The following is a 115,343-nucleotide window of genomic DNA, read 5'->3' as shown; positions in this document are numbered from 1 at the left end:
TTTAATTACACACCAGATAAAGAACCCTCACCAAAGAATTTTTTATCTGCTGTTTTATCCGCAATTAGGCGGTGTGGCAGCATTGACCTGATTGTCCTTCCTGAATGTTCAATCAATAACGAAACGTATGAGAAATTCAAAAAGATACTTTATTTTTGCTTTAAAGAACGAGCTCCCTCATTATTAGCTGGCGTATATGGAAGAGACGGTGAATGTAGTTCTAACGTTGCCAGACTTGCATTCTTAAGCGAGACGGGAAAATATTTTTCTTTCGAACAAAGCAAACACCACCGTTGGTTTTTAGACAAAAACCAATTAAGAAACTACAATTTATCATCATCATTAGACCCTAATAAAAAATGGTGGGAAAACATTAGAATTGGGAGACGACAACTTTCCAGCCTTCATACAAAAAATGGTGTGAAACTATGTCCGTTAATTTGTGAAGATCTGGCAAGACAGGAGCCTGTAGCTCAAGCAGTTAGAGCAATTGGTCCAAATTTAGTAATCAGCTTACTTTTGGATGGACCTCAATTGAGTCAAAGGTGGCCAGGTAAATATTCCGCAGTTCTTTCTGATGATCCGGGAACATCTGTCTTATCAGTCACTGCATTAGGTATGACACTGAGATCTACTGGTTCTGGTGATAAGCCACATCGAGGGGTCGCCTTATGGAGCGAGCCGTCAAATGGATCTAAAACCTTATCTCTTGATGAAGGTGCAATTGGAATGGTTCTTGAGTTAGAACTAAAAAAAGAGCCCATGTGGACTATTGATGGACGAGCCAAAGAAAAAGTGATATTAAGAAGGATGTATGATTCTAGCATTATGCCTTTTCACAATGAGTATACATATCGAAAAATTAGGAAAATACTGAAAAACGAGCTTAAGAAAGGAGCCTGACATGGAACTTACTTTAGATGAAAAACAGCTACTAAGCTCTTTGTCAGATTTGGTTGTATACAAACCTGAAATTGCTGAGTATCTTTTTAGTCAACATGATATAAAAAAATTCCCTTACTATCGGGATTTAAAAGGAATTATTACTCTAATAAACCTTTACAATCATGGCGACTTTCATTCAGACCAATATATTTTTGATTTATCATCAGAAATACAAAAAATACAAAACGCTGAAATCAGGAGTGTTTTTGAATCATCACTAAATTACGCTAATTTCAATTAATGGAGTAATGCTCGTGGGGTGCGTTTAACAACCTGAATGTAATCATTTGCAATTGGTGGTATAAAACGCGTCGCGTATTACTCCTACGACTACGCCCTATTAAGTGATGATGGGCAAGTCTTGGAGCCCCCCCCCTCCAATCCCTCGAGGAGAAACCGCGCTGCGGTCGTATTAGCGAGGGGTGGCCTTTCTTTAGCCACACAAAGAAAAGTTACTCGCCCAAGTTCGAAGGGGGGGCGAAACCCCTTCGAGGCCAGCGGCCTCGCGTCCTGCACGGCGAAGCCATGCTATCGAACTTCCCTAAAGCGGTAAAACGGACGATTACGCCTGACGGCTAATCGACTCTACGATTGTTCGCATAGACATGTTCTGCATAGCGGCAACCGGCACAACTCTTACCCCAAATCGGCCATTGCTAATGGGCGCAATGGCATATTCGATGGGCTGACCAACCGCCACGATTTTTGCACTGGCGAAACGATATCAATAGCCATCGTTACACCAGAGAGACAATTCTGTTGCAGCAGACAACGCAAAGCGGCAAACAGTGGCGGGGATCAGCCCCTCCGATCTGCTTGCCGCTGTCTGTTATCGCAGGTGTAACCGTCGTTAACGGCCCAAAAACGGCTCCCAGTCTTTGAACACCGGCTGCAACCCGGCCTGTCGCACGGCGGCGGCCACTTCCCCCACCGGGCGGTCGTCGTGGATGGCGAACTGCTCCAGCTCCTCCGCCCCCCCCTCGGCATAGCCTCCCGGCTGGGTGCGCGACTCGGCCGACATCTGGGTGATGCCAAGGCGCACCGCGCCGTTGCGAAAGGTGGCGGACTCGCGAGTCGATAGCGACAAGTCCAGCGTGGGCGAGAAGAGGCGCCAGGCGCAGATAAGCTGGGCCAGCTGGCGATCAGACATGACCACGGCAGGCTCCAGAGCGCCGGTGCAGGGGCGCAGGCGCGGGAAGGAGAGCGAGTAGCGGCTCTGCCAGTGGTGGCGCTCAAGCCAGCTCAGGTGCTCGGCGACAAAGTAGCTGTCGGCGCGCCAGTCCGAGGAGAGGCCGATCAGCGCCCCCAGCCCGATTTTGTCGATACCGGCGCGGCCGAGCCGATCCGGGGTGGCGAGGCGCCATGCGATGTCCCGCTTGTTGCCGCGCAGATGGTGGCGGGCGTAGGTGGGGGCGTGGTAGGTCTCCTGATAGACCATGACGGCATCGAGGCCGAGGGTTTTCAGCTCGGCATATTCGGCTTGCGAGAGGGGCTGCACCTCCATCCCAACAGTGCAGAAGTGGCGGCGGATGATGGGCATCACCTCGCGAAAATAGGCGAGCCCCACCTTGTGCTCGTGCTCGCCGGTCACCAGCAGCACGCTGTCGAAACCGAGCGCCTTGATGGCCAGACACTCGCGCTCTATCTCCTCTGCATTCAAGGTCTTGCGCTTGAGGCGGTTGCTCATGGAGAAGCCGCAGTAGGTGCAGTCGTTGGCACAGAGGTTCGACAGATAGAGCGGCACATAGAAGCCGATGGTGTTGCCAAAACGCTGGCGGGTGAGCCGCTCGGCCTCGGCTGCCATCTGTGGCAGATACGCCTCGGCGGCTGGGGAGATCAGCGCCATAAAATCGCTCAGGGTGCGGCGTGGTGCGCTCAGGGCGCGGGCCACATCGGCGGCCGTCTTGGCACGGATCTGCATGCCGATATCGTCCCAATCCAGCTCATGCCAGCGGTCGATAAAGGAAGGCTCCTTAGCCCTCCCCCCCAACTCCTCTCCCTTATTTTGTGAAGAGCCGAGAGGGGGGCTATCACTCGGGCGTACTTGGGGTTGTGCAAAAGGCTCGGAGCGACCCATAGCACCAGCATCATGACTCATAACGCCCCCAGAAAATCGGTGAGCGGGCTGGAGGCTTGGGCCTGCAGGGCGCGGGCGCCAAGGCCAGCTTCATAGGCGCTGCGACCGGCAGTGCAGGCCAGTGCAAAGGCGCGGCCCATGGCGACCGGGTCGCCGCTGACGGCGATGGCGGTGTTGACCAGCACGGCGTCGGCGCCCAGTTCAAAGGCGGCGGCGGCGTGGCTCGGCGCACCTATGCCCGCATCCACCACCACGGGCACATTGGCCTGCTCGACGATGATGGCGAGAAACTCCCGGGTCACCAGCCCCTGATTGGAACCGATGGGGGCGCCGAGCGGCATCACGGCGGCGCAGCCCACCTCTTCGAGCCGTTTGCAGAGCACGGGGTCGGCGCCACAGTAGGGCAGCACCACAAAGCCCTCTTTCACCAATTGCTCGGCGGCTTTCAGCGTCTCGATGGGATCGGGCAAGAGGTAGCGCGGATCGGGGTGGATCTCCAGCTTCAGCCAGTTCGTCCCCAGCGCCTCGCGGGCAAGATGGGCGGCAAATACCGCCTCGGCGGCAGTCTTGGCGCCGGAGGTGTTGGGCAGCAGCTTGACCCCGAGTTGCAGCAAGGGGCTCAGGATATCGTCGTGGGCCTTGCCGGGTTCGAGCCGCTTGATGGCCATGGTGACCAGCTGGGAACCGCTCGCCTCAATGGCGGCGGCCATCAGATCCGGGCGGGCAAACTTGCCGGTGCCGGTAAAGAGGCGCGATGAGAAGGTGTGATCGGCAATTGTCAACATGTCAGCCTCCCGCAATGGCAGTGAAGAGGTGAAGTTCGTCCCCGTCATTGAGACGGGTCTCGGCCCAGCGGCCACGGGGCAGCACGGCGCCGTTGAGGGCCACCGCCACCCCCTGTGGATTAACGTCTTGCGCCGCCAGCAGGTCGGCCACGCTCTGCCCTGCCGCCAGCGGCTGGGCTTTATCGTTGAGTCGAATGGTGAGGGTCATGGGGTGATCTCCTTATCGTGTGTCGGGCATCGGCACTGCCCGCAAACCGGGCAATCGGGATCGGGGGCCAGAGTGAGGGTCTGCCACTGATGGGTCAAAGCATCGAAGCGGCGCAATGTGCCAGCGACCGGGCTCGGCATCCCGAGCAGCAGTTTCAGCGCCTCCAGCGCCTGCAAAGAGCCCATCACCCCGACCAGCGGGCCGGTGACGCCGCTGGTCTCGCAGCTCTGGGCGAGCTTGGTATCCAGCGGATAGAGGCAGGCGTAGCAGGCGTGATCACTGCTGGTTCGCACCATCAACTGCCCCTGCCACCCCACTGCGGCGGCGGAGATCCAAGGCTTGCCCTGAACCACGCAGGCGGCGTTGATGGCCTGGCGGGTGGCGAGGTTGTCGCAGCAGTCGATCACCAGATCTACCTCGGCCACAAACTCCGGCAGGCTGGCGGCATCGAGCCGCTGGTTGATGGCAATCAGCTCCACCAGCGGGTTGTGGGCAGCCAAGCGCTCGCGGGCCAGCTCCGCCTTGGAGTGGTTGACCGCCTCGCTATCGAACAGGATCTGGCGCGGCAAGTTGCTGGAATCGACGGTATCCCCATCGGCCAGCCAAAAGGTGCCCACCCCGGCCCCGGCCAGATAGAGGGCGAGCGGCGAGCCGAGCCCGCCAAGGCCGACGATCAGCACGGATTTATCCTTGAGCCGTGCCTGCCCTTCTTCACCCACTTCCGCCAGCATCAGCTGGCGGCCGTATCGTAAATACTCAGCATCAGAGAGCATGGACAGCCTCCTGCATGTCGGTCATAAGCTGCGCCGAGCGTGGCTCATCCCCTGCCCCCACGGCAGCAAGCAGCCGCTCGGTCGCCCCCTGCCAGTCGTCGCTGGCCGTGATGGCCGAGACCAGCGCGATGCTGCCGACTCCGCTTGCCTTGACCGCCGCCACCCGCTCCTCGCTGATGCCGCCGATGGCCACCGTGGGCCACTCCGCCATCAGGGCGCGGTAGCGATGCAGCCGCACCAGCCCCTGCGGGCGCGAAGGCATCGCCTTGGTATTGGTCGGGAAGATATGACCCAGCGCGATATAGGAGGGGGCCAGCTCGCGGGCCCGCATCAGCTCGAAGTAGCCGTGGGTGGAGATGCCAAGGCGCAGCCCGGCCGCCTGAATGGCGGCGAGATCGGCGGTCTCCATATCCTCCTGCCCCAAATGCACGCCCCAGGCGCCCGCCTCGATGGCCTGCTGCCAGTAGTCGTTGATAAAGAGTCGCGCCCCATGGCGGCGACCGAGCGCTAACGCATCGCGAATGGCCGGTGCTACCTGAGCGGCGGGCAGATTCTTGATCCGCAGCTGGATGGTCTTGACCCCCTGCCCCAGCAGGCGGCGCAGCCACTTGACCGAGTCCACCACCGGATAGAGGCCGAGGTGGTGTTCGGTTGCGGCAAAAGGGCCATCCGGCAGGCGGGCGCTGCTTGTCTCATAAAGTCCGAAGCGGCGATCGAGCTCTGATCCCGCCAATACGGCGCGGGGGAAGTGAGCCAGATCGGCGGGCCAGCCGAGATGGGCGATGGGCCCCGGGCCTGCGCCCACTCCCTGCGCCGCCGCCAGCCCCTGTTGCAGGTAGGCTCGAGCGAGGGTAATGGCATCTTCCACCGGATAATCCTGCGCCACCACGGCGGCGATGGCGCTGGCGTAACAGCAGCCGGTGCCATGGCCGTGGCGGGTATTCAGACGCGGCGCGGCGAGCCAGAATTCGCGGGTCTCATCCTGGTAGTAGTCGAGGCAGAGCTCACCACTCCAACCCAGATGGCCGCCCTTGACCAGCACGGCGCGGGCGCCCAGTTCGCGCAGCCGCTGGGCGGCAAGGCGCACCAGTTCTGGGCTGCTGGCCGGCAAGCCGGTCAGGGCCTCCAGTTCGGGGCCGTTGGGGGTGATCAAGGAGAGGCGCGGCAACAGCTGTTCGCGCACCGCTTCCAGCATATTGGGCTCCGCCATCGGGGTGCCGGTGCTGGCAATGGCCACCGGGTCGTAGACCACGAAGGGAGCCTCGATGGTTGCCAGTCGACGGGCCAGCACCTCGACGTGAAGCCGGGTCGGCAGCAGGCCGATCTTGATGGCGGCGGGCGGCAGATCGACGCCGAGGGCGTCGATCTGGGCGGTGAAGGTCTGCATCAGCACGGGGTCGACCATCTTCACCGCCACCGAGTTCTGGGCTGTGATGGCGGAGATGACCGAGCAGCCGTGCACGCCAAGATCGTGCAATGTGTGCAAGTCGGCCTGAATACCAGCACCGCCGCCGGAGTCGGAACCGGCGATGGTCCAGACAACTGGGCGGGGGTCCGTCACAGGCAGCAGATCGGCGGGGCTGACAGCCCCGCTTGCGCTGCTCACGCCTCCTCCCCTGCGGCCTGTTTCAGCGCCGCCGCCTGATGGTAGATCTCGCCGCCGGTCTCCTTGAAGGTCTCGGCCATGCGGGCCATGCCGCTCTCCACCTGAGCCACTACCTGCTCCTGCTGACCATCCATGCCGACCAGCTTGATTTCTACCGCCTCAAGCTTGGCCGCGTAGTCGCGCACGTCCTGAGTGATCTTCATGGAGCAGAACTTGGGCCCGCACATGGAGCAGAAGTGAGCCACCTTGCCGGACTCCTGCGGCAGGGTCTCGTCGTGGTAGGCACGGGCGGTATCGGGATCCAGCGCCAGATTGAACTGATCCTCCCAGCGAAACTCGAAGCGCGCCTTGGACATGGCGTTGTCGCGGATCTGGGCACCCGGATGCCCCTTGGCCAGATCGGCGGCGTGGGCGGCGATCTTGTAGGTAATCAGCCCCTGCTTCACATCCTCCTTGTTGGGCAGCCCCAGATGCTCCTTGGGAGTCACGTAGCAGAGCATGGCGCAGCCGTACCAGCCGATGAGCGCGGCGCCGATGCCGGAGGTGAAGTGATCGTAACCCGGCGCGATGTCGGTGGTGAGCGGGCCCAGCGTGTAGAAGGGCGCCTCGTGGCAATGCTCCAGCTGTTCGGTCATGTTGCGCTCGATCATGTGCATCGGCACGTGACCCGGCCCCTCGATCATCACCTGTACGTCGTACTCCCACGCAATTTTGGTGAGCTCGCCCAGGGTGCGCAGCTCGGCGAACTGGGCCTCGTCGTTGGCGTCATAGACGGAGCCCGGACGCAGACCATCGCCCAGCGACAGGGCCACGTCATAGGCGGCGCAGATCTCGCAGATTTCGCGGAAGTGCTGATAGAGGAAGTTCTCTTTATGGTGGGAGAGACACCACTTGGCCATGATGCTGCCGCCGCGCGAAACGATGCCGGTGAGGCGCTTGGCGGTCATCGGCACGAAGCGCAGCAGGACGCCAGCGTGGATGGTGAAGTAGTCCACCCCCTGCTCGGCCTGCTCCAGCAGAGTGTCGCGGAACAGCTCCCAGGTGAGCTCTTCGGCGATGCCGTTGGTCTTCTCCAGCGCCTGATAGATGGGCACGGTACCGATGGGCACCGGGCTGTTGCGCAGGATCCACTCGCGGGTCTCGTGGATGTAGCGGCCGGTGGAGAGATCCATGACGGTGTCGGCGCCCCAGCGGGTCGACCAGACCAGCTTTTCGACTTCCTCTTCGATGCTGGAGGTGACCGCCGAGTTGCCGATGTTGGCGTTGATCTTCACCAGAAAATTGCGGCCGATGATCATGGGCTCAGCTTCCGGGTGGTTGATGTTGCTGGGGATGATGGCGCGACCGGCGGCCACCTCATCGCGCACAAACTCGGGGGTGATGTTCTGGGGCAAACGGGCACCAAAATCGCGGCCTGGATGCTGGGTGCGCAGGAGCTCGGAGCGCACCCGCTCGCGGCCCATGTTTTCGCGAATGGCGATAAATTCCATCTCGGGGGTGACGATGCCGGCGCGGGCGTAGTGGAGCTGGGTGACCCGGCGACCCGGCTTGGCGCGGCGCGGCTTTGGCAGATGCTCGAAGCGCAGGTGATCCAGCCCCTCGTCGGCCAGCCGCTCCTGAGTGAAGGTGGAGCTGAGGCCCGGCAGTTCGTCGGTATCATCCCGCTCCAGCACCCAGTTCTCCCGCAGGCGCGGCAGGCCGCGGCGCACGTCGATGGCGACCCCTTCCTCCCCGTAACGGCCCGAGGTGTCATAGACCGGCACCGGCTCGTTGGGCTCGAATTGGGGATTTTCTTTGGTGCCGCCGACGAAGGTGTCGGCCAGCTGGATCTCACGCAGGGGCACCCGGATATCGGCGCGGGAGCCTTCGATAAAGATGCGGCGGGAGTTGGGGTGAGCCATCCCCTTGAGGCTGTCGATAAAGGCCTGAGCGCTGGATCGCTGCTCGCGGCGGCTGGATTTGGTGGTATCAGATACGGAAGTAGACATAGCAAAACTCACATTAACTGGTTGAAGTTATGGGTGTTTGCTTGTCTGGAGTTCGAGGAGAAGATGAACTTGCGGCGGGGAGTTTATCTCGGGAGGGAGTGCGCGCGGGATGGATCTCCGCGCCGCGGTTCTGCCGCTTCCCGCTCTCTGCACGCTGTGGGCAAGGCGCCCCACGTGCTGGACAACCGGACGGGACAGACTCCCTCCTGTGCGCCCTGACCCATCAGGGTTACCCCTTCGATGAGCGGAAGAGGCTTGTTCCTCCTCCGGCGCGGTAACCCGCAAGTTACCCTTGTTCCCTTCGCAGGTTTTAACCTGATCAGGTTCCACGGATCCCGAATTAACGGTCTCAGCTTCGCGTCGTTCGACGGTCAGCACTCCGACAAGATGGCGCCAGTATAAGGGGGAAAATCCAAAGCACAAGCCGTTAACAATGTGGGGCAACGGCTGGCGCAGTGGTCAGACGGGTTACTCCCCGCGCGACCAGGTGCGGATGGCAGCGATCTCCGCGGCGGGGATCTGCAGGGATTCGAGGAATTCCTGATGGGCCTGCGGCTCCATCTTCTCGAACTGGATGTGCCAGTTGCGCATCATCTCTTCGGTCATGCCTGCGGCCTGCATGATGGCAACCCAGCGTGCTTTATCTACCATGGGGATCTCCTCGTGTGTCTGTTGGCGATAGAGGATGATGGCCCGCTGTTGCCGCCTCAGCTCGGCGATCTCCTGCTCCAGTCGCAGCAGGTGACCATCGAGGCAGGAGTGGCTCTCCTGCCTTGCCGCCAGCAGGGTGCCGATCTCTTCGAGCGGCAGCCCCATGGCGCGAAAGCTGGCGATCTGCCGCCCCCGCTCCAGCTCGGCCTCGCCATAGCGGCGATAGCCGTTCTCCCCGCGCAGGGCGGGCAGCAGCAGACCGAGACGTTCGTAATAGAGCAGGGTGGTGCGGCTCAGGCCCAGTTCTCTGGCCAGCCGGGTAATCGTCAACATAGGGGTTCCTTCATCCAGCGGGCAGAGGATAAACCCGCCTATCGTAGACGGGTCAACACCTCCTGCGGATTGACCACCACAATTTCGCTTCACGCCATCATGAGCGAGCAAGCTGCATCGTCGGGTAACAAATCCGGAGAAGGTGCTGAAAGGGAGAACAGGCCTCCATCGGGAGGCCTGCTATTGAGGGTTATTGCACCGGAGTCACGGTGAGGGTCACATTGCCAAACCCTTCGCTGGCGAGCGTCGCCTGATCCAGCTCCAGCGCGGTGAGGGCAACCCCTTCGGCAGAGGCGCTGCGCAACTGGGCAGCCTTCGTGGAACCGCTCTGGGGCTGACCAATCTCGATGTCGCCGGCAAACTGGCTCTCGGCATAGAAGTCACCGGTCACCGCCGAGCGGATCGGGCGCAGCACGCGACCAAGGTTGCTCTGCATGGTCGACAAGCCATACTCGCTGATGGTCCAGTTCCAGTCCCACCACTTCACTTCACCCGGGATATAGCGTTTGTCCCACTGGTAACGGATGCTGCTGGCCTTGTCGCGGAACGGGCCGATGGCAAAGGTGTGTTCCCAGGTGGGGCGATTGGTCGGATGGGTATACCAGGCATTGCCGCCCCAGCGCAGGAACCCCTTCATGGTCAGGTCATAGTTGACCTCGGCCTTGAACTCATAGGGGTATGAGATATTGGACTTGTAGAGGGCAACCCGCACCGGCACGCTGGAGTGCGGCGGCACCGTCGGACGCGCCTCGACCGAGACGGTCTCGGTGGTCGAGCCACCCTTCTGCTCGGCCCAGCTCTGGGTAGAAGAAATCTCGACCGAATATTCAGTGCTGGAAACCTGCGGGATCTGGAACGTCTTTTTGATGCCGACCTTCTCGCTGAGACTGTAGGTGTCGGTTTTCGACCAGTTGGTAGCCTTGTCATACTTCAGGGTCACCACCACCTGCTGGGGCAGATCCGTGTAGTTGGTCGCATTGGCAGTGATCATCTTGACCAGCTGCTTGCCACTCTCGGTGACCTGGCCGTGGGTAAAGGAGTCCGGCTCCAGGGTATATGAGAAGTTGCTTACCTTGATGGAGCTCTTCTCTCCGCAACGATATCCGGAGCAGCCACCGTCATTGTTACCCTTAATCAACCAGCCATCGCTCAGTCTGGTGACATCCATATCTTCGCCTACATAGGGGCTGTGATTGCCGCCTACCCAGGCATATCCCAAATAATGGGCGAGATAACTTACCGGCTTAATAAAGTAATCATTGTCATGCACCATTCGCCATTGCACATCAACTTCATCACCAGCAGGAATATTCCAGGCAGAGAGAGATGGAATTTCGCCAGATATCGGCGATGTGGGATAACACCATGTTTCCCCTGCCGTTCCCTGTTTTATTTCCCCGTTATATCCAGAGCCCATGATGACCCAGCGATTGGCCAGTCCGGTAATCTGCCATTGGCCCATGCGACCAACCAGATTGCCCTTGATACTCATGGCTTCATCGCGGGTAAGAGGCCGATAGCCACTGGCGCAGACCCCTTCTCCCAGACCATACCACTTAACCTGGTCAGGGTAGACGGGTTCAGCCGCCTGAGCCTGAATAAGCATCAATGAAGATGCAAACAGCGCAAGATTGGCTGTTATTAATTTATTCATCATTTATTCCTCTTTCAGACATACGATAATTGTTATTGTTCTGAAATATCCCTTTTCATTTGACAGGCACGAACTCCAATGAACCCTGCCTGAAATAAAATAAACCACCAAAATTCATCGATGACAAACGAAATATATGTGACAAGGAAAAATAATTAGAGCGATGACTTTATTGAGAAATACATCATAAAATTGTGGCAGGCATTATTTAATGCCTGCCACAATATGGTGAAGCCTTATTAAATAAGAAGATGCTGAATTACTCTTCCGGATTGATCACTTCAATTCTCCGCAATATTCCATCGGCAGAACGGACCAATACCAGTGCACTCCCTTCATGGAGAGCGGCAGCCGAGCCGTTGACCCAGCGTATGTTGCGGTCGAGAGGAAACGTGCCGAGGTTTGCCAGCACCAGACGCTGGCCGTCAAAGGATTGCAGGCGATCCTCTGCCCGCTGCCATTGCCCCGATCCCGCCGGCGATCTGGCCGTCAGCAGCTCAATCCGGGTAGCAACGCCATCGGCCACCAGCAGGGAGAGGCGATCACCCGGCCGCAGGGGCTCTGCCCAGGGTTCACCCTGTCGCCAGACCGGGGCACTGCCCCGTTCCACCTCGGCCCCCTGAAATTGCAGATGGATGCCATCATCGTGTTCCAGCTCCACCAGCCATAGTTCGTCGGCAATCGCCTGCGCGGCACAGAGCGGCAAACCATACAGCCACGCACACCACTTTGTTCTCTGTTCCATGTCGTTCGTCCCTGAACAAAAAGCCCATGCCGGATAAGCATGGGCTTCATTCAGGAACATTGCGAATCTGCGGCAGCGATCGGGTCACTTGTCCTCGTGGCAGCGGCTCAGGCGCATGCCGTCAAACTTGCACTCCAGTTCGAGCCAGCGCCCCTCGAAGGGGGCCAGGCTGTTGTCCGAGGTGGTGTAGCCCCAGATCCGCCCCCCTTCGACCGGCCCTTCCAGATCCATCTCGTCCTTGTCATCTTCATCGAGAGCCTCGACCTTGCGCACATAGCGCACGCCGTTCTCCACCACCCCCTTCATCTCGACCCAGGTGCCGCCGAGATCATCCTCGTTGAGCCAATCCTTGAAGCGGGTCTGGTCGTCGATCACGAACGGCAGACCGTTTACCATCAGCTGGCCAAGCTGCCAGGTGGTGCGGCCGGTCAGTTTGAATTCGGCAGCCTGCGCAGATCCGAGCGGCAGCAAGATCAGCAGCAGGAGAGCACAGAGAGACTTCTTCATCGTGGATCCTCGGGGTTACACTGGCGACAGGATGGTGTATCCGGTGTGAAAAGAGCGTGAAGCTGCTCGCCAACCAGGAGTACAAAGCATGAAGATTTTGGTAGTGGAAGACAATCCTCAGGTGGCAGAAACCATCATGGATTATCTGGAGCTGGCCGGCCACCGGCTGGACTGTGCCTATCACGGTCAGGCGGCGCTGCAACTGCTGGCCGAACAGCGCTTCGACGTCATCATCATGGATGTGATGATGCCCCGTCTCGACGGGCTCAGCACGGTCGCCCGCCTGCGTGAAGAGGGGATCTCGACCCCGGTGCTGTTTCTCACCGCCCGCGACAGTCTGGAAGACAAGCTGGCAGGCTTCAAGGCCGGTGGCGACGACTATCTGGTCAAGCCCTTCGCCATGGAGGAGCTGGAGGTGCGGCTGCAAGCCCTTAGCCTGCGCGGCCCGCGCGGTGACATCGGCGCCATCACCTTTGGCGAGCTGACCGTCGATGCTGCCAGCGGGCAGGCGACCCGTGCCGGCGTTCCCCTCAAGCTCGGCAAGATCCCGTTCCAGATCCTCGCGCTGCTGGCCCGCCGCGCACCGGCCATCGTCACTCGACAGGAGGTGCTGGATACCGTCTGGGGAGAGGAGGAGCCCGACTCCGATGCCCTGCGCAGCCACATCTACGCCCTGCGCAACACCCTCGACAAACCCTTCCCCACCCCCATGCTGGAAACCCTGCACGGTCAGGGCTACCGACTGGTGAGCGCATGAGCCTGCCGAGCCTGCGCCACCGGCTCATCATGGCGCTCGGCGGGGCTGGCGTGGTGCTGCTGGTGCTGCTCTCCGGCCTGATGATGGTGGCCGAGGACAAGATGGAGGAGCTGAGCCTGCGCCACTGGCTGGAGGCGGAAGTAACCCGCTACAGCGACGACTGGCTGCGCCTCGGGGCCGCGGCGGCGGCGCCCAGCCCGCGCCAGTTCTCCAGCTACTGGACCGAGTCGGGACGCCTGCCCAAATGGCTGCAACCCTACCAGACCCCCGGCTTTTTCGAGCACCAGCTGGGCAAGGAGGACAAACACTTTCTGGTGGCGCGCCACCCCTCCGGCAAGGGGATGCTCTATCTGGTCTTCAACGACGATGCCGATGACTACCTCGACCCCTACGAGGACAAGCTGCATCTGGCCACCCGGCTGATCGGGCTGGCACTGCTGCTGGGCTGCCTCGGCTTCGGCATCTGGCTGGTACGCCATATCACCGGGCCGCTGCAGCGGCTGCAACACAGGGTCGCCCACCTCACCCCGGATCAGGCGGACTTCATCCCCGATGCCCCCTGGCAGGAGCTCAGGGATATCGAGCTGGCACTGCTGGCCGGCAAGCAGGAGGTGAGCGCCGTCTTTGCCCGCGAGCAGGAGTTCAGCCGCTTTGCCAGCCACGAGCTGCGTACCCCCAACATGGTGATCCAGGGCTCGGCCGCTCTGCTCGGCAAGGTGAACGATCTGCCCGCCCCCGCCGAGCGCGCCGTCACCCGTATCCGGGCCGCCGCCGACGAGATGGCCCTGCTCACCGAGACCTTTTTGCTGCTGGGACGCAAGGAGGAGGTCGAGCGGCCGAAGCAGCAGGTGGCGCCGCTGATCCGCCAGGAGCTGGCTCGGCTCGCCCCGCTGCTGCAGCGAGAAGCGCTCGATATCCGTCTGGTGCTGGATGAGGCGAGCGAGGTCGATTCCCCCCTCTCCCTGCTCGCCATCGCCCTTGGCAATCTGCTGAAAAATGCCCTGAGCTACGCCGAGGGCCATATCGACATCGAACTGTGCGGCCCGGTGCTCACCATCAGCAACCCGACGGCGGCAGCGCCGGATCAGATCCTCGGTTACGGCTGTGGCCTCACCATCATCCAGCGCATCTGCGAAAAGCTGGGCTGGCAGATAGAGACCCGGCTGGAGGATGGCGTATTCAGCGCAAGGCTGGCGATGCTCGCTGCCGAACAGTTCCCTCTCCCTCCGGGAGAGGGTGTGGGCGCTGCGGCACCAACCAGATAGCAACAGGGCGCCCGAAGGCGCCCTGTTTTTTGGCTGATGCAAATCCGGGATCACTCCACCGGCTTGTGCTTGCGCCCGCCCTTGAGCTCAAGGAACTCGATGATCTTGCCCGCCACATCCTTGCCGGAAGCCGCCTCAACCCCTTGCAGGCCGGGAGAGGAGTTGACCTCCAGCACCAGCGGGCCGCGGGCACTGCGCAGAATATCCACGCCCGCCACATCCAGCCCCATGATCTTGGCGGCGCGCACCGCGGTAGCACGCTCTTCCGGAGTGATCCGGATCGCCTCGGCGGTGCCGCCACGATGAAGGTTGGAGCGAAACTCGCCGGGCTGGGCCTGACGGCGCATCGCCGCCACCACCTTGCCGTTGACCACCAGACAGCGGATGTCGGCGCCGTTGGCCTCGCGAATATACTCCTGCACCAGAATGTTGTTGTTGGTCTGGATAAAGGCCTCGATCACGCTCTCGGCAGCCTTCTGGGTTTCGCACAACACCACGCCGATCCCCTGGGTTCCCTCCAGCAGCTTCACCACCAGCGGCGCACCGCCCACCATGGTGATGAGGTCGGGCACGTCGTGGGTGCTGTGGGCATAACCGGTGATGGGCAGACCGATGCCGTGACGGGAGAGCAGCTGCATCGCCCGCAGCTTGTCGCGGGAGCGACTGATGGCCACCGAGCTGTTGAGCGCCATGGTGTTCATCATCTCGAACTGGCGCAACACGGCGGTGCCGTAGGCGGTGATGCTGGCCCCGATGCGGGGGATCACCGCGTCATAGCTCTCCAGCTCCCGTCCTTCGTAGTGAATGGAGGGGTTGTGGGAGGCGATGTTCATATAACAGCGCAGGGTGTCGAGCACCTCGACCTGATGACCGCGCGCCTGCGCCACCTCGACCAGACGGCGGGTGGAGTAGTTTTTCGGCTCACGGGATAAAATGGCGATCTTCATGACAATTCCGCTAGAAGGCTATGCCTGGGCAGGATGGGGCGGGAGAGTATAAGGTGCCACAGCGCCAAGACAACGCCAATTGTTTCTCCTGACAACAAGCCAAATAACGCAGAAGCCTGCCCAATCAGCACGCCGCGGTGAAACAATAAACGGCGGCTCTGCGCGCCCTTCAGAGGCTGCTCGCAAAGTCCGCCGTTTTCGCTCAAAGGCCGAGCAGATTGGCTCTCTCATTACCCCAGATTGGGGGCGAGCCAGCGCTCGGCTTCGGCCAGCGTCATCCCCTTGCGGGCGGCGTAATCCTCAACCTGATCTTGCTGGATCTGCGCCACCGCAAAGTATTTGCTCTCGGGGTGGGAGAAGTACCAGCCCGACACCGCCGCCCCCGGCCACATGGCGTAGGATTCGGTAAGCTGCATGCCGATGGCCTGCTCGACATCCAGCAACTCCCACAGGGTGCCCTTCTCGGTGTGCTCCGGGCAGGCCGGATAACCCGGCGCCGGACGGATGCCCCGATAGTTCTCGCGAATAAGCTCCTCGTTGCTGAGTGCTTCCTCGGGGGCATAGCCCCAGTGCACTTTGCGTACCTGCTCGTGCAGATACTCGGCAAAGGCTTCCGCCAACCGGTCACATACCGCCTGAATGAGGATGGCGTTGTAGTCGTCGTGATCCGCCTTGTAGGCCCTGGCGATAGCCTCCTCACCGATGCCGCCGGTCACCGCAAAGGCGCCGATCCAGTCAGGCTTGCCACTCTCTTTCGGCGCCACATAGTCCGCCAGACAGTAGTTGGGGAAGCCCTGCTTCTCGCTCTGCTGACGCAGGTGGTGCAGCACTTTTTTCACTTCGCTGCGCGACTCGTCGCTGTAGACCTCGATGCTGTCCCCCACCGCATTGGCCGGGAACAGACCGATGATGCCGGCGCAGCGCACGCTCTGATCCTTTTCCAGCTGATCCAGCATGGCGTTGGCATCGGCAAACAGCCTGGTCGCCTCCTCACCGATAATCTCGTCTTCGAGGATGCGCGGGAATTTGCCCGCCAGCTCCCAGCTGAGGAAAAATGGCGTCCAGTCGATGTAGGGGCGCAGCACCGAGATGGGCACGTTCTCGAACTTCTGCACACCCGGCTCGCGGGGCTTGGGTGGCTGATAGCCAACCCAATCCAGCTGATGGCGATTGGCACGCGCCTCCGCCAGCGTGATGGGGCGCGAGCGCGGCTGCTTGCGGGCGTGCTGCTCGCGGGCGATCTCGTACTCCTTGTCGATACGGGCGACGAAGTCGGGTTTGAGATCCGGGCTGAGCAGGCTCTGGGCTACTCCCACCGCGCGGGAGGCGTTGGAGACATAGACTACAGGCTCGGAGTAGTTCTGCTCGATCTTCACCGCGGTGTGCGCCTTGGAGGTGGTGGCGCCGCCGATCAAGAGCGGCAGCTTGAAGCCCTGGCGCTCCATCTCCTTGGCCACGTGCACCATCTCGTCCAGCGACGGGGTGATGAGACCTGAGAGACCGATCATGTCGGCCCCCACTTCCCGCGCAGTCTTGAGAATCGTCTCGCAGGGGACCATAACCCCGAGATCGATGATCTCGAAGTTGTTGCACTGCAGCACTACCCCGACGATGTTCTTGCCGATGTCGTGCACATCCCCTTTCACGGTCGCCAGCACGATTTTGCCGTTGCTGGAGCCACCCGATTTTTCCGCCTCGATATAGGGTTGCAGATAGGCGACCGCCCGCTTCATCACCCGGGCCGATTTCACCACCTGCGGCAGGAACATCTTGCCGGCGCCGAACAGATCGCCGACCACGTTCATGCCATCCATCAGCGGCCCTTCGATGACGTGCAGCGGCCGCTCGGCCTGGGCGCGCGCCTCCTCGGTATCCTCTTCGATGAAGTCGGTGATCCCCTTGATCAGCGCATGTTCCAGCCGCTTGCCCACCGGCCAGCTGCGCCACGCCTGATCCCGCGGATCCTCCGCCTGGGCGCCGGCACCGCGATACTTCTCGGCGATGGCCAGCAGCTCCTCGGTGGCGTTGTCATTGAGGTTGAGCACCACCGCCTCGACCTTCTCTTTGAGCTCGGCCGGAATGTCTTCATAGATGGCGAGCTGACCGGCGTTGACGATCCCCATGTCCATGCCGTTCTTGATGGCGTGGTAGAGGAAAACGGCGTGAATGGCCTCCCGCACCGGCTCGTTGCCACGGAATGAAAACGAGACATTGGAGACACCGCCGGAGATCATGGCGTGGGGCAGGTTCTCCTTGATGTCCTTCACTGCATCGATGAAGTCCACCGCGTAGTTGTTGTGCTCGTCGATACCGGTCGCCACCGCGAAGATGTTGGGGTCGAAGATGATGTCTTCCGGCGGGAAACCGACCTGATCCACCAGAATGCGGTAGGCTCGCTGGCAGATCTCGAACTTGCGGGCGCGGGTGTCGGCCTGACCCGCTTCGTCGAACGCCATCACGATAACGGCGGCACCGTAGCGGCGCAGCAGTCTGGCCTGCTGGATAAACTTCTCCTCCCCCTCCTTCATGGAGATGGAGTTGACCACCGGCTTGCCCTGCACGCACTTGAGGCCCGCCTCCAGTACCTCCCACTTGGAGGAGTCGATCATCACCGGCACCCGGGCGATGTCCGGCTCGCCGGCGATAAGGTTGAGGAAGCGCACCATGGCCGCTTCGGCGTCCAGCATCCCCTCGTCCATGTTGATGTCGATGATCTGGGCGCCGTTATCCACCTGCTGCTTGGCGACGTCGAGCGCCTCGTCGTAGAGCCCCTCCTTGATCAGCCGCTTGAACTTGGCCGAACCGGTGACGTTGGTGCGCTCCCCCACGTTCACGAACATGGATTCGGGGGTGATGATCAGCGGCTCCAAACCCGACAGGCGGCAGGCCACCGGCAGCTCGGGCAAAGCGCGCGGCTTGATGCCGGCAACCGCGCCAGCCATGGCACGAATATGAGCCGGAGTGGTACCGCAGCAACCGCCAACCATATTGAGAAAGCCGCTTTGGGCCCACTCGCGGATATGCTCCGCCATCTCGGCGGCATCGAGATCGTACTCGCCAAAGGCGTTGGGCAGACCGGCATTGGGGTGAGCACTGACATGGGTCTCGCTGATGCGCGACAGCTCCTCCACATACTGCCGCAGTTCATCCGGCCCGAGCGCACAGTTGAGACCAAACGAGACAGGTTTGACGTGGCGCAGCGAGTGGTAGAAAGCTTCGGTGGTCTGGCCGGAGAGGGTACGACCGGAGGCGTCGGTGATGGTGCCGGAGATCATCACCGGCAGGCTGTAGCCCAGCTCCTCGAATACCAGATCCACCGCGAAGGCGGCCGCCTTGGCGTTGAGGGTATCGAAGATGGTTTCGATCAGAATGATGTCGGCGCCACCCTCGATCAGGGCGCGGGTCGATTCGGTATAGGCGGCTACCAGCTGGTCGTAAGTGACGTTGCGCTTGCCGGGATCGTTCACATCTGGCGAGATGGAGGCGGTGCGGTTGGTCGGCCCCAAGACCCCCGCCACGAAGCGCGGCTTGTGGGGCTCTTTCGCCGTCCACTCGTCCGCTACGGCACGGGCAAGACGGGCCGCCTCGCGGTTGATCTCGGCCGAGAGATCTTCCATCTCGTAATCGGCCATGGCGATGCGGGTGGCGTTGAAGGTGTTGGTTTCGAGGATGTCGGCACCGGCGGCGCAGTACTGCTCGTGGATCTCGCGAATGACGGCGGGGCGGGTCAGCACCAGCAGATCGTTGTTGCCCTTGATGTCGGTATGCCAGTCGGCAAACCGTTCACCGCGGTAGTCCGCCTCCCCGAGTTTGTAGCTCTGGATCATGGTGCCCATGGCCCCGTCGATGATCAGGATCCGCTCCTTGAGACAGGCTTCCAGCTTGTTTGTCACATCCGACTTTCTGTTCGACTTTTCATTCGCCACCGCGTGTTCCTCTTACATCCGTGCAACTGCGTAAACAGCATCCTAACAGCAAACCAGCGAATTGGAAATCTAGCCGTCTATCAGTCCAAAATCGCAGCCATATACTCATTTATAGGTAATGAGTAACATAGACCCCGAGAGTACCCTATGCCCGTCCCGCATGGGGATACGTGCTTGCTATCTATCTACGAGTAAAAAATAACTATGAGCGTCTACTACACACTCTGTTTTCTGGCAGCGTTGGCGATCTTTATTGCCTTTGCCAACCAGTATGTTGTGAAGATCCAGACCACCATCGCCATCACCGCCGGTTCCATGCTGATCTCTGCGCTGCTGGTGCTGTTCGGTAAACTGGGATGGTTCAATCTGGAGCCTCTTGCCATCAAAACCATGGAGAGCATCGACTTCCAGAATTTCCTGCTGAAGGGGATCCTGGGCTTCCTGCTGTTTGCCGGTGGTCTTGGCATCAACCTCAAGGCGCTGCGGAGCCAGAAGTGGGAGATCACCATTCTGGCCATTATTGCCACCCTGCTCTCCACCTTCATCATCGGCTACGGCTTCTGGTTCATCGCCAAGCTGCTGGGCTGGGAGCTGCCGCTGGTCTACTGCATGCTGTTCGGGGCGCTCATCTCCCCCACCGACCCCATCGCCGTACTGGCCATCGTCAAGAAGATGAAGGCGCCGCCCCAGATCGCCATCCAGATCGAAGGGGAATCCCTGTTCAACGACGGTGTCGGCCTCGTTATTTTCGCTACCGTGTTTGCCGTTGCCTTCGGCGGCGTCGAGCCCACCTTCGGCAGCGTGGCCGGCCTGTTCCTGCATGAGGCACTCGGCGGCATCCTGTTCGGCGCCGTGCTGGGCGTCATCGCCCACGTGATGATCAGCGCCACCGACGACGGTTCGCTGGAGCTGCTGCTGACCCTCTGCATCCCGACCGCCGGCTTCGCCTTCGCCAACATGATCGGCGTCTCCGGCGCCCTAGCCATGGTGGTGACCGGCATCATGATCGGCAACTGGACCCGTCATTCCGGCTTCTCCGAGCAGAGCAGCCATCACCTGGATCACTTCTGGGAGTTGATGGACCAGTTCCTCAACGCCCTGCTGTTCCTGCTGATCGGTCTGGCGCTGGTGCTGCTGGATCTGGCTTGGCATGACTGGGTACTGCTGGTCATCGCGGTGCCGCTCTGCCTCGCCGCCCGCTTCATCAGCGTCTCGGTGCCCTATATGGCCTTCCGCAAGTTCCGCACCTACAACACCTTCTCGGTGCGGATCCTCACCTGGGGCGGCCTGCGCGGCGGTCTGGCCATGGCAATGGCACTGGCGCTCCCCTCCGGCGTCATGATGATCCCGAGCCACGGTGTTGACCTGCGTCAGGTGATCCTGGTGATGACCTACGCGGTGGTGATGTTCTCCATCGTGGTGCAGGGCATGACCATCACTCCGATGATCGCCGCCGCCAAACGCGCCAACGGCGACTACTGATCATCCGCTGGCTGACAGATGCAAAAGGGCTCCTGCGGGAGCCCTTGTTGTTGCTGGCAAACCTGTGCCGGACAAGGCCCAGCCACACAGCCGAAAATAATTGTTTGCTTTTTATTCATTTCGAGGAGAGAATGCGCGCCGGCTAGTTAATCAGCCCTGTTTATGTTTGCCCTGCAATGCTTCACCTCACGATGAATCCTGTCAGTACCCGCATAACCTTCTTCTGATTTACTCGCCCTGAGAACCGTTCAGGCTGTCCGCCTGCGTTGCCCGGCTCTCACGGTGCAGACCCGCTCTGCCCACTCAATTTGAACTATGCAACCGCATATTCCTTGCACCTTGCAAGAGCAGAGGCCCGCGAACGGGCTGGGTATACCTGCGCGCACGCCAACAACACCGTTGCACGCACTCATTGACCTGACATTTGCCAACACAAGGAGCAATTACTTAATTTATATAGAGAAATACCATGATGAAAACCGTACAAACTCGTAAACCCCTGCGTCGCAGCAAACCCATCAACCTGCCCGTGCAAGAGCACGACTACGATGCGTTTCTGATCCAGTTCAGCACCCGCTTCAGCGGCGGCTTCGCCATCTCCTGTGATGGTATCGCCGGCGAGTTCTCCATCGAAGAGCTCAACTGATCCCCTGCCCGACCGGGCAGCACCGATGCACAAGGGCCGCAACTCACGGCGGCCTCTTTGTTTAGCCTTCCGACATATTCCTAACGATCTGAGAACCAATCCAGCCAATCCACAGAATGTCAGATCCCACCTGTCCGTGATCCTGTGCGCAATTTGTCAATGTGATGAAAACACTCTTCAAAATAACGGAACGGCCACCACAGGCATGCTGATAAATTGGTGATACAAAGTGAGACTCACCCACCTTGATTGATTGCGATGACAACGACGCCCGAGCGACCCTATTTCTCCAGTGTGCATGAGCTCGATGAAGGTCTGAGCAGCCCGCTCTCGCTCTACTCCACCTACGAAGCTGTCGCGGTAGAGCTGCGCCCTCCCCACGAAATGGCCGGTTACCACTGGCACGGGCAGGTGGAGGTCAACATCCCGTTCGACGGCGATGTGGAGTACACCATGAATGGCCAATCCTTCACTCTGGCAGCAGGCCATGCAGGCTTGTTCTGGGCGGCAATCCCCCATCAACTGACCCGCATCGGCAACTGTTCGCAGATGGGGCTAATCAATATTCCCATCCACCTGTTCCTTTCCTGGCCCATCAACCGGGAGCTGCTGACTCAAGTCACCCACGGCGGAGTGCTGCAATCACGATCTCCCATGTTGGTCAGTGAATTCGAGCTGGCTCGCTGGGTCACGGAAAGCCGGATGGATGACCCTGGCCGCCAGCAGCTGGCTGCCGACGAGATTTGCCTGATGCTCAGGCGCATCGGACTGGATGGCTGGAGCCGTCTGCTAGCCAACCACAACAATCAGGGCGCAGCATCTGGCGGATCAAAACACTCCCAGTTCCATGTACAGCAGATGCTCGAATACATTGCCGCCCACCATGATGCCCCGCTGACCACCAGGGAGCTGGCCGACCACGTGGGGTTGCACCCCAACTACGCCATGGGACTGTTTCAGAAGGTGATGCAGATGAGCATCAAGCAGTACGTCACCGCGATGCGGATCAACCATGCCAGAGCCCTGCTCAGCGATACCGATCGCACCATCCTCGATATCGCCATGACTGCAGGTTTCAACTCCAGCAGCCGCTTCTATGAGACCTTCCAGCGTTATCTGGGGCTGACACCGAGTCGCTACCGCCAGCTGAGCCGGGAGCGGGCCAGCTCTTCGCAATAAATTCCCAAATCAAAAAGGGGCTCACGCCCCTTGCTCACTCTCTTCTCTCTCAACTCTCTCAACGGGGTGGCGTCGACACCGTCACCCGACCTCCCGGCGGCACAGTCACTTCGACCGCGCTCACCATGATACCGTTGAGTCGCAGCGAACGCGCCTTGCGCAGCTTGCCATCCACCAGCAGGAATCCGTGATTCCCCGGGAAACGGGCCTCCCAGAACAGGGCGCGCGGCCCCATGTTGCCCAGCTCGCTGGCAGTAACCCCCTCATGGCGCAGTGACAACCGGTGGGCCCCGACAGGCAGTTGCTCGATGGCCACCCAGTCGATGGAGGCAGGCAATCGGGGCAGGGTTGCCACCCGGTGCGCGGCCGCATCCGGCTCAACCCCCATCATCCCTTCTACGGTCTGCGACACCAGAGTAAAGGAGATCTCCGGATAGTCGCCATTGGTGCCCTGACTCGGCCGCTCATGGGGGAGATCTCGCTTGGCCAGGATGTAGCGCATCCAGCGCCACGCCTCCTCGTTACGCAGATAGGGGAAATAGGTATCCGGCAGATAGGTGTAGGCCTCGATGTTGGCGGGTGCCTGCGGTGTCGTACCGATCCCATCGCCCACCATCTCGCTGATAAAGTCGAGATAGCGGTCATTGCGTGCACCGGGATCGGAGAGACGCTTCATCGGAATGAACCAGCTGTTCTCCTTGCCAAAATCATTGCGCTTGCTGAGGTTGCTGTCGAGGATGCGGGCATAGTGGCCCTCCTCATCCCCGGCAACCCGGCTCCACTCCTCGTTAAAGTAGCGTTTCAACTGCGCCGCCTTGCGCTGCCAGACTTGTGCCGCCCGCTTTTCACCGCGAGCCTGCAGCATGGCGGCATAAGCCAGGGTCGCCTGATATTGGGAACCGATGGCATCGGCTGCCTCTATCGGGTGTTCGCCCCGCTCGTTGTAGGTGCAGGAGCCCTGAAAAATGCCTCCCTTACCCTCGGCTATCCCGTTGGGGTGCTGCTCGTCATGCAGAGCAATGAAGTCGGTCATCACCTTGCCGTAAAAGGTCCACAGTTCGGGATCCTCGATGTAGCGGCGATCCCCGCTCCAGAGGTAGGCGTGGTAAGCCTTCTCCACCAGCTCGAACTGGGCTGGCACCTCGCGCACGAACCAGCTGTCGTCCTTGTAATCGATGGTGTGGGGAGAGCCATCAAAGTTGAAAGCCCAGAGGGTGTACCACTTGCGCGCCTCGGTGGCGTTGCGGGCAAACACCTTGAACATCGAAAAGTTCTCGGCGCGCCAGCCAGCGATCTCGGCACCGGCAACCTGATGGGCAAAGTCACGCCCGTAAAACGCCGTCCGGTCGTAGTAACCGGCCCAGTAGGAGGGGAGATAGTCGTGCAGACCCGTGCCATCCCCGTTCGGGTGGTTCTCGTCCTTGTTGGTCACGCCGCGCTGGCCGGTCATGATGAACTGCGCCGTCTTGGCGACCGCCCAGTTGAACCCTTCCGCCAGTTCGGCACTGGAAGAGCTGAGATGCACCGCCGGTTGCGATGCCACCTCTCCTCTGGCGGCCACAGCCTGCTGCGCACAGAGGGTAGCGATGCCTGCCGCCATCATGGCGCATGAGAGACGGGCTCGGCGACTCATTGGATATCCCATGTTCAACTCCGGTGATGATGAACGCCGCCCCTGAGGTCGGCGTTATGGGTGAAGGAGATCAGCTGGCCGCCGCCTGCGCCTGCTTGGCCTCGACGCTTTCGGATTCATATTTGCACAGCAGATGATCCACCACCTTGCTCTGGTACTGGCCGTTGAGCTTGTAGAAGCGGAAGTAAACAAACAGGGTCAGGGCAAAGAAGATGGCCGGCAGCACCACCATGATGGCCTGCATGCCGAAGAGGGTTTCGGCACTCTGCACCGCATTGGGGACATAACCGACCAGCGTCAGCATGACACCGATGAAGAAGCCGGCGAAGGCCGAGCCAGCCTTGACCACCATGGTCTGCACCGAGTAGGCGATGCTCTCGTTGCGGGTGCCAAGCTTGTACTCGCCATAGTCGACCGTGTCAGCGACCATGATCACCTGCAGCACCCAGAACAGGGCGGTACCTATGTGGAGCAGGATGCCGGATAAGATGATCAGCGCGACATTCTGGGGAGCGATGAAACCGATATACATCAGCATCAGGCAGCTCGCTATGGGGCAGAGTGAGGCCAACGCCCAGAGCACCCGCCGCGAGATAAAGCGGGCCAGACGCGGGAAGATCATCAGGGTGATCAGGTTGGCGATGCCACCGTACATCATGAAGCTGGGGAAGAGGGACTCCTGACCAATCACATAGGTGAAGTAGTAGATGGCAAAAGCGGTGATGGTGTTGTTCGCCACGTTGTAGCAAAGGGCCATGAAAAGCACGCTGGTGAGCTGGTCATTGCGGAAAATAAGCTTGACCGAATCCATGATGGAGGTGCGCTGCTGGCTGACAGTGGGGGTCGCTGCAGAGCTGTAGCGCTCCTTCACATTGCGCAGGGTGACCAAGGTCGAGACAAGAAAGAAGGCGACCAGGATAAAGGTGAACATCAGAAAACCGTGGGCCTTGTCCCCCTGGCCAAAATAGTCCACTACCTTGAGGCCGATGGCACCGGTAATAAGCCAGGAGAGACTGGCAAAGAAGCGGGGATAGGGAACCAGTGCCTCGCGCTCGTGCTTGTCGATGGTCAACGTTGGCACCAGCGACCAGAAGGGTATATCCATCAGGGTATAGGTCATGCCCCACAGGATGTAGGTGATAGCCACATAGACGAGCAGGGCCGCCCCTTCGAAATAGTGGGCACTGAACACCATCACCAGGGCGATGGAGTTGACCACTGTACCGATCAGTATCCAGGGTTTGAACTTGCCCCAACGGCTACGGGTATTGTCGACAATCCACCCCATGATGGGGTCATTGACCGCATCCCAAATCCTGGCAATCAGAAAGATGGTGCCGACGAAGGCAGCCGACACCCCCACCACATCCGTGTAGTAGAACATCAGGTACATGTAGACGATGCCGATGGCAAAATCCTTGCCGAAGGCCCCGAAGCCATAGCTCAACTTGGTTTTCAGCGAGACGCTCATGGTTTATCTCCTTGGGGATTAAGCCCCCCGCAGGGGGCTCTTGCTCAGCCGTGAATCCACTCCGGCAACCAGCCGCGATGGGCTTCAATCAGTTCGTCGATCAGGGCGTAGATCTCGTCCATGCCAAGCACTGCTGCGGTGTGGGGGTCGAGCAGGGCTGCATGGTAGATGCTTTCCCGCTTGCGCTCGGTGATCGCCTCGGTGACCAGCGCCTGTACGTTGATGTTGGTGCTCATCAGGGCTGCCAAATGGGTTGGCAAGCGGCCGATGGCGGTGGGCTGGATGCCGTTGGCATCGACCAGACAGGGCACCTCCACGCAGCAACCATCTGGCAGGTTGGTGATGAGACCGTCGTTTCTGACGTTGCCATAGATGACGCTGGGCTCACCGCTCCAGAGCGAGTTGATGATGACGCTCGCATACTCGTTCGATTCGGGCACCTCGACCCGTTCGGCCTGACGATAGGCGGTGAGGTCATCCTGCCAGCGGGCAATCTGCTCGACGCAGCGCTTGGGATACTCGTCTAGCGGCACCTTGTAGCGCTCGATGAGATCAGGGCGCCCCGGCTTGATGAAGTAGGGGGTGTACTCGGCAAAGTGTTCGGAGGATTCGGTAACGAAGTAACCAAACTTCTTGAACAGCTCGTAACGCACCAGATTCTGGCAACGCTGGTTATGGTGCAGGCCGGGCTTGGGCGCACTCCCCGCTTCATAGGCGGCCAGCAGTTCGGGATAGAGATTGACGAATTCGCCGCTCTCCAGCTGACGCTCAAGAGTCAGATAAAATGCCATGTGGTTGATGCCGGCGCAGCGGTAACGCAAGGTCGCCGGATCGATATCGAGATCACGGGCCAGCTCGTGCGCCGTTCCCTGCACCGAGTGACAGAGTCCCACCTGCTTGATATGGGGAAACTGTTGATACATGGCCCAGGTGTTCATTGCCATCGGGTTGACGTAGTTGAGCATGGTTGCGTCGGGGCACACCTCGCTCATCACCTCGCACACCCGCCACAGATGGGGGATGGTACGCAGTGCCCGCATGATGCCTCCTGGCCCCAGCGTATCGGCAATGGTCTGCTCCAGACCGTGGCGTTTGCACACCTCGAAATCGGTCACGGTACAGGGTTCATAACCGCCAATCTGGAAGGCAACGATCACAAAATTGGCGCCAGCTAGCGCAGGTTTCAGCTCGGTATGACAGTTCAGCTGCCCCTTAGCGCCGCTGGAATCCATCAGCTTTCGCACCACAATCTGGGACTCTTCCAGTCGCTGCGGATCTATGTCCATCAGGGATATGTTGGCGTTTTTCAGGGCCGGTTTGTGAAACACATCACCCAGGATGTTCTTCACAAAGATGGTCGACCCTGCACCGATAAAAGTGATATTGGGAGTTCTCATGTCTATTGCTCCGATGACGGTGAAACCTGTGTGCCTACTATGCAGGGCTGGTCACGTCAGGCGCGTCTCGCTTACGGAGCAGAGACTCCCAAAAACTCATATTTGATGGACTGGCTGGCAAGATCTTAGGAAACGGGATATTTATCCCCGAAAATGGGAGTCCCCTCTCTTGGCATCGGCAGGTTCGCAAATAGTCGGAATGTCACTCCGTTAGCTCGGGCTCAAGCAACAGGCACTCATCAGCATCTTCACTCAATTTGACCAGACGGCTGCGAACCAGCCCCAGCTTGGCCAACAGGCCGATGGAACGCTCGTTGCCCGGGGTGACGATGGCGACCACCTGCCCGATCCCCAACCGGCTTTTGCCATCGGCGATGGCTGCCTGTGCGGCCTCAATGGCGTAGCCATGACCGCGATACTGTGGCAGGAAGGCGTAGCCGATATCTTCACGGGGCAAGCTGTCGCGCTTGATAAGACCACAGATACCGAGGCTGGCGCCATCTTCCCTGCGCTCGACCATATAGAGGCCATGACCATGACGGGCATAGCTCACCGCCGGTTCCTGCTGGATATACTCCTGCGCCTGTTCGAGTGTGCGAACTCCCCGATCGCCGATGTAACGATGGAAATCGGCATCATTGAGCAGCTCGAGAATGAAGGGGGCGTCGGTGATGGTCAGTTCACGCAGAACGAGACGGGGGGAGGTAATCATGGCAAGGGCTCTCTCAAAACAGGCGAAGTTAGCAGAGTGCCCCCTCGGCAACCGGCTGACAAGCAATAGCGGGCTCACGGCCATGAAAAGGGGGCCAACCTCGGCCCCTTTTTACGATGTCACACAGCGGTAGCAGAGCAGTCAGTCAGGCAGCCAGCAACCCGGCATAGCCATTACCCTGCTCGCGCAGCGCAGTGAACTGGGCTGCGCAATCGGCCCAGGAGAGCCCCAGCTTCTCCGCTACTTTGGCAGGCCACTCGGGTGGCGCTTCTTCACCCACATCGGATTGCGCTGCCAGCACGATCGCCAGATGGATCAACCCGGCCTCGGCGGAGAACTCTTTGGCCAGCATGGGGTTATAGTGATACTCCACCGCGTTGCTGATGGTCTCGGGGAATTTCCAGTATCGCGCCATGGCAGCACCGACCTGGGCATAGTTGAAGCCGACCACCAGCTCTTCCGCCTTGGCCCGCCCCTTGTGCAATTCCAGATCGTGAATGTGGTGGACGGTGTTTTCCGGCAGCCCCACATGCATCACCAGTCGGCCAAGGTCATAGAGCAGGGCGCAGGTAAAGACCTCATCCCCCTTCATTCCCTTCTTCACCGCCAGACGACGCGCCAGCTCCGCCACGTTGAACACGCAGCCCCAGAAATGTTTGAGGTCAATGCCGGGCACCGCAGTGACCGATTCGGTCAGCCCGCAGGCCAGCACCATGTTGCGCACCATCGCCAGTCCAAGCCGCACCGCAGCTTCATTGACGGTACCGATCTGGCGACTGCTACCGAACTTGGCCGAGTTGGCCAGACGCAGCAGCTTGGCGGAGATGACAGGGTCCTTGTTGATCAGCTTGCTGATCTTCAGCAAATCCGGATCCTTTTCATTGAAGGTCTGGATCAAATCGCGCATCACTTCCGGGATCTGGGGCAGTAGCTTGGGCTCAGCCAGCAGGGAATCTATCGTGGGCATAGGCGTGTCCATCCATGTTATCTGTGTTCCAACCTGTTTGCCGCGGCAAACTCCCGTTAATTATGAGTAACAAATGGCTGCGTGATCGGATTGTTTATGTGGATGGTAAACGGGAGCCGCTCCGCTTCGGGTTATACTGCTCTCCTCACTCACTGATGCGAAAAACCGATGAACGACTCTCAGGAATTTTTTGACGAAGACGCGTTGCTGGAGATGGTGGAGAACCAGCTCAACGACGGTCACCCGCCCCACGTGAAAGCTACCTTGATGAGACTAGTGATGAAGGGCACCCCGCGGGAAGAGGCACTGCAATATATCGCCTGCGCCCTCGGTGCCGAGCTGATGGCGATGGAGGCCGATCAGGGCCCCTTCAATCTGACCCGCTATGGCGAGTTCCTCGACAGCCTGCCCGAGATGCCTTGGGCGGACGACTGACCCGAGCTTGATGACGGATGCAAAAAGGGCGGGTGCCGATGGCCCCGCCCTTTTTACATCTGCTGAACACCAGGCGATCAGAACTGGGAGTTGATGATCACCTCTTCCCCCAGCGCACCTGCCAGCGGCAGTGGCCGATAGGTGGAGTTGGCCGAGCGCAGCAGACGAATGCCGCGAATGCCGATCTCCTGCGCCGCCTTGATGTCGCCATCGGCATCGCCGTAGAAGATCTTCATCTGCTTATCCTTGAGCCACTGCACCTTGGTGTTCTGCCCCGGCTGGTCGCCGGCAAAGATCACCGGGTTGAGCTGGTCGGCCGGAATATTCATGGTCTGCTGCAAGGTCTTGCTCACCGTCTCGGTCTTGGTGGCCGAACGACCGGTGACGAAATAGATGTGATCGCCGCGCTTGAGGTGCATGGCGATGAGCGCCTTGCCCACCTCTTTCGGCACACTGAATTCATCCCAACCGTTGTTCATCTTCTCCCAGAAAGCCGGGTTTTTCAGGTAGCTCTCGTCGTTGGGAGAGAACTCCTGCTTGCCGCGATAGAATCCCGGGCTGGAGAAGAGCAGGGTGTCGTCGATATCAAAGCCGACGGCCATTGGCGGCCATCCATCCAGACTCTTGGCAATCTGCTCCACCGAGACCCAGTGGATGGGGGCCTGCTGGGCCAGAGTCACAGTGGTAACACCGGCAGGAACCAGCTGGAGCGTCGCTGCCTCACGGGCAACAGCTGGCATGGCGAGGGTGGCAGCCAACAGGGTGGCAAGCAGCGCCGGACGGGCGTTCAGTTTCATAAAAAAGCGCCTTTATCTTCAAACAAAAGAGGGGGCCAATAGTGCCCCCTTGCTGTCTGGCAAACTGTGAATCTCCCGGCAAAAGGGAGCATTTGGCGCCCGATAATTAATCTTCGATTGGCAGCAGATCGGTAAAGACAAAGCCATCGCGCACCACTGTCTCACCGACCCGGATCCCGAGTGGGCGCGAAAACATGGGGCCGTCGTAGGCCAGGGTGTGAAACTCGCCGTTCTCGCCACAAGGGTCGACCCCCTCGGGCAGAGCAGCCAGCAGTGCCTCGTCAAACTCATGGCCCCCCAGCGCACCATCCAGCTTTTTCGGATCCAGGGTGCTGATCTTCGCCTTCAACCCCGCCGTCATCATCTGCTGCGCCAGCTCCCTGGTGTTGCTGCCCCAGAGCGGGAAGAGCGGCTCGATGCCGGTACCGGCCAGCTGTTTCTCCCGGTAGGCTCGCACATCCTCAAGGAAGAGATCGCCAAACGCCATGTGACGGATCCCCTGCGCAACCACATCGGCGATAAAGCCGGCCATGATGCGGGCGTAATCCTCGTTGCTGCAGGGCCAGGGCAGATCGATGGTGATGAGGGGCAGACCGACACAGGCAGCCTGCTCGGTCAACAGCTGCTTGCGCACCCCGTGCATCGCCACCCGTTCGAACTCCTGATTGAGGGTGGTGAACAGCCCAACTACCTCGATGGCTGGATCTTGCCGCAGCTGATGCAGTGCCCACGCACAATCCTTGCCGCTGCTCCATGAAAGCAGTACCCGTTTCTTTTCCATCAATCCTCCGTCGCGGGGCGCTCCGGATTTCCCAAAAGGCTGCCCCAAAAAGATGCAAGACAGTGTTGCGAATTGCGCGATTTACATGCAAGCGGCGAGCAGCATACTCTCGATCACCTGTATATGCCCCTTGCCCGGGCTGAACAATAACTAAAAAAGCGATGGGAAACATAAGGATATGACGACAGTGACACAACAGTACGATCACGCCCGCCCCCTCAACCGGCAGGACTACAAAACGCTGGGACTGGCCGCCCTCGGCGGTGCGCTGGAGTTTTACGACTTCATCATCTTCGTCTTCTTCGCCGTGGTCATCGGTGAACTCTTCTTCCCGGCCGACATTCCGGAGTGGCTGCGCCAGTTCCAGACCTTCGGCATCTTCGCCGCTGGCTATCTGGCTCGTCCGCTCGGCGGCATCATCATGGCCCACTTTGGCGACCTCATCGGTCGCAAGCGGATGTTCACCCTCAGCATCATCATGATGGCGCTGCCTACCCTGCTGATCGGTCTGCTGCCAACCTATGCTGTGCTCGGTATCGCCGCACCGCTGCTGTTGCTGCTGTTGCGGATCCTGCAAGGGGCCGCCATCGGTGGCGAAGTGCCGGGAGCCTGGGTCTTCGTGGCGGAGCACGTGCCCGCCCGCCGGGTCGGTGTCGCCTGCGGCACGCTCACTGCCGGGCTGACGGCCGGCATCCTGCTCGGCTCTCTGGTAGCCACCGCCATCAACCGCGGCATGAGCCCGAGCGATGTGACCGACTGGGGCTGGCGACTCGCTTTCGTCCTCGGCGGCGTGTTCGGCATCGTCGCCATGTACCTGCGCCGCTGGCTGCACGAAACCCCGGTCTTTGCCGAGATGCAGGCCAATAAAGCACTGGCCGACGAGCTCCCCCTCAAGACGGTACTGCGCAGCCACAAGAGCAGCGTTGTGGTCTCCATGCTGCTCACCTGGCTGCTCTCCGCCGGGATCGTGGTGGTGATCCTGATGACCCCCACCTACCTGCAGAAGGTCTATGGCATCACCCCGGCCGAGGCGCTGACTGCCAACTCACTGGCCATCGTTGCCCTCACCCTTGGCTGCATTCTCTATGGCCGGGTGATCGACCTGCTGGGCAGCGGCCCCACCTTCATGCTCGGCTCCCTGCTGCTGGCTGGCTCCAGCTACGCCTTCTATCACGGGATCGCCTCCGGCATGAGCCAGCTGGTGCCGCTCTATATGCTGGCAGGCTTCGCAGTCGGGATTGTTGGCGCGGTTCCCTACGTGATGGTCAATGCCTTCCCGCCGGTGGTGCGTTTCTCCGGCCTCTCTTTCTCCTACAACGTGGCCTACGCCATCTTTGGCGGACTGACTCCCATGCTGGTTACCCTCTGGATGGCAAGCGATGTGCTGGCCCCCTCCCACTATGTGGTGAGCCTGTCAGCACTCGGTTTTGTCATCGGCTGCTGGCTCTGGCTACAGCAACGCAACCGGCCACAGCAAGCGCCGCAAGCGGCCTGACCCGAACAACAAAGCCCCGGCATCTGCCGGGGCTTTGTTGTACTGCTTATGTTCAGTTTGACCAACATAAGATAGCCTCCCTCTGGGGCATGCCACCCGCTCGCCCCCATGACTTTCAACTCTTTATCCGAGGCTCAAGATGTTCTTTCAGGTCGTATTACTCACCTTGCTGGCACTGCTGCCCATGGTCAACCCGCCCACCACGGCCACTCTGCTGCTGGGGCTGAGCAAGGGGATGTCGCGCGAGCATGTGCGCCGCCAGGTCAATCTGGCTGCCATCTATCTCTTCTGCACCCTCTGCATCACCTTCTTCATCGGCTCCTCCATCCTGGATCTGTTCGGGATCTCCATCCCGGGGCTGCGCCTGGCGGGCGGCCTCATCATCGGCTTTATCGGTTTTCGCATGCTGTTCCCCGCCCCCAGCCAGTCCAGCGGGGTGGAGATCAACCAGAGCATCGCCTTCGTTCCGCTCACCATGCCCAGCATGTGTGGCCCGGGCACCATGGCACTGGTAATCAGTGGCGCAGCCCAGATTGCCGAGCTGCCGGCCGAGTACGAGCGTCTGTCCATCTATGGTGGCGTGGTAACGGCATTTGCCCTGATGAGCCTGATCAGCTGGGGCGTGCTCAAACTGGCCGACCCGGTCTGCAAGATCCTCGGCGCCACCGGTATCGATGCCATGACCCGCATCATGGGCTTCCTGCTGGTCTGCATGGGTATGCAGTTCTGCATCAACGGCATCAAGGAAGTTGCGCAGGATCCGGTATTCCATGGTGCACCTGCGGTTCAAACAACTCCCCATTTGCCGCAGATGGACGGCCATTTTGATCAGCTGCCGAAGCCGCACCAGCAGTGATTGAAAACGGTATCAAAAAGTCCCTGACGATCTGCACTGATCTTGTTCCTGATCATGTTATTGACACATGAATGAGTTAGTTTGTTTTTCATACAGACTGTATTCAGATGGACGCTGATAGGTTTGTTGATGAATACCCACTCAACTTCAGGAGAGTATGCAGATGGATAAGATGCTGACCGAAATAGGGAGCCATAGCCTGTTTCATGAGTACCTGAACGTGGTTGGGGTCACAAGCCCATCCCTCGCCAAGATCGAGCAACGTTGGGAATACAAGGAGCAGGAGCAACTGGTGGCCAAGATCCAGATCGACAAGCAGGGCAACGCCCGCTACTTCATCGACGCCCGCGCAATATCAGTCAACTGATACTCTGTATCCTTATCAGCCCCGGCCCACTGACCGGGGCTTTTTGTTTTCAATGACTCCGAATAACAAAAACCCCGGCACATGGCCGGGGTCTGCATATAGCTTGGTTACGACTCACTTCACTTACTGGGTGCCACCCACGGTGAGCTGGTCCAGCTTGAGGGTGGGCTGGCCGACACCGACCGGCACGCTCTGCCCCTCTTTTCCGCAGATACCGACGCCGCGATCCAGTGCAAGATCGCTACCCACCATGGAGACCTGGCTCATCGCCTCGGGGCCGTTGCCGATCAGGGTCGCGCCCTTGATGGGGGCGGTGATCTTGCCATCCTCGATGAGGTAGGCCTCGGAGGCGGAGAAGACAAACTTGCCGGAGGTGATGTCCACCTGACCGCCGCCGAAGTTGGGGGCATAGATGCCCTTCTTCACCGAGGCGATGATCTCGGCCGGATCGTACTGACCCGCCAGCATGTAGGTGTTGGTCATGCGGGGCATCGGCATGGCGGCGTAGGATTCGCGGCGCCCGTTGCCGGTGAGCGGCACCCCCATCAGACGGGCATTCTGCTTGTCCTGCAGGTAACCCTTGAGAATGCCGTTCTCGATCAGCACGTTGTAACCGCCCGGCGTCCCCTCGTCATCGATGGAGACGGAGCCGCGCCGACCCGGCAGGGTGCCGTCATCGACGATAGTGCAGTGCTTGGAGGCCACCTGCTCGCCGATGCGGCCGGCAAACGCGGAAGAGCCCTTGCGGTTGAAGTCCCCCTCCAGACCATGACCCACCGCCTCGTGCAGCAGCACGCCGGGCCAGCCGGCGCCGAGCACCACCGGCATGGTACCGGCCGGCGCATCGATGGCGTCGAGGTTGACCAGCGCCTGACGCACCGCTTCGCGCACATAACCAAAGGCGCGGCTCTCCAGCCCGTCCAGTTCGAGGAACCAGTCGTAACCAAAGCGGCCGCCGCCACCGGCACTGCCACGTTCGCGACGATCGCCCTTCTCGGCAATGACGGTCACAGACAGCCGCACCAGCGGGCGAATATCGGCAGCCAGAGTACCGTCGGTCGCAGCCACCAGTACCTCTTCATAGACGCCGCTGATGGAGGCCATCACCTGATTGATGGCGGGATCCAGACTTCTGGCGAACTTGTCCATCTGCTCCAGCAGGGCGATCTTCTGCTGCTTGTCGAGGGTCTGCAGCGGATCCATGGCCGGATAGAGCAGGTTCGCTTCGGTGCGCGCCCATGCCTTCACCTTGCCGTGAGCACCGGCCGCGGCGATGCCGCGAGCAGCAGTCACCGACTGTTGCAGCGCCAGCAGGCTCAGCTCGTCAGAGTAGGCGAAGCCGGTCTTCTCGCCGCTGACGGCGCGCACCCCGACCCCCTGATCGATGTTGTAGCTGCCATCCTTGACGATGCCATCTTCCAGCATCCAGGACTCGTGCCAGCTGCGCTGGAAATAGAGGTCACCGAACTCCACCTGATGGCTCATCAGGCTGCCGAGCAGCTGCTGCAAGCGCCCTTCGTCGAGGTCGTTGGGGGCCAACAGGGAGGCACTAACCTGGCTCAATAGACTCAATCTTCTTCTCCACTCTCGTAACGAGATGTTTTAAATCGTCTTGCCGACGGGTTGGCAACAAGCCACGCCATCACAACAAACGGGCATGGGTCAGCACTGGCATGGTGCGATGCAATTCGTCGATAAATCCGGGCTCCATCTGCGCCAATACGGTGCCACGCCCGGACTCCTTGCTGGCCAGCACCCGGCCCCATGGGTCGATCACCATGCTGTGGCCCCAAGTCTGGCGCCCCGTCTCGTGGGTGCCGCCCTGATTGGCTGCAACAACGTAGCACTGGTTTTCGATGGCACGGGCCCGCAGCAGCGGCTCCCAGTGTGCCTCGCCGGTCACGGCGGTAAAGGCGGCAGGCACCAGCAGCACGCGGGCACCGGCACGAGCCAGCTGGCGGTATAGCTCGGGAAAGCGCAGATCATAACAGATCGAGAGGCCAAGGGGACCAAAGGGGGAGTCCACCACCACAGGCGACTCGCCGGGGCTGAATGTCTCCGACTCCCGATAGCGACCGTGATTGTCCGCCACATCCACGTCGAACAGGTGGATCTTGTGGTAGTGGCCCCTGAGCTCACCGCTTGGATCAAACACCAGCGAGCTGGTGTGGATATGGTCGGAACCGGCGATGATGGTCGGCATGGCACCCGCCACCAGCCAGATGCCATAATCGCGGGCCCATTCAGCCAGTTGTTGCTGGATGGGCGCGGCTCCGCCCAGATCAGGGCTGGGGTCGGGGCCGATTGTCTCGGCGCCATCCAGATAGCCCTGCCGTTCGCCAAAGAGGGCAAAGTTCTCCGGCAGCAGCACCAGCAGCGGCCGCTCTTTGGGCAAGGCGGCCAGCTCGGCGACGATCTGCTCCCGGTTATCCTGCCAGTGACGGCCAGATACCAGCTGTATTGCGGCTAACCACATGACTATCTCCTTGTCCGCGTTAATCGCGATCCACAATATTCGGGTCTTTATCCATCTCGGCCAGCAGCTTGCGAAGATGATGCCTGACCAAGCCACGCTGGCCCCGTTCCGCCCATTTGAGGCAATCGAACAACTCCCACACCAGCCCATCCCCTTCGGCCATATAGGCAGGAAAGTCCCAATGGCTTGGGGCGGGGCCAGCTACCTCAAGCGCACCAAGGGAGGAGGTTTTATCGAACAGTGGCAAGTAAGGTTTGGCAAGAGGGAACTCAGCCCCCCGATCAAGGATATGGATCTCGATGCTGGACATGTCGAGGAAGATGAAGCGCCAGTAAGAGGCCGTATCGTCATGACTACCTTGCCAACAGTGAAAAACGGGCCGCTCCCCCACAATGGTGCACACCAGTTCGTCTCCCTGTTTATGAAAGCCAGGCTCGGCCAGCAACAAGACATCGACATCGGACACCCGGTCTGCTTTGCCCTTTGCAAGCGACCCGACCACAACCCCGGCATCAATCGCAGGATGGGCTTTGCCATGTTCCACGACGGCCTGCAACAACGCGAATTGAAGCGGTGGAATCTTGCCCCGGCGCTCATCCTCCATCATGACAGAACCCCGACAGCAACCGCATCCTCGGGTTGCAGGGTGTAATCCAGCACTATGATGCGCTCCAGTACCGGGCGGAAGATGGCCTTGAGGGCATCATGATCAGGGTGGGGCAGATAGCGCTGGCGGGCAGCCTCGTCGGCGAAGGTCATCAGCACGCTGTGGGTAAAACCTTCGGCCCGCCCCTCCGGGCTGTCATCCCGGCCCCACTCGACGGCGGTCACACCGCTGACCTGATGGGGAATGGCCAGAAAGGCGGCTCGCACAGCCTCAATCTGGTCAGGCAAGGTGCCTTGTTTGAAGGCGATCAGCAGAATATGTCGGATCATGGCTCACTCCTTGTGATGGTGCAGGTCAGGGCTGGTTCGGGCTACCCGGTTGCGGATTCAGCAGAAAGGGAGTGCTCTTGGCCGCTGGCAGCTTGGGCGCCACCGCATCGACCGCCTCTTTCTGCTGCTGGTTGAGCTTGATGCGAGCGCGATCCCGGCCAGCTTCGATCAGCTTGGGATCGTCGAGCGGGCCCGAGATGCGAAAATCGATGCGGGTCACCACATCCACCACCGGCTCCAGCAGCTTGGAGAGGGCCAGCACATAAAGACCGGTCACCGGCGTGATGGAGAAGGCGGCCACGACCGGCAGGGTGCCCCCCAGATTGGGGGAGAAGCTCAGCTCGTAATCGAGCCGCCAGCGCACCAAATCGGCAATCCCCTCGCCGCGCAAATTGCCGGCGGCCCCTTTCATAAAGAAGTCCTGGTTATCCACCACCCCCTGCTTGATCCTGGCAGAGGCAGACATGGATTCGAAATAGAAGCCCTTGTCGAACACATCGCGAAAATCGAGGCGCAACTTGCGCAGCAGGGAGTCGAGGCTAAGCAGGGAGAGCAGCCGTGCCCCCTTGTCGTTCACCTCGCGCAAGGTGCCGCCTTCCAGCTGATAGTTGGCACTGCCCCCCAGGGTTGGCAGGTTCGGGCGGTAGGGCACATCCTGCCAGTTGAGATCAAAAGCGAGGGAGCCGGGCGCATCACCGATGGGCGAGGTGTAGCCGAGCCGCTTGAGCAGCAGCTCGCTGTTCTTGCTGGTCAGCTTGCCACGGGCGCGGGTCTCCATCCGGTTGCCATCGGCCAGCCAGTCGACGCTGCCGGTGAGTTGGCTGCCCGCCAGCCGGATATCCAGATCCTTGAGGGTCACCTTGTTGGCACCCGGCAGCAGCTCGCCTTTCACTTCGCCGAGCGGCAACTCGCCAAAACGGCAATCGACGCAGCTCACCTTCAACCAGGGGATGGAGGCCATGATGGCGTTATCCTGTTTGGCGTCGGGATCCGGGCTCAACTCTTCGCTTTTGCCGGACCAGTAGATACGGGCAAACTTGGCGTCGACCGGGCGGTTGGCCACCACAGGAATACGGATCACCCCCATCACATCGGGACTGTCGAGCATCACCTCGGTCGCCTGATTGACCGGCCCCACGGTGAAGTGAGTCGCCTTGATGGTGGCGCTGCCGATATTCGCCCGCGCCAGCCGGCCATCCACCCACCACTCCTGCGGCAGGAAAGAGGGGCCAACCACGGCAGTACCGGTCGGCGCATTGCCGGAGGGCAGCCACTGCTTGAGTCGAGCCAACCAACCGCCGACATCGGCCTCCTGCTGGTTGATGGCAAGCAGCATGGGGACATCGCGCAGTACCCGCGCACCCGGCTGACCCACATCGACCCGCACCCGGCTCAGATAGGGCACACCTTCGCCATAAACCAATCTGGTCTGCATATCCACATCCGCCCCCAGCACGGCGCGAATATCGGCACTGCCATCCCGGCCACGAGCGATCACGGTGAGCGGCAGGCGGCTGCCACTGCTCTTGGCCAGTGGCGAAGGGAGATCGAGTGCCATCCCCTGCAGGGTGGAGTCGAGGCCCAGCTGGAAGCTGAACGGCTTGTCATCGGGCAAGGTCAGCCCCAGCTTGCCGCCCCAGTTGCTGCGGCCGTTGAGGATGCCGTATGAGGAGATGGCAGCGGGCTGGCGCCGGCTATCCCACTGGCCTTTGAAATCGAGGTCGACCTGATAGCGGTCAGGATGCTGGCGCCCCTGATAGTTGAGGGTGAGCGGCTGATTCCACAGGGTCGCCTTGAGGTTGCTGAAGCGGGTCTGCTCGTTGTCATATTCGAGCCGCCCCTGCACCTTCTCCAGCGGCAGATCCAGACTGGCGACCCGCACCTTGTTGTTGTTGAAGGTGGCATCGCCGCTCGCCTTCACCTCGCTCTCGCCGTCGAGGGGGATATCGAGCTTGAGCGCCCCCTTGAGCGGGCCACGCACCTCGATCTCCTCCAGCGCCTGTCCCACCGAACTGCCCAACGGGGAGTCCTGCAGATAGTCGCTGATGGCCTTGCCCTCCCCCTGTACCTGCGCATCCACGTAAAGATGGCCACCCGGTGCAAGATCGGGGATCCAGGCATGCACCGAATCGGAGCTCGCCTTGCCCAGTTTGGTAGAGCGACTGCGCATATCGAGGCTGGCATTCTGGAACAAGAGATCGATCTGCAGGTCGGTAAGTGGTTGCCAACCGGGGAAGAACTCGTAGGTCGCCTGCTCCAGCGGCACCGCGACCTGGAAGATGCCCTCACCCTTCTCGTAGGGGAAATCCCTGAACTCGCCATACCAGAGCAGGTCGGCCCCTTTGGCCCTGCCCCCCTTGATGGCACCACTCAGGTAATCAACCAGCTCCTTGTCCATCACCTGCAGCGGGAAGTAGCGATAGGCATGACCCGCATTCTTGACATCGATGCGGCCGGTCAGCACGAGGAAAGGGTGCTCGAACAGATCGAGGCGAAAGCGGCTGGCGAGGGTCAGATCCGGGTTATCCAGCGCGATATCCTGCCCGTAAATCACCCAGCCTTGCGTCTCGCGCCACCAGTCGAGACGGGCCGAGAAATTATCAACCGGGATCGGCTCCTTGAAGTGGCGGGCCGGATCCAGCGTGTCCTTGGCGAGCGCCAGCCTGGCACTGCCTCCCGTAGGGGTCAGCCAGAACTCGCCGTTGAGATCCTGCATCCCGGGTACATCCTGCCACGCCTTGAGGCGCACCTTGCTGAAACGACCACTGAGGGAGAGATCCTGCCAATTGGCATTGGCCAGTAGCGTCAGATCCTGCACCGAGCCCTGCGGATTGGTCTGGCGCAGGGTCTCGCAGAGCGTCGGGTAGAGTGCCGAGACCAGCTGACTCATCTGGGTAATCTTGTCGAACTCTATGCTGGGCAGATAGCCCTGCACCCGACCCCCGATCCGCTCCAACTGCAGCCGGCTCTGCAACCAGGGTTTGCCGTCCAGCTTGAAGGTGACGTTGTGGCTCGCCAGTTGCCAGTCGGTGCCGTCCCGGCGTAGCTGGATCTTGCCGCCATCGAGGCCGAAACGGTGCATATCCCCGTTCTTGGGATCCTTCCAGATCAGGTAGTTGGATCCGAATGCCAGCAGGGTGTTGCCCAGCTGACCGTTGGCGAAATCGCTCCAGAGCTGAAAGTCGAGCAGACCGGTGATGGTCGGCTCGCCAGCGTGGATCCGCGCCAGCATGGGGCTGATATCGAGGCGGTTGGCGCCAAGATAGAGCTGCCCCTTGAGGCGATCGAGACGCGCTTCCGGAGCTTCAACATCGAGGATCAGGTCAAGGGTGCTCTCGCCCACCCCGTTAATGAGATAGGCCTTGCCGACCCCCTGATGGCGCTTGCCACGGTTCTGCCAGCGCAGATGGGCGATATCGAGTGCCCGCATGTCGCCGAGCGCAGTAGTGATGCTGAGGCGGGTATCGTGCACATCGAAGGTGGAGAGCTGGGTCAGCAGAAAGCGCAGCAGGGCTCCCTGCTGGGGATCGCCGGAGGGGCTGTCGTCAGCCGGTTGGCTGAAGTCGAGAGTGATATCGCCATCGCTCAGGATCAGCTCGCCAAAGACCGGCTTGAGCTGGTTGAGGGTACGCCAGAAATCGAGATGAACCCAGGCCTTGCCGAGCTTGATGGTATAGCGCCTGGAGTCGGGGGCGACAGCGAGCTGTTGCAGCTCGAGGGCCGGGCCGGACTGTGTCCAGCTCAGCCCAATCTGATCAACACTGACCTTGATTTGCGAATCGCCGAGCAGAGAGTTGATAAGGCTCTCCCGGTACTGATTCAGCAAAGGGCCTCCGACCCGTACCAGCGTGACCAGCATGGCCAGCAGTACGAACAGAACCCCCAGGGCCAACCAGCCCCGACTCAGCCAGCGATAGACCAATTACATCATCACCACGTCGAACTGCTCCTGACCGCAGAGGGGTTCGCTCACCACCCGCACCTGCTTGCCGATAAACACTTCCAGCTCCGCCAGACTGTGGGACTCCTCGCCATGGAGGTAATCGGCCACCGCAGGTGCGGCATAGACGGTGAACTGATCCGCATCGTAGGCTCGATTGACCCGGATGATCTCCCGCAGGATCTCGAAGCAGACCGACTCCACCGTCTTGACCCGGCCACGCCCCTTGCACTCGGGGCACTCGGAGCAGAGCACATGCTCCAGACTTTCGCGGGTGCGCTTGCGGGTCATCTCCACCAGACCGAGCTGGGAGAAGCCGTTGACGTTGGTCTTGGCACGATCCTTTGACAGCGCCTGCTCCAGACTGTGCAGCACCCGGCGGCGGTGATCCTCGGACTGCATGTCGATGAAGTCGATGATGATAATGCCGCCAAGGTTGCGCAGGCGCAGGTGACGGGCGATGGCCGCCGTCGCCTCGACGTTGGTATTGAAGATGGTCTCTTCCAGATTGCGATGGCCGACAAAGGCGCCGGTGTTGATATCCACCGTGGTCATGGCTTCGGTCTGGTCGATGATGAGGTAACCGCCGGATTTGAGCTCTACCTTGCGCTCCAGCGCCCGCTGGATCTCGTTCTCCACATCGTAGAGATCGAAGATGGGCGACTCGCCGGGGTAGTACTCCAGCTTGCTGGCCAGCTCCGGCACGTACTCCTCGGTGAAGCGCTTGAGCTGATCGAAGCTCTGGCGGGAGTCAACGCGGATCTTGTCGAGCTCGGCACCGACAAAGTCGCGCACCACCCGGAATGCCAGACTGGGATCCTCGTAGAGGATCTTGCAGGGGGGATACTTCTGCTTGCGCTCGAGGATCTTGCGCCACAGTCGTTTCAGGAATGCGGCATCCTGCTCCAGCTCCTGCTCCCCCACCCCTTCGGCGGCGGTGCGGATGATGTAACCGCCCAGCTCATCCACATAGCCGGCCACGGTGCGCTTGAGGCGCTCGCGCTCGGCTTCGGACTCGATACGCTGGGAGACGCCGACGTGGGCACTGCCCGGCATAAAGACCAGATAGCGGGATGGCAGGGTAATGTCGGTGGTGAGACGGGCCCCCTTGGTACCCAGCGGATCTTTCACCACCTGCACCATGATGTCCTGCCCCTGACGCACCAGCTCGGCGATGTTGCCGACCTGAAACTGCTCCTTCTCCTTCACCGCCACACACTCGGTGTGGGGGACGATATCGGAGGCGTGCAAAAAGGCCGCCTTGTCCATGCCGATATCGACGAAGGCCGCCTGCATGCCCGGGAGTACCCGGCTGATCTTGCCTTTGTAGATGTTGCCGACAATGCCGCGCTTGGCCTGACGCTCTACGTGCACTTCCTGCAGCAGACCGTTTTCGACCAGGGCGACCCGGGTTTCGGAGGGGGTAACGTTAACCAGCAGTTCTACCGACATAAGTAACCTTGCCTGTTCCAGTTTTGAATTCTTATACAGCCAATCCGGTACAACGCGCGCAAGGACGAACGCAGCAGCACAGCTGACGGGAAATTACCTGAGCTGTTCCAGATGATGCTTGATCAGCAGATCCGTTTCCAGCAGGGGCAGGCCGACCACGGCGCTGTAGCTCCCCTCGATACGGCTGACGAACTTGCCAGCAATACCCTGAATGCCGTAGGCCCCGGCCTTGTCACAGGGCTCGCCGGTCTGCCAGTAGGCCTCGATTTCGGCCTCGTCCAGCTTGCGAAATGCCACGTTGGTGGTGACCAGTCGCACGTCACAACGATCCTTGCTGGCCAGCGCCACCGCCGTCATCACCTGATGTACCTTGCCGGAGAGCGCCTCCAGCATGTCTTTGGCATCGAGCAGATCGGAAGGTTTCTCCAGCACTCTGTCGCCCAGCACCACTATGGTGTCGGCGCCCAGCACCGGCAATGCGTCAGGCGCGATGGCCACACCGGCCATCGCCTTGTCGCGGGCGAGACGGCAGACATAATCCTGCGCCTTTTCGCCCTCTTCCCGTTGCTCGGGCACATCGAGTTTCAGCACCTCGAAACGGTAGCCAAGCTGGGTCAGCAGTTCGCGACGACGGGGAGAACCCGACGCAAGATAGAGTTGCAGTTCGTTGTTTTTGCTCATATTTACCTGATATTGAAGCGGCGCCGCACTTTGCGCAACACCAGAAACACCCAGGGCCATATTAGCATCGTCGTCAACGTCGACCAAAAGTAGGCGAAGTTGAGGCTGGCCCGGCTAAACAGGTGCTCGGCCCAGAAGACCGTCAGTTTGCCCACCAGCGAGAGGCAGCCGATGATCAGCGCCTGCTGCCAGAGGGAGAAGTTGCGGATCTTCTGGAACTGGAAGGCCGCCAGATAGGTGGTGATGGCCATCGCCATGGCGCGCACGCCGAGGGTGCTGCCAAGCAGCACATCCAGCAGCAGACCGGCCACCCAGGCGGTACCGACGTTGGTCCGGTGCGGCAACGCCAGTGCCCAGTAGATGAGCACCATGGCCAGCCAGTCCGGACGGAATGGATCAAATTCAAAGGGAAGCGGCAGGATCGACAGGCTTAAAGCCAGCAGGATCGAGATCCAGATCCAGATCCTGCCACTGGCGGGTTGCAGCATCAGCGAGTGGCTCCTGCGGCGGACGCAGCGGCAGCGGGGGCCGGGCGTTCGCCATCCTTGTCATTTACCTCGGGCTTCTTGTCGGTTCACAGCAGCAGCAGATAGCGCAACCGATCCAGTTCGACCAGCGGTTTGGCCTCGATCTGGGCGAAGGGCTTGCCCTCCACATACTCGGAGCGGGTCACGGTCGCCACCGGATAACCTTCCGGGAAGCGTCCACCAAGACCGGAGGTGACCAGCAGATCACCCACCTGAATATCGGTGTTGCGCGGCAGGTTGCGCAGCTCCAGCTTGTCGAGTTCGCCACTGCCGGAAGCGATGGCGCGCAAATCGTTGCGCAGCACCCGCACCGGAATGCCGTGGCTGGAGTCGGTGATCAGCAGCACGCGACTGGTGGTGGAGCCCACATGGAGCACCTGACCAATCACACCCTGATCGTTGATCACTGCCTGGCCGTTGTAGACGCCATCCAGCGCCCCCTTGTTGATCAGCACCTGATGGCTGAAGGGGTCGGAGTCCACCGACAGCAGCTCGGCCACCATCTTGCGGGACTCTTTGTGTACCGGCGAACCGAGCAGCTCACGCAGCCGCTGGTTCTCGTGCTCCAGCTGATCCATTTTGAGCAGACGGGCGCGCAGGGTGAACAGTTGCTGCTCCTGCTGCTTGGTCTGCTCGATGAGATCGGCGCGGGTCTGCACCTGGGTCGACATGGTGTCGAGCAGGGTGCCGGGCGCATTGGCCATGTACTGCAGCGGACTGACTAACGAACTGAGGTAGACGCGGACGTGGCTGAACACACCGAAGCGGGAATCCGCGACGATGGCAGCAATGGAGATGATGACGGCGAGAAACAACCGTAACTGAAGCGAAGGGCCTCTACCAAAAATGGGTTTCATGGGTCGTCAAAAAAGAGCCGGCACGCTGGCCGGCTTTGGGTCTTATTCGTAGTGGAACAGATCGCCACCGTGCATATCGATCAGCTCCAGCGCCTTGCCGCCGCCACGGGCCACACAGGTGAGGGGATCTTCGGCAACGACGACGGGGATACCGGTCTCTTCCATCAGCAGACGGTCGATATCTTTCAGCAGCGCACCACCGCCGGTCAGCACCATGCCGCGCTCGGAGATGTCGGAGGCCAGTTCCGGCGGAGACTGCTCCAGCGCCACCATCACGGCAGCCACGATACCGGACAGCGGCTCTTGCAGCGCTTCCAGGATCTCGTTGGAGTTGAGGGTAAAGCTGCGCGGCACACCTTCAGCCAGGTTGCGACCACGAACTTCGATCTCGCGCACCTCTTCGCCCGGGTAGGCGGAGCCGATCTCGTGCTTGATGCGCTCGGCAGTAGCTTCACCGATCAGGCTACCGTAGTTGCGACGAACGTAGCTGATGATCGCTTCGTCAAACTTGTCGCCACCAATACGGACAGACTGGGAGTAAACCACACCGTTCAGGGAGATGATGGCCACTTCGGTAGTACCACCACCGATATCAACCACCATGGAACCGGTCGCTTCGGAGACCGGCAGGCCGGCACCGATGGCAGCGGCCATAGGCTCATCGATCAGGTAAACCTCGCGGGCACCGGCACCCAGAGCGGATTCCTTGATGGCGCGACGCTCAACCTGAGTGGAGCCACACGGTACACACACCAGCACACGCGGGCTGGGGCGGAAATAGTTGTTGTCGTGAACCTGCTTGATGAAGTGCTGCAGCATCTTCTCGGTCACGTAAAAATCGGCAATCACGCCGTCTTTCATCGGGCGGATCGCGGAGATGTTGCCCGGGGTACGGCCCAGCATCTGCTTGGCGGCATGACCGACAGCAGCGACCGATTTGGCGTTCCCGCGCTCTTGGCGAATGGCGACAACTGAGGGTTCGTTAAGGACGATCCCTTGATCTTTTACATAGATCAGGGTGTTGGCAGTTCCCAAATCGATCGACAGATCGTTGGAAAAGACGCCTCTGAGCTTTTTGAACATGGCTACGGGAAATCCTAAGAATTTGGAGGTGCAGAAAACCGGCTAACTTTACCAATGCCCACCCCAATGGGCAAGCGCTCAAACTGTCGCCAATCAATCAAGCGCGACAAAAGTGCGAGTCATTACTCACTTGCTCAGGCTTGCCAGCCCTCATAAACAGGGTGTTGGGGGGAGAAGATGCTCCTCACCCCCAGTTGTGGCACTTCAACGCAATATTTCACGGCGATAGATAATTCTGTCATTACCGCGGGTCGAACCGAAGATGGCCTCCCCTTGCAGGGTCAGCGGATCAGAGAGCCAGAGCGGTGATGAGGGTTGCTTCGCCAGGTTCACCTTGTAGGGAATACGTACTGCGATCCCGGGTCTGGCAAACTGGAACAGGATCTCGCCATCTTTTGCCGTACCCGACATAGCACCGGGAAGTGTGCTGCCCAGCCCCAGTTTGATGGTACGCCCGGTTCCCAGATTGAGGCTGCTGGTTGTCGCATCAAACGAGTGACTTGGATTGAGGAACGCAATCCCCTGACCAGCAAGGGATAGCAGAGTGCACTGATCCAGCTTGTTTAACACCCAGTTGCCCGCTTCGTAATATTGCAGCTGCAATGGCACCGGCAGATCCGCCGATGCAAGACCTGCCGCAGTGCCCGCCATCAGCCGGCCGTACAACAGTTTTTGAGTTCCCAGCAGCACCGCATTACACCCTGCGCCGGAACATGCTCCAGCTACAGCAGTATTCATATTTGGATTAGCCAACAGTGTATTGCCGCCATCCTTATCATCAACTTTGATACCAAAGCTTAACGTGGCAAAAGGCGCTTCTGGACTCGTCGCACGATCAAAGCGGGTATTCAGCCCGAAAGGCGACTGCTGATTTATACTGGCGACGCCACTTGCCCAACTGAGCGAGGGCGACAGTGTAATACGCTGGTCACGCGCGACCCCATCCAGAGCATTAGCGGCCACCATCTCGGCAACACCTTTAGCAAATGCCCCCTTATAGTTCTGTGTCGTCCCTTTCTGCAGATTGCGCGCAGTGAGGACAAAACCGCTGGCAAAGGGCTGACTCATGTATGTAAAGGCATTGCAGGCAGGCGTGATAAAACCATTACTCAAACTGTAATCCCAGGGTACGAAGCGTCCCACCGGCAGGCTGCTGGCGGGAGGGATGGTATAGCCGAAATAGCCCGTAGATACAGCGCTCCCCTCTGGCGGCGTTGCCTTCGGTGGCGTTGCCGTCATCCCGAACACCCCCACCTCGCTCACCGTCTGGCCAATGGTATTGACACTGTTGGTCGCTGCAACGTGGTTATAGGTGGTAATACCCAGCGCGGCATTGGAGCCCGGGCTTGGTGCCACCAAGGTGCTACCCAAACCAATGCCACTCAGCACAAAGTTGGGCGTAGTCTGATTCCCTACGCAGATATCCCCATCATTGGCGGATTCCCAGGCCATCGCCTTGATATCTATCTGAAACGTTTCCCCTGCTTTTTTGAATACCGGACAACTGCTATCACCTGCCGCGCAGACCCCTTGCGGGGGCGTAATGCAAAGACCGACCGGGCGCGCCACAAACTGATCCGCACCTAGCATCACCAGACCGGCTTCATTGCCGGTGCCATCATAACGGGCATCCAGTTGCACCTTGCCCGCATCCGGATAATTAACCGTGATGGTCGACTGCCCCTGCGAATCAAATGCGAGGGAGAGCGGCGTTGCAGCCCCCTGACTGGCTCCAATCACACTGTTGTTAACGCTCATCTTGCTGCTGTAAGGGTTACTGGTGGGGCTGATATAGCTGCTCCAGAACTTGACGCTCTTGGTCTGACTGGCAAAGCCCGGCACACACAGCTTGGTCACATCACTCTTTTTGACCGCCTTGATGGTAACCGTCTGCGGCTGATTGGAGTAGGTGTCCGGCACATCGAAGAAGAAGCCGCTGTCGGCAAAATTCAGGGTGCAGGCTGCCGCACTGGGAGCCCCGGCCCCGGCCTTGCACAAGGTGGTGCTGAATGGCTTGGTCGTGGGATTCGAACCAGAAACGCCGATAGTAACTGCTGTCGTCGTGTTATTACGCAACTGCACCGTGGTCGAGCCGCCACTAAAGGTCACAGTATTGCCACCAATCCAGCCATTGCTGGCAGAAGTAGGGGTAAGACTCAGGGTCGCAGTCACCGGGTCTTGGATAAGTGTGCTACAAGCGGCATCGGCGCACGCTTTAACCGTCACGGTTTCGGGATTGCAGGTCAGCGGCTGACCGGAGTGATCAAGCTGGAAATGGTCAATCTGCACCCCGATCGGATTGGAGCGCAGAGCGCAGATCTGGAAATTATCTATCTCGTGATAGTTGGTTACTGAACCGGTTGAGCCAGTCAGAGAGAGAAGGAAGTTGCTGGGCACCGCTGTTTGACCGGTCTGGCTCAGCATATTGATAGGACTGATCAGTGTATTGTACCCCCCACCGGTATCACGCTCGACTTTGACCAGAGACTGCCCACTGGTGCGAGAGTCAACCGTGATGCGATAGCGATGGGAACGATTACTGTTGGTGCCACTATCCACCGAGGGGCTGAGATAGCTACTGGTGCCAGAAAGATAGCGATAGCCAGAATAACCTGAGCCCGACCCTCGTATCGAAACAGCTTGTGGCCGGGAGCCGGGATTATAATCCCCTCCTTCGTTAGCGTAGTTACCATATTCGTCAAGCCCGACCCCGAGCCAACCACCTGCAAAACCGCTAAACCCGGTTTTGTAGCCATAGCCAAGCGGGCCACCAAAAGCGCCCGGCTGCGGCGTCAGCGTTGCGTCGGAGAGCACCACCGCCATACCGTCAGCCCCGCTCGTCCCAGAGGTCTTGTAGGCATATTGATCGAACTCAACTGTGACCAGGTTGCCGGCTCCCGGGAAGAGCCGCTGGAATGTAGCGGAAGTTGCCTGGTTGGTAACATTTTGAGTGAGACGCAAACGGCCATTTTGCACCGATGGCAAGGTACTGCTGTTACGCTGAGCCACGACCCAGTTGTCAGGATTGATCTGAGCACTGTCAAATCCGTCAGCAAAACAGGTCAGCATAGGGGCCAGTACAGCTTGGTTGATACTGGATTGTGCATCCATCTTCAAATAGCCAGCCGTCACCCGACCGTAAATGGTGGCGCTGTTATTCATAGTGAGCAGACCATCAGTGTAGAGGTAACCATAAAACGTGGTGGCATTGTCTATCACCATGTTGTTGTAGTTAACCCAGATGAGGCTGCCCTGATTATTCGCGTTGATACTGACAGTATTCAGTAATGTCACATCCTGATTCACGAAGATCCGGGTAGTGCCACTACCTGACAGGCGGATAGTTCCATTATCTATAGCCAGCTTGTCGATGAAATAATCCCCATCACCCAATACCAGAGTCGCATTGTTGCGCACCGTCAGGTTTCTGATTTGGTAGGTACTGCGGCTAGGGAAAGTCATGATGCAATTTTCGACTGTCATGGAGCCATAAGCTGCACTCGATGCAGTTTGCGAACCAGAGAAACAACTCTGGCTCGTATTGGAAGTGGTGGCAAGAAACGCATTATTGCCATTCAAAGCCAGACCGCGAATATCACTACCGGTGATGCTACAAACTTTGTATCCACCGGCCCCATCATCACAACGAGGCGTATTATTCGGGTCCGGCTGGATAGAACAAAAATTGATCTGCTGACCGCCAGTGCCATTGATCTTGGCGTTGTTGAATTGAGTCAGTTGATAGCCGTTTACCTGATGACAGGCATCACTATTGTTGCCATGGTGTCCTTGCACCACAGCAGGAAAAAGTAAACCGGTATCAATGGGATCAAATGCCCATACCTGGCTAGTGAAAAAAACCAGCGCCCAGAGCCATCGCATCATCAGCCTCCATCAAAAGCTTCCACCATCACGGTTCTGCTCACCATAAAATCAGGGCTGTCCGAGGTGAGGTCACTTGTTCCGCATGTACCAACACTCTCCAGTCGATAGCCGTTGGTCACGGTTCCGTTGTAAGTTACCGGCACACTGCCGCAACGCACCACAGCCTGACACCCCGCAAGCCCGGGGTTGGCGGTAAAGTTGACTGTAGTGGTTGCCGGGCACAATGCGGGAGGAGCCGGCTGGACGAGAGTACGATTGGGAAACAACCGATAGAGCGCCACTTCCAGCCCGCTCTGTGCCGCCAGCAGGGCCCGCACGCTGCGCACCTCCACCGTATTCTTCTCGCCGCTGTCGACCAGAAAACGGCCCATGGCCGCAGCCAGCAGTGCCATGACCACAATGACGAAGAGCGCGATCATCAGGGCGCTCCCCCGCATTCCTCTGGGTGAGTGCGCATCAAGGGACATTGAGCACCTCGATCTTGTGATTGAACGTAACCGACTCCCCCTTGCGCTCGAATACGAAGCGCATGCCAAACTCCCCTTCCGCGTTGAAGGCTGAGGCTTCCCGATAGAAATTGCCGGAAGCAAGAGAATCGGCCATCAACACGCCGGTGGCAGGCAAGGATGCACTGATGGCAGCACTTGCCCGAGTGATCGTGTTGCCCTCTACGCAATAGCGAACCTGTTGATTGGCAAAATAAACCCGGCTCCCCGGCGAAAGGCCAGCCAGACTCTCGGCACTGGTATAGCGGATGGATTGTGCACCGGATACCGGAGTCTGCACTGCTGTGACGTTGGCCACGCAGCGCCCGTAATCACAACCACTGCTCAGGGAACTTGCACTGGAATTGGGTAACGGAAAGACCACCATCAGATCACCGACTTTGACCGCGGTCGCATCAGTGCTCAGGGGAGCCGTCGCGGCGGCAGGCGTTGCCATCACCAGCTCCAGCGTGGAGCTGCTGCCAGATACCGTTTTGTTCAGGGCAAGGTAGCGGCTGGAGGTGCTGATGGGCCAGAAGCGCAGACAGGCACCGGAATCAACCCAGAGGCCGCCCGCAGTCTCGATCCGCTCAGAACCGGGCACCGCATTGCGCAGCTCGCGGTTTAGCCGCTCCATGGCGAAACGGGCATCGCTCATCAGCTGCTCACGACTGCTGGCATCGCCATAGATTTGGGTGCCGATACCGATAAACTGGCTGGTAAAGGTCGCCATGATCCCGAGCAGCAGAATCACCATCACCAGCTCGACCAGAGTAAAACCGCTGGCTGAGCACAAGGCGGTTAGGGCAGCGCGATCGTTCCGTTGAATGACCCTGCCCATCAGTAATTCCCCCGATAGAAGGAGAAATCGAGCACGCTCTGATTGGGCAGGCGAACCTGCAGATCGATGCGCTTGCCTACCGAGCAGGGGGCCGTGCAGCTCTTGAAGGTGCCATCGCTGAAATCAACGGCACTGACAGCGATTTTGACCTGATAGTTGCGATACTCATCGCTGCCGATACCTGACGAAGTCTGGGTAAACCAGCTGGCATCCCGCCAGTTGCCTGCCGTATCGAAGTCATCCACATCGTTGTAGGCATAAGGCGCCGGTTCACCATCAGAACCATAACTGCCTGAACAGGGTGCAATCGTCACACCGGCAACCTGTTCGCCACAGCGATAACGCCCGCCATTATGATCCGACTGCTCATCAAACGACTTTTGCAGGATCTCGCCAGTCAGGCGCTGGGCCAACTGGGCGGCACGCACCTGCTGCACCGGATCAACCGCCTGCGGCGCCTGATTGATGAGTAAACCGAGAATGCCGGTCAGCGCCACCGCCAGCAGCACTATGCCGACGATCAGCTCGATCAGGGTAAAACCGCGTTCAGGGGCTCTCATGGATATAGCCCTCTGACTCGATCCTGATTGTCCCCGTCTCACGACCATCGCTTACCTGCAGGGTACATCCCGCACTGCAAACCCCGATTGGCCGTCCCATCTGATCGAAACGGAGCACAAAGCTACTGCTGTTATTAAGGGAGATAGTCATACCGGCAGAAGGCGTGACCGGACGACCACGGGTGCGTTGATTGCCACTCCAGCTGGCAATAGCGCCGGGGGCAGGACAACCCCCGCCGGCAACAGCCTGGGTAATATGAGCAAAACTGGATGCATCGACCACCAGCTGGGTACAGCGGTTGGCAGGCTCATGCATATTGACGGTTTGCACCAAGCGCAGCCGGGTCAGCAACTCATCACGCAAACTTTGAGTTTCAAAGCCGCCTTTGCCCAGCCATTTGGGCATGGCAAAGGCGGCCAGAATCCCGAGTAACAGGATCACCATTACGAGCTCGATAAGGGTAAAGCCTCGTATTTTGGACACTGATACTCCGACTAAAAATGGGAGGGTTTCCCCTCCCCAAAATGTTTTATTTACCGCAATCAGTGGCTACGGCAATGCTTGGTGCACTTCCAGCAGCACCAGGTTGAGTGTAAGTGACCGAGCACTTGCCATTGGCTTGATCATTAGGCTTGAAAGTACCAGGAGTACCTGACACAACTGCCCAACCGTCCAGAGTAACAGTCTTGTCAACATCAGTAGTGGTTGGATAACCATAAATAGTGTTAACAGTGGTACCTGCAATTGAGACAGCCCCTGAAGTTGACTCAATTCCTTGAATAGCTGCTTTGCTATAAACCATTTGTGAAGCACTCTGCAGTGACGCTTTAACACCATCAGCAGCAGCCTTACGAGCATCATCCTGCAGATTCAGGAACTTGGGTGCGGCAGTCACTGCCAGAATACCCAGAATAATGATCACGATAACCAGTTCGATCAGGGTAAAACCCGCCTGTTTTTTCATTGCACTTTCCTCTGTCAATTAATGTTGGTGGTCACCTGACCGGAGGCCGGACGGTAACTGAAACTCATAAATGCATCAGTACTGCCTTGCGGATCCTGATACTTGCCATCGCTGCCCTTACTTAAACTATTGACCAGATAGTAGCGGCAGACCGAATCCAGTCCATTACTGCTCACGGTGGCATAGTATTTCAGGTCATTACCACTACCGCGCACTTCACTGAAGCTGGCCGTAGCCTTGGGCGGGTTTTGCAGCAACCCCTCCCAAATTTTCAGACACCGCTCCGCAGTCAGATTGGCAGGATCCACATCGGGAGTGCCGCCAGCCGCGGTATCCATCGGATAACCTGGCGATAACTCGCCATTGCTGATCTGGGTATCGGTCGGTGTTGTCAGATAGAAACGGGAACCGTCATAAAGCACTGTGTTGAGGCTATCCTGTTTGGCTCGCCCCTCGGCTTCCCACTGGGCCCGCACCAGAGATACCCCGGTAGCAAAACCGCCGGAGACCCCCTCGACACTGGCCTTCTTCGCCTCGTCAGTCACATCAAGAAAACGGGGCAACGCCGTTACCGCCAGGATCCCCAGGATCACGATGACGATCACCAGCTCAATCAGAGAGAAACCTGCCGTCCGTTTCATCATCCCTCTCATTGGCACTCTCAGTGCCGTTGATTTCATTGTCATGCCCCCTCCCCGATAGAGCCTGCATTATTTCATGCAGACTCAAAAAAATCATGCCGTTAGGCCCTGTCATCGCCCTTGTTCAAGGTGATTTAATCACACGCCCGTCAGAAAATTGATAAAAAAGCCAATAACCATCCCACCCGATGTCGCAACCGCTGCCATCAGCGCGGGCCAAAAACTGCAGAGGAGGCAGCCCCTCCTGCTGCTCTCCCACCAACGCCAGCCACAGCTGCCGACAATCAGCGGAGGGGGATTGCAGTGGCGACAGACCAAGCGGCCAGCCTCGCTCATCGAAATACCAGCCCTGCTCACCCACATAGAGCGTCCGGGGCCGCCGCTCATCGAGCCAGAGGCCGTGCAAACGTTGTGCCCGTTCGGCAAATTGCACACCCAGCAGGGTGAGAGTGAGTTGCTGTGCCTCCTCCCGGTTGTGCTGATAAGTGCGCGCCAGCGTAGCCACAATAATCATCAGCAGGATCACCACTGCAATCCGCCGATAGCCGCCGAGCCAGCGGTCATCCTGCACTGCCTGTCTGCTCATCCAGCCCTCGACTCCCCGCGGCTACGCCAGCAAATTACTTGCCTCTTACGGCTCTCATCATGTCCCACATCGGCGTGAAGATACCCAGCGCCAGAATCAAAACCATGACAGCCACAATCCCGATCAGAATCGGCTCGATCCGCGCTGTGAGGCTCTTGAGGTCATAGTCGACCTCTCGCTCGTAATATTCGGCAGCTTCATGGAGCAGGTCATCGACCTGACCGGTCTCTTCACCCACCGCAATCATCTGCATTACCAACGGGGTAAATAGACCACTGCTGCTGGCGGTGCGTAGCAGGCTCTCGCCCCGCTCGATCCCGGCCCGCATATCACGGATCCGGCCAGCCATCCAAGCGTTATCCACCGCATCGGCAACCAGCATCAGTGCCGTATTGAGCGGCACCCCGGCTTTAAGCATCATGGAAAAACTGCGGGCAAAACGGGCCAGCAGTGAACGCTCTATGATGGTTCCGACGATAGGCAACCTGAGTTGCCAGCGATGCCAGGTCAGCTTGCCCTTGGGGGTCGCTACCCAGCGCCGCCAGCTGACAACAATAGCAATCAGGGTGGCGAGCATCAGCCACCAGTAGTGCACAAAGAAGTGAGAAGTCGCGAGCAGGATCCGGGTCGCCAGCGGCAGCTCCACCCCGAATTTGGCAAACATGCCGGCAAAGACCGGTATCACCATGATATTGAGGATCACCATGGCGATGCCGATGGCGATCAGCACGAAGCTGGGATAACGCATCGCCGTCTTGATCCGCTTGCGGGTCTCCAGCTCCAGCTCGAAATAGGTGGCAAGCTGCAGGAAGGCCTCTTCCAGCTGACCGGTGTTCTCCCCTACGTGGATAATGGCGATGAAGAGACTGCTGAACACTCTGGGGTGAGCCTGCATCGAGCTCGACAAGGGTCGGCCGTTGCCAAGATCCTCTCCCAGCGCATGGAGCGCACGTTTGAGTGGCTTGCTGTGGGTGCTCTCCTCCAGCCCGGCGATGGCGCGCAGGATCGGGATCCCGGCTCGGGTCAGGGCATACATCTGGCGACAGAAGATCACCAGCTCGTCGAGTTTGACGCCACCTTCCAGCAGCAGCGACCAGTTAAGCTCAGCCCCCTTGGCATTGCCCGGTTTGAGCTCGGTAGGCATCACGCCACGGCGCATCAATTGCTCGGCCGCCGCCATTTCGTTGGCCGCCTCAACCACACCACTGGTAGCGTTGCCCTGACTGTCGCGCCCCTTGTAGGCAAAGTTAGCCATCGCTTACCCCAAATCCTCGGCCAGCCGGAGCACCTCATCCACCGAGGTGATCCCCTCGCGGGCATAATCGAGGGCAGTGAGGGCCAGCGGCCGATAGTGCTCATGCTGACGGGCCGCCTTGGCAAAACCCTCAGCGTCATTGCGGCGCAGTGCATCCATCATCGGTTGATCCAGCTCCAGCAACTCGTACACCCCGATCCTGCCCGAATAACCGGTGAAGTTGCAGCTCTGGCAACCCCGCCCCTTGTGATAGGTATGCTGACCGGGGGCCTCTCCCGAGAGCACGGTAAGCCAGGTCGTCTGTCCTTCGTCCGGCACCTTCTCCTCAACGCAGTGTTCGCAGATCCGTCTCACCAGTCGCTGGGCAACAACCGCCCGCAGGGCACTGGCCACCAGATAGCCCGGAGCCCCCATATCGATCAGGCGCAGGGCACTGGTCACCGCATCGTTGGTGTGCAGGGTAGTCAACACCAGATGACCGGTGATGGCGCCGCGCAGGCCGATCTCCACCGTCTCGTTGTCGCGCATCTCGCCCACCAGCAGGATGTCCGGGTCCTGACGCAAGGTAGAACGCAGCACGTGGGAGAAGGTGAGGCCAATCTTGGGGTTGACCTGCACCTGGCTGATGCGAGGCAAACGGTACTCCACCGGGTCTTCAACCGTGATGATCTTCTGGCTCGCCTGATTCAGCTCTGAGAGCGCGCCATAGAGGGTAGTAGTCTTGCCGCTACCGGTCGGGCCCGTTACCAGGATCATGCCGTGTGGCCGTTTGAGCTGACGGCGGAAACGGGTCAGGATATCGGGCGGCATCCCGGTTTCAGTCAGCGAGAGGATGCCGGAGGATTGATCCAGCAGACGCATCACCACCGACTCGCCATACTGTACCGGCATGGTGGACATCCGCACATCCACATCACGGCCGCGCACTTTCATGTTGAAACGGCCATCCTGCGGTAAGCGCTTCTCGGAAATATCGAGCCCCGCCACTAGCTTGAGACGCAGCACCAGCGCCTGGGCGATACGCACCTCGTTGAGGATATTCTCGTGGAGGATGCCGTCGATCCGCTGGCGAATGCGCAGCACCTTCTCGTCCGGCTCGATATGGATATCCGAGGCGCCAACCTGCACCGCGTCTTCAAACAGGGAGCGCAGCAGCTTGGCCACCGTCGCCTCCCCCTCATCATTAGCTCCCAGATTGCTGGAGCCCAGCTCGAAGCCGGAGTCCTGATACTCCTCCTGCAGCTGTTCGGCGAAGCTCTCGATTTCGCGGGTACGGCGGTAGAGCCGGTCGAAATACTCCAGCAGCTGCCCTTCTCGGGCAACCGCCAGCACCATGATGCGCGGGCTGAGCAGAGCGGCAATGGCATCCAGTGCACTCAGATCGGCCGGATCCGACATGGCCACCGTCACCCGATCGTCGGTGAGATTGACCGCCAGCGCCCGGTAACGGCGCGCCTGCACCTCGGGCAACAGCGGCACCGCGGCAGCATCTATGGTGAGGTTGTTGAGATCGAAGAAGGGCACATCCAGCTGACGGGCGAGGAACTGCAGCAACTGCACCTCGCTGATAAAGCCGAGGTCGATGAGGGTAGTGCCCAGCTTGCGGCCGGTCTGACGCTGCTGCTGCAGCGCGAGCTGCAGCTGATCATCGGAGATGATCTGCTCTTGTACCAGCAGGTCGCCGAGGCGCATTTTCAGTCTGGGTTGTGCCATTGCTACTCCGATTCCTGTTGTTCTCTTCCCCCTTGCTCCATCTGATCCGGTAATCGTCAGGGAGCAAGCTGGGCAATCCGTTGTTCCAGCCAGTTGGTGGATGCTTCGCCCAGGTTGCCGTGCAGCTGGGCATTGCGATAGGCATCAAGGGCTCGCTGGCTGTGGCCCTGACCATCCTCGGCCACACCAAGCCCAAGCCACCAGCGCCCCTGATCGGGCTGCTGACGCAGCAGCTTCACATAGAGATTGGCCGCCTCGACATTCTGTCCCAGCTCCTGCGCCAGTCCGGCCCAAGTCGCGTAATAGTCCAGATTGCTGGCGAGATCAGGCTGATAACCAGCCAACCAGCCCAGCGCCTGCTGCTGCAACCCCTCGCTAATGGCAAGACGGGCCAGTAGCAGGCGAAAATCGGCCTGTTGCGGATCGAGTCGGATCCCCTCCTCCAGCAGCTGGCGAGCCTCAGTCAGCCGCCCTTCTCCGTAGAGCAAGCCGGCCAGCTGTTCACGGGCCCCTTGGTTATAGGGATCGTGGGCAAGCACGTCGTAGTAGTTGTCCTGCGTATCGCGCATATTGCCCTTGGCCATGGCGGTAGTCGCCTTGCGCTCCGAGAGCGCCGCCAGCTCTTTGGGTGACAGCTCGACCGTTTCAATCTTGAGCACGCTCGGCTTGCGCGGTGCGGCGGCAGCCTGCTGCTCCGCAGCCAGCTCGGCATACAGCTCGGGCTGCAGCTCCTCATCGGTCGGCGTCCGCTCGTCAATCTCGCTGGAGGCGTCAAAGGGAGCACCTTCCCCCTGAGCCAGCGATGCCTCGTCTTCCGCTTCTTCATCTGCAGGTTCCGCCTGACGGGGCAGTGGCAGGGTAGCGGCCACTTCGGCCGATGCGGCTGAAGCGACCGGCTCGGCAACCCGGGCAACCGCATCGGGAGTGGCCTGCTCACTGACTACATTGGCCTGCGGCGCAACCGCACGGGTTTGCTGCCAGTAGATCCAGGTTCGCCATCCCAGGATCCCGAGTGCCAGCCCGCAGAGCAGAGTGAGCAGCAACATCCACCAACCCTGCTGGCGCGCCGGAGCAACGTAGACAGCCGCGCCTTCGGCGCCTTGCTGGCGCTGCTCCAGATCTTTCAGCATCTGGTTGATCACGCTCATGACCAGACTCCATAAGCCAGGGCACATCCCAGCAATAGCAACAGCGGCCACCAGCGCCGCGGCGCAAAGCGGCTGGCATCGTCGGTGTCGCGAATGGCGAGCCCTACCAGCCGGCCATCAACCTGACGAGCACCCTGACCATAGGCCAGCATCAGGCACTTGTGCGCCAGAATGTTGATAAGCCTTGGCACGCCGCGCGAGGCGCGCCATAGCAGGCGCAAGGCGCGGCCGGCGAACAGCGGCGCGCCGCGATAACCGGAGACCTGCAATCTGTGCTCCAGATAGGCACGAGTCTCGTCAAAACTGAGTGGCCGCAGGCGATAGGAGAAGCCAATGCGCTGGCGCAGCTGACGCAGATTGGTTTTGGCCAGCCGCACATCCAGTTCGGGTTGACCAAACAGCACTATCTGCAACAGCTTGCTCGACTCGGTTTCCAGATTGCCAAACAGCCGAATGGCCTCCAGCGTCTCATCCGGCAGAGCCTGTGCCTCGTCGATCAGGACCACCACCCGACTCCCCTGCTGATGCAGGCTGATCAGATGGCGATGGATGCGATCGGTGAGATCCAGCTCGCTCTGATCCCGCACCGACAACCCCAGCTCCAGTGCCAGCGCGGTGCGCAGCTCGGCTGGACTGAGGTGGGGATTGGGCAGCCAGGCCAGGCGTACCGGGCACTCTTCCGAGCCCAGCTCGCTCAGCAGTTTGCGGCAGAGCAGGGTCTTGCCGGTCCCCACCTCGCCGGTCACCTTGATAAACCCTTCCCCCTGAGCCAGCGCCCAGTTGAGCACCTGCAGCGCCTCTTCATGAGGCGGCAGGCCGTAGTAGAAACTGGTGTTGGGGGTAAGGCTGAACGGCGCCTCCTGCAGGCCGAAATGGTTCAGGTACATCAGTCGTTACCTGCAACCGCGGGCAAGAGGCCTCTGCGAACAAATCGCCGCAGGCCACCCGGAATAAGACTGACCGCTCGCTGAGTCATGAGTTAGCCCTTGGAGGGATACCACTTGTCGAGCAAATCGGAGGAGCGTTGCAACTCGTTTTGCCAGGTATCTTTCTCCACCACGGTCGGTTTGAGCATAATCACCAGCTCTACCTTCTTGGTGCTCTCGCGGCGATTGGTAAATGCTTCGCCCACCCAGGGGATATCGCCCAGCAACGGCACCTTGCTGACGCTTTCCGACTTGTCGGTCTTCATCAGGCCACCTATCACGATGATGTCGCCGTTGTTGGCCTGCACCACGGTATCGGATTCGCGGATCGAGCTCTTGGCGAGCGGCAGCTCCAGCGGTTTGGCGGTGCCTACATTGATGATCTTCTTCTGCTCTTCAGTATCGATAACCGAGGGGTGGATATGCAGCAACACCCGACCCTCTTCATCGATCTGCGGCGTCACATCCAGCGCGATGCCCGAGAAAAAGGGGGTCAGCTCCACATTGGGGGTCACGATAGGTTCAGCCGTGCCAGTCGAAGTCACGGTGGTGGTCGAGGCGTTGGTGACGAAGTACTCGTCCGTACCCACCTTGATCACCGCCTTCTGGTTGTTGGTGGCAGTCACACGCGGGCTGGAGAGGGTATTCACATCGCCCTGTGTTTTCAGCAACTTGACCGCCACATTAAAGTTGCCGTCAGAGACCTTAAACCCGGCCCCTCCACCCAGAGCGGTGAAGATTTCATTACTGGTTGTGGGAAGCTGAGTATTGGCTAGAGACTCTCCCCCTGTTATTCCTTTGTTGCCATCCCAGCTAGCGGAAAGACCGCTCCAGTCGACACCTTGCTCATAACCCTCCCTAAGAGTCACTTCAAGGATACGGGCCTCCAGCACCACCTGACGCTTGAGATGCTCTTCCGACTGGCTGAGGAACTCGCGCACCGCCTTGAGCTCTTTTGGATAGGCACGCACCGTCACCAGCCCCGCCTGCGGGCTGGTAATCACCGCACGTCCGTCACCACTGCCGACCAGGGTCTGCAACGCATCACGCAGATCGGTCCAATAGTCGTTGGTGTTATCTGTCTCGATCCGGGTGCCATTGCCACTGCTGTTCGAGTTGCTCGAGTTATTTGTCGTGCTATTGGTCGTGCTGTTGCTGGATGAGCTGTCGAAATTGCTGTTGCTACCGTTGTTGTTGTCATTGGCGGTCACCCCACCAGTACTGACCGAGGTGCGGGAAAGGCCGCGCCGGGAGAGCATCAGATAGTTGACCGGGATGGTCTCGGTGCGAAGGCCTGCAGGATAGATATGGAAAACACTCCCTTTGCGCTGCACGTCGAAGCCATACATATCGCCAACTACCGCCAGCACTTCGGGCAGGGTGACATCTTTCAGTTCGACCGAGACCAGCCCGGAGACCCCGGGATGCACCGCCACGCTATAGCGGGAGCCCTTGAACAGTGAACCGAAAAACTCCACCGCCTCCACATCATGGGCAGCAATACGCAACCGCTTCTCCGGCATGGCAATCGGCATCTGCGGCCGGTTCAGTTGCAGCAGCTCGCTCTGCACCGACTTGGGCAGCGTGGTCAGGGGGGCATTTTGCTGCTTCTGCTGCTCATTCATCGCCTGCTTGAGCGCGTCCTTGGCCTGAGTTGGCTCTGGGTGCTTGTAGGTAGTGCAGCCTGCGGCCATCATGGCCAAGGTGATCAAACAGAAACGGTGTATTTTCATGTAATTAGTGCACCCTGCAATGAAACTCGATAAACCCGGCTTACCTGCCAATGGCTAGTGCGGCTCAAACCCTGATCTTGCTGGCAAACAGTGCCACCGAATGGCGTTTTCCCGCCTTTTCCAGCACCACCGCATCGGCATTGATGGCCACCAGCTTGTAGCCGTCCACCTGCTGCCCGACCCGATAACTCTTGCCATTGAGCACCGCCAGTGCCGGGCCATTGCCCAGCATGATGCTCTGCAGCTTCGGCAAGCCGGCGCTGTTCTGGCCGGTTGCACTCGCGCCAACCGCCATGTCGGCCAAGGGCGCGGTGGGATCCTGCAACACCTCGACCTGCCCGGCTTGCGCCAGCAACGCAAAGAGGCACGCCCACAATGCAAACCATCTAGCCACGAATAAACTCCTTGCTGGTACTCAGGGTGTAGATCTCCATCTCCACCACAGCCCCCGGATAGGCTTTCACCTGATAGTCGAACTGTTTCCAGTAAAAGTGGCGAGGCAACGCCTCCAGCGCCTTGAGATATTGATACACATCGAAATAACCGCCTTCCAGCTGGAGACGGATACCGTGTTTGTAAAGATTGACCTTCTGCCCCTGCTCCCCGGCCATCAGTGGCGTCGGCTCCAGTGAACTGAGTGCCAGCATATGGAGATTGGCAGAGCGGGAGAGCAGCGCCTCCAGCACCTGCGGCATTTCGTGTGCCGGGATCAGGTCGACAGTCTGGGCCTTGAGCGCCTCATCGACAGCTGTGAGATCGCTTTCTACCCGTGCCAGCTGCTCACGAACCCCCTGATTGGGATCCCGCTGCAGACGAGCCTGCTTGCCCAGATTCTCCAGCCCCAGAATCTCGAGATCGCGTTCGGCTGCGCTCAGGGCCATGCGATCCTGCCGCAGCTGGGTATCAGCGCCATCCAGCCAGCCATAGACGCAGGCAGCCACCAGCAGCACCAGCCCGGTCAGCAGGATCAGCACCCGCTCCCGCTGGCTCAGGGCGTTAATTCGCCGAGACCACTCCTGCCATTGTGCTTTCAGGTTCATCAGGGCTTCTCCCGCGCAATGCCACTCAACTGGAACGCAAGACGCCCCTCCTTGTCACGACTCAGGGTCAACTCGCCAAACTCCTTGCCCATCAGGGTCGGGGCCTGCTTGAAGCGGTTGACCCAGGCCGGCACATCCTGACTGCGACCGGCAAAGCCGGAGAGATTGATCCGCCCTTCGAGGATCTCGATCCGTTGCAGGGAGAGATTACTGTTGCGAATGCGGGAGAGATCGGCCAACACACCGGCATACCCCTGCGATTTTTGCAGGGATAAGGAGCCGAGCTGGCGCAGCAGCTCCTGTCTGGCCCCCAGATCATCCTGCTTGTTGAGCAACTGCTGCTGCAGAGCCGGATCGGCCAGATGGCGCGCCAGATCGGCATCGAGCCGCTGCGCCTCGCTGCGCTTGAGCGCCAGCTCGGCGTTGACCTGTGCCAGCGCTCTGCTGACACTGTGCTGCTGCCAGCTGTAACCGGCACCGACCAGCAAGATGACAAGCAGGGTGATGCCCCATGCCAGCACCATCTGGTTGAGGCTGGCCCACTGCCGCTTGGGGTGAAACTCGGCGCCATAGAGGTTTATCTGACGTTTCATCAGGCATCCTCCCCGATGGCGGCAGCATAGGCCGAGAGGTATTCGACCCCGGCCAGTACCGCCTTGTTGGCCATGGCGGAGACAGCGAGGCCGAAGGTATGCTCCATGTGGCGAACCAGGGTGCCGATAAAGGGCGAGGCGACGGCCAGCTGCATCTGGCCAATCTCCGGCAGTTTGAGCTGGCCGACCAGATAATCGAACGAGCGCTGGATCTCCAGCGCCAGCGAATCGAGCAACATGCTGTCAGGCTCCTGTTCGCCGGTCAGGGAGGCAAAGCCGCGCAACTGGCGGGAGAAGCAGAGCCCCCCCTGATGAAAAACCAGCAGTTGCAGATCCTGTCCCTTCGGCTGCCAGAGCAGCATGCGCACCGTTGCATCCGCCTCATAAAGGGAGGTCAACGCCAGTTCATCACTGATGATGGATTGCAGGGTGGCAATGCCGTTGATCGCCTCTGCCAGTTGCAGCACCCTGCTCTTGGGCAGGCAGATAACATTGATCCGCGGTCGACCGGCAGGCGGAGTGGGCAGATCCACATAATCCATCGCCAGCTGCAGCACCGGCTCGTTGACATAATCCTTGATGGCCCAGGGGAGCGCCCCCGCCATTTCGGCATCGGGGACGGCGGGCTTGTCGATCTGGATCTGCTGATAGAGCGGGGCGGCCAGGGCAACGCGTACCCGGGATTTGGCAAGGCCGTGGCGAGTGAATAGTTCGTTGACGGCGAGCGGCCACTCTTGCGGGCTGTTGATGGCGCGCGTAGCAAACACTGGGGGATTGCCCACAGCTGCCAGCATGATCCTGTCATTGGCCAGCAAGAGCCCCACCTGGCGGCTTGGCGTCGACCGTCTGAACAGTTGTTTCATGTAAGCCCGCCCGTCATTAGTGATTAAATGAGTGAAATATTAACATAAACAGCAAATTAGCCTCCAGACAAAACAGGGACTCACCATTGCAAGCCAACCCTTCGCCGCCGGCGTTTGAAATCAGTGCCATTGGCCCGTCACCACTGCAAGCGATCCACCATCCGTTGCTGACCCGCTATGGCGTCGAGCTCTGGTGCAAACGGGACGATCTGATCCACCTGCTCATCTCCGGCAACAAGTGGCGCAAGCTCAAATACCATCTGCACCATGCCCACGAACACGGCAAACGCCACCTGCTCTCGTTTGGTGGCGCTTACTCCAATCATATCCATGCCCTGGCCGCTGCCGGCCATCAATTTGGCCTTCGCACCACAGGTATCATACGGGGCGAAAGTGACTCAGTCAGCAACTCTACCCTGAGCGATGCCATACGCTGGGGCATGGATCTCGTTTTTGTCGATCGGCAGAGCTACCGGCGGCGGCAGGAGCCGGAATGGCTGGCTCAATTTGAAGCCGCAGATACCCTCATCGTTCCCGAAGGCGGGAGCAGCCCTCTCGCCATCCCCGGAGTGGCCGAACTGGTAACCGAGCTCCCCTTCTCGCCGGATCTCTGGGTGCTCCCCTGCGCCAGCGGCGGCACCCTGGCCGGCCTGATTGCCGGCAAGCAGGAAAGGGAGCAGATCCTCGCCATCGCCGTGCTCAAGGGAGGCAACTTTATCGCCGACGAGGTGCGCCGCCTCTACCCCGCCGCCGCCACAACACCCGGCTGGCAGATCGCACTGGATCATCACGACGGTGGTTACGCCAGATTCAGCCCGGCGCTCTGGCAGTGGGTACAGGCCTTCAGCACCGAAACCGGTCTGCCGCTGGAACCCATCTACAGCGGCAAGGCAATGTACGGGCTGTTTCGCGAGCTGGCTGCGGGTCGCATAGCTCCGGGTAGCAGGATCGTATTTATCCACACCGGTGGCATGCAGGGGCTGGCCGGGCTCAGGGAGCAGGGCCGCCTCTGAGACATCAGGCTTCGGCCGGTTCCATCACCAGTCGCTCGGGCAGCGCAAACCAGGGGCCCTGCCCCGCATGTACCCCGAGGTGGCGCAGCATCTTCCACTCGTCACCACTCTCGACCCCCACGGCCAGAACCCGGGTCGGGGTATTGGCGCAGCCGCCCACCAGACTGCGCACCGCCATCTGGTTCACCTGGCGAGCATGGATCTCCCGCACCAAGCTGGGGTGGAGCTTGAGGAAGTTGATTTCGAACTCCTTGATGTACTGGGTGCTCACCACATCCTGGCCGGCATGGTCGATGGCCAGCATGCATCCGAGCATCCGCAGGGAGCGCAACGGTCGCTTCAGGGCTTCGAAATGGCGGGTAACCTGCGCCTCAGAGAGCTGCAGGATCAGCCGCTCGTTGGTACTGCGCGGCAGCTGGAACAGAGCGAAGAAGAGCCAGCGCTGGAAGTCGCGATGGAGCAGGCTCTGGGCGCTGAGAGCCAGACTGACCGGGCAGCTCTGGTCGGAGCGCTGACGCAGCAACGCCAGGGTCTGCTCCGCCACCAGCCGATCCAGCTGGAGCAACAACCCCACCTTCTCGGCCATCGGCATGAAGATCCCGGCTGGCAGCGGCCGCCCCTGCTCATCGTCAAGATAGGTGAGCAACTCCTGCTGCAGCACCACCTGCCCGCGATCCTGCTGGATCGGCTGGATATAGAACTCGATGGCCTGATCCTCGAGGCGGCGGCTGAGCAGAGTACGCCAGCGCACAGTGCCCTTGCTGCTCTGCTCCTCATCCAGCTGCTTTTCGTAGAGGAACCAGCCGTTGTGCCCTTGCAGACGGGCGCTCTTGAGAGCCAGCTCCGCCTCCTCCTGTACCTTGAGCAGGGAGTCCTGCGACTGATAGCAGACGGCGCCGAGATAAACCGCGGTCTCCGGATTGACCTCTTGCGGCCAGTGGAGGCGCTGCAGGCTCTTGAGCAGCTGGCTGGCACTGTCCACCATCTCGCTCTCGGACATATTGGGCAGCAGCACGGCAAACACTTGCCCGGCATAGCGGGCCTGCAGGGCGCCACTGTGCTTGCGCACGAAGGCCCCGATAGTAGCGCTTGCCTCCAGCATCAGGTCATGACCCAGCAGATCGAACTGCTCGGCCTCCAGATCCTCTAGACAGGCGAGATCGATCAGCAGCACGCCGCCGCTCATCACGCTCGCCTCCATGATGGCGCTCTCGAGCCGGTTGTCGAAAAAGAGACGGTTGCCAATGCCGGTCATCTTGTCGACGAAGGCATTGCTGCGGATGAAGTTGTCGAAGCGGCTGCGCTCCTTGCGGGCATCCGCCAGCTCGGCCAGCAGATGGTCGAGCGCCTGACTGGCGGCAACCGGCCACTCTTCGGCGGGGTCGTGATTCAGTTTGGAGAGTTTGTCATCGAGGATCAGCTGGGCACGCTCGGCCAACAACTCGGCTCCGCGCAGTTGCTGGCGCAGCCAGCGAATGGAGTACCAGAGGCCGAACACCACGATAAAGACGCCGAAGGAGATACCGGACATCGCCTTGATGGAGTACTCAGCCTCCTTGAAGGGGCGCTCCAGCTTCAGATTGGCCTGCATGCCGATCTGGTGGGTCAAGGGCTTGCTGTATGGCAGCAACAACTGATCATCGACCGAACGCTGCACATCGCGAAACCAGTAGACTCGCTGATCGTTCTGGCGCACCTCCAGCTCGACGACGTGGGAAGCACGCAGCAGGGTGGGCAACCAGTGACTCATTTCGTTCATGTCATGGGAGACATCGAGCTGCTTGTCGATCACCTCGACCAGCGCATCAACCTTCTTCTGCTGCAGCTCCATCCCCAGCTCGCGAAAGCTGAACACGCCGCCAATCAGCACGGTCGCCATGGCGGCAATCACGCACAGGGTGATAAACGAGACAAGCTGTGTAGTCAGTTTCATGCGCCTTTCCGTATGCCCAGCATCATCCATGTGACCTCATGGTAGCAGCGGCGATCAGCGCCCTGCTATGGATGGAGATCCCGCTTCTGCAATTTCAAAGGGGCGAGGATACCGAAAGCGAGGGGAGATTACCAAGCGCGGAGCAAACGAAGAGAGCAGAGCGGAAAACGGCAGAAAGAAAAATGGTCCCTGAAAAGGGACCAAAAGGAACACTCATATCAAAACTAACACTCTGTGCTACTGACAAAAAACAGATACAGGAGTATTGAACACACGGTGAGTCAAACCGCGGGGCTACTCTAATGCGTTCGGATAAGTCGGGCAATTGTCATTTATGACAGGTTAACGATTGAATCTCTCCATAACCAAGATACAAAATCATTTAAAATCATTACGTTAATAATTTAATCAAGGCAGCTAATAATCCCGCTTCAAATTGATTGTACTAATGCAATAAACTCAATGTTGCCCATATGGGCCCAACCATACAGCAGGTCGCCCCATGCGCACCCCATCAATACTTATTTATTTGTTATTGTTGGCTTTTCCTGTTCTTGTCGGTCAACCGATTGCGTACTGGCTGGCTAAGCCTCTTGCAGAAAGAATGCAGGAGCAGAAGATGGCTGAGATAAAGCAGGCCAACATCGAACGCTACAAAATTATTAACGAGATTCTCTCTACCCAGTTGAAACAGTTCGAGTTCAACTGCGGCGCCAAGGATATGGCGTTACTGCGTAACCCCCGTTTTTACAACACCCATATTCGCCTGCAAGGGTTGGAGCTTGGCTCGGGGCAGGTTTGCTCCAGCCTGGGGCAAGGAATCTCGATTGCCATCAGCCCACAACCTGATGACATCGCCATAGGCCCGTTCGGCCTGACCGCCACACCACCCAGCTTCAATACGGAACAGGAACTGGTGGTCTATTACAGAGCCACCAACGGCAACATTGCCTATTGGGTGCTGGACAACAGCTGGATCCACGAAATCCTTCAGACCCCCTGTGCCGACTGCTTCTATCTGGAGTTCAATCTGATCAACAAAGATTCGTACGTCCCCATGCTGCCGCGTGGCGACAAACGAATCAAACAGGAGCCAGGTCCGAACAGTATCGACTCTTATGAACCTAACACCTTGACCAAGCAGACGTTGTGGGCAGGCCAGGCACTGACACGTTATGCCAGAGCGCAGGCTGAAACCCTGGCTTTATGGATTGGTGTGGCGCTGGGTATTCTGCTGGCTGGTGCCTACTGGTTGCATCGCCACTATCAGCGCTCGCTGCAAGGACTGTTGCAGATCGGTTTGAAAAATCAGGAATTTGAACCTTTCTACCAACCGGTAGTGGATAGCCGAACCGGAGAAGTCGTTGGCTTCGAGGCGCTGCTACGCTGGCGCCGCAGGGGGGAGCTGGTTCCTCCCGGCGCCTTTATCGACTATATCGAAGAGCAGGGGCTGATCCTGCCGATAACAGCCCAATTGCTGGAGCGGGTACTCACAGACCTCTCCTCTCTTGCTGCAACTCAGTGGGTCAGCGTCAATCTGGTGGCGGCCCATGTCGAGCAGCCTCTGCTGCGCAACCTGCTGCAACAACATCAGTGGCCCTCCCCCGCCCAGCTCACCTTTGAGCTGACCGAGCGCAAACCACTGACCGATATCAAGAGTGCTACCAGCGAGATCAATGCCCTGCAAGAGCGGGGCTATCACATCAAACTGGATGACTTTGGTACCGGCTATGGCGGCTTCGCCTATCTGCAGAGCCTCGGGATCCGCCAGATCAAGATCGACAAGATGTTCGTCGACACCATAGGCACCGACGACCTCAAACGCAGCGTGCTGGATGCCATCATCGCCTTTGGCCGAGAGTCGGGGATGGAGATGATTGCCGAGGGGGTCGAGACCCGGGAGCAGGTCGACTACCTGTATCGGCAGGGAGTCTATCTGATACAGGGCTATGTCTTTGGCAAGCCCATGCCGCTGCAGGAGCTGCTGCTCTGGCAACAGGCCTTCCGCCAACCCATGGCGGAAACGGCCTGACGACAGAGAAGAGAACTCTCTTTCCCGGAGCTTGAGCCGGGGTCACTCACTCTGCGGCAGGATAGCGGTACTCACCACCGCGAAAACGGGCCCAGAGGCAGTCGCCCAGATCAAAATGCCACCACTCGCCAGGATAGTTGCTGAACCCTTCCCGCCGCATCAGCCAGAACAGCAGACGGCGGTTGTCACGGATCTGCAACCGCCGCGCCTCGCTCATTCCCGCACAGGGGCGTTCGAAATAGTCGCTCTCGGCCCGCTCGCTGATATCGTCAAAGCCGGTACCAAAGTCGAGCGGCTCGCCACTCGCCAGATCGTGCAGCAGCAGATCGATGGCTCCGCCCGACAGATGGGGCGGTACCGGATAGTGACCGGGATCAGAGGGATGGGCACAGAAACGGCGAGTCTCCTGCTCAAGCCGAGCGCCATCCCAGTCGGGATTGGCTGCGGCAATTTCGCCCTTGATCCGCTCGAAGATGGCCAGAGACGTGGCGCGACTGCGAAATCCGTCGAGCAAGGTGAGCCCCAATCCCGCAGGCAGCGCTGCGGCTACCCGCACCAGCGCTTTGGCAACCGGCTCCCGCACCCGGATCTGCGGCTCACTGCCCACCAGACCGAGCCGGTAATAGACGGGATCGATGCGGATCCTAGCGCTGGCGGCCACGATCACCAGCGGATCACTGGCCGAGAGCGCCGCCTGTTCGGCAGCGCTGGCCGGTTCATAGTCGTGAGAGATGGGTGGCAACGGCATCACATGGACTCCTGATCAGAGGGGGAGCCATTTCAGCAGAGCCTTGCCAACGGGGCAAGCCTGCCATCGGCGCCGCCACAACCCGAGATCTGTTCCGCTCCAGGCACCCGATTTACATCTGTTAACAAAATGGGCTGCCCCTCGAGGCCAAGAGCTTTTATCATAAGGGGCTGGTCAGGGTGCAACCGCCCGTTGCACATTCCATTCATCTCCCGGCCCACCGGTCGCCCCAGAAGAGAACCATTGCCTATGAAGACAGTTATCCGGCAAGAGATTGCCCTGCCCGTCGGCCTGCTGACCCTGCTCTTTTTCAAGACGCTCGGCAGTGACCTGCTGACAGAGACAACTCCGCTCGGGATCTATCTTCCTGTGTCGGCGGGGCTGCTTGCCATCGTCACCTGGGCCATCTTCTCGGTGGTGCGCCACTCCGATGCCCTCGCCATCAAGCTGGGCGAACCCTTTGGCACCCTGATCCTCACTCTCTCGGTCATTTCGCTGGAGGTAGTGATGATCTCCTCGGTCATGCTGACCGGCGAGCCCAATCCGGTGATGGCCCGCGACACCATGTTCGCCGTAGTGATGCTGGTCACCAACGGTCTGGTCGGCTTCACCCTGCTGTTTGGCGGCTGGCGCTACCACACCCAGAGCTTCAATCTGGACGGGGTCAAATCCTATCTGGTGGCCATCATCCCGCTCGCCCTGCTCTGTCTGGTGCTGCCCAACTTCACCGAAGGGGGCACGGTTGGCAGCATGTCGCGCGCCATGTCATGGATGCTCATCACCATCTCGATCCTGCTCTACGTAGTCTTCCTGCTGATCCAGACCCGCAGCCACAGCCACTTCTTTGTTGACAGCGATCACGAGGATTACGAGGAGCATCACGGCCCGCTGCAGAGCAACGTCTATCACACCCTGCTGCTGCTCGCCTATCTGGTAGTGGTGATCCTGTTGGCCAAGACCCTGGCCATCCCCATCAACTACGGGGTCAAGGTGCTGTCAGCACCGCAGGCCCTCGGCGGCTTTATCGTGGCCTGTATCGTGCTGGCTCCCGAGGCGGTTGGCGCCATCAAGGCGGCCATCAACAATCAGCTGCAGCGGGCCATGAACCTCTACTTCGGCTCGGTGCTGGCCACCATAGCCCTCACCGTCCCGGCCGTGCTCTTTATCGGCTCCATGCTGGGTCAGGAGGTACGCCTCGGCCTCTCCGCTGCCGACATGGTGCTGCTCATCACTACGCTCATGGTGTGCAAGGTGACTTTCAGCAGCGGCCGTACCAATGTGCTGCACGGCGCCACCCATCTGGTGCTGTTCGTGGTCTATCTGTTCCTGATGTTCGAGCACCAGTGACCGACTATCACAGAGACGAAAAGACCGCCCGATTGGGCGGTCTTTTGTTATCAGCTACGGGATCTCACTGACGCCAGTGAAGCGGCGTCCCCCTCATCCCATACCCTTCTCCCGCCAGGGGAGAAGGGAGCTCAAGGCTTACAGGCTGGGCAGCACCCCGGCCGGGATCAGATCGTTGTAGCTGGCACGCCCCAGCAGCGCGGCCGCCGCCTCGATATCGGGGGCAAAGTAGCGATCTTTGTCGTAGAAGGGGACATGAGCGCGCAGCCGCCCCTTGGCCATTTCCACCCCGGCACTGGCCCGCAGCGGAGCACGGAAATCGAGCCCCTGCGCCGCCGCCAGCAGTTCCACCGCCAGAATGCCGCGGGTATTTTCCGCCATATCCGCCAGCCGGCGGCCGGCGAAGGTCGCCATGGAGACATGATCCTCCTGATTGGCGGAGGTGGGCAGGCTGTCTACCGAGGCTGGATGGGCCAGGGTCTTGTTCTCGGAGGCGAGCGCCGCCGAGGTGACCTGAGCGATCATGAAGCCGGAGTTGACCCCGCCATTGTTGACCAGAAACGCCGGCAGGCCGGACATCCGCGAGTCGATCAGCAGCGCCATCCGCCGCTCTGAAAGGGAACCGATCTCGGCGATGGCCAGCGCCAGATTATCGGCCGCAAAGGCCACCGGCTCGGCGTGGAAGTTGCCGCCAGAGATGATCTCCTCGTCATCGGCAAACACCAGCGGGTTGTCGGAGACCGAGTTGGCTTCGCACACCAACACCTCGGCCGCCTGACGGATCTGGGTCAGGCAGGCCCCCATCACCTGCGGCTGGCAGCGCAATGAGTAGGGATCCTGCACCTTCTCGCAATTGTGATGGGACATACCGATCTCGCTGAGATCCCCCAGCAGATGGCGATAGCAGGTAGCCGCATCAATCTGGCCACGCTGACCGCGTACCGCGTGAATGCGGGCATCGAACGGACGGCGGCTGCCAAGGGCCGCCTCCACGCTCATGGCACCGATGGTGATGGCTCCGGCGAACAGATCCTCGGCGTGGAACAGCCCTTCCAGCGCAAAGGCGGTGCTCGCCTGGGTGCCGTTGAGCAGCGCCAGCCCCTCTTTCGGTGCCAGCGCGATGGGCTCAAGCCCGGCGATCCGCAGCGCTTCGCTCGCATCGATCTCGCGCCCGTCGTGACGAGCCTTGCCTTCACCGATCAGCAGGCAGCTCATATGGGCCAGCGGCGCCAGATCGCCGGAGGCGCCGACGGAGCCCTTCTTCGGCACCAGCGGATAGACCTCGGCGTTGACCAGCTTCATCAGCGCCTCCAGCACCGCCAGCCGGATGCCGGAGAAGCCACGCGCCAGCGAGTTGAGCTTGAGCACCATCATCAACCGCACGGTGGCGTCATCCATATAGGTGCCGATGCCCGCAGCGTGGGAAAGCACGATGGATCGCTGCAGCTCGTCGAGCTGATCCACCGGGATCCGGGTGTTGGCCAGCAGGCCAAAGCCGGTGTTGATGCCGTACACCACGCGTCCCTGCTCGATCACTCGGGAGACAGTGGCGGCAGAGGTGTGGATCGCCGGCAACGCCGCCGGATCCAGTGCAATATGTACCGGTTCGCGGCTGACGCGGCGCAGGGTGGCAAGATCCAGCTCGCCCGGAGTAATAGTCAATTCAAACATGGTGTTACACCTTTCCTTTGACACCGTTGGCGCCGTCAATCATCGGCAGATCCAGTTTCGCCTCGCGGGCGCAGTTGATGGCAATCTCGTAGCCCGCATCCGCGTGACGCATCACCCCGGTAGCCGGGTCGTTGCGCAGCACGCGACCGACCCGCTGGGCGGCGTCATCGGTGCCGTCACAGACGATCACCACGCCGGAGTGCTGGGAGAAGCCCATGCCGACCCCGCCGCCGTGGTGCAGGGAGACCCAGGTCGCGCCGCCAGCGGTGTTGAGCAGGGCGTTGAGCAGCGGCCAGTCGGAGACGGCATCGGAGCCATCCATCATCGACTCGGTCTCGCGGTTCGGGCTCGCCACCGAGCCGGAATCCAGGTGATCGCGGCCGATGACGATGGGGGCTTTCAGCTCGCCATTCTTGACCATCTCGTTGAAGGCCAGGCCGAGGCGCACCCGATCCTTGACCCCGACCCAGCAGATCCGCGCCGGCAGGCCCTGGAAGGCGATGCGCTCGCGAGCCATGTCGAGCCAGTTGTGCAGGTGAGGATCATCAGGGATCAGCTCTTTCACCTTCTGGTCGGTCTTGTAGATATCTTCCGGATCGCCGGAGAGGGCCACCCAGCGGAACGGGCCAATCCCCTCGCAGAACAGCGGGCGAATGTAGGCCGGGACGAAGCCGGGGAAGTCGAAGGCGTTTTTCACCCCCTCCTCCAGCGCCATCTGGCGGATGTTGTTGCCGTAATCCAGGGTCGCCGCACCGCGGCTTTGCAGGGTCAGCATGGCCTCCACCTGACGGGCCATGGAGCGACGAGCGGCCAGATTCACCTCCTGCGGGGCACTCTGTTGCAGCTCGCGCCACTTTGCCACGCTCCAACCCTGCGGCAGGTAGCCGTGCACCGGGTCGTGGGCGGAGGTCTGGTCGGTCACCACGTCAGGGGTGATGCCACGGGCCACCAGCTCGGCGAACACATCGGCGGCGTTGCCGAGCAGACCGACGGAGACGGCGCTGCCGCTCTGCTTGGCCTCTTCGACCATGGCCAGCGCCTCATCCAGACTGTGAGCCTTCTTGTCCACATAACGGGTACGCAGACGAAAATCGATGCGGGTCTCGTCGCACTCCACGGCGATCATCGAGAAACCGGCCATGGTGGCGGCCAGCGGCTGGGCGCCGCCCATGCCGCCGAGACCACCGGTCAGGATCCAGCGCCCTTTGGGTTCACCGTTGAAGTGCTGATTGGCCACCGCGAAGAAGGTCTCGTAGGTGCCCTGCACGATCCCCTGGGTGCCGATATAGATCCACGAACCCGCAGTCATCTGGCCGTACATCATCAAGCCCTTCTTATCGAGCTCATTGAAGTGCTCCCAGTTGGCCCAGTGCGGCACCAGATTGGAGTTGGCGATCAGCACCCGCGGCGCATCCTTGTGGGTCTGGAACACCCCGACCGGCTTGCCGGATTGCACCAGCAGGGTCTGATCCTCCTCGAGCCGGGTCAGCACCTCGACGATCTTGTCAAAGCAGGCCCAGTTGCGGGCGGCGCGACCGATGCCGCCATAGACCACCAGCGACTGGGGATGCTCGGCCACCTCGGGATCCAGGTTGTTCATCAGCATCCGCAGCGGCGCCTCGGTGAGCCAGCTCTTGGCGGTCAGTTCGGTGCCGCGCGGGGGACGGATCACGCGGTTCGGATCATGACGGGGATCCTGCTGTTGCACAGACATACACACTCCTTGTTGTATCAATAGGGTGCCTTCGGCGACGGGCGGCCAAAGGGTTAACGGGTCAACAAATGAACCAGTCGCGCGGCCACGCGGGCACTGCGGTTGTCCTGATCCAGCGTCGGGTTGTACTCGGCCAGATCGGCAAGCCTCAGCTTGCCGCTGGCCCGGATATGGGCGATCAGTGGTTCGATCACCGCCAGCTCCACGCCACGGGCGGCGGGGGCACTCACTCCCGGCATCACGGCTCCGGGCAGCACATCAAGATCGATGGTCAGATAGAGGTGATCGCAATCGGCGATGAAGGCGTCCAGCCCGCCTAGCAAGGCTGGCAGCTCGGTCTGAGTCATCGCCTCGTCCAGCACATGCCACACTCCCAGCGCCTTGGCGCGGGCAAACAGGGCTTGGGTATTGGCGGTCTCGGCCACCCCGAGGCAGGCGTAGTGAAACGGTGTGCCCTGAGCGGCACACTGCTCGGCGATCTGGAAGAAGGGGGTGCCGGAGCTTGCCAGCTCCTGCTTCATCCGCAGGTCAAAGTGGGCGTCGAGGTTGATGATGCCTACCTTGCCACTGCCGCCCAGATGACTGTTAAGGCCGCTCCAGCTACCGAAGGCCACTTCGTGACCGCCCCCCAGCACCAGCGGGAAGTGGCCCAGTTCGAGCGCAGCGGCGACCCGCTCGGCCAGACGGCCGTGGGCGGCATCGAGATCCCCATCGGTACAGCTCACATCCCCGCCATCGTAGACGGGTCGATTCAGGTGCCAAGCGGTATTGGCCAGCAGCTTGCGCACCGCCAGCGGCGCACCGGCGGCGCCGACACGCCCCTTGTTGCGGCGCACCCCTTCGTCACAGGCAAACCCGAGCAGCACTACACCAGCTGCCTCTTGTGCCTCGGCAGCCCAGGGCTGCACCTTGTCATGCCAGCGCAGGGCCAGTTCACCATCTTCCGGATCCTGTCGTCCCTGCCAGAGCGACATGTCGACCGGGTTGAATTTATCCATGGAGGGTCTCCTCGCCGTTGAAGATGCGGCCAGCCAGCTGATCGACGCCGACCATGTAGCTCAACTCGGCCGGATGGGCGCAGTGCCAGATCAGGAAATCGGCCGCCATCCCCACCCTGAGCTGGCCAAGGCGCTCCTGCTCGCCAAGCGCTTTGGCGGCGTGGCGGGTCACCCCGACCATCGCCTCCACCGGAGTCAGGCCAAACAGGGTACAGGCCATGTTCATCGCCATCCGCAGCGAGACGATGGGGGCCGTGCCCGGGTTGATGTCGGAGGAGACCGCCATCGCCACCCCCGCCTTGCGCAGCGCGGCGACCGGCGGGAGTTTGGTCTCTTTGAGAAAATAGAAGGCGGTGGGCAGCAGGGTGGCAACTACGCCGCGCTGGGCCAGCGCCAAGATCCCCTGCGGATCCAGATACTCCAGATGATCCACCGAAAGGGCGCCGAAGTTGGCGGCGAGGGTGCTGCCACCAAGGTTGGAGAGCTGATCCATATGCCCTTTCACCGGCAGGCCGTATTGATCCGCCGCCAGATAGACCTGCTCGGTCTGGGCCAGCGAGAAGCCGATATGCTCGCAGAAGACATCCACCGCATCGGCCAGCCCCGCTTTGGCAGCGGCCGGGATAATCTCCTGACAGATGGTCTCGACCCAGCTGTCGGGGTCATCGCGATACTCCGGCGGCACCGCATGGGCCGCCAGCAATGTGGTCTTGACCCGGATCGGCAGCGCCTCTCCCAGCCTGCGGGCCACCCGCAGCATCTTGAGTTCATCATCCAGCGTCAGGCCATAGCCGGACTTAATCTCCACTGTGGTGACCCCTTCGCGGATCAGGGATTTCACCCTCGGCAGCGCCAGCTCAAAGAGCTGATCCTCGCTGGCGGTGCGGGTAGCACGCACCGTGCTGATGATGCCGCCGCCCCGGCGGGCGATCTCGGCATAGGGCACCCCCTGCTGACGAAGCTCGAACTCCTCGGCGCGACTGCCGGCAAAGACCAGATGGGTGTGGCAATCGATAAGGCCGGGAGTAACCAGCTTGCCCTGCATATCCAGCCAATGGGCGGGATACGGCCCCTTCAACTCGGCCATCGGCACCAGCGCGTGGATCTTGCCATCCTTCACGCCGATGGCATGGAGCGGCAGCAGACCGTAATCGGCCAGTCCGGCATTCAGGGTGGCGGGCGTCACGTTGAGCCAGACCCGCTCGCAGTTCAACAGTTCCTTGTTCATAGCGACCTCAAATGTATATACATATCCTTATAATCGATCCATCCGGCGAAAGAAAGAGTAGGATTCACAACCTGATAACAGCATCACGCTTAGAGTTTAAGCACAAAAAAGCCCACCAGAGGTGGGCTTGAGAAGAATCGATTTGTATAGACAATCAAGAAAGCTGCGCCTTGGAGCTCAGCTTGTAGCGAGAACCGGGGGAGAGCAATCTGGCGTAGGAGACCAGATGTCCTTCCGACCAAGTGCGCCTGTGCAACAATAGGCAGGGCGTATCCACGCGAATTTGCAACAATCCCGCCTCACCGGCACTCGGCAACACGGCTTCCACCACGTGCTCCATCTCCGACAGGGGGCAAAGCTCCATCAGATAGCGGTTGGGGGTCTGCTTCGTGAAATCCTGCTCGCCATAACCCGGCAGCCGCTCGGCATCGACGAACCGCTCCTCCAGCTGCAGCGGCTCGCCATCGGCCTGATGAACGATAAGGCTGTGGAAGATGGGGGCACCAACCCGCAGCCCAAGCTGCACCGCCACCTTCTCGTCGGCGGCCAGCCGCTGCAGCCGGATCACCCGGGCGCTGTATTCGCTGCCCCGCTCGGCAATCTCGTCGGCGATGTTGCGAATAGCCAGCAGCGGCGATTCGGTGCGCCGGTCCGCCACGAAGCTGCCGGAACCGGCGGTACGCACCAGCCACCCCTCGGCCACCAGTTCGCGCAGTGCCCGGTTGACCGTCATCCGGCTCACGGTGAACTGCTCGCACAGGGCCGCTTCGGTCGGGATCCTGTCCCCCGCCTGATAGTGGCGTTCGCGGATCCGATCCAGAATATGCTGCTTGATCTGCAGGTAGAGGGCGGGCGCCAACGGGATGCTCCTTAGCGCCGACGGTGGGGCGGACGCATGTCCGGCCAGGCGCGATAGACGTCGGGGATCTGATCCGGCCCGCTGATGCAGAGGTCGAGATCGTGCAGCAAGCCATCCTTGATCCCGTAGATCCAGCCGTGGACGGCCAGCTCCTGCCCCTTGCGCCAGGCGTTCTGGATGATGGTGGTATGACAGACGTTGGCCACCTGCTCGGCCACATTCAGCTCGCACAGATAGTCGAAGCGCTCGTGCTCATCTTCGATGGCCTCCAGCTCTTCACCATACTTGAAGTAGACATCCTTGATGTTGCGCAGCCAGTTGTCGATGAGCCCCAGCTCCTGATTCTGCATCGCCGCCTTGACCCCGCCGCAGCCATAGTGGCCGCAGACAATGATGTGCTTCACCTTGAGCACCTCGACCGCGTATTGCAGCACCGAGAGGCAGTTGAAATCGGTATGCACCACCAGATTGGCGACGTTGCGGTGAACAAAGACATCCCCCGGCAACAATCCCATCAGCTGGTTGGCGGGCACCCGGCTATCGGAGCAGCCGATCCAGAGGTATTCGGGAGCCTGCTGGGCAGAGAGGGTGGCAAAGAAGGCGGGATCTTCCGCTTTGATCCGCTCGGCCCACTCACGGTTATTGGTAAACAGGTCCTTCAACAGTTTCACTTCTGCTCTCCATCATGTGGCTGTGGCGGCAACATAACATACCCAAGGGTTATCTGGGCAAGCCCCGATTACCGGCGGTAGAAACAAAAACAGGGCCATCAGGCCCTGTTTTCAACGCGGAGGCATCAGGCCTCCATGGCATCTTTCAGCTTCTTGAGCGCGTTCTTCTCAAGCTGACGCACTCGCTCGGCAGAGACGCCGTAGGTATCGGCCAGCTCCTGCAGAGTGGTCTTGCTGTCATCGTCGAGCCAGCGGGCGCGGATGATGTGCTGGCTGCGCTCGTCGAGAGAAGAGAGCGCGGAGCTCAGACGACGGGTCGCATGATCGTCCCAGTTGTCGTTCTCGATGGTCGCGGCCAGATCGGAGGATTTGTCCTCCAGATAGTGAACCGGTGCGAAACCGCCCTCATCTTCATCATCGCCAACCAGATCGAACGCCTGATCGTAGTTGCTCATGCGCGCTTCCATCTCGGTCACGTCGCTCTCGGAAACCCCGAGATCGGCAGCCACGGCTTTCACCTCTTCGTGGTTCAGCCAGCCCAGACGCTTCTTGGATTTGCGCAGATTGAAGAAGAGCTTGCGCTGGGCCTTGGTGGTTGCCACCTTGACCATGCGCCAGTTGCGCAGAACATATTCGTGAATTTCGGCCTTGATCCAGTGCACGGCAAAGGAGACCAGACGCACGCCGACGCTCGGGTCGAAGCGCTTGACCGCCTTCATCAGACCGATGTTGCCTTCCTGTACCAGATCGGCCTGCGGCAGACCGTAACCGGCATAACTCTTGGCGACATGAACGACAAAGCGCAGGTGCGACATAACCAGCTGGCGGGCAGCCTCGAGATCGCCATCCTGCTGCAAACGCTCAGCCAGCTCACGCTCTTCCTCTGCGCTCAGCACCGGAATAGAGTTTACTGCCTGGATATAGCCTTCCAGACTACCTTGCGGAATCAAAGCCATAGTGCGCTGCAATGAAGTTCCCATCTGTTACCTCTTACTTTTCAATCAAACCAGTCTAACACCCCAAAAGGGACTGTCTACTGACCGGGTCTCATTCTGCGGCTTACATCATAGATCACAAGCCCAGCTTTAGACTGGCTTATCTTATGCCCGCAGGATGAATCATGAATGAACAGTCAAAAAAAGGGGGTCACAATGAAGGACCCCCGAAAAGTAGCATGCTAAGTCCATTGTTGCGGAGCTCGCAACCTTCACATGCTTGCCAAGTCTGACGAGCAAGGCATAGGGGCCACACTCGTATAAATTCGTTCAGCTATTTGACTGCTTATAAATCAGAAGGTTCACAGGATCCAGCAAAGATCCTGAAGATCGCCGTTATTCAGAATACTCCGAGAAGAGTGGCCAAGCCAGAAACGGCCACTCTTTTACTTGATCCGCTTCGCAAAATCCAGCAATTCACAATGTTGATAAATTAATCAGGAAGGCTCGATGTCGCGAATGTGGCGGTGAACCGAGAACCAGGAGGCAATCAGCCCCAGCAGAGCGCCCAGCAGGATCAGGTTCACCCCGTCCACCAGACCCATGCCAACCAGCTGGAAGTTACTGTTATACAAGCCCGCCAGCTCTTTCACCACCCCCTCGCTCCAGATCACCATCACCTCGGTCAGCCACCAGGCCAGCATGCCACCAATGACTCCGAACCAGATGCCGGTATAGAGGAAAGGACGGTGAATAAAGGCATCGGTCGCCCCCACCAGTTTCAGCACCTCGATCTCGGAGCGCTGGTTGAGGATGTTGAGGCGCAGGGTATTGCCGACTATCAGCAGCACGGCGGAGAGCAGCAGCACAGCGATACCGGTAATGGTGTGGCGCAGCAGGTTCATGATCCCCTGCAACCGGGTCAGCCACTGCAGATCCAGCTTGCCCTGTTCCACGCCATCCTCGTTGTTGAGCTTGCCGAGCAGCTCGGCGGCGCCTTCCGGATTCTGCCAGCGCGGATCCGGAATAACGCTCAGCACCGGTGGTAACGGGTTGCTGTCCAGATAATCGAGCGCATCGCCGAAGCCGGAGATCTCGCGAAACTCCCGCAGCGCATCGTCACGACTCATATAGGTGACCGAATCCACCTCGGGGTAGAGCAGGATCCTGTGCTGCAGGTCGAGAATGCTCTGTTCCGGCAGATCCTTGCGCAGATAGAGGGAGATCTGGGAGCTGGTCTGCCAGCTCCCCTCCACCACCTCGGCATTTTTCAGCAACACGTGGAAGCAGGAGGGCAGCGCCAGACTGACGCCGAGCACCGCCAGCGTCATCAGGGAAGCGAGCGGGTTGCGCCACAGCTCACCCAGACTGGCAAACGCCTGACGCACGTGATCAACCCCGTACATCATGAGGCGGCGCAGCGGCGGCTGCTTGTGACGAACGATAGCCATCAGAGCTCCTCCCCGGCCGAATACATCCGCCCCGCCTTGAGGGTCAGGGTGCGATAGCGCATGCGGGCGATGAGCCCCAGATCGTGAGTGGCGATCAGTACGGAGACGCCGAAGCGGTTGAACTCCTCGAACAACCGCATGATATCCATGGAGAGCTGGGGATCCAGGTTACCGGTCGGTTCGTCAGCGAGCAGCAACGGCGGCTTGTTGACGATGGCACGGGCGATGCCGACCCGCTGCTGTTCACCACCGGAGAGCATGCGCGGCTGGTAGCGCTCCTTGCCGAGCAGCCCCACCTTGTCCAGCGCCGCAGCGACCCGCTTGTTGATGTCCGCATGGCTGTAGCCATCGATCACCAGCGGCAACGCCACGTTGTCGAACACGGTGCGGTCCATCAGCAACCGGTGATCCTGAAAGATCATTCCGATCTGGCGGCGCACATAGGGGATCTGGCTGCGCTGGATATGGCTGACATCGTCGCCATGAAAGAAAACGCGGCCATCGGTCGGTCGCTCCATCACGCTGATCAGTTTGAGGAGGGTACTCTTGCCCGCCCCCGAGTGTCCGGTCAGGAAGGCCATCTCCCCCTTGCGCAGGTGAAAGCTGACCTTCTGCAGCGCCTGATGGCCACCGCTGTATACCTTGCTGACCTTGTCAAAACGAATCATAACGGTTCCCTGACATTGACAAACCCCGACCGAAGTCGGGGCATGGGATGCTTACTCATCGCGACTAAACAGGGCCTCGATAAAGTCGTTGGCGACAAAGGGACGCAGATCGTCGATCCCCTCGCCCACCCCGATATAGCGGATCGGGATCTGGAACTTGTCGGCTACCGCGAAGATGACGCCGCCCTTGGCCGTGCCATCCAGCTTGGTGAGGGTGATACCAGTCAGGCCTACCGCCTCGCTGAACAGCTTGGCCTGGCTCAGGGCGTTCTGGCCGGTGCCGGCATCCAGAGTCAGCATGATCTCGTGGGGCGCCTCTTCGTCCAGCTTCTTCATCACCCGCACCACCTTCTTGAGCTCCTCCATCAGGTTGCTCTTGTTCTGCAGGCGGCCAGCGGTATCGGCGATCAGCACGTCGGCCCCGCGGGAGCGGGCAGCCTCGATGGCGTCATAAATAACGGAAGCGGAGTCGGCGCCGGTGTGCTGGGCAATCACCGGAATATTGTTGCGCTGACCCCACACCTGCAGCTGCTCGACCGCAGCGGCACGGAAGGTGTCGCCCGCGGCCAGCATCACGCTCTTGCCCTCGGCCTGGAACTGCTTGGCCAGCTTGCCGATGGTGGTGGTCTTGCCGACGCCGTTCACACCGACCATCAGGATCACGTAAGGCTTTTTGCTGGTGTCGATCACCAGCGGCTGCTCCACCTTGGCCAGCATCTCGCCCATGTCCTGCTTGAGCAGGCCGTAGAGCGCCTCGGCATCCTTGAGCTGCTTGCGGTCCGCGTGCTGCACCAGCCCCTCGATGATACGGGTGGTGGTGTCGACGCCGAGATCGGCGGTCAGCAGCTGGGTCTCCAGCTCTTCGAACAGCTCATCGTCGATCTTCTTGCCACGGAACAGGCCGAAGAAACCGGAACCGATATTCTCCTTGGTGCGCACCAGACTGCGCTTGAGGCGAGCAAAGAAGCCCTCCCGCTGCGGCTTGTCCTGGGTGTCGTCGTCCACCTTGGCGGCCAGCGGCAGAGCGGCCAGGGCGGCGGCCTCAGCCTCCATCGCAGCGACCAGGCGCATATCTTCCGCTCGCTGGGCCTCTTTGGCGATACGGGCTTCTTCCGCAGCCTGAGCTTCAGCGGCAATACGAGCCTCTTCCGCCGCATGGGCTTCAGCAGCAATACGCGCCTCTTCCGCCGCACGGGCTTCAGCAGCAATACGCGCCTCTTCTGCCGCACGGGCTTCAGCAGCAATACGCGCCTCTTCCGCCGCACGGGCTTCAGCAGCAATGCGAGCCTCTTCTGCAGCACGGGCTTCGGCAGCGATACGAGCCTCTTCCGCAGCGCGGGCTTCAGCAGCAATACGAGCCTCTTCCGCAGCGTGAGCTTCAGCAGCAATGCGAGCCTCTTCCGCAGCACGGGCTTCAGCAGCAATACGCGCCTCTTCCGCAGCGTGAGCTTCAGCAGCAATACGCGCCTCTTCCGCGGCACGGGCTTCAGCGGCAATACGCGCCTCTTCCGCAGCATGAGCTTCAGCAGCAATGCGAGCCTCTTCTGCGGCTTTAACCTCGGCGGCAACACGGGCTGCTTCAGCAGCTTGCGCCTCTGCGGCGGCACGCTCCTCTTCTGCCATCAGGGATTCGTTGACGATCACCGGCTCCAGATCGGAGGCGCACTCCTCCACCACCAGCGAACCATGATCATCCAGCTCGGTTGGCGGGCAGCAATCATCGTGCAAAACGGGATTCTGTGCGCTGGCGGGCACTTCGGGTGCAACGGCCGGCGTACTATCGGAAACAATCACATCGGAAACGGGAGCGGGGGTAGCAGTGACCTCAGGCTCAGCGGTAATCGGGGTGGCTTGGGGTGTCTGTGGTTGGACAGCCTCAGCCTCTTCTTTCTTGCGGCCGAAACCCAGCCAGGAAAACAAACCTTTTGCCATCTAAAAAATACTCACTTCGTTGGCTGACTGCTAAGATAGCCGTCCCTTGGCGGGTCGGCATAAAAATGAACCGCCTTATACTACCACTTTATTTTCTGACGATGAAACGCGATGCCCAGAGTGAAATCCAGCCGTAGCAACCCGAGCAAAAGCCCTGCCCCGCAAGGAAAATCAGGCTTTGTAAGAATCATCAGCGGCCAGTGGCGAGGCCGCAAATTGCCGGTCAAGGATGTGGAAGGGCTCAGACCCACCACGGATCGCGTCAAAGAGACCATCTTCAACTGGCTGGCTCCCCACATCCGCGGCACCCGCTGCCTCGACCTGTTTGCCGGCAGCGGCGGCCTTGGTCTGGAGGCGCTGTCGCGCTACGCAGAGCAGGTCACCCTGATCGAGATGGACAGAGGGGCTGCAGAGCAGATCAAAAAGAATCTGGCCACTCTCGGCAGCACGCAGGGTCAGGTATTCCAGACCGATGCAGTGAGCTGGCTGCAAGGCCCGGCGACACCATTTGATCTGGTGTTCCTCGATCCGCCATTTCGTCGGGATCTGCTGCCGCAAGTTTGCGAACTGCTGGAACAGCGCGGCTGGCTGGCCCCCGATGCCCTCATCTATCTGGAGCGGGAGAAGGAGATGGCCGATCTGGCGCTGCCCGCCAGCTGGCAGTTACTCAAGGACAAACAAGCAGGCCAGGTCTGCTATCAACTCTATGTAAGGGAGGTAAACAATGAAGCGGATATTTAATCTGCTGGCGATGGGGCTGGTGCTGTTCTTCTGGTTTGGCGTGCTGATGAGTCTTATCGCCCCCCTGCCCGGCAAACTGAACGGCTTTTTGCCGGTCTGCGGCGTGATTGTCGCCCTGTTCCACTGGCTACAGGCCAGCATGATCAAGGCTGCCTGCAAACGCTACTTCGAAGTGACCAAGGCCGAGTTTGTCGGCGTGCTGGTCTTCGGCGTATTCGGCATGGTGGATATTCGCCATCGCCTGCAGGAGATTGTCAGTGCTGCCCAGCGACCAAAAAATCAGGATCAGGCATAAAAGAAAAGGGGACGGCTTTCGCCGTCCCCTATAGTCGTGTCGTCCTGTCCGTAGAACTGCAATGCTCCCTGCAATCCCTGACGTTATCCTAATCCCTTGGAATATCCCCTTTCCAATCCGTTGGCGTGTCCTCAGCCTTCCTGGCTTGGCAATTCATCCCGAACTGCTTCACTGTCTCCGTCCTGGAGGTGTCCATTACCACGTCCTGTGGGGTTCCTTGCGTCTTCCTGACCGATAACCATCCGGGTTATCTCGCTTCATCCTGAAGAATCCTGCCCGCATCCAGCGAGTTCCTGCTCATCCTGAAGAACGATGTCCTGTTCGTCCTGCTCTCGTCCTGAGAGTATCCCTGCCGCATCCCACGGTGTTCCCTCGTTCATCCGTGACGACAGTCATCCAGACCATCGAACTCATCCTGAGGTGTCCCTGTTCGCATCCTGCGAACTATTCCATCTTTATGCGCTGCTCTGCGTCCTGCAGAACCAGCTCCGTCCTTGTGAGACCCATAGTAAAGCGTTGCCGGATCAGAACAAGGGGGATTTCTGGAGAAAGATCCTGCCAACCGTTTATCAGACAAAGTGGACTGCAAACATAACGAATTAAAATCAATAACTTATTTAGTTTCAATGGAAAGTGGACTCCACCCTGACTAGCTTCGCGCACGGGTTAAAGCGCCAGCCTCCTACAGCAGCTATGGCAGATCTCTTACACGGCAATCCTGCACCGGAATGGCCAGGGAAAACGGTTCAATTTCGCCGTAAAAGCTTAAAAATAAGTTGAATAAATATGCTCAAAAAAACCGCAAAAAAAAGCCGGCACTGGGGCCGGCTATTTGCGATTTTCACTATGGTGCCAAACGTACCGTTCAGCTCACCCGATTGCCTGGGTTGAGATAGGCTCTGCGCAGCGACTCGGGTGCCAGCACCTCCAGCTCGCCACCGATATTGTTCAACCAGCTGCGAAACTCCGGGGTGTCCTGCACTTCGGTCTCCACCACCACACTGCGCTTGTCGTAGCGGGTCATGCGCGGGTTGTTGCCCGGGATCTGGTTATCCACCAGCGACTGGCTGTTGGCATCGATCCGGCCGACGAAGCGGATCGGGCCGCTCACATCCTGATAGCCCTGATCGCGGATCAGCTTCTGGATATTGAAATCCTTCGGCTGGGTGGCGCTGAAGTTGGTCAGCTCCACGTTCTTGATATGGTCAAACGGGATGCCGTAGACCTTGGGATCCAGCTCGGACAGGGTACAGAGCAGGATCGGACCGTCCGGCTGATTGAGAATGCCGAGCGGATTGATTCGGTCGTAGCAGAGCCACACGGTGCGCTCTTTGATCACCCGCTGGATCTCGGCGCTGAACTTGCGGCCACGCCACAAGGCATCGCGGATCAGAGTGCTGCGGCGGATCTCCGGGTTGCCGGCAAACGGGCGCGGCGACTGGTGGACACTCTCCAGCCAGCGTTCGGCCAATTCACTCTGGCTGTCGCGGATCACCTGACTGGCCTTGTCGACCAGTGGGTTCAATTCGGTCAGCACACTCGCGGGCAACAGCTGGCTAGCCTGGTCGCTCCAGGTTTTCAGCGCAACGGCCAGCGAGAGCGGCATGATATTGGCAAAGTCATTGAGGCCGTGGCGCTCGAAGCACCAGCCATGGGGTTTGCTGCGTTCATCCGAGGTGAGGTCGAACAGTCCCATGCCGGACATCTCTTCCAGGTCCCGTTGCACGGTACGCAGACTGACGTGGATACCTTCCTCTTCCAGTTTTACCTGAAGTTGGCTGGCGGTCAGCTTGTAAGGGCGGTGCGGGATGCAACGCGCCAAGGTCAGTTGTCGTAACAGCTTCTTACTCATGGTGCATGCCTTCACTGGTTTAGCGTTGACTGTATGCTAAGGGCATCTTGCGACAGTCTATGTCGCAAGTTTTGCCGCGACAACTGTCGCCATTTTCATACAAAACGCACTATGTGATTGATTTATAAATAAAAACAATCAGTAAGGAAGGCTAAAAACTGAAAAGATTTGCAGAAAAAACATCAAATTAAAGCTCTGCATCAAATGAATGAGGCAGCATAAAAAACCACTCAATCAATGATTAACAGCCAATCGTATAAAAAGAGGAGGAGAAAGCTCTCCTCCTCACCGGATTTACATCAGCCATGACCAGGGCGACTTGGTGACAGCGGCGCCAACCATATAGCCAAACACTGCCAGTGCAGCCAAGCCGGCCAACAGCTTCTGGCCACGGGCCGGACGCTTGAGCGCCATGACACCCAGACCGATATAGAGCACCAGAGCAATCAGCTTGGCCAGCAGCCAGGGTTGCTGGCCCGGGCTCAGCTGCAGTGCCACCGCCAGCAGAACACCGAGTAGCAGCAGGAAGGTGTCGTTGATATGGGGCAGGATCTTCAGCCACTTCTGCTGCAACCGCGCGCTGCCGGACAGTGCCAGACTCCAGCGGTAGGCAAACAGCAGCAGGCTGACCAGCGCCAGCGTCATGTGCAGGTGTTTGAGCATGGGATAATAGGCAATCATTTTGCTTCCTTGTCGTCGTCGGGTAGCCCGCTATTCCAGTTGTGGGCATGAATACGCTCCTGCCCCTCCTCATCGTCTTGCAGCAGATCGGAGAGGATCTCCCGGTATTGCAGGCTCTTGTTGATATAGGTGTGTTCGTCGTCGAGATAGTTGACCTGCTCGCGCAGCAACCAGTTGTCGTGCTGTTTGAAGGTCTGGCCCGCTCGCCATGCCTGGTTGGCGCGAAAACCGAGTTGAGTCAGGGCTTCCACCCCCAGATCCACGGCCGATCCCAGCGTCTCCCGATACACGCTGTCGACACCGTGGCGCAGGATCTCGTGGGCATGGGGACGATCCTGCGCCCGCGCCAGGATCTTCAGATGGGGAAAGTGCTTCTGCACCATCTCGATCACCGCCAGCGAAGTAGCGCTGTCGTTAATGGAGAGCACCAGCAACTTGGCCTTGTGAGCGCCGGCGGCATGGAGCAGATCAAGGCGACTGGCATCGCCATAGAAGACCTGATAGCCATATTTGCGCAGCGTCTCTATCTGGCTGGCGTCCTGCTCGAGGATGGTGGTGCCGATGCCGTGCCCGTGCAGCAAACGCCCCACGATCTGACCAAAACGACCGAAGCCCGCGATGATCACCGGATGCTCCACCAATTCGGGTTGCTCATGCTGCGGCACCTCGCTCTGATTACGGTAATCGAACCAGGGCTGGATCACCCGATCGTTGAGGATCAGCAGCAGCGGGGTCAGCGCCATGGAAAGCGCAACCACCAGCGTCAGCAGGGAGATGGTCTCGCCGGGCAGCACCCGGTTTTGCGCGGCAAACGAAAAGAGCACGAACGCAAACTCACCGCCCTGGGCGAGCGCCAGCCCGAACTGGTCCAGCGCTGGCTCGGCGAGATACGCAAGACAAAGCCAAGCGCCATCAACACCAGCCATTTGAGCACCATCAGCCCCACCACCAGCGTCGGGATGAGGAAAGGGTGTTCGGCAAACAGGCCAAAGTTGATGCCCGCCCCCACCGACATGAAGAAGAGGCCAAGCAGCAAGCCCTTGAACGGTTCTATGTCCGCCTCCAGTTCATGACGGTATTCGCTGTCGGCCAATACCACGCCAGCGAGGAAAGAGCCGAGAGCGGGCGAGAGGCCGACCGACTCCATCAGCACGGCGATGGCGATCACCAGCAGCAGGGCGGCGGCGACGAAGATCTCCCGCATGTGGGACTGGGCAATGGCCCGGAACACCGGCCGCATCAGGTAGTGGCCACCCAGCACAATGCCGGAGATGGCCGCCACCACCAGCAGACCGTGTTGCCAGCCCGCCAGCTCGGAGCTGCCGCTGTTGCTCACCGGCGCCATGGCCAGTAGCGGCAGGATCGCCAGGATAGGAATAACGGCGATGTCCTGAAACAGCAGCACGGCAAAGGCGGAGCGACCGCTCTCGCTCTGCATCAACTTGCGCTCCTGCAGGCTCTGCAACACGATGGCGGTGGAGGAGAGCGCCAGAATCAGGCCGATGGCCAGCCCCTGTTGCAGCGGCAGACCGATCAGGTGCGCCACGCCGGTCAGCGCTGCCGTGGTAAGCAACACCTGCAGGCCACCGGTGCCGAGGATCGGCCCCTTCAGCTGCCACAAGAGGGCCGGGCGTAATTCAAGACCGACCAGAAACAGCATCAGCACCACGCCAAACTCGGCGAAGTGCATCACATCCTTCTGCTCCCCCACCAGCCCCAGCAGGAAGGGGCCTATGATGATCCCCGCCAGCAGATAGCCAAGCACCGAACCGAGCCCCCAGCGCTTGGCCAGCGGCACCGCGATAACCGCTGCCGAGAGATAGATAAAGGCATCAAACAGGATCCCGTGGCCCATCAGTCAGCCCTCCGTTTCAACGTCTGACTCGGCTCATAAGCTCGGCCAAAATGCAGCCCATGTTTCATCAGAGCACCTCCAGCAGATCGCGCAGATAGGGGCGGCTGGCCAGCAGCTCCGGCGTGAGTTGCTCGTCACGCAACGCCGTCAGCAGCTGGCGATAATCCTGACCGCAGCGGCGCAGGGCGGCGGGATCCTTGATCTTGTGGAACGAGTGGAGCGCAAAAGGCGGCAGCCAGCTCATGCCACACAATCTGGCCGCCTGTTGAAAGGGCAGCAGAAAATCGAGCAGCGGCCGACTGTTGTACCCCTCGCTGCAGTAAGACTCCGGCGCACCACCTGTGGTGATGGCGCTCAGCCACTGCTTGCCCTTGAGGGCATGAGCCTCGGGGCCGTAGGCGTAGCCATACTCCAGCACCAGATCCATCCACTCCTTCATGATGGCCGGGCAGGAGTACCAGTAAAACGGGTGCTGAAAGACGATGATATCGTGCTCCGACAGCAGCGCTTGCTCCCGCTTAACATCGATGAACATGTCGGGATAGTGGTGGTAGAGATCGTGAACCGTGACCCCCTCCAATCCCTCAATCGCCTGCAACAGCTGCTTGTTGGCCCGCGAGCCCTGCAAGGCGGGATGGGAAAAAATAACCAGAATGCGTTTCATGACAACATCACCCGAACAAGCGCCAGAGCTGGCGCGATAAAAGAGAAAAGGGGTGTGACAGACGTATCGTAAAGATGCACAGGAAAGCGACCTTATCAGGAAGCACCGTGGCCTGCCAACTCGGGGATCAGCTCCCGCAGCGCCGGATTGAGGGTCTGATGAGCGGGGTAACAAAGCCCGATCCGGCGAAACATCCGTGGCCCGCTCACCGGCAAGGTACAGAGCCCCGCCTCATCCTCCACCAGCCCGTCCGGCAGAAAGCTGATGCCGACCCCGGCCAGCACCAGCGCCATCACCAACCCCTTGCTCTCGGCCTTGGCCACCAGATTGAGGGTAAGCCGGTCACAGGCCAGCAGGCCTATGGTCTGTTGATGAGCTTCACAGGGTGGGCACTCAATAAAATCATAATGTTGCAGCTCGGCCAGCTCGATTTTCTCGCGGCAGGCCAGGGGATGGTCGACCGGCACGCAGAGCACGTAATCCTCCTCCCAGAGCGGCAGAAAGATCTCGTCCTCCCGGCGCAGAGCGTCCAGCGTCAGCCGACAGTCGGCTGGCGTGCCGTAATCGGAGAGAGTGAGATCCAGCTCGGGCAGTACCGTCTGTACCCGTTGCAGCAACCCCGCCACCCGACGCCGGCTCAGGTCGGGCATGATGGCGATATTGAGCCTCGCACGCGTCGCTTTCTGGCGAAACAACTCCGGCAGACGACGCGCCTCCTCCACCAGCTTGACCGCATGGGGATAGAGATAGTGGGCAGGATCGCGCGCCTCCACCCCCTTCTTGCCGCGGATGAAGAGGCTGTCACCGAGCGCCTCTTCCAACTGGCGCAGCCCAGCCGAGAGAGAAGGCTGGCTGACATGGCAGCGTTCGGCCGCCGCCGTGATGTTCTTCTCTTCATAGATGGCGATGAAGAAACGCAGCAGTCGCAAATCCAGCATAAACCCAACCATAGTTTTTTCAGATGATAACCAGCGGAAAACAATATTTATCACTTATAGATGCAGTGACTATAGTGACCCTGTTCCGCGCTGGCCAGCAGCTTGTTGGCTCAAACCGACTATCGAATCTGAAGGAAAAAATCATGTCCAAAGCTCTCGTCGTTATCACCGGGGCCTCTGCCGGGATCGGTGCCGCCATCGCCCGCGCATTCTCTGCCGCTGGCCATCCCCTGCTGTTGCTGGCCCGCCGGGTCGAGCCGATGCAGGCACTCGGTCTGCCCAATACCCTCTGCATCGGGGTCGATGTGACCGACACCGCCGCCATGAAGGCCGCTGTCCAGCAGGCGGAAGCCAAATTTGGCCCGGTCGGCTGCATGGTCAACAACGCCGGCGTCATGCTGCTGGGTCAGGCTGACGTGCAGGATCCGGCCGAGTGGCAGCAGATGCTCAACATCAACGTGATGGGGGTGCTGAACGGCGTCCATGCGGTACTGGCCGGGATGAAGGAGCGCCGCAGTGGCACCATCATCAACATCAGTTCCATCGCCGGTCGCAAGACCTTCCCGAACCATGCCGCCTACTGCGCCACCAAGTTCGCCGTCCACGCCCTGACCGAGAACATCCGCGAAGAGGTGGCCGATGTCGGCGTGCGGATGGTGACCATAGCTCCGGGCGCAGTCGAGACCGAGCTGCTCAGCCACACCACTGACGAAAGCATCAAGGCCGGTTATCACGACTGGAAAGATCAGATGGGTGGCGTCATTGCGCCGGAAGTGATCGCCGATGCCGTGCTCTACGCCTGGAACCAGCCAGCCAACGTCTGCGTGCGCGAGATCGTGCTGGCGGCCACCCGTCAGCAACCTTAATCTGCGCTGACGGGGACTATGGGGAGGGCTTGACCCTCCCCGGGGGCACAGGGTTACCATGTGCCCCTTGTTATTTTCGAGTCATTCCATGGTTCTCACCCGTCGCCAACTCGCTCACGCCCGTCGCTGGCTCCCCCTGTGGAGTCTGGTGCTGGTGTTGATGTCGTTTGGCAGCCGGGCCGCAACCGATCTCTGTACTCTGACCACCCACTGCAGCCAGAGCGAACGTTCGCTGGAAAAAGCGATGCCCTGCGGCAGTTTCACCACGGCGCTCTCGATGACACTGCTGGCCAGCGACAGCCTGACGGTGGCGGTGTTGGAACCGGATAGTCCCGACTTCTCCTCCCCCTCTCTCTATATGCCGGAAGCGCCGCTGGAGCGGCTCGACCGCCCCCCTCGCACTCAGGCCTGAAAGTCATCCCGTATCGAGCATCTTTTCTTTCATCTGAGGTGAGTTATGTACAAACCCCTGTTACTGGCCATGCTGGCCGGTACCGTCAGCTTTTCAGCCCTCGCGGCCGAGAAGATGACCGTCTACAAATCCAAATATTGTGGCTGCTGCCAAAGCTGGAACGAACACATGGAGCAGAATGGCTTCGAACTGGAAGTCATCGAAACCGAGCAGCTCGGCGCGGTGAAACAGCAATACGGTATTGCGCCGGAACTGGCCTCTTGCCATACCGGCATCGTAAATGGCTATGTGATCGAGGGGCATGTACCGGCCGCCGACGTGAAGAAACTCCTCAAGGAGCGGCCTGCCATCCGCGGTCTGACCATTCCGGGCATGCCCCAGAGTGCGCCGGGCATGGATATTCCCGGCCAGCCCTACGAGGTATTGAGCATCAGCAACGAGGGCACGACCAGCAGCTGGTCGCGCTACCCCGGCTGACGACAACTGGCCATGAACCGGCACTCCACTATCATGTGAGGCACACCTGAGCGGACTCTTGTCGCTCATGGCCAGAGAAGGGGCCGCTATCGCGAGATGGCGGCCTTTTTTGTTTGCTTTTCCTTCAATAACAAGGGATTGCTTGCAACAATCGGCAACAAGGGGCAGATTTAACCCCAATTCATGGAGCCGATGCTCAGGTCTGCCAACCCTTTCCAGCGCCAAGGATGCGACATGTTTACCTTTTCCCGAGGAGTTCTGCTGCTAGCCTTTCTGACAGTTCTCCCCCCTACTTATGCCAATGAAGAGCCTGCCATGACGACACCTGACACCTCAATCCAGCCGCCCGTGGCCGCCAAACATCCCCGCACACTGAAAAAGCACGGGGACACCCGGATCGACAACTACTACTGGCTGCGCGACGATCAGCGTCAGGCGCCGGAAGTGCTGCAATACCTCGAGGCCGAGAACGCCTACACCGAAGCCATGCTCAAGCCCACCAAGCCGCTGCGCGAGCAACTCTACAAGGAGATGGTGGCCCGCATCCCCCAGCAGGATGAGTCGGTTCCCTATGTGAAGAATGGCTACCGCTACCAGACCCGCTATGAACCGGGCAAGGAGTACGCCATCTACTCCCGCACCAGGCTGGGAGAGGAGCAGGCGAGCCTGCTCCTCGACAGCAACCTGCGGGCCGAGGGGCACGAGTTCTATGCCCTCGGCGCCCTTGAGGTGAGTCGCAACAACCGCTGGCTGGCGGTGGCGGAGGATTATCTCTCCCGCCGCCAATACAAGATCCAGTTCCTCGATCTGGAGAGCGGCAAGTGGGCCGCCGACACGCTGGAGAACACCTCCGGCAATCTGGTGTGGGCCAACGACAACAAGACCGTCTTCTATGTGCGCAAGCACCCGCAGACCCTGCTCCCCTATCAGGTCTACCGCCACACGCTCGGTACGGATCCGGCCACGGACAAGCTGGTTTACGAGGAGAAGGATGACTCCTTCTACGTCAGCCTCTACGCCACCACCTCGGAAGATTTCATCGTCATCGCCCTCTCCAGCACTACCACCGGCGAAGCGCGACTGATCGATGCCAACCTGCCGGAGCACTCGCCCCGTCTGTTCCTGCCGCGCAAGGTGGATCACGAATACAGCCTGGATCACTACCGCGGCCGCTTCTATGTGCGCTCCAACAAGGACGGCAAGAACTTCGGCCTCTACGAAACCAAGGAGAGCCCGGTCGATCGCTGGAAGCCGGTGATTGCCCCCAATCCGGACGTGCTGCTGGAGAGCTATGCCCTGTTCAAGGATTGGCTGGTGCTGGAAGAGCGCAGCAAGGGGCTGACCCGCTTGCGTCAGGTCAACTGGCAGAGCGGTGAGCAGAAGGAGATCGCCTTCGACGACCCTGCCTACGTCACCTGGCTCGCCTACAACCCGGAGCCGGATACCAGCGCCCTGCGCTATGGCTACTCCTCCATGACCACCCCCTCCTCCACCTATGAGCTGGACATGGCGACCGGCCAGCGCACCCTGCTCAAGCAACAGCCGGTGGCGGGCTTCAAGGCTGATCAATATGCCAGCGAACGGCTCTGGGTCACCGCCCGCGACGGCGTATCGGTGCCGGTATCGCTGGTCTATCGCAAGGACAAGTTCAAGAAAGGTCTCGCCGATTCGGCCAAGAATCCGCTGCTGGTCTATGGCTACGGCTCCTACGGCGCCAGCATGGATCCCGACTTCAGCAGTTCGCGCCTGAGCCTGCTCGATCGCGGCTTCGTCTACGCCATCGCCCATATCCGCGGTGGTGAGGAGCTGGGTCGCCCCTGGTACGAAGATGGCAAACTGCTGAAAAAACAGAACACCTTCAATGACTTCATCGATGTCACCAAGGCACTGGTCGAGCAAGGCTACGGTGCCAGGGATCAGGTCTACGCCATGGGCGGCAGCGCCGGCGGTCTGCTGATGGGCGCCGTCATCAATCAGGCACCCGAACTCTATCGCGGCGTGGTGGCACAAGTGCCCTTCGTCGATGTGGTCACCACCATGCTGGACGAGTCGATTCCCCTCACCACCGGGGAGTATGACGAGTGGGGCAACCCGAACCAGAAGCGCTACTACGACTACATGAAGAGCTACAGCCCCTACGATCAGGTCAAGGCGCAAGCCTACCCCAACCTGCTGGTTACCACCGGGCTGCACGACTCCCAGGTGCAGTATTGGGAGCCCGCCAAGTGGGTCGCCAAGCTGCGCGAGCTGAAGACGGATGATAACAAGTTGTTACTGAACACCGACATGGACGCCGGCCATGGTGGCAAGTCTGGCCGCTTCAAAGCCTACGAAGATATCGCGCTGGAGTACGCCTTTATCCTGGATCTGGCCACCCCGGCAAACTGATCTCATATGACGCTAGCCCTTGCCACGCAAGGGCTACAAAAGAAACCTTCCGCAACTCCCCACCCGCCTCCCGCACAATTAATCCTCGATCAACAAATTAATGATCGGCATCAAACTTTTCGATATTAAACGCTGCTTTTTTGCCCTTTTGTTTGATTGTTGTTGGCGAGATGTGCTTAATCGAAGCCGTTACAACTTTTTCTTTGGCCCCTCAGGGGCCAAATTATCTTCTGCCGGCAGGACGCCGGTTATCTCACCGCAGGATGATGGTGGCTTTTTTGGGAGGGGGTAACAGCCCGACCTTTTCCTCGTACGAGGCCCTATCGGCCAGCCCGGCTCACGCCGCAGGCTCGCCATAAATTCACTCGTGGAACGGGTGAGATAACTCAATGAAAAGGATGGAAAACATGAAAGGATTATCCCTGGCATGCGCCCTGTCGGCTGCTCTGGTCGGCGTGTCGTTTGGTGGCCCGGTACAGGCGCAGGAGCGCTTCGTGACCATAGGCACCGGCGGCCAGACCGGCGTCTACTACGTGGCGGGCCAGTCGATCTGCCGCTTCCTCAATCGCGGCGCGTCCGATCACCAGATCAAGTGCAATGCCCCGGCCAGCGGCGGCGGTGTAGCCAACGTCAACGGCATCCGCAGCGGCGAGTTCAACTTCGGCATCATGCAATCCGATCACCAGTTCAAGGCAATGAAAGGGCTGCCCCCCTTCCAGGCGGAAGGAGCCATGGATGACATGCGCGCCGTCTTCTCCCTGCAGAGCGAGGTGTTCACCATTCTGGCCCGCAAGGACGCCAAGGTCGCCGGCTTCGATGATCTCAAGGGCAAGCGGGTCAATATCGGCAACCCGGGCTCAGGCCAGCGCGACACCATGGAAGAGATCATGGCGGTCAAGGGCTGGCAGAAGGGCGACTTCAGTCTGGTATCCGAGCTGAAACCGGCCGAACAGGCCTCCGCCCTCGGTGACAACAACATCGACGCCATGAGCTACTTCGTCGGCCACCCCAATGGCGCCATTCAGGAAGCCTCCACCACCACTGACGCCGTACTGGTGCCGGTCACCGGCGCCGAGATCGACAAGCTGCTGGCCGAGAAGAGCTACTACACCAAGGCTGAAATTCCGGGTGGCATCTACAAGGGCAGTGACCAGCCGACCCCCTCCATCGGCGGCAAGGCGGTACTCTCCACCAGCGCCAAGACCGACCCCGAAGTGGTTTATCAGCTGGTGAAGTCGGTGTTCGACAATCTGGATCGCTTCAAGCGCCTGCACCCGGCCTTCGCCGACCTCCAAGAGGCCGACATGATCAAGGTGGGGCTCTCCGCTCCGCTCCATGAAGGGGCCGCCCGCTACTACAAAGAGCGCGGCTGGATCTAAGCGCGGGCCCCCGGGCCGCTGTCACTCTCACCGACACCCGTCTGCCGCGCCCCTGATTGCGGGGGCGGGTGTCGCTCTTGTTGTACTGGTGGGCACAAATTAACCCTATGCAAGACAAACAACTCTCTACCGAGGAGCTGATCGCCCAGGATGTGGGCGCACGGCTCCCTGCTGGTGCCATGGGTGGCATCATCACCCTGCTGGCGCTGGCCTGGTCACTGTTCCAGCTCTGGATCGCCTCGCCGCTCCCCTTCATGCTCGGCTTTGGCGTGCTCAATGACACCGAAACCCGCTCCATTCACCTCACCTTTGCCCTGCTGCTGGCATTTCTGGTGTTTCCGGCGTTTCGCACCTCGCCGCGAGATCGGGTGCCCTTTAGCGATATCGCTCTCGCCCTGATCGCGGCTGGCGCGGCCTCCTACCTCTTCGTGATGTATCAGGCACTGGCCCAGCGACCGGGCAACCTCACCACCGCCGATCTGGTGACGGCCTGTGTCGGCATTCCGCTGCTGCTCGAAGCGGCGCGTCGTGCGTTGGGGCCGGCGCTGGCGGTGATCGCCATCGTCTTTCTCACCTACAGTCTGGCGGGCCCCTGGATGCCGGGGCTGCTGGCCCACCGCGGAGTGAGCTTCACTGCGCTTGCCAACCACCAGTGGATCACCACCGAGGGGGTTTTTGGCATCGCCCTCGGCGTCTCCACCAGCTTCGTCTTCCTGTTCGTGCTGTTCGGCGCCTTGCTGGAGCGGGCCGGTGCCGGCCACTACTTCATCCAGCTCGCCTTCAGCCTGCTGGGTCACCTGCGCGGCGGCCCGGCCAAGGCGGCGGTAGTTGCCTCCGGCCTCACCGGCCTCATCTCCGGCTCCTCCATCGCCAACGTGGTCACCACCGGCACTTTCACCATTCCCATGATGAAGCGGGTGGGGTTCTCGAAAGAGAAGGCTGGCGCGGTTGAAGTGGCCTCATCGGTCAACGGCCAGATCATGCCGCCAGTGATGGGGGCCGCGGCTTTCCTGATGGTGGAATACGTGGGCATCCCCTATGTGGAGATCATCAAGCACGCCTTTCTGCCTGCGGCCATCTCCTACATAGCGCTGCTCTACATCGTCCATCTGGAGGCGCTCAAGCTCGGCATGCAGCCCATCGGCAACCATCAGCCGAAACCCTGGCTGCACCGTCTGACCGGTTTTGCCTTTGGCGCGGCCCTCATCAGCGGACTGTCGATGGCGGTCTACTATGGCTTGGGCTGGCTCAAACCGGCGCTGGGCGACTATGCCCTGCCCGGTATCGGCCTGCTGCTGGCCATCGCCTATCTGGGTCTGCTGAAGATCGCCGCCAGCAATGATCCCCTGCCGGCGGAAGATCCGGACAAGCCCCTTGAAGAGTTGCCCAACACCCGCACCGTGCTGCTCTCCGGCCTTCACTTCCTGCTGCCGGTGGTAGTGCTGGTGTGGTGCCTGATGGTGGAACGCCTCTCGCCCGGCCTCTCCGCCTTCTGGGGCACAGTGATGCTGGTGATTATCCTGCTGACCCAGCGACCGCTGCTCAACTGGCTGCGCCGCGACGGCAAGCACGACTACGGCACCTTCAACGACGGCATGGTCGATCTGCGCGAGGGACTGGTTGCCGGTGCTCGCAACATGATCGGCATCGGTATTGCGACCGCTACGGCGGGGATCATAGTCGGAGCCGTCTCCCAGACCGGCGTTGGGCTGGTACTGGCGGATCTGGTGGAGATGCTCTCCATGGGCAATCTGCTGCTGATGCTGCTGCTGACCGCCCTGCTCAGCCTGATCCTCGGCATGGGGCTGCCGACCACCGCCAACTACATAGTGGTCTCCAGCCTGCTGGCGCCGGTAGTGGTGACGCTCGGGCAGCAGAACGGGCTGATCGTGCCGCTCATCGCGGTGCATCTGTTCGTCTTCTACTTCGGCATCATGGCGGATGTGACGCCACCGGTGGGTCTGGCTTCCTTTGCGGCAGCCGCCGTGTCAAAAGGGGATCCCATCCGTACTGGTCTCACCGCCTTTTACTACAGCCTGCGCACCGCAGCGCTGCCATTCCTCTTCATCTTCAATACCGACCTGCTGCTCATCAACGTGGACTTCGCCCACGGGGTGCTGATCTTCATCGTGGCCACCATTGCCATGCTGATCTTCGCCGCAGCGACTCAGGGCTACTTTCTGGTGAAGAGCCGCTGGTACGAGAGCATCCTGCTGCTGCTGGTCGCCTTTACCCTGTTCCGCCCCGGCTTCTGGATGGATCTGGCCCACGATCCCTATCGCCAGACACCGCCTGCCCAGCTGGCCCGGACCATGGGTGAGGTGGAAGCGGAGAGTCCCCTGCGCGTCCGGGTCATGGGAGAGGATGCGGTCGGCAAGCCGCGCCAGTTCACCCTGCTGGTGCCCGTACCGGAAGGGGCCACGGGTGAAGAGCGGCTGGCCAATCTGGGGCTCACCCTCTATGAGCAGGATGGCAAGACGCTGATCGACAGCGTCGCCTTCGGCAGCCCGGCCGCCGCCATGGGGCTGGAGTTCGATCAGGAGATCCTGGCCGTCAAGGCGCCGACCGACCGCTGGCGCAAAGAGCTGATGTGGATCCCGGGCTTCCTGCTGTTTGGCGCCATCATCTGGCTGCAGCGCCGCCGTGTGGTGGTCAGCGCAAGCTGATGGATTCCCGCATCGGCATGAGAAACGAGAGAGGGCCGCGACAGCGGCCCTCTTTTTTGAAGCGCTGATACCAGGGGATAACCCCCGCCTTCAGCCAGAAAAAAAGTGGGGTGACATATCCATGTCACCCCCTCGCAAATAAGCATGTTCCATATTGGAATCCGGTCGTCGCGGGCGCCTCTCCGAACCTCCCGAAAGTTCGCTACCCATCAGAAGTCAGCGCCAGTTGCAGCAATACAAGTGGCCAGCAACCCGTTACAACCCTCTTCCACACGGCAGCAAGCCACCGTGTTTGTCCTTGCAACTGAAATATTACGCAGAAAAACAAAATAAAAAACGATTTTATGCCCAATCCATTCACATATCGGTACAAAAAACAGCCTTATCACCACCATGAACTGGTTATAAAACAGTTAGATAGACTCGGTTATGGCTATTCGCTCGCGATGTGCATCGGCAAAGGCCTACACGCCTTTGCGAGATCTCGCACAAAAAATGGCCAGCTCACAACCAGCGATGCAGTGGTAACCAGTCGCTGAGCCTGGCAACCAGACGCCGTGACCACCCTTCCGCTTTGCGTGGTTCACCCTGCCCTTGCCACTGCAACAACCACGCCTGCAACTGCTGGCAGATAGGCGCACACTCCAGCTGCAACATCAGCTCGGTATTGAGAAAGAGCGAGCGGGGATCGAGGTTGAGGCTGCCAAACAGAGCGCGCTCCTCTCCCAACAGGATCAGCTTGGCGTGCAGGCTGCTTTGCCCTTCATCAAACTCGCACAACCGGATCCCCTGACGCAGCAACCAGCCCCTGTGACGCTGGTAGGCCCCATGCACCAGCGGCACATCCGTGCTGGCCAGCGAGTTGGTGAGGATCTCGATCACCACTCCCTGCCGACGCAACCGCTGCAAACGGCGCCGAAAACCGCCCGTGAGGATCAGATAGGGAGTCACCATGCGGAGCGTGGAAGGAGCCTCAGCCAACTGTCGCCAGAGCTGGCGAGCAGTCACCGGGCGGGAAACCAGCCCTTTGCCGGGCCGGTCAAACCAGACCTCGGCCCGACCGTTATGCCACGCAAGCGCAGGCTCGTTGCCGTCAAACAGCGAGGCAGGCAGATCATAAACGGCAGCGACCGCGGGATCCGCCATGGTGAGGAGGAAATCGTTGACCACACGAATTTCGGCGGGCTGCAATCTTCGGCGCAACAGATGGCGGATCGGGTGGCTCCAGCGGCTCTGCCAGAACTGGGCAAACCCCGCCGCCATCTGCTCGCAAATGGCCCCCTGACAGGCAAGATCGAGATCCACGAAAGGGGCATCCGGATCCAGCCCGAAATAACGATCACCAATATTGCGGCCACCGATAAGCGCCAGCTTGCCATCCACCAGCAGCAGCTTGTTGTGCATCCGGTGATTGATGCGGCGAAAGGTGAAGAGCCCCTCCAGCAGCAGGGCCAGCGGCCGCCAGCCCCTTAACCAGAAGGGGTTGAACAGCCGCACCTCGATACCGGGATAGTGAGCCACCATCTCCAGAAAGCGGTTGTCCCCGGCATAGAGGTCATCTACCAGCAACTGTACCCTGACCCCGCGCCGGGCGGCATGGAGCAGCTCGCCCAGCAGCAGCTTGCCACTGCTGTCCTCCTCCCAGCTGTAATACTGCGCCTGGATCTGCTCGCGGGCGGAACGGATCCACTGGCTGCGCACCTTGAGCGCCAGGGCCGGGTCGTCGATCAGGGCAAAGGATCCGGGGATCATCTTGTCATCCTGCTGTCATGGCCAGGTGTCATAACGCAGCAAGCCTCTTCGTATATCGACACTTTGCGTATCTCGAAACAGGGAGTTGCTATGGAACTGCACGATACCCCTATGCTGCGCTATCTGGGCCAGCTCCACCAGCCGGATCAAACACCCGGCACCGAGTCGGCCCACTGGTTCTTGCTGCACAGGGATGGTGGCTGGCCGCTACCGACTACGCCGGAGGCTCAACCGGTCAATCGGCTCATGGCTGAGCCGCTTCGATAGCCGCAGCCTTGCCCTCGATCTGGGGCAGGCTGAAGCGATAGCCAACATAGTACTTGTAGATGGTGCCGACATAGTTGATCGGCCCCTGCCCCACCTCGTTGGCCACCAGCTGATCCACGTTGCCGAACCAGACATTGGGATCCAGCCCCAGCTTGCCCGCCTTGTCCCGCAAGGCCTGAACCCGGTTCGGCCCGGCATTGTAGGCCGCGAGCGCAAACAGGTGGCGGTTGAGCAGATCCAGATTGGGATCGTTGAAGTAGGTATCGAGGATCAGGCGCAGATAACGGCAGGCCGCCTCGACGTTGCCATCCAGCGTCGTCAGTCTGGCCCCCGTGATATTGACCTCGCGACCGGTGCTGGGCAGCAGCTGCATGATGCCAACAGCCCCCTTCTCGGAGCGGATAGCGGGGTTGAGGCCGGACTCCTTGTATGCCAGCGCCGCCAGCATCAGCCAGTCCAGCTCATACTGCTTGGCGTACTTCTCCAGCACCTTGCGAATGGTTGCCAGCCGTCCCATGGGGTCAGGTGCCAGTATGTTGCTCATCTGGTCGCTGCGCGCCAGCAGGCGGCGCAGGGTCATGTCGCTATAGAGACTGTTGCGACTGGCCCCCGCCAGATAGCGGTTGACCGCTTTAAGGAGGTCGGGGCTGTTCTTGCGCAGCGCCCAGGCACTGGTGCCCTTGCTGCGCAGGGGAATCAACTTGTGCGCCTTGAGGCCGGAGATCATCCCCCCCAGCCAGATCCGCCCCTTGTAGCTGTCGGTCACCGTCAGCGGAATGATGCCGGCCGCCACCATCTCCAGCAGATCGCCATCCTGCAGATACTCGGGCACCGTCTCGATATAGACAGGAGGCAGCCCAAGCTCGCGAAACAACCAGTTGAGCTGGCGCAGACTCTCGCAATAGCTGGAGCTGGCGCGCACCCAGACCCGCCGGCCGGAGAGCTGGGTAATGCGGTTGAAGGCGGGCAGCGTGTTCTGGCTGACCACCCACTCCTCGATGGAGGAGATCAGCGGCCGGGAGAAGGTCACCTGTTCGCGCCGGGTGGGAGTCACCGTCATGTTGGCCGCTACCAGATCACCGCGACCCTCCGCCAGATAATCGAGCAGCTTGTCCTGCCGAACCGGGATGTAGACCACCTTGAGCGGCACCTTCTCCCTGGCGAGGTAGGTCTTGTTCAGCCAGCGCTCGAACCCTTGCAGCTGATTGACCAGAATGCCGTACTGGGCACCCTTGTCGAGGAAATAGAAACCGCGCTCATAGACTACCAGCGCCCTGAGTTCGCGCTTTTGCAAAATGGTTTCGAGGTCCCCTGGTTGGGGAAGACGCTGAGGCTTGAGATCGGCCGCCAGCAGAGGGAGAGACCAGAGAGCCAGCAGGCCCCAGATCCAGTGCCGCATCATGATGTTGTCGCCTTCTGTTGGCCGACTCGCGCCGGGCAAAACCGTCTGTGGGATAGAGTAACTATAGAACGCAGACCCACAGCAGAAGGGTCAACACGGCAGGACTGGCCTGCCGCGTCATCAGAGTGCTCAGATAGAGCGGGCCCGCATTTCGAAGATCAGTTTTTCGGCGGTGCAGGTAAATTGCAGGCGGGCTTTCAGGATCACGCCGTTGGCGCCCTGGGTCAGTTCGCTACTGCTCTTGGCTTCTGCAGTCACCTGCTTGGCCAGCGCTTCATAGGCAGCCAGCTTGGCACGGGCATCAGCCTCGGCAGCGGCTTCGATAACAAGTTCCATCACATCATCGCCTTCACCGATGATGGTGCCGATCTCGGCAAAACAGCCACAGCTGTCGCAGGTTTCGTTCAGTTCTACTTTCTCGTCAACAGACATACTTTTACTCCTACTGCTTATTTCGGATGATTTTCATCGTCACGCATGGCTTTACGAAAATCCCTGATAGCGGTTCCCAGATCCTCACCCGCACTGGCCAGACGCTTACTGCCAAACACCAGCACAACCACCAGCAAGAGGATCAACATGTGCCAGATATGAATTCCACCGAGTCCCATAGGGATGCTCCTCAAAGAGAGATATCTATCAGTTGTATCAAAACAGAGCGCAAGAATTGTTGGGCAAAATCAAGGCGGGTGCAAGTGAGCAAATAAATCACTACAAAAAATAGGGCGACCCGAAGGTCGCCATATTGATTGTGCTACGTGTCCCCTCAACCGCTACATCCTGTACCAGTGGCTCATCCGAGCCAGAGACAAATTGAGGATAAGATCGCCAAGATATGAAAACAAATGGTATAAATTCATCTTAGAGTTGAAGGGGATTCATATCATGCTGCTGGAACAACTGGGTCGTATCGACCTCAATTTGCTGATTATCCTGCAGGTTCTGCTGGAGGAGCGCAACGGCAGCAAGGCGGCCAGACGACTACATTTGAGTCAATCCGCGGTCAGCAAAGCGCTCGGCCGGCTGCGAGAAACCTTCGACGATCCCCTCTTTATCCGCTCCGCCTACGGGCTGGAACCAACCCCCCGCGCACTGGTGCTGCAACAGCAGCTGCAACCTATCCTGCTGTCGCTGGACAACCTGATCCAGCCGCCGGAGTTCGACCCGGCCAACTCGGATCGGGAGTTCGTCATCGCCAGCATGGACAGCGCCTTCACCCTGTTTGCCCCGCTCTACCTGAGCGAGCTGAAGCGGCAGGCCCCCAGATTGCGGCTGCGCTATGAGGAGTGAACCGAGAACAGCCTGACCGAGATGAGCCAGGGGCAGGTGGATATCGCCTTCACGGTGCGGGAGAACTGTATCGACTCCGACTACCGGCTCGATACCCTGCCCGGCAGCATCTGCCAGCGACTGCTCGCCATCGATGGCCTCACCTGCCTGGTACAACAGCACCACCCCGCCCTGCAGGAGCCACGCTGGGATCTCGACCACTACCTCAGCTATCCCCATGTCCAGACCTACTGCGAAGGGCGGGATCGCTGGATGCTGGATCACAAGCTGGCAGAGCACGATCTCTACCGGCGTATCGAGGCGAGTGTTCCCTCATTCGAAGCAGCGCTGCGGATGGGCATGCACTCCGATATGATCGTCACCCTCTCCAAGCTCTATGCCCGTCACGCGACCCAGGTCTACCCACTGTTGCAACTGCCGCTGCCCATCGAGCTGGACAGCATCTCGCACCTGCTCATCTGGCATCAGCGTCATGAGGAAGATCCCGGCCATCGCTGGCTGCGGGAAACTCTGCTGACCCTGATCCTGAGTCAGCTGGAGTCGCGCGCCGATCAAGGCGCGCCCGTTACCTGCAAGTAGTGGTGAACCCCGTCCAGCAGCATCTGCACCGAGATCATCACCAGCAGCATCCCCATCAGCCGCTCCACCGCAGTGAGTCCACGCTCACCCAGCAGCTTGTTGAATACCTCGTAGAACATCAGGATCACCGCGCTGGCGGCCCATGCCATGAAAAGCGCCAGCGACCAGTCCACCATGCGGGTGGGCTCCTGATTGGCCAGCAGCATCAAAGAGGCGAGGATCGAGGGGCCGGCGATCATCGGGATCGCCATCGGCACCAGGAAAGGCTCCTCGCCCGCCGCCAGTCCGGTCACCCCCCCTTCACTCGGGAAGATCATCTTGATGGCGATCAGGAACAGGATGATACCGCCGGCAATGCTGACTGCTTCCTGTCGCAGGTTGAGGAAGCCGAGGATCTGCTGACCGACAAAGAGGAAGAGCATCATGATGGCCAGCGAGAAGAGCAGCTCGCGGATCATCACCTTGCGCCGCCGCTTGGGATCGATATGGCGCAGGATGGAGAGGAAGACCGGCAGGTTGCCCAGCGGGTCCATGATCAGAAACAGCATGACTGCGGCAGAGAAAGTATCCATACAACGCCCGGGCTACGCCTTGAATTGGGAAATGGGAGGGGGCGAAATATAGCAAAGGGCGAGAAGTTGAGCGAGCGCCATCACACGCTCGCCAAGGGGGTTAGCCGTGATTGCAGATCTTGTCGGCACGGGTCTGGAAACCCTCGCCTGCTTCGATGAACTTGCCGCGAGCGGCCAGGAAGTCGATCAGCGCTTCGGCATCCATCTCGCTGGCGCTGCAGGTATGAAAACGGGCATCGGCACCGAACCGCTGCGCCATCGCCTGCTTGAGGCTGGCACGGGTAAATTGACCATCCTGTTCCAGCATCATCTCCATCACTTCGTGACCATGTACCGATTGCGACATCTTGCACCTCAATAATGAACATATTTAATGTCAATTAAATCCTCTCCCGTCAGGAGGGATCTTGATATAGGCCAATAAATAACGGATTACCCTGCTGCGAGAGTGGCCAGCGACGCCGCTTTGTCGATAATGTGGCAACCCACTGCAGGGATCGCTACACTAGCGCCCCATTTTTGGTCACCGCAGACATTTGATAAGGATATTGGCGCCATGCTGTTCCATGGAGAGGCAAGCAAACCCTGGCAGATCTGGACCCGTCGCCCGCTCTGGCTCAAGACCCTGATCGGCATGCTGACCGGGGTCGCCCTTGGCGTCGGCTTCGAGGAGCAGGCTCAGCTGCTCAAACCCATCGGCGTGCTCTTCGTCAACACCATCCAGATGCTGATGGTGCCCCTGATCTTCTGCTCGGTCATCGCCGGCCTCACCTCACTGCTCAAGGGCAAGGCGCTCGACCGCATCGGGATCAAGGCGAGCTGCCTCTACCTCTGCTCCACCGCCATCGCCATCTGCATCGGCCTGATGATGGGCTGGCTGCTGGAACCCGGCATGGGGGCTGACATGGGCCCTTACCAACGACCCGGCATGACCACGCCACCGACGCTGGCCAGCGTGCTGAGCCATCTGGTACCGAGCAATCCGGTCGAGGCGATGGTGGACAGCAAGATCCTGCAGGTGATCGTCTTTGCCGTGGCGCTGGCGGTGGCACTCAATGCCTGTGGCCGCCGCGGCCGCCCCGCTATCCTCTTCTTCACCTCGCTGGCGGAGGGGATGTTCAAGCTGACCCAGATGGTGATGGCGCTGGCCCCGTACGGCGTCTGTGCCCTGATGGCCTGGATGACCAGCAAATATGGCATCGACCTGCTGCTGCCCCTGCTCAAGGTAATCGGTGCCGTCTATCTCGGCTGTCTGCTCCATGTACTCGGGGTCTACAGCACCCTGCTGCTCCTGTTGGCGCGGCTCAATCCGATCCACTACTTCAAGAGCATCGTCGATGCCCAGGCGGTGGCCTTCACCAGCAGCTCCAGCAGCAGCACCCTGCCCATCAGCCTCGCCTGCGCCGAGAAGCGGCTCGGGGTCTCACCCGCCATCACCGCCAAGGTGCTGCCCATCGGCGCCACCATCAACATGGATGGCACGGCTCTCTATCAGGGGGTCACAGCCCTGTTTGTGGCACAGGCATTCGGCGTGGATCTGCATCTGGTGGACTACCTGACCATCATCAGCATCGCCACCCTGGCCAGTATCGGCACCGCAGGCACTCCGGGCACCGGGTTGATGCTGCTGACGCTTACGCTGACTGCGGTCGGACTGCCGCTGGAAGGGGTTGCACTGATTGCGGGGATTGACCGGGTGCTCGACATGGCGCGCACCGCGGTCAACGTCTCGGGGGATATTCTGGTTTCCGTCCTGATCGCCCGCAGCGAAAACGAGCTGGATCTGGCGACCTATCACGATGAACACGCCGGGGAAGATATCGACGTCCCCCTGCGCTAGGGAGGATCAGTTGTCGTGGGGATCGTGATGGCAGCGCCAGCACACTTCAAAGTTGGCGCCGTTCTCCTCCCCGCACTGACCGCACAGCCAGCCGTTACCCTGGCGCTGCTGATAGCGTTCGATCACCCGCCCTGCCTTGCTGCGATCCTCGGCACGCACCATCAGGGTCACCTGCAGCAGATCCGCCGCCAACTCGCCAAAGGCCCCTGACAGGCCATCGCCATTGAGGCGCACCGGCACCCCTTCCGCCTCCAGCGCCCCTTTGAGAGCATGAGCCTCCAGAGTGTGAGAGGCGCGATAGAGATTGATCCAGTTATCCATAGCTCCCCCTTACAGCAGCTTGTCGATGCCGAACTCGGCTCCGTTCTCCACCATGAAATCGATGAACGCCCGCAATTTGCGCGGCATAAGTTGTCGCTCCGGAAACAGCAGGTAGATCGACACCTTGGGTTGCTGCCACTCTGGCAGCACCGCGACCAGCTCGCCGCTGGCCAGCTCCTCCTGACAGAGCATGGCCGGGATCGAGGCCAGTCCGAGACCCGCCTTGGCCGCCTCGCGGGCACAGGTAATATTATTGACCCGAAAACGGGAGGGAGGGTCAACCAGCACCTCTTTGCCATCCAGCTCGAAGCACCAGTGGGAAGCGAGAAAACCGCTGCTCACCGTCACCCGCTCATGGTTGGCCAGATCCTCCGGCCGCTTGATCGCCGGGCTGCGCGCCAGATAAGCCGGACTGGCACAGAGCAGCCGTCCGGTGCTCCAGAGGCGGCGCGCGGCCAGATTGGAATCGCTCATATCGCCGATCCGCACCACCGCATCCAGCCCTTCGCTGATGGGGTCAACCACCCGGTTGGTCAGCTCCAGCTCCACTTGCAGGCCGGGATAGGCCTGTAAAAACTTGGCGACCAGGCGCCCGACCACCAACTGACCCGTCTCGATGGGCACGGCCATCTTGAGGGTGCCGGTGACCTCCTGCTGGCTGGCGCTCAACATCAGCTCCGCTTCCGTCAATGCCTCCACCGCCTTGCTGCAGTGCCGGTAGTACTTCTCCCCCTCCTCGGTCAGGGTGAGCTGACGGGTGGAGCGATAGAGCAGCCGCACCCCGAGCCGCTGTTCCAGCTCGGCAATCCGCCGGCTGACCATCGCCTTGGTCATGCCCAGCTCCTGGGCCGCGGCAGTAAACGAGCCCTTGTCGACAATTCGTACCAGAATTAACGCAGCATTTAGGTCCATTGTTGCACCTGTGAAACTGTATATCTCGTGAACCAATACTAATCGAAACAGTCGAGCAGTGTTAGCCTGCGCCCCTTACGTTCAGGAATCTCCAAAATGAGTCAACACAAGAAAATCCCTCTCCTGGCCGCCATGATCCTGGCCCTGCTCGCTCTCCTCTTCTCCGCCTACTGGTACCTCCACGGCCGCTATTTCGAGAGCACCGACAACGCCTATCTCCAGAGCGAGGTAACCGGGATCAGCTCCAAGCTGCCCGGCTATATCAGCGAAGTGCTGGTGACCGACAACCAGCCGGTCAAAGCGGGCCAGCTCATCGCCCGTCTCGATGATCGCGAATACAAGACCAAGGTCGCGGAGGCAGAGGCCGATCTGCGCCTCAATCAGGCAACCGCCGAGAATCTGGCCGCGACCCGCATCCAGCAGCTGAGCCTGATCCAGCAGGCCGAAGCCAAGGTTGCCTCCGCCAAGGCCGAGCAGCTGCGCGCCAGCCAGCAGGTAACCCGGATCAGCCAGCTCAACCAGCGCCACTACAGCTCGCAAGACAGTCTGGATGAAGTGCGTGCCGGCTTGCAGGTCAATCAGGCGCAGGCACAAGAGGCCAAGGCCGCCCTGCAGGCCGCCCGCGAACGGCTGCTGGTACTTGATGCCGAAGCCAAGCAGAATCAGGCCAAGTTGGCCCTGAGTGAAGCACAACTGGAGCAGGCCAGGCTGGAGCTCGGCTACACCGAACTACGCGCACCGGCCGATGGCATCATCGGCAAGCGCAGCCTGCGGGAGGGGCTCTACGTCCAGTCCGGCATGCAGGTCGCCAGTCTGGTGCCGCTGCAACAGGTGTGGGTCGAGGCTAACTTCAAGGAGACCCAGCTCGCCCATATGCTGCCCGGCCAGAAGGTCGAAGTGGTGCTTGATGCCTATCCGGATCAGCCGGTCGAGGGGATCATCGACAGTCTGGCGCCAGCCACAGGAGCCAAGTTCGCCCTGCTGCCACCGGAGAACGCCACCGGTAACTTCACCAAGATTGTGCAGCGGGTACCGGTCAAAATCCGTATCCCCGAGCCGGGTCAGCTCGCCGGCAAGCTGCTGCCGGGCCTCTCCAGCGAAGTAACGGTAGATACCCGTACCCCTGATGCCATGACGGCCGCCAACTGATGGAACCCATCCCACGTCGCCACTGGATCGCGGTCATCGGCGGCCTGATCGGCGCCTTCATGGCCATCCTCGACATCCAGATCACCAACGCCTCCCTGAAGGACATTCAGGGGGCGCTCTCTGCCACCCTGAGCGAAAGCTCCTGGATCTCCACCTCCTATCTGGTGGCGGAGATGATTGCCATCCCCTTGAGTGGCTGGCTGAGCCGGGGACTGAGCGTACGCCGTTACCTGCTATGGACCACGGGCGCCTTTATCGTCTCCTCCGTGCTCTGCTCCTTCAGCTGGAACCTCACCAGCATGATCATCTTCCGGGCAATGCAGGGCTTCACCGGCGGGGCGCTCATCCCGATGGCCTTCTCCCTCATCGTCACCCTGCTGCCGTTGCAGAAACGGGCAACCGGCATGGCGCTGTTCGGTCTCTGTGCTACCTTCGCCCCGGCCATCGGCCCAACCCTCGGCGGCTGGCTCACCGAGCAGATGTCGTGGCACTACATCTTCTATCTCAACGTCCCGCCGGGACTGCTGGTGATGGCCATGCTAGCGCACGGGCTGGACAAGAAGGCAGTGGACTGGGAGGTGATCAAGCGGGTCGACCTTATCGGCATCGTCACCATGGCCCTTGGTCTGGGCGTGCTGGAGGTGGTACTGGAGGAGGGTAACCGGGAGGACTGGTTCGGCTCGACCTTCATCGTACGCCTGACCATCATCTCGGTCGTCTCGCTGGTCTTCTTCGTCATCAGCCAGCTGCTGCGTCGCCACCCGCTGGTCAACCTGCGATTGCTGCACAACCCGCGCTTTGCCCTCGCCTGTTTTGCCTACCTGATCCTCGGGATGGCCTTGATGGGCTCTATCTATGTGCTGCCGCTCTACATGACCCAGATCCACAACTACAACGCGCTGGAGATTGGCGAAGTGCTGATGTGGATGGGGCTGCCCCAGCTGCTGGTGCTGCCGCTGGTGCCCAAACTGACCCACAAGGTCGATCCGCGCTATCTGGTGAGCTTCGGCTTTCTCATCTTCGCCGTCAGCTGCTTCATGAACGTCAACATGAGTGCCGACTATGCCGGGCCGCAGCTCATTCAGGCGCTCATCGTGCGGGCGCTGGGGCAGCCCTTCATCATGGTGCCGCTCTCTTTAGTCGCCACCGCCAGCCTGAGCCACGACGAGATCCCCTCCTCCTCGACCCTGCTCAACGTGTTGCGCAACCTGGGTGGTGCCTTTGGCATCGCCATCATCGCCACCATGCTCGACAACGACACCCGCACCCATATGCTCCAGATCGGCACTACCCTGCCCGCCAGCAGTATCGAGGGACAAACCTATCTGCTGCAGCTGGCCCAGAGCATGATGGCACAGGGTTCCGGCCCCGAGCTGGCCGAGCAGCAGGCGCACGCCATACTCGCCAACACCATCAACCGGGAAGCGGCCATCATGGCCTACAACCAGGTGTTCTACATCATGGGGATCTTCCTGCTGGTCGCCAGCGGCCTGATGCTGCTGCTCAAATCCCCCGCCCCGCGGGCAGCGGATGCCGAGCCGATAGAGGCGTGAAAAGCAGCCGGGAAATAAAACGAAAAACGGGCCAACGCCCGTTTCTCTTTATCTGTTAGCTGCATTCAACTGCATGGCGTCATCCCGCCAGCGACCCCGCAATCAGGAACTGGGCGGCAAAGTAGCTGCTCATCACCCAGGCTCTGGCGTGGGGGAAGGGGCGGCGGAAGCGATCGAGTGCCAGCATGCTGTCGGAGAAGAGGAACATCAGGGCACCAGCCAGCGCAGCCGCACTGCCTGCGGTGAGCGATGCGTGCCAGGCACCCGCAGCCACCCAGGCCATGCCGATGATCACCAGCATGTAGCAGAAGACCGGGATCCGCATCTCTCCCAGCTTGCCCCACAGCAGGCCAAACACCAGCGCGGCAATGAGCAGGAGCAGCAAACCATCCACCAGATTGAGCACCAGCGGCCCCTGGGCAAAGCCGACGATGTAGCAGAGGTGCGCGACAAGAAATGCCGCCAGGCCCTGAATAAAGCGGTCGCTTGGCAACATCAACAGCACATCGCCCGCCAGCGAGAGGCAGAGACCGAGCAGGATCCAGGCGTGGGAACCATCGTGGTCATAGCCCTGATAGCCAAACGCCAGCGCGATGATGAGCAGCATGGTCAGCGGCTTGCTGATATAGAACTGGCGGCTGTCTGAACCATAGGCGGCGCGGATGTGCCACCAACCGGAAGCGATGATCAAGAAACTCAATAACATGCCCTGCTCCTCACCCGTTGCTCGCTGTCATACGGCAACCGTTTTTATATCAGGGTGCAGGGTAACAAATTCCCCCACCGAGTGGCAGGGGGCGGATCAAAGGGTGAGACTAAGCCTAAAGTCTAATTGCCGCGCCATACCATTCAGGGCATAAGAGACGGGTCTGGAGGATCACCATGGAAGAAGCTATGAAAAACTATCTGCCCGCCATCGATATCATGATGTGCCATCTGGGGATCAGCTTTGAGCAGGCATGCGAGCAACTGGGGCTCAGCCAGCAGGAGCAGCAGGCTCTGGATCAGTTGCAGCAACAGCAGAGCCAAGCCAACTAGCCCTCCCGTTATTGGATATCACGATGTGCCATCCGGGGATCAGCTTTGAGCAGGCGTGTGAGCAACTGGGGCTCAGCCAGCAGGAGCAGCAGGCTCTGGATCAGTTGCAGCAACAGCAGAGCCAAGCCAACTAGCCCTCCCGTTATTGGATATCATGATGTGCCATCCGGGGATCAGCTTTGAGCAGGCGTGCGAGCAACTGGGGCTCAGCCCGCTGGAACAACAGACCCTGAGCCAGCTGCAAGAGCAGGATCACCCCGAATAAGCCGAGATGCTGGCGCCGAACCGGCGCTCAGGATCCACCAAAGAGAAGACCGCCGATTGGCGGTCTTCTCTTTTCTGCTTGATCAGACAGGGGCTCTGGCAATACCCGCCAGCAAGCGACTCCAGTTGCGTTTGCTGGCGATGAAGCCATCCTTCAAGGCGCGATATTCCAGCTGCACCTTGAGTCGGTCATAGCGCGCCAGCGCCTTGCGTTTGCGCAGCTCAAGCAGCCGCTTGCGACTGGCATAGTAGTGCTGCAACTGCTGACTCAGCTTGGCGTACTCCTCTTGCAGCAGCGCTTGCCACAGCTCGCGATCATCCTGTTTGACGAGCCTTGCCTGCGCCCGTTTGAGCTGCATCTCCAGCCTGGCCTGCTCGATACGCTCCTCCGGCGATGAGCGCAGATCTCTCGCCAACCCGCACCATGAGGCAAACCGGATCAGCCACTTGGTCGGATCGAACTGCCACCACTGGATACCGTTGCGGTAATCGTTCTCGAACAGATGGTGGAAGTTGTGATACCCCTCGCCAAAGGTGAAAAAGGCCAGGATGCCGTTGTCACGGGCGGTATTGCGATCCGTGTAGGGCTGGCTGCCCCAGATATGGGCCAGCGAGTTGATAAAGAAAGTGGTGTGGTGCGTCATCACCATCCGCAAGACGCCCGCCAGCAGCAACATGCCGAGCAGGTCTCCGTGGATCAGGCCAAACAGCAGCGGCAGGCCCAAATTGGTCGCCAGCACCAGCGCCAGATAGTTGCGATGCTGAAACATGACCACAGGGTTGTTCTGCAAATCCCGCACATTGCTGTAATCACCATATTGTTCCCCCTGATACTCCCGCAGCATCCAGCCGATATGGGAGTACCAGAAGCCACGCCCCGCGCTGTAGGGATCCTTGTCGTTGTCATCCACATGACGATGATGGCGGCGATGATCCGCCGACCAGTGCAGCGCCGAGTTCTGCAACGCCAGCGCACCGCCGATGGCAAACAGCCACTGCAACGCCGGATGAGCCTTGTAAGCCTTGTGCGACCAGAGGCGGTGATAGCCCGCCGTGATCGAGAGCCCGCTCAAACAGAACAGCAGCAGGAACGTAGCCCACTGCCAGAGATCGTAACCGTGACTCACCCCATACCAGGGGACGGCAACCAGCGCCACCAGTCCGGAGAGAGAGAACAACAGGGTATTGGTGAGAATAATCGGGGGTCTAGCCATCTTCTTGCATCCTTTCAGCGAACAGCTGTTAGCCATTTTCCATGGCGACTTCACCAGGGTCAATGGTAAAAAAGTAGGATACAAACCTGATCCTGAGGCGCCTTCGGGTTATCATTTGTCCTCGTTAAGCTGAAGGTGACTGATTTCGTGGGTATTCGCGCTCAACAAAAAGAAAAAACCCGGCGTACATTGATCGATGCTGCATTCAGCCAACTGTGCGCCAACCGGAGTTTCTCCAATCTCAGCCTGCGGGAAGTGGCTCGTGAAGCGGGCATCGCCCCCACCTCCTTCTATCGCCATTTTCGCGATATGGAAGAGTTGGGCCTGACCCTGGTCGATGAGGGCGGTCTGACTCTGCGTCAGCTGATGCGCCAGGCACGCCAGCGCATTGCCGGTGGCGGCAGCGTCATCAGCACCTCGGTGCAGACCTTCATGGAGTTCGTCGAGAACAACCCCAACGTCTTCCGGCTATTGCTGCGAGAACGCTCCGGCACCTCGGCCGCATTTCGTCAGGCTGTCGCTCGCGAGATCCAGCACTTTATTGCCGAACTGACCGATTATCTGGAGGCCACCACCCAGGCACCGCGGGAAGATGCCTATATCCAGGCCGAGGCCATGGTTACCATCGTATTCAGCGCCGGAGCCGATGCGCTCGACATGACCAGTGAAGAGTGCCGGGCACTCTCCGATCGCACTATTCGCCAGCTGCGGATGATTGCCATGGGCGCCGAGGTACAGAACCAGAAGCGCCGTGAACCTCACCCATGACCACAGGATGGAGAACGATATGACTGAACAGCTTGTGATCCCCAAAAAACCGCTCGCCATGGCGATGCTGATCGGCATCTGTGGCGATGCGTCTCTGGCGGTGCTGACCAACGCGGTCGTACCCTTCTCCTTCTTTCCGCTGATCGCTCTCTGGCTGGCTGCCTATCAGCTGTTTCAGCACTATCGCCACGAACCCATGGTGGGCAATACCCCCATCTGTACCCTGCTCTGTTTCTTTATCGGCGCCTTCGGTCACTCGGCCCTGCTCAAGGTGCAATACCCGGAGCTTGGCAGCAACTTCTTCTCCCTGATCATGATGTTGCTGCTGCTGGCGGTACTCTCTATCAAGCTGGGTCTAAGCATCGGCAAGAAAGAGAAACCCTGATTAGTCGACAAAGTGGTTGCAATCACTTGATTAAAGAAAAGAGGCCTTCCCAACGGGAAGGCCTCTTTGTTTGCGCTACGCAGATTTATCCGGCATGACCATGCCGAGCAATCGCGGTATGGTAACCCTCGCCAAACGACTCGGCTTTACCATTGATGTCCAGATGGAGGAGGGGGTGGTCAATATGGCCCTTCTCTGTAGGGCAAAATCTGAGTGAAGGCGGCGGGTGGTAGAATCAATCCCAAATGACCGTGATTACACACCAAAAGGAGGGAATAGCGGGCCTGCCAGCGCCCACCCTCAGGCAAGGGCCACGGTTCAGTTGCTTCTGGATGCTGAAAATACCAAAGCCCGGTCATCAGACCGGGCTTTTCTATTGATTCTGGCGTGCACCGCTGTGGCCAATCGGCAAATCGCCCATAGCAAAAGGCCTTCCCAATCGGGAAGGCCTTCTATTTAGTGGCGGAGCGGACGGGACTCGAACCCGCGACCCCCGGCGTGACAGGCCGGTATTCTAACCGACTGAACTACCGCTCCGCATTCGGCTAGCTTATTGCTAATTAGGTGCCTGGCAGTGTCCTACTCTCGCATGGCGAATGCCACACTACCATCGGCGCTACCGCGTTTCACTTCTGAGTTCGGCATGGGATCAGGTGGTTCCACGGCGCTATTGCCGCCAGGCAAATTCTTCAATCTGAGAAAGCTGACGTAAGTAATTCGTTCGTATTTGCTACAAGCCTTAGAACACTTCTTGGGTGTTGTATGGTTAAGCCTCACGGGTAATTAGTACGGGTTAGCTCAATGCATCGCTGCACTTACACACCCCGCCTATCAACGTTGTGGTCTCCAACGGCCCTTTAGGACCCTCAAGGGGTCAGGGATGACTCATCTCAGGGCTCGCTTCCCGCTTAGATGCTTTCAGCGGTTATCGATTCCGAACTTAGCTACCGGGCAGTGCCACTGGCGTGACAACCCGAACACCAGAGGTTCGTTCACTCCGGTCCTCTCGTACTAGGAGCAACTCCCTTCAATCATCCAACGCCCACGGCAGATAGGGACCGAACTGTCTCACGACGTTCTGAACCCAGCTCGCGTACCACTTTAAATGGCGAACAGCCATACCCTTGGGACCGACTTCAGCCCCAGGATGTGATGAGCCGACATCGAGGTGCCAAACACCGCCGTCGATATGAACTCTTGGGCGGTATCAGCCTGTTATCCCCGGAGTACCTTTTATCCGTTGAGCGATGGCCCTTCCATTCAGAACCACCGGATCACTATGACCTACTTTCGTACCTGCTCGACCTGTCCGTCTCGCAGTTAAGCTGGCTTATGCCATTGCACTAACCTCCTGATGTCCGACCAGGATTAGCCAACCTTCGTGCTCCTCCGTTACTCTTTGGGAGGAGACCGCCCCAGTCAAACTACCCACCAGGCACTGTCCGCGAGCCCGATTCAGGGCCCTGCGTTAGAACATCAAACATACAAGGGTGGTATTTCAAGGACGGCTCCAGCGCAACTGGCGTCACGCCTTCAAAGCCTCCCACCTATCCTACACATGTAGGTTCAATGTTCAGTGCCAAGCTGTAGTAAAGGTTCACGGGGTCTTTCCGTCTAGCCGCGGGTACACCGCATCTTCACGGCGAATTCGATTTCACTGAGTCTCGGGTGGAGACAGCATGGCCATGGTTACACCATTCGTGCAGGTCGGAACTTACCCGACAAGGAATTTCGCTACCTTAGGACCGTTATAGTTACGGCCGCCGTTTACCGGGGCTTCGATCAAGAGCTTCGCTTGCGCTAACCCCATCAATTAACCTTCCGGCACCGGGCAGGTGTCACACCCTATACGTCCACTTTCGTGTTTGCAGAGTGCTGTGTTTTTGATAAACAGTCCCAGCCATCTGGTCACTGCGACTCCCGTCAGCTCCATCCGCAAGGGACTTCACCAACAAGAGCGTACCTTCTCCCGAAGTTACGGTACTATTTTGCCTAGTTCCTTCACCCGAGTTCTCTCAAGCGCCTTGGTATTCTCTACCCGACCACCTGTGTCGGTTTGGGGTACGATGACTTGTAATCTGAAGCTTAGAGGCTTTTCCTGGAAGCAGGGCATCAATGGCTTCCACACCGTAGTGTGTTCGTCTCGTGTCTCAGCGTTGCACCTCCGGATTTACCTAAAGGTACCGCCTACGCACTTTCACCAGGACAACCGTCGCCTGGCCCACCTAGCCTTCTCCGTCCCCCCATCGCAATTACAAGTCGTGCAGGAATATTAACCTGCTTCCCATCGATTACGCCTTTCGGCCTCACCTTAGGGGTCGACTCACCCTGCCCCGATTAACGTTGGACAGGAACCCTTGGTCTTCCGGCGAGGAGGCTTTTCACCCCCTTTATCGTTACTTACGTCAGCATTCGCACTTCTGATATCTCCAGCATACCTCTCGATACACCTTCGCAGACTTACAGAACGCTCCCCTACCACTTGCACTAAGTGCAAATCCGCGGCTTCGGTGCCTGGTTTGAGCCCCGTTACATCTTCCGCGCAGGCCGACTCGACTAGTGAGCTATTACGCTTTCTTTAAATGATGGCTGCTTCTAAGCCAACATCCTAGCTGTCTGAGCCTTCCCACATCGTTTCCCACTTAACCAGAACTTTGGGACCTTAGCCGGCGGTCTGGGTTGTTTCCCTCTTCACGACGGACGTTAGCACCCGCCGTGTGTCTCCCGGATAGTACTTACTGGTATTCGGAGTTTGCATGGGGTTGGTAAGTCGGGATGACCCCCTAGCCCAAACAGTGCTCTACCCCCAGTAGTATTCGTCCGAGGCGCTACCTAAATAGCTTTCGGGGAGAACCAGCTATCTCCGAGTTTGATTGGCCTTTCACCCCCAGCCACAGGTCATCCCCTAACTTTGCAACGTTAGTGGGTTCGGCCCTCCAGTTGATGTTACTCAACCTTCAACCTGCCCATGGCTAGATCACCCGGTTTCGGGTCTACACCTTGCAACTAGACGCCCAGTTAAGACTCGGTTTCCCTACGGCTCCCCTATACG

General features: G+C 59.8%; 100 protein-coding genes, 1 tRNA gene, 2 rRNA genes, 3 pseudogenes and 1 riboswitch (2 of these 107 only partly in view). Of the genes and pseudogenes, 30 read left to right on the top strand and 76 right to left on the bottom strand.

Going from position 1 to position 115,343, the window contains the following annotated elements; genetic code table 11:
- Both WE862_RS06325 and WE862_RS06320 read left to right on the top strand, forming a co-directional pair.
- On the top strand, positions 1 to 903 hold the 3' portion of the coding sequence (locus WE862_RS06325; RefSeq protein WP_156128769.1) for a hypothetical protein. It extends 849 nt beyond the left edge of the window; the window shows 903 of its 1,752 coding nt (coding positions 850–1,752); the start codon falls outside the window, past its left edge; the stop codon is at positions 901 to 903.
- 1 nt (position 904) lies between these two features.
- Complete coding sequence (locus WE862_RS06320; RefSeq protein WP_042032218.1) at positions 905 to 1,186, top strand: hypothetical protein; 282 nt, start codon at positions 905 to 907, stop codon at positions 1,184 to 1,186.
- 609 nt (positions 1,187 to 1,795) lie between these two features.
- Here WE862_RS06320 and thiH read toward each other — a convergent pair.
- The 10 genes from thiH to WE862_RS06270 all read right to left on the bottom strand — a co-directional run bounded on the left by thiH (position 1,796) and on the right by WE862_RS06270 (position 12,272).
- Positions 1,796 to 2,935, bottom strand: coding sequence for a 2-iminoacetate synthase ThiH (thiH, locus tag WE862_RS06315; RefSeq protein WP_042032219.1), 1,140 nt, complete (start codon positions 2,933 to 2,935; stop codon positions 1,796 to 1,798).
- Positions 2,936 to 3,039: 104 nt separating this feature from the next.
- Entirely contained in the window at positions 3,040 to 3,807 is a 768-nt protein-coding gene (locus WE862_RS06310) for a thiazole synthase (RefSeq protein WP_042032220.1), read from the bottom strand.
- A 1-nt stretch (position 3,808) separates the two neighbouring features.
- Positions 3,809 to 4,015: a sulfur carrier protein ThiS gene (gene thiS, locus WE862_RS06305; protein ID WP_005357774.1), complete on the bottom strand. Its 207-nt coding sequence runs from the start codon at positions 4,013 to 4,015 to the stop codon at positions 3,809 to 3,811.
- Positions 4,012 to 4,788 carry a HesA/MoeB/ThiF family protein gene (locus WE862_RS06300; protein WP_042032221.1) on the bottom strand — a complete coding sequence of 259 codons (777 nt, stop codon included), beginning with the start codon at positions 4,786 to 4,788 and terminating at the stop codon, positions 4,012 to 4,014. Before WE862_RS06300 ends, thiS begins: the two co-directional genes overlap by 4 nt.
- Positions 4,778 to 6,394 carry a thiamine phosphate synthase gene (thiE, locus tag WE862_RS06295; protein WP_042032222.1) on the bottom strand — a complete coding sequence of 539 codons (1,617 nt, stop codon included), beginning with the start codon at positions 6,392 to 6,394 and terminating at the stop codon, positions 4,778 to 4,780. Before thiE ends, WE862_RS06300 begins: the two co-directional genes overlap by 11 nt.
- The gene (gene thiC, locus WE862_RS06290) at positions 6,391 to 8,382 is read right to left on the bottom strand and encodes a phosphomethylpyrimidine synthase ThiC (RefSeq protein ID WP_042032223.1); all 1,992 of its coding nucleotides are present in this window, start codon (positions 8,380 to 8,382) and stop codon (positions 6,391 to 6,393) included. The genes thiE and thiC overlap by 4 nt, the downstream gene beginning before the upstream one ends.
- Before the next feature lie 279 nt (positions 8,383 to 8,661).
- A riboswitch (TPP riboswitch) is annotated at positions 8,662 to 8,774 on the bottom strand.
- A 76-nt stretch (positions 8,775 to 8,850) separates the two neighbouring features.
- Positions 8,851 to 9,366 (bottom strand): MerR family transcriptional regulator, encoded by a 516-nt coding sequence (locus WE862_RS06285; RefSeq protein WP_005342946.1) that lies wholly within the window; start codon positions 9,364 to 9,366, stop codon positions 8,851 to 8,853.
- Positions 9,367 to 9,556: 190 nt separating this feature from the next.
- A complete protein-coding gene (locus WE862_RS06280; RefSeq protein WP_167335509.1) occupies positions 9,557 to 11,020 on the bottom strand; it encodes an aerolysin family beta-barrel pore-forming toxin in 1,464 nt (487 codons plus the stop codon).
- Positions 11,021 to 11,279: 259 nt separating this feature from the next.
- Positions 11,280 to 11,765: a hypothetical protein gene (locus WE862_RS06275; protein ID WP_042032225.1), complete on the bottom strand. Its 486-nt coding sequence runs from the start codon at positions 11,763 to 11,765 to the stop codon at positions 11,280 to 11,282.
- A gap of 84 nt (positions 11,766 to 11,849) precedes the next feature.
- Complete coding sequence (locus tag WE862_RS06270; RefSeq protein ID WP_033112529.1) at positions 11,850 to 12,272, bottom strand: hypothetical protein; 423 nt, start codon at positions 12,270 to 12,272, stop codon at positions 11,850 to 11,852.
- An 88-nt stretch (positions 12,273 to 12,360) separates the two neighbouring features.
- Here WE862_RS06270 and WE862_RS06265 point away from each other — a divergent pair, with 88 nt between their 5' ends.
- Entirely contained in the window at positions 12,361 to 13,029 is a 669-nt protein-coding gene (locus WE862_RS06265) for a response regulator transcription factor (RefSeq protein ID WP_042032226.1), read from the top strand.
- A complete protein-coding gene (locus tag WE862_RS06260) occupies positions 13,026 to 14,294 on the top strand; it encodes a sensor histidine kinase (RefSeq protein ID WP_042032227.1) in 1,269 nt (422 codons plus the stop codon). Before WE862_RS06265 ends, WE862_RS06260 begins: the two co-directional genes overlap by 4 nt.
- Positions 14,295 to 14,344: 50 nt before the next feature.
- On the opposite strand, the gene rimK is transcribed toward WE862_RS06260, so the two are convergent.
- Both rimK and metH read right to left on the bottom strand, forming a co-directional pair.
- Positions 14,345 to 15,241 (bottom strand): 30S ribosomal protein S6--L-glutamate ligase, encoded by an 897-nt coding sequence (gene rimK, locus WE862_RS06255; RefSeq protein WP_033112532.1) that lies wholly within the window; start codon positions 15,239 to 15,241, stop codon positions 14,345 to 14,347.
- 230 nt (positions 15,242 to 15,471) lie between these two features.
- On the bottom strand, positions 15,472 to 19,167 hold the full coding sequence (gene metH / locus WE862_RS06250; RefSeq protein ID WP_042032228.1) for a methionine synthase: 3,696 nt from the start codon (positions 19,165 to 19,167) through the stop codon (positions 15,472 to 15,474).
- 204 nt (positions 19,168 to 19,371) lie between these two features.
- Between metH and WE862_RS06245 the strand changes: the two genes are divergently transcribed.
- The 3 genes from WE862_RS06245 to melR all read left to right on the top strand — a co-directional run bounded on the left by WE862_RS06245 (position 19,372) and on the right by melR (position 22,474).
- The gene (locus tag WE862_RS06245) at positions 19,372 to 20,649 is read left to right on the top strand and encodes a cation:proton antiporter (protein WP_042032229.1); all 1,278 of its coding nucleotides are present in this window, start codon (positions 19,372 to 19,374) and stop codon (positions 20,647 to 20,649) included.
- Positions 20,650 to 21,118: 469 nt separating this feature from the next.
- On the top strand, positions 21,119 to 21,295 hold the full coding sequence (locus WE862_RS06240; protein WP_104016499.1) for a hypothetical protein: 177 nt from the start codon (positions 21,119 to 21,121) through the stop codon (positions 21,293 to 21,295).
- A gap of 258 nt (positions 21,296 to 21,553) precedes the next feature.
- On the top strand, positions 21,554 to 22,474 hold the full coding sequence (gene melR / locus WE862_RS06235) for a transcriptional regulator MelR (protein WP_082035491.1): 921 nt from the start codon (positions 21,554 to 21,556) through the stop codon (positions 22,472 to 22,474).
- 58 nt (positions 22,475 to 22,532) lie between these two features.
- Here the strand turns inward: melR and WE862_RS06230 are convergent, their stop codons facing one another.
- The 5 genes from WE862_RS06230 to WE862_RS06210 form a co-directional block, all read right to left on the bottom strand.
- On the bottom strand, positions 22,533 to 24,119 hold the full coding sequence (locus tag WE862_RS06230; protein WP_156128770.1) for a hypothetical protein: 1,587 nt from the start codon (positions 24,117 to 24,119) through the stop codon (positions 22,533 to 22,535).
- Between the two features lie 58 nt (positions 24,120 to 24,177).
- Positions 24,178 to 25,578, bottom strand: a complete 1,401-nt coding sequence (melB, locus tag WE862_RS06225; RefSeq protein WP_042032230.1) for a melibiose:sodium transporter MelB — start codon at positions 25,576 to 25,578, stop codon at positions 24,178 to 24,180.
- Between the two features lie 44 nt (positions 25,579 to 25,622).
- Positions 25,623 to 26,975, bottom strand: coding sequence for an alpha-glucosidase/alpha-galactosidase (locus WE862_RS06220; RefSeq protein WP_042032231.1), 1,353 nt, complete (start codon positions 26,973 to 26,975; stop codon positions 25,623 to 25,625).
- 202 nt (positions 26,976 to 27,177) lie between these two features.
- A complete protein-coding gene (locus tag WE862_RS06215) occupies positions 27,178 to 27,687 on the bottom strand; it encodes a GNAT family N-acetyltransferase (protein ID WP_339058713.1) in 510 nt (169 codons plus the stop codon).
- Positions 27,688 to 27,832: 145 nt separating this feature from the next.
- Positions 27,833 to 28,654: an HDOD domain-containing protein gene (locus WE862_RS06210; protein ID WP_041209645.1), complete on the bottom strand. Its 822-nt coding sequence runs from the start codon at positions 28,652 to 28,654 to the stop codon at positions 27,833 to 27,835.
- 168 nt (positions 28,655 to 28,822) lie between these two features.
- Between WE862_RS06210 and WE862_RS06205 the strand changes: the two genes are divergently transcribed.
- Positions 28,823 to 29,089: a hypothetical protein gene (locus WE862_RS06205; protein WP_033112538.1), complete on the top strand. Its 267-nt coding sequence runs from the start codon at positions 28,823 to 28,825 to the stop codon at positions 29,087 to 29,089.
- Positions 29,090 to 29,166: 77 nt separating this feature from the next.
- Here the strand turns inward: WE862_RS06205 and aphA are convergent, their stop codons facing one another.
- Both aphA and WE862_RS06195 read right to left on the bottom strand, forming a co-directional pair.
- Entirely contained in the window at positions 29,167 to 29,886 is a 720-nt protein-coding gene (gene aphA / locus WE862_RS06200) for an acid phosphatase AphA (RefSeq protein WP_082035492.1), read from the bottom strand.
- A 106-nt stretch (positions 29,887 to 29,992) separates the two neighbouring features.
- Positions 29,993 to 30,667, bottom strand: a complete 675-nt coding sequence (locus tag WE862_RS06195; RefSeq protein ID WP_042032233.1) for an ATP-binding domain-containing protein — start codon at positions 30,665 to 30,667, stop codon at positions 29,993 to 29,995.
- A 178-nt stretch (positions 30,668 to 30,845) separates the two neighbouring features.
- Between WE862_RS06195 and WE862_RS06190 the strand changes: the two genes are divergently transcribed.
- The 3 genes from WE862_RS06190 (at position 30,846) to WE862_RS06180 (ending at position 33,385) form a co-directional block, all read left to right on the top strand.
- Positions 30,846 to 32,162, top strand: a complete 1,317-nt coding sequence (locus WE862_RS06190) for an MFS transporter (RefSeq protein WP_042032234.1) — start codon at positions 30,846 to 30,848, stop codon at positions 32,160 to 32,162.
- A gap of 139 nt (positions 32,163 to 32,301) precedes the next feature.
- Complete coding sequence (locus WE862_RS06185; protein ID WP_042032235.1) at positions 32,302 to 33,018, top strand: MarC family NAAT transporter; 717 nt, start codon at positions 32,302 to 32,304, stop codon at positions 33,016 to 33,018.
- 163 nt (positions 33,019 to 33,181) lie between these two features.
- Positions 33,182 to 33,385, top strand: coding sequence for a hypothetical protein (locus WE862_RS06180; protein ID WP_033112613.1), 204 nt, complete (start codon positions 33,182 to 33,184; stop codon positions 33,383 to 33,385).
- Positions 33,386 to 33,508: 123 nt separating this feature from the next.
- On the opposite strand, the gene tldD is transcribed toward WE862_RS06180, so the two are convergent.
- The 27 genes and pseudogenes from tldD to WE862_RS06045 form a co-directional block, all read right to left on the bottom strand.
- Positions 33,509 to 34,957, bottom strand: a complete 1,449-nt coding sequence (gene tldD / locus WE862_RS06175; protein WP_042032236.1) for a metalloprotease TldD — start codon at positions 34,955 to 34,957, stop codon at positions 33,509 to 33,511.
- A gap of 70 nt (positions 34,958 to 35,027) precedes the next feature.
- Complete coding sequence (locus WE862_RS06170; RefSeq protein WP_042032237.1) at positions 35,028 to 35,861, bottom strand: carbon-nitrogen hydrolase family protein; 834 nt, start codon at positions 35,859 to 35,861, stop codon at positions 35,028 to 35,030.
- Between the two features lie 19 nt (positions 35,862 to 35,880).
- Positions 35,881 to 36,468: a nucleotidyltransferase domain-containing protein gene (locus WE862_RS06165; RefSeq protein WP_042032238.1), complete on the bottom strand. Its 588-nt coding sequence runs from the start codon at positions 36,466 to 36,468 to the stop codon at positions 35,881 to 35,883.
- Complete coding sequence (locus WE862_RS06160; protein ID WP_042032239.1) at positions 36,465 to 36,797, bottom strand: Dabb family protein; 333 nt, start codon at positions 36,795 to 36,797, stop codon at positions 36,465 to 36,467. The genes WE862_RS06165 and WE862_RS06160 overlap by 4 nt, the downstream gene beginning before the upstream one ends.
- A 25-nt stretch (positions 36,798 to 36,822) precedes the next feature.
- Entirely contained in the window at positions 36,823 to 40,719 is a 3,897-nt protein-coding gene (locus WE862_RS06155) for a YhdP family protein (RefSeq protein ID WP_042032240.1), read from the bottom strand.
- Entirely contained in the window at positions 40,720 to 42,189 is a 1,470-nt protein-coding gene (rng, locus tag WE862_RS06150; RefSeq protein ID WP_005340056.1) for a ribonuclease G, read from the bottom strand.
- A gap of 93 nt (positions 42,190 to 42,282) precedes the next feature.
- A complete protein-coding gene (locus WE862_RS06145; protein ID WP_033112547.1) occupies positions 42,283 to 42,870 on the bottom strand; it encodes a Maf family protein in 588 nt (195 codons plus the stop codon).
- Between the two features lie 2 nt (positions 42,871 to 42,872).
- Positions 42,873 to 43,358 carry a rod shape-determining protein MreD gene (gene mreD, locus WE862_RS06140; RefSeq protein WP_033112548.1) on the bottom strand — a complete coding sequence of 162 codons (486 nt, stop codon included), beginning with the start codon at positions 43,356 to 43,358 and terminating at the stop codon, positions 42,873 to 42,875.
- Positions 43,358 to 44,254, bottom strand: a pseudogene (mreC, locus tag WE862_RS06135) (rod shape-determining protein MreC). The gene mreD and the pseudogene mreC overlap by 1 nt, the downstream one beginning before the upstream one ends.
- Before the next feature lie 42 nt (positions 44,255 to 44,296).
- On the bottom strand, positions 44,297 to 45,337 hold the full coding sequence (locus WE862_RS06130; protein WP_005340051.1) for a rod shape-determining protein: 1,041 nt from the start codon (positions 45,335 to 45,337) through the stop codon (positions 44,297 to 44,299).
- Positions 45,338 to 45,541: 204 nt separating this feature from the next.
- Positions 45,542 to 49,222, bottom strand: coding sequence for a DUF6701 domain-containing protein (locus WE862_RS06125; RefSeq protein WP_339058712.1), 3,681 nt, complete (start codon positions 49,220 to 49,222; stop codon positions 45,542 to 45,544).
- The gene (locus WE862_RS06120) at positions 49,222 to 49,641 is read right to left on the bottom strand and encodes an MSHA biogenesis protein MshP (RefSeq protein WP_082035494.1); all 420 of its coding nucleotides are present in this window, start codon (positions 49,639 to 49,641) and stop codon (positions 49,222 to 49,224) included. Before WE862_RS06120 ends, WE862_RS06125 begins: the two co-directional genes overlap by 1 nt.
- 37 nt (positions 49,642 to 49,678) lie before the next feature.
- Positions 49,679 to 50,503, bottom strand: a complete 825-nt coding sequence (locus tag WE862_RS06115; protein ID WP_156128779.1) for a PilW family protein — start codon at positions 50,501 to 50,503, stop codon at positions 49,679 to 49,681.
- 44 nt (positions 50,504 to 50,547) lie between these two features.
- Positions 50,548 to 51,108 (bottom strand): type IV pilus modification PilV family protein, encoded by a 561-nt coding sequence (locus tag WE862_RS06110; protein WP_042032243.1) that lies wholly within the window; start codon positions 51,106 to 51,108, stop codon positions 50,548 to 50,550.
- Entirely contained in the window at positions 51,095 to 51,592 is a 498-nt protein-coding gene (locus tag WE862_RS06105; RefSeq protein ID WP_082035496.1) for a type II secretion system protein, read from the bottom strand. The genes WE862_RS06110 and WE862_RS06105 overlap by 14 nt, the downstream gene beginning before the upstream one ends.
- Positions 51,593 to 51,638: 46 nt before the next feature.
- The gene (locus tag WE862_RS06100) at positions 51,639 to 52,073 is read right to left on the bottom strand and encodes a prepilin-type N-terminal cleavage/methylation domain-containing protein (protein WP_042032245.1); all 435 of its coding nucleotides are present in this window, start codon (positions 52,071 to 52,073) and stop codon (positions 51,639 to 51,641) included.
- Between the two features lie 14 nt (positions 52,074 to 52,087).
- Positions 52,088 to 52,759, bottom strand: coding sequence for an MSHA fimbrial major subunit MshB (gene mshB / locus WE862_RS06095; RefSeq protein ID WP_156128771.1), 672 nt, complete (start codon positions 52,757 to 52,759; stop codon positions 52,088 to 52,090).
- Positions 52,760 to 52,838: 79 nt separating this feature from the next.
- Entirely contained in the window at positions 52,839 to 53,300 is a 462-nt protein-coding gene (locus WE862_RS06090; RefSeq protein WP_042032247.1) for a hypothetical protein, read from the bottom strand.
- A gap of 34 nt (positions 53,301 to 53,334) precedes the next feature.
- Positions 53,335 to 54,555 carry a type II secretion system F family protein gene (locus WE862_RS06085; protein WP_042032248.1) on the bottom strand — a complete coding sequence of 407 codons (1,221 nt, stop codon included), beginning with the start codon at positions 54,553 to 54,555 and terminating at the stop codon, positions 53,335 to 53,337.
- Between the two features lie 3 nt (positions 54,556 to 54,558).
- On the bottom strand, positions 54,559 to 56,268 hold the full coding sequence (gene mshE, locus WE862_RS06080) for an MSHA fimbrial ATPase MshE (RefSeq protein WP_042032249.1): 1,710 nt from the start codon (positions 56,266 to 56,268) through the stop codon (positions 54,559 to 54,561).
- 56 nt (positions 56,269 to 56,324) lie between these two features.
- Positions 56,325 to 57,416, bottom strand: coding sequence for a tetratricopeptide repeat protein (locus tag WE862_RS06075; RefSeq protein WP_042032250.1), 1,092 nt, complete (start codon positions 57,414 to 57,416; stop codon positions 56,325 to 56,327).
- A complete protein-coding gene (locus WE862_RS06070; protein WP_042032251.1) occupies positions 57,413 to 58,303 on the bottom strand; it encodes an ExeA family protein in 891 nt (296 codons plus the stop codon). Before WE862_RS06070 ends, WE862_RS06075 begins: the two co-directional genes overlap by 4 nt.
- A gap of 92 nt (positions 58,304 to 58,395) precedes the next feature.
- The gene (gene mshL / locus WE862_RS06065; RefSeq protein WP_042032252.1) at positions 58,396 to 60,075 is read right to left on the bottom strand and encodes a pilus (MSHA type) biogenesis protein MshL; all 1,680 of its coding nucleotides are present in this window, start codon (positions 60,073 to 60,075) and stop codon (positions 58,396 to 58,398) included.
- A 64-nt stretch (positions 60,076 to 60,139) separates the two neighbouring features.
- Positions 60,140 to 60,469: a SctD/MshK family protein gene (locus WE862_RS06060; protein ID WP_042032253.1), complete on the bottom strand. Its 330-nt coding sequence runs from the start codon at positions 60,467 to 60,469 to the stop codon at positions 60,140 to 60,142.
- Complete coding sequence (locus WE862_RS06055; protein WP_042032254.1) at positions 60,462 to 61,115, bottom strand: hypothetical protein; 654 nt, start codon at positions 61,113 to 61,115, stop codon at positions 60,462 to 60,464. The genes WE862_RS06060 and WE862_RS06055 overlap by 8 nt, the downstream gene beginning before the upstream one ends.
- Positions 61,115 to 61,708: a PilN domain-containing protein gene (locus WE862_RS06050; protein WP_042032255.1), complete on the bottom strand. Its 594-nt coding sequence runs from the start codon at positions 61,706 to 61,708 to the stop codon at positions 61,115 to 61,117. Before WE862_RS06050 ends, WE862_RS06055 begins: the two co-directional genes overlap by 1 nt.
- A complete protein-coding gene (locus WE862_RS06045) occupies positions 61,708 to 62,571 on the bottom strand; it encodes a hypothetical protein (RefSeq protein ID WP_042032256.1) in 864 nt (287 codons plus the stop codon). Before WE862_RS06045 ends, WE862_RS06050 begins: the two co-directional genes overlap by 1 nt.
- 86 nt (positions 62,572 to 62,657) lie before the next feature.
- Here WE862_RS06045 and WE862_RS06040 point away from each other — a divergent pair, with 86 nt between their 5' ends.
- The gene (locus WE862_RS06040) at positions 62,658 to 63,584 is read left to right on the top strand and encodes a 1-aminocyclopropane-1-carboxylate deaminase/D-cysteine desulfhydrase (RefSeq protein WP_042032257.1); all 927 of its coding nucleotides are present in this window, start codon (positions 62,658 to 62,660) and stop codon (positions 63,582 to 63,584) included.
- Positions 63,585 to 63,588: 4 nt separating this feature from the next.
- Here WE862_RS06040 and WE862_RS06035 read toward each other — a convergent pair whose 3' ends face one another.
- Positions 63,589 to 65,517 (bottom strand): EAL domain-containing protein, encoded by a 1,929-nt coding sequence (locus WE862_RS06035; protein ID WP_042032258.1) that lies wholly within the window; start codon positions 65,515 to 65,517, stop codon positions 63,589 to 63,591.
- 502 nt (positions 65,518 to 66,019) lie between these two features.
- Between WE862_RS06035 and WE862_RS06030 the strand changes: the two genes are divergently transcribed.
- Positions 66,020 to 67,549: an EAL domain-containing protein gene (locus WE862_RS06030; protein WP_042032260.1), complete on the top strand. Its 1,530-nt coding sequence runs from the start codon at positions 66,020 to 66,022 to the stop codon at positions 67,547 to 67,549.
- 46 nt (positions 67,550 to 67,595) lie between these two features.
- On the opposite strand, the gene WE862_RS06025 is transcribed toward WE862_RS06030, so the two are convergent.
- On the bottom strand, positions 67,596 to 68,297 hold the full coding sequence (locus tag WE862_RS06025; protein ID WP_042032261.1) for a M15 family metallopeptidase: 702 nt from the start codon (positions 68,295 to 68,297) through the stop codon (positions 67,596 to 67,598).
- A gap of 249 nt (positions 68,298 to 68,546) precedes the next feature.
- On the opposite strand from WE862_RS06025, the gene WE862_RS06020 reads away from it, so the two are divergent.
- Positions 68,547 to 69,644, top strand: coding sequence for a calcium:proton antiporter (locus WE862_RS06020; RefSeq protein WP_042032262.1), 1,098 nt, complete (start codon positions 68,547 to 68,549; stop codon positions 69,642 to 69,644).
- 138 nt (positions 69,645 to 69,782) lie between these two features.
- On the opposite strand, the gene hutH is transcribed toward WE862_RS06020, so the two are convergent.
- The 10 genes from hutH to ftsY form a co-directional block, all read right to left on the bottom strand.
- Positions 69,783 to 71,315 (bottom strand): histidine ammonia-lyase, encoded by a 1,533-nt coding sequence (hutH, locus tag WE862_RS06015; protein WP_042032263.1) that lies wholly within the window; start codon positions 71,313 to 71,315, stop codon positions 69,783 to 69,785.
- 4 nt (positions 71,316 to 71,319) lie between these two features.
- Complete coding sequence (gene hutU / locus WE862_RS06010; RefSeq protein ID WP_042032264.1) at positions 71,320 to 73,029, bottom strand: urocanate hydratase; 1,710 nt, start codon at positions 73,027 to 73,029, stop codon at positions 71,320 to 71,322.
- Positions 73,030 to 73,082: 53 nt separating this feature from the next.
- Positions 73,083 to 74,027 (bottom strand): formimidoylglutamase, encoded by a 945-nt coding sequence (gene hutG, locus WE862_RS06005; protein ID WP_042032265.1) that lies wholly within the window; start codon positions 74,025 to 74,027, stop codon positions 73,083 to 73,085.
- Positions 74,020 to 75,255 (bottom strand): imidazolonepropionase, encoded by a 1,236-nt coding sequence (gene hutI / locus WE862_RS06000; RefSeq protein ID WP_042032266.1) that lies wholly within the window; start codon positions 75,253 to 75,255, stop codon positions 74,020 to 74,022. Before hutI ends, hutG begins: the two co-directional genes overlap by 8 nt.
- Before the next feature lie 154 nt (positions 75,256 to 75,409).
- Positions 75,410 to 76,114 (bottom strand): histidine utilization repressor, encoded by a 705-nt coding sequence (gene hutC / locus WE862_RS05995; RefSeq protein ID WP_042032267.1) that lies wholly within the window; start codon positions 76,112 to 76,114, stop codon positions 75,410 to 75,412.
- 11 nt (positions 76,115 to 76,125) lie between these two features.
- Complete coding sequence (gene can, locus WE862_RS05990; RefSeq protein ID WP_033112576.1) at positions 76,126 to 76,785, bottom strand: carbonate dehydratase; 660 nt, start codon at positions 76,783 to 76,785, stop codon at positions 76,126 to 76,128.
- 125 nt (positions 76,786 to 76,910) lie between these two features.
- Positions 76,911 to 77,765, bottom strand: coding sequence for an RNA polymerase sigma factor RpoH (gene rpoH, locus WE862_RS05985; protein ID WP_041209606.1), 855 nt, complete (start codon positions 77,763 to 77,765; stop codon positions 76,911 to 76,913).
- Between the two features lie 452 nt (positions 77,766 to 78,217).
- The gene (ftsX, locus tag WE862_RS05980; protein ID WP_041209605.1) at positions 78,218 to 79,171 is read right to left on the bottom strand and encodes a permease-like cell division protein FtsX; all 954 of its coding nucleotides are present in this window, start codon (positions 79,169 to 79,171) and stop codon (positions 78,218 to 78,220) included.
- Complete coding sequence (gene ftsE, locus WE862_RS05975; RefSeq protein ID WP_033112579.1) at positions 79,171 to 79,839, bottom strand: cell division ATP-binding protein FtsE; 669 nt, start codon at positions 79,837 to 79,839, stop codon at positions 79,171 to 79,173. Before ftsE ends, ftsX begins: the two co-directional genes overlap by 1 nt.
- 51 nt (positions 79,840 to 79,890) lie before the next feature.
- Complete coding sequence (gene ftsY / locus WE862_RS05970) at positions 79,891 to 81,771, bottom strand: signal recognition particle-docking protein FtsY (RefSeq protein ID WP_339058711.1); 1,881 nt, start codon at positions 81,769 to 81,771, stop codon at positions 79,891 to 79,893.
- Positions 81,772 to 81,882: 111 nt separating this feature from the next.
- Between ftsY and rsmD the strand changes: the two genes are divergently transcribed.
- Together rsmD and WE862_RS05960 are read left to right on the top strand one after the other, a co-directional pair.
- Positions 81,883 to 82,512, top strand: a complete 630-nt coding sequence (gene rsmD, locus WE862_RS05965) for a 16S rRNA (guanine(966)-N(2))-methyltransferase RsmD (protein WP_042032269.1) — start codon at positions 81,883 to 81,885, stop codon at positions 82,510 to 82,512.
- Entirely contained in the window at positions 82,496 to 82,807 is a 312-nt protein-coding gene (locus WE862_RS05960; RefSeq protein ID WP_042032270.1) for a DUF1145 domain-containing protein, read from the top strand. The genes rsmD and WE862_RS05960 overlap by 17 nt, the downstream gene beginning before the upstream one ends.
- 865 nt (positions 82,808 to 83,672) lie before the next feature.
- On the opposite strand, the gene WE862_RS05955 is transcribed toward WE862_RS05960, so the two are convergent.
- From WE862_RS05955 to WE862_RS05935, 5 genes and pseudogenes are all read right to left on the bottom strand, one after another.
- On the bottom strand, positions 83,673 to 84,659 hold the full coding sequence (locus WE862_RS05955) for a helix-turn-helix transcriptional regulator (protein WP_033112583.1): 987 nt from the start codon (positions 84,657 to 84,659) through the stop codon (positions 83,673 to 83,675).
- Positions 84,660 to 84,953: 294 nt separating this feature from the next.
- Positions 84,954 to 85,340: a SirB2 family protein gene (locus WE862_RS05950; RefSeq protein ID WP_042032271.1), complete on the bottom strand. Its 387-nt coding sequence runs from the start codon at positions 85,338 to 85,340 to the stop codon at positions 84,954 to 84,956.
- Positions 85,337 to 87,195 (bottom strand): annotated as a pseudogene (locus WE862_RS05945) (monovalent cation:proton antiporter-2 (CPA2) family protein). The gene WE862_RS05950 and the pseudogene WE862_RS05945 overlap by 4 nt, the downstream one beginning before the upstream one ends.
- A gap of 67 nt (positions 87,196 to 87,262) precedes the next feature.
- Positions 87,263 to 87,859 carry an NAD(P)H-dependent oxidoreductase gene (locus WE862_RS05940; protein ID WP_042032273.1) on the bottom strand — a complete coding sequence of 199 codons (597 nt, stop codon included), beginning with the start codon at positions 87,857 to 87,859 and terminating at the stop codon, positions 87,263 to 87,265.
- Between the two features lie 95 nt (positions 87,860 to 87,954).
- Positions 87,955 to 88,797 (bottom strand): LysR family transcriptional regulator, encoded by an 843-nt coding sequence (locus tag WE862_RS05935; protein ID WP_042032274.1) that lies wholly within the window; start codon positions 88,795 to 88,797, stop codon positions 87,955 to 87,957.
- Positions 88,798 to 88,940: 143 nt separating this feature from the next.
- Between WE862_RS05935 and WE862_RS05930 the strand changes: the two genes are divergently transcribed.
- The 6 genes from WE862_RS05930 (at position 88,941) to WE862_RS05905 (ending at position 96,985) form a co-directional block, all read left to right on the top strand.
- Positions 88,941 to 89,663 (top strand): SDR family oxidoreductase, encoded by a 723-nt coding sequence (locus WE862_RS05930; RefSeq protein ID WP_042032275.1) that lies wholly within the window; start codon positions 88,941 to 88,943, stop codon positions 89,661 to 89,663.
- An 88-nt stretch (positions 89,664 to 89,751) separates the two neighbouring features.
- On the top strand, positions 89,752 to 90,075 hold the full coding sequence (locus WE862_RS05925; protein ID WP_042032276.1) for a hypothetical protein: 324 nt from the start codon (positions 89,752 to 89,754) through the stop codon (positions 90,073 to 90,075).
- 45 nt (positions 90,076 to 90,120) lie between these two features.
- Complete coding sequence (locus tag WE862_RS05920; protein ID WP_042032277.1) at positions 90,121 to 90,552, top strand: DUF411 domain-containing protein; 432 nt, start codon at positions 90,121 to 90,123, stop codon at positions 90,550 to 90,552.
- 234 nt (positions 90,553 to 90,786) lie between these two features.
- Positions 90,787 to 92,940, top strand: coding sequence for a S9 family peptidase (locus WE862_RS05915; protein ID WP_042032278.1), 2,154 nt, complete (start codon positions 90,787 to 90,789; stop codon positions 92,938 to 92,940).
- Positions 92,941 to 93,347: 407 nt separating this feature from the next.
- Positions 93,348 to 94,319 carry a TAXI family TRAP transporter solute-binding subunit gene (locus tag WE862_RS05910; protein ID WP_042032279.1) on the top strand — a complete coding sequence of 324 codons (972 nt, stop codon included), beginning with the start codon at positions 93,348 to 93,350 and terminating at the stop codon, positions 94,317 to 94,319.
- Between the two features lie 107 nt (positions 94,320 to 94,426).
- On the top strand, positions 94,427 to 96,985 hold the full coding sequence (locus WE862_RS05905) for a TRAP transporter permease (protein WP_042032280.1): 2,559 nt from the start codon (positions 94,427 to 94,429) through the stop codon (positions 96,983 to 96,985).
- A 504-nt stretch (positions 96,986 to 97,489) separates the two neighbouring features.
- Here the strand turns inward: WE862_RS05905 and WE862_RS05900 are convergent.
- Positions 97,490 to 98,737, bottom strand: a complete 1,248-nt coding sequence (locus WE862_RS05900; protein ID WP_042032281.1) for a phospholipase D family protein — start codon at positions 98,735 to 98,737, stop codon at positions 97,490 to 97,492.
- A 90-nt stretch (positions 98,738 to 98,827) separates the two neighbouring features.
- Here WE862_RS05900 and WE862_RS05895 point away from each other — a divergent pair, with 90 nt between their 5' ends.
- The gene (locus WE862_RS05895) at positions 98,828 to 99,004 is read left to right on the top strand and encodes a hypothetical protein (protein ID WP_167335508.1); all 177 of its coding nucleotides are present in this window, start codon (positions 98,828 to 98,830) and stop codon (positions 99,002 to 99,004) included.
- On the opposite strand, the gene WE862_RS05890 is transcribed toward WE862_RS05895, so the two are convergent.
- The 3 genes from WE862_RS05890 to tatA all read right to left on the bottom strand — a co-directional run bounded on the left by WE862_RS05890 (position 98,982) and on the right by tatA (position 101,017).
- Positions 98,982 to 100,403, bottom strand: coding sequence for a lytic transglycosylase F (locus tag WE862_RS05890; RefSeq protein WP_198493560.1), 1,422 nt, complete (start codon positions 100,401 to 100,403; stop codon positions 98,982 to 98,984). The genes WE862_RS05895 and WE862_RS05890 overlap by 23 nt on opposite strands.
- Before the next feature lie 132 nt (positions 100,404 to 100,535).
- Positions 100,536 to 100,838, bottom strand: a complete 303-nt coding sequence (locus WE862_RS05885) for a YfcZ/YiiS family protein (RefSeq protein WP_033112596.1) — start codon at positions 100,836 to 100,838, stop codon at positions 100,536 to 100,538.
- A gap of 17 nt (positions 100,839 to 100,855) precedes the next feature.
- Positions 100,856 to 101,017, bottom strand: a complete 162-nt coding sequence (gene tatA / locus WE862_RS05880) for a twin-arginine translocase TatA/TatE family subunit (RefSeq protein ID WP_033112597.1) — start codon at positions 101,015 to 101,017, stop codon at positions 100,856 to 100,858.
- Between the two features lie 274 nt (positions 101,018 to 101,291).
- On the opposite strand from tatA, the pseudogene WE862_RS05875 reads away from it, so the two are divergent.
- Positions 101,292 to 102,275: pseudogene (locus WE862_RS05875) on the top strand (LysR substrate-binding domain-containing protein).
- Here the strand turns inward: WE862_RS05875 and WE862_RS05870 are convergent.
- Entirely contained in the window at positions 102,248 to 102,847 is a 600-nt protein-coding gene (locus WE862_RS05870; protein WP_042032284.1) for a YhgN family NAAT transporter, read from the bottom strand. The pseudogene WE862_RS05875 and the gene WE862_RS05870 overlap by 28 nt on opposite strands.
- A gap of 100 nt (positions 102,848 to 102,947) precedes the next feature.
- Entirely contained in the window at positions 102,948 to 103,193 is a 246-nt protein-coding gene (locus WE862_RS05865; RefSeq protein WP_033112600.1) for a YecH family metal-binding protein, read from the bottom strand.
- Positions 103,194 to 103,403: 210 nt separating this feature from the next.
- Between WE862_RS05865 and WE862_RS05860 the strand changes: the two genes are divergently transcribed.
- Complete coding sequence (locus tag WE862_RS05860) at positions 103,404 to 104,687, top strand: dicarboxylate/amino acid:cation symporter (protein WP_041209590.1); 1,284 nt, start codon at positions 103,404 to 103,406, stop codon at positions 104,685 to 104,687.
- A 6-nt stretch (positions 104,688 to 104,693) separates the two neighbouring features.
- On the opposite strand, the gene WE862_RS05855 is transcribed toward WE862_RS05860, so the two are convergent.
- Entirely contained in the window at positions 104,694 to 105,008 is a 315-nt protein-coding gene (locus WE862_RS05855) for a DUF2007 domain-containing protein (RefSeq protein ID WP_042032285.1), read from the bottom strand.
- Positions 105,009 to 105,017: 9 nt separating this feature from the next.
- Positions 105,018 to 105,920 (bottom strand): LysR family transcriptional regulator, encoded by a 903-nt coding sequence (locus WE862_RS05850; protein WP_042032286.1) that lies wholly within the window; start codon positions 105,918 to 105,920, stop codon positions 105,018 to 105,020.
- Positions 105,921 to 106,016: 96 nt separating this feature from the next.
- Between WE862_RS05850 and WE862_RS05845 the strand changes: the two genes are divergently transcribed.
- Together WE862_RS05845 and WE862_RS05840 are read left to right on the top strand one after the other, a co-directional pair.
- Positions 106,017 to 107,069: an HlyD family secretion protein gene (locus tag WE862_RS05845; protein ID WP_042032287.1), complete on the top strand. Its 1,053-nt coding sequence runs from the start codon at positions 106,017 to 106,019 to the stop codon at positions 107,067 to 107,069.
- The gene (locus tag WE862_RS05840) at positions 107,069 to 108,622 is read left to right on the top strand and encodes a DHA2 family efflux MFS transporter permease subunit (protein WP_042032288.1); all 1,554 of its coding nucleotides are present in this window, start codon (positions 107,069 to 107,071) and stop codon (positions 108,620 to 108,622) included. Before WE862_RS05845 ends, WE862_RS05840 begins: the two co-directional genes overlap by 1 nt.
- 79 nt (positions 108,623 to 108,701) lie before the next feature.
- Here the strand turns inward: WE862_RS05840 and WE862_RS05835 are convergent, their stop codons facing one another.
- Complete coding sequence (locus WE862_RS05835) at positions 108,702 to 109,328, bottom strand: lysoplasmalogenase (protein WP_041209586.1); 627 nt, start codon at positions 109,326 to 109,328, stop codon at positions 108,702 to 108,704.
- A gap of 188 nt (positions 109,329 to 109,516) precedes the next feature.
- Between WE862_RS05835 and WE862_RS05830 the strand changes: the two genes are divergently transcribed.
- Positions 109,517 to 109,660, top strand: a complete 144-nt coding sequence (locus WE862_RS05830) for a hypothetical protein (protein WP_162182404.1) — start codon at positions 109,517 to 109,519, stop codon at positions 109,658 to 109,660.
- 347 nt (positions 109,661 to 110,007) lie between these two features.
- Here the strand turns inward: WE862_RS05830 and WE862_RS05825 are convergent, their stop codons facing one another.
- Positions 110,008 to 111,138, bottom strand: coding sequence for a fatty acid desaturase (locus WE862_RS05825; protein ID WP_042032289.1), 1,131 nt, complete (start codon positions 111,136 to 111,138; stop codon positions 110,008 to 110,010).
- Between the two features lie 147 nt (positions 111,139 to 111,285).
- Between WE862_RS05825 and fabR the strand changes: the two genes are divergently transcribed.
- Together fabR and WE862_RS05815 are read left to right on the top strand one after the other, a co-directional pair.
- Positions 111,286 to 111,906 carry an HTH-type transcriptional repressor FabR gene (fabR, locus tag WE862_RS05820; protein WP_033112608.1) on the top strand — a complete coding sequence of 207 codons (621 nt, stop codon included), beginning with the start codon at positions 111,286 to 111,288 and terminating at the stop codon, positions 111,904 to 111,906.
- A 19-nt stretch (positions 111,907 to 111,925) separates the two neighbouring features.
- The gene (locus WE862_RS05815; protein ID WP_042032290.1) at positions 111,926 to 112,291 is read left to right on the top strand and encodes a YijD family membrane protein; all 366 of its coding nucleotides are present in this window, start codon (positions 111,926 to 111,928) and stop codon (positions 112,289 to 112,291) included.
- Positions 112,292 to 112,751: 460 nt separating this feature from the next.
- Here WE862_RS05815 and WE862_RS05810 read toward each other — a convergent pair.
- The 3 genes from WE862_RS05810 to WE862_RS05800 form a co-directional block, all read right to left on the bottom strand.
- A tRNA-Asp gene (locus tag WE862_RS05810) sits at positions 112,752 to 112,828 on the bottom strand.
- Between the two features lie 29 nt (positions 112,829 to 112,857).
- Positions 112,858 to 112,972, bottom strand: a 5S ribosomal RNA gene (rrf, locus tag WE862_RS05805).
- An 81-nt stretch (positions 112,973 to 113,053) separates the two neighbouring features.
- Positions 113,054 to 115,343: ribosomal RNA gene (locus tag WE862_RS05800) — 23S ribosomal RNA — on the bottom strand (it continues 600 nt past the right edge of the window).

Origin of the sequence: Aeromonas jandaei (assembly GCF_037890695.1) — a bacterium.
Taxonomy (GTDB): Bacteria; Pseudomonadota; Gammaproteobacteria; order Enterobacterales; family Aeromonadaceae; genus Aeromonas; species Aeromonas jandaei.
Note: the sequence above shows the minus strand (reverse complement) of the source record. Positions and strands in the feature narration are given on the sequence as shown.

Coding starts and splice junctions, on each gene's coding strand:
- WE862_RS06320 (WP_042032218.1), top strand. CDS start 905: ATGGAACTTACTTTAGATGAAAAACAGCTACTAAGCTCTTTGTCAGAT.
- WE862_RS06310 (WP_042032220.1), bottom strand. CDS start 3,807: ATGTTGACAATTGCCGATCACACCTTCTCATCGCGCCTCTTTACCGGC.
- thiS (WP_005357774.1), bottom strand. CDS start 4,015: ATGACCCTCACCATTCGACTCAACGATAAAGCCCAGCCGCTGGCGGCA.
- WE862_RS06300 (WP_042032221.1), bottom strand. CDS start 4,788: ATGCTCTCTGATGCTGAGTATTTACGATACGGCCGCCAGCTGATGCTG.
- thiC (WP_042032223.1), bottom strand. CDS start 8,382: ATGTCTACTTCCGTATCTGATACCACCAAATCCAGCCGCCGCGAGCAG.
- WE862_RS06285 (WP_005342946.1), bottom strand. CDS start 9,366: ATGTTGACGATTACCCGGCTGGCCAGAGAACTGGGCCTGAGCCGCACC.
- WE862_RS06280 (WP_167335509.1), bottom strand. CDS start 11,020: ATGAATAAATTAATAACAGCCAATCTTGCGCTGTTTGCATCTTCATTG.
- WE862_RS06275 (WP_042032225.1), bottom strand. CDS start 11,765: ATGGAACAGAGAACAAAGTGGTGTGCGTGGCTGTATGGTTTGCCGCTC.
- WE862_RS06270 (WP_033112529.1), bottom strand. CDS start 12,272: ATGAAGAAGTCTCTCTGTGCTCTCCTGCTGCTGATCTTGCTGCCGCTC.
- WE862_RS06265 (WP_042032226.1), top strand. CDS start 12,361: ATGAAGATTTTGGTAGTGGAAGACAATCCTCAGGTGGCAGAAACCATC.
- WE862_RS06260 (WP_042032227.1), top strand. CDS start 13,026: ATGAGCCTGCCGAGCCTGCGCCACCGGCTCATCATGGCGCTCGGCGGG.
- rimK (WP_033112532.1), bottom strand. CDS start 15,241: ATGAAGATCGCCATTTTATCCCGTGAGCCGAAAAACTACTCCACCCGC.
- WE862_RS06245 (WP_042032229.1), top strand. CDS start 19,372: ATGAGCGTCTACTACACACTCTGTTTTCTGGCAGCGTTGGCGATCTTT.
- WE862_RS06240 (WP_104016499.1), top strand. CDS start 21,119: ATGATGAAAACCGTACAAACTCGTAAACCCCTGCGTCGCAGCAAACCC.
- melR (WP_082035491.1), top strand. CDS start 21,554: ATGACAACGACGCCCGAGCGACCCTATTTCTCCAGTGTGCATGAGCTC.
- WE862_RS06230 (WP_156128770.1), bottom strand. CDS start 24,119: ATGGGATATCCAATGAGTCGCCGAGCCCGTCTCTCATGCGCCATGATG.
- melB (WP_042032230.1), bottom strand. CDS start 25,578: ATGAGCGTCTCGCTGAAAACCAAGTTGAGCTATGGCTTCGGGGCCTTC.
- WE862_RS06220 (WP_042032231.1), bottom strand. CDS start 26,975: ATGAGAACTCCCAATATCACTTTTATCGGTGCAGGGTCGACCATCTTT.
- WE862_RS06215 (WP_339058713.1), bottom strand. CDS start 27,687: ATGATTACCTCCCCCCGTCTCGTTCTGCGTGAACTGACCATCACCGAC.
- WE862_RS06210 (WP_041209645.1), bottom strand. CDS start 28,654: ATGCCCACGATAGATTCCCTGCTGGCTGAGCCCAAGCTACTGCCCCAG.
- WE862_RS06205 (WP_033112538.1), top strand. CDS start 28,823: ATGAACGACTCTCAGGAATTTTTTGACGAAGACGCGTTGCTGGAGATG.
- aphA (WP_082035492.1), bottom strand. CDS start 29,886: ATGAAACTGAACGCCCGTCCGGCGCTGCTTGCCACCCTGTTGGCTGCC.
- WE862_RS06195 (WP_042032233.1), bottom strand. CDS start 30,667: ATGGAAAAGAAACGGGTACTGCTTTCATGGAGCAGCGGCAAGGATTGT.
- WE862_RS06190 (WP_042032234.1), top strand. CDS start 30,846: ATGACGACAGTGACACAACAGTACGATCACGCCCGCCCCCTCAACCGG.
- WE862_RS06185 (WP_042032235.1), top strand. CDS start 32,302: ATGTTCTTTCAGGTCGTATTACTCACCTTGCTGGCACTGCTGCCCATG.
- WE862_RS06180 (WP_033112613.1), top strand. CDS start 33,182: ATGGATAAGATGCTGACCGAAATAGGGAGCCATAGCCTGTTTCATGAG.
- WE862_RS06170 (WP_042032237.1), bottom strand. CDS start 35,861: ATGTGGTTAGCCGCAATACAGCTGGTATCTGGCCGTCACTGGCAGGAT.
- WE862_RS06165 (WP_042032238.1), bottom strand. CDS start 36,468: ATGATGGAGGATGAGCGCCGGGGCAAGATTCCACCGCTTCAATTCGCG.
- WE862_RS06160 (WP_042032239.1), bottom strand. CDS start 36,797: ATGATCCGACATATTCTGCTGATCGCCTTCAAACAAGGCACCTTGCCT.
- rng (WP_005340056.1), bottom strand. CDS start 42,189: ATGTCGGTAGAACTGCTGGTTAACGTTACCCCCTCCGAAACCCGGGTC.
- WE862_RS06145 (WP_033112547.1), bottom strand. CDS start 42,870: ATGAGCAAAAACAACGAACTGCAACTCTATCTTGCGTCGGGTTCTCCC.
- mreD (WP_033112548.1), bottom strand. CDS start 43,358: ATGCTGCAACCCGCCAGTGGCAGGATCTGGATCTGGATCTCGATCCTG.
- WE862_RS06130 (WP_005340051.1), bottom strand. CDS start 45,337: ATGTTCAAAAAGCTCAGAGGCGTCTTTTCCAACGATCTGTCGATCGAT.
- WE862_RS06125 (WP_339058712.1), bottom strand. CDS start 49,222: ATGATGCGATGGCTCTGGGCGCTGGTTTTTTTCACTAGCCAGGTATGG.
- WE862_RS06120 (WP_082035494.1), bottom strand. CDS start 49,641: ATGATCGCGCTCTTCGTCATTGTGGTCATGGCACTGCTGGCTGCGGCC.
- WE862_RS06110 (WP_042032243.1), bottom strand. CDS start 51,108: ATGAGAGCCCCTGAACGCGGTTTTACCCTGATCGAGCTGATCGTCGGC.
- WE862_RS06100 (WP_042032245.1), bottom strand. CDS start 52,073: ATGAAAAAACAGGCGGGTTTTACCCTGATCGAACTGGTTATCGTGATC.
- mshB (WP_156128771.1), bottom strand. CDS start 52,759: ATGACAATGAAATCAACGGCACTGAGAGTGCCAATGAGAGGGATGATG.
- WE862_RS06090 (WP_042032247.1), bottom strand. CDS start 53,300: ATGAGCAGACAGGCAGTGCAGGATGACCGCTGGCTCGGCGGCTATCGG.
- WE862_RS06085 (WP_042032248.1), bottom strand. CDS start 54,555: ATGGCTAACTTTGCCTACAAGGGGCGCGACAGTCAGGGCAACGCTACC.
- mshE (WP_042032249.1), bottom strand. CDS start 56,268: ATGGCACAACCCAGACTGAAAATGCGCCTCGGCGACCTGCTGGTACAA.
- WE862_RS06075 (WP_042032250.1), bottom strand. CDS start 57,416: ATGAGCGTGATCAACCAGATGCTGAAAGATCTGGAGCAGCGCCAGCAA.
- WE862_RS06070 (WP_042032251.1), bottom strand. CDS start 58,303: ATGTACCTGAACCATTTCGGCCTGCAGGAGGCGCCGTTCAGCCTTACC.
- mshL (WP_042032252.1), bottom strand. CDS start 60,075: ATGAAAATACACCGTTTCTGTTTGATCACCTTGGCCATGATGGCCGCA.
- WE862_RS06055 (WP_042032254.1), bottom strand. CDS start 61,115: ATGAACCTGAAAGCACAATGGCAGGAGTGGTCTCGGCGAATTAACGCC.
- WE862_RS06050 (WP_042032255.1), bottom strand. CDS start 61,708: ATGAAACGTCAGATAAACCTCTATGGCGCCGAGTTTCACCCCAAGCGG.
- WE862_RS06045 (WP_042032256.1), bottom strand. CDS start 62,571: ATGAAACAACTGTTCAGACGGTCGACGCCAAGCCGCCAGGTGGGGCTC.
- WE862_RS06035 (WP_042032258.1), bottom strand. CDS start 65,517: ATGAAACTGACTACACAGCTTGTCTCGTTTATCACCCTGTGCGTGATT.
- WE862_RS06030 (WP_042032260.1), top strand. CDS start 66,020: ATGCGCACCCCATCAATACTTATTTATTTGTTATTGTTGGCTTTTCCT.
- WE862_RS06025 (WP_042032261.1), bottom strand. CDS start 68,297: ATGCCGTTGCCACCCATCTCTCACGACTATGAACCGGCCAGCGCTGCC.
- WE862_RS06020 (WP_042032262.1), top strand. CDS start 68,547: ATGAAGACAGTTATCCGGCAAGAGATTGCCCTGCCCGTCGGCCTGCTG.
- hutH (WP_042032263.1), bottom strand. CDS start 71,315: ATGTTTGAATTGACTATTACTCCGGGCGAGCTGGATCTTGCCACCCTG.
- hutU (WP_042032264.1), bottom strand. CDS start 73,029: ATGTCTGTGCAACAGCAGGATCCCCGTCATGATCCGAACCGCGTGATC.
- hutG (WP_042032265.1), bottom strand. CDS start 74,027: ATGGATAAATTCAACCCGGTCGACATGTCGCTCTGGCAGGGACGACAG.
- hutI (WP_042032266.1), bottom strand. CDS start 75,255: ATGAACAAGGAACTGTTGAACTGCGAGCGGGTCTGGCTCAACGTGACG.
- rpoH (WP_041209606.1), bottom strand. CDS start 77,765: ATGGGAACTTCATTGCAGCGCACTATGGCTTTGATTCCGCAAGGTAGT.
- ftsX (WP_041209605.1), bottom strand. CDS start 79,171: ATGGCTATCGTTCGTCACAAGCAGCCGCCGCTGCGCCGCCTCATGATG.
- ftsE (WP_033112579.1), bottom strand. CDS start 79,839: ATGATTCGTTTTGACAAGGTCAGCAAGGTATACAGCGGTGGCCATCAG.
- ftsY (WP_339058711.1), bottom strand. CDS start 81,771: ATGGCAAAAGGTTTGTTTTCCTGGCTGGGTTTCGGCCGCAAGAAAGAA.
- rsmD (WP_042032269.1), top strand. CDS start 81,883: ATGCCCAGAGTGAAATCCAGCCGTAGCAACCCGAGCAAAAGCCCTGCC.
- WE862_RS05960 (WP_042032270.1), top strand. CDS start 82,496: ATGAAGCGGATATTTAATCTGCTGGCGATGGGGCTGGTGCTGTTCTTC.
- WE862_RS05955 (WP_033112583.1), bottom strand. CDS start 84,659: ATGAGTAAGAAGCTGTTACGACAACTGACCTTGGCGCGTTGCATCCCG.
- WE862_RS05950 (WP_042032271.1), bottom strand. CDS start 85,340: ATGATTGCCTATTATCCCATGCTCAAACACCTGCACATGACGCTGGCG.
- WE862_RS05940 (WP_042032273.1), bottom strand. CDS start 87,859: ATGAAACGCATTCTGGTTATTTTTTCCCATCCCGCCTTGCAGGGCTCG.
- WE862_RS05935 (WP_042032274.1), bottom strand. CDS start 88,797: ATGCTGGATTTGCGACTGCTGCGTTTCTTCATCGCCATCTATGAAGAG.
- WE862_RS05930 (WP_042032275.1), top strand. CDS start 88,941: ATGTCCAAAGCTCTCGTCGTTATCACCGGGGCCTCTGCCGGGATCGGT.
- WE862_RS05925 (WP_042032276.1), top strand. CDS start 89,752: ATGGTTCTCACCCGTCGCCAACTCGCTCACGCCCGTCGCTGGCTCCCC.
- WE862_RS05920 (WP_042032277.1), top strand. CDS start 90,121: ATGTACAAACCCCTGTTACTGGCCATGCTGGCCGGTACCGTCAGCTTT.
- WE862_RS05915 (WP_042032278.1), top strand. CDS start 90,787: ATGTTTACCTTTTCCCGAGGAGTTCTGCTGCTAGCCTTTCTGACAGTT.
- WE862_RS05910 (WP_042032279.1), top strand. CDS start 93,348: ATGAAAGGATTATCCCTGGCATGCGCCCTGTCGGCTGCTCTGGTCGGC.
- WE862_RS05905 (WP_042032280.1), top strand. CDS start 94,427: ATGCAAGACAAACAACTCTCTACCGAGGAGCTGATCGCCCAGGATGTG.
- WE862_RS05900 (WP_042032281.1), bottom strand. CDS start 98,737: ATGATCCCCGGATCCTTTGCCCTGATCGACGACCCGGCCCTGGCGCTC.
- WE862_RS05895 (WP_167335508.1), top strand. CDS start 98,828: ATGGAACTGCACGATACCCCTATGCTGCGCTATCTGGGCCAGCTCCAC.
- WE862_RS05890 (WP_198493560.1), bottom strand. CDS start 100,403: ATGCGGCACTGGATCTGGGGCCTGCTGGCTCTCTGGTCTCTCCCTCTG.
- WE862_RS05885 (WP_033112596.1), bottom strand. CDS start 100,838: ATGTCTGTTGACGAGAAAGTAGAACTGAACGAAACCTGCGACAGCTGT.
- tatA (WP_033112597.1), bottom strand. CDS start 101,017: ATGGGACTCGGTGGAATTCATATCTGGCACATGTTGATCCTCTTGCTG.
- WE862_RS05870 (WP_042032284.1), bottom strand. CDS start 102,847: ATGGATACTTTCTCTGCCGCAGTCATGCTGTTTCTGATCATGGACCCG.
- WE862_RS05865 (WP_033112600.1), bottom strand. CDS start 103,193: ATGTCGCAATCGGTACATGGTCACGAAGTGATGGAGATGATGCTGGAA.
- WE862_RS05860 (WP_041209590.1), top strand. CDS start 103,404: ATGCTGTTCCATGGAGAGGCAAGCAAACCCTGGCAGATCTGGACCCGT.
- WE862_RS05855 (WP_042032285.1), bottom strand. CDS start 105,008: ATGGATAACTGGATCAATCTCTATCGCGCCTCTCACACTCTGGAGGCT.
- WE862_RS05850 (WP_042032286.1), bottom strand. CDS start 105,920: ATGGACCTAAATGCTGCGTTAATTCTGGTACGAATTGTCGACAAGGGC.
- WE862_RS05845 (WP_042032287.1), top strand. CDS start 106,017: ATGAGTCAACACAAGAAAATCCCTCTCCTGGCCGCCATGATCCTGGCC.
- WE862_RS05840 (WP_042032288.1), top strand. CDS start 107,069: ATGGAACCCATCCCACGTCGCCACTGGATCGCGGTCATCGGCGGCCTG.
- WE862_RS05835 (WP_041209586.1), bottom strand. CDS start 109,328: ATGTTATTGAGTTTCTTGATCATCGCTTCCGGTTGGTGGCACATCCGC.
- WE862_RS05830 (WP_162182404.1), top strand. CDS start 109,517: ATGAAAAACTATCTGCCCGCCATCGATATCATGATGTGCCATCTGGGG.
- WE862_RS05825 (WP_042032289.1), bottom strand. CDS start 111,138: ATGGCTAGACCCCCGATTATTCTCACCAATACCCTGTTGTTCTCTCTC.
- WE862_RS05815 (WP_042032290.1), top strand. CDS start 111,926: ATGACTGAACAGCTTGTGATCCCCAAAAAACCGCTCGCCATGGCGATG.